Consider the following 114,626-nt stretch of genomic DNA (forward strand, 5'->3'; position numbering starts at 1 on the left):
GCTGAACCGCGAGCGGGGCTCGACCCTCGTGCTCGTCACGCATGACAGTTCGATCGCGGCCCGTTGCGGGCGCACGATTACGATTGCGGCGGGCAGGCTGGTGTGATTGGTGCTGCTGATTGTCGGATTACGCGCTGACGCGCTAATCCGACCTACTTGCTGTCAGGCGTCGTGACATTCCTTGTAATACGTCGTTATTACACCGACAAGGCATTGATCAACCGGCGGATGGCCGGGATCAATTCCCCCGCCGTCAGCCCGATGGGGCCGCTGCCTGCGGCCACCAGCGCATCGGCTGCCGCACCGTGCAGCCACACGGCGCCCAGCGCCGCTTCCCATTCCGGCCAGCCCTGCGCCAGCAGGCTGCCGCACAGGCCCGCCAGGACGTCGCCCGTGCCGGCCGTCGCCAGCGCGGGGCCGCCCGTGTTGTTGACGACGACCTGGCCGTCGGGCGCGGCGATCACCGTGCCCGACCCTTTCAAGACGACGATGACGCCCAGCTGGGTGGCCAGCTGGCGCGCCGCGCCCAGGCGGTCGGCTTGCACTTCGGTCACCGTCATGTCGAGCAGGCGCGCCGCTTCCAGCGGATGCGGGGTCAATATCGTCGCCCCCGCACCCGTGCGCACGGCCAGCGCCGATTGCAGTTCCGGCTCGGCCGCCATCAGGTTCAGCGCATCGGCGTCCAGCAGCAGGGGGCTGTCGCTGTCGAACGCCCGCAGCAGCAGCTCCACCGTGCCGGCCTTGTCGCCGAGGCCCGGCCCCGCCACCAGCGCCGCGAAGTGCAGGCCCGAGAAATCCACGTCCCGGGCGTGCCGGCACATGAGTTCCGGCTGGCCGCTGTCGAATGCCGGCGGCGCGTCGGGAAAGGCGAGATACACCCGTCCCGCGCCCGCATGCAGGGCTGTGCGGGCCGCCAGGATGGGCGCGCCGGCCATGCCTTGCGCGCCGCCGATGATGGCCACTCTGCCGTAGCTGCCCTTGTGCGTGTTTTGCCGGCGCGGTTGCAGCTGGCGGGCGAACAGGTGCAGGCCGCCCAGCTGCGCCTTCGCCGCGGGCAGCAGGGCAGGGGCGATGGCCAGCGCTGCCACTTCCACTTCGCCCGCATGGTCGCGGCCATTTGCCGTGTGCAGGCCAGGCTTGTCGCCGATGAAGGTGAGCGTATGCGTGGCGCGGATGGCGACGCCGTCGATGGCGCCCGTGTCCGCGTGCAGGCCGCTGGGCACGTCGAGCGCCAGCACGGGGCAGTCCAGCTGGTTCACCAGCTGGACCACGTCGCGGCATTCGCCGTCCAGGGGACGCGACGCGCCGATGCCGAACAGGCCATCGATGACGAGGTGCCACGGCGCGGCGCCCACGGCGGCCGACGCCGTGCTGGTTGCCGCGTCCATGCAGCGCGCGGCACTGTTGCGCGCGCGGCTCAGCGCCTGTTCGCGCTCGGGCGACGTGGCTTGCGCCGCGGGCGCCAGCCAGACGAGCACCTCGGTGCCGCTGCCGGCCAGGTGCGCGGCCGCTTCCAGCGCGTCGCCGCCGTTGTCGCCGGGGCCGGCCAGCACCAGTACGCGCCGGTGGCCCGCATCGCCGCCTTCTTCCTGGGCGTGCAGCAGCTTCAGGGCGGCACTGGCGGCCGCCTGGCCCGCGCGCTGCATCAGCAGCCCTTGCGGCAAGTCGCGCATGGCCGCCTGTTCGATGGCGCGCAGTTCGGCGATGGAGTACAGCGGTGTTGCAGAGTCGATCAGGGGCATGGCGCGTGTTCCGTTAGTCAGCATGTCTTCAACATAAGGCCGATGCGGGCGAAAGGCAAGGCGCGCACGCCTGAAATGCGCGCCTGTTTGACGGCTACAATAGCCATCTCACATAAGCGCGGGGGGCAAGGCGATGGACTGGCAATTCTGGATCGACCGTGGCGGCACCTTTACGGACATCGTGGCGCGCCGTCCCGATGGCAGCCTGGCCACCTGCAAGCTGCTGTCGGAAAATCCGGGCCAGTACCGCGACGCGGCGCTGGCCGGCATGCGCCGGCTGATGGGCCTTGCGCCCGGTGCGCCGCTGCCCGTGGAGCAGGTGGGCGCCATCAAGATGGGCACGACGGTCGCCACCAATGCGCTGCTCGAACGCAAGGGCGAGCCCACCGTGCTGGCCATCACGCGGGGTTTTCGCGACGCCTTGCGCATCGCCTACCAGAACCGTCCGCAATTGTTCGCGCGCAAGATCATCCTGCCCGAACTGCTGTATGGTGACGTGATCGAGATCGACGAAAGGGTGGGCGCCCACGGCGACGTCGTCACGCCGCTCGACGAGGCGGCCGCGCAGGCCGCGCTGGCGCAAGCCCATGCGCGCGGCGTGCGCGCCATCGCCATCGTGCTGATGCACGGCTACCGCCATCATGCGCACGAGGTGCGGGTGGCGCAGCTGGCGCGCGAAGCCGGTTTTACGCAGGTGTCCGTGTCGCATGAGGTCAGCCCCATGATGAAACTGGTGGCGCGCGGCGACACCACCGTGGTCGACGCCTATCTGTCGCCGATCCTGCGCCGCTATGTCGACCAGCTGGCGATGGAGCTGCCCGGCGTGCACCTGCAATTCATGCAGTCGAACGGCGGCTTGACGGATGCGCGCGCCTTCCAGGGCAAGGACAGCATCTTGTCCGGTCCTGCCGGCGGCATCGTCGGCATGGTGCGCGCCAGCGCGCTGGCCGGTTTCGACAAGGTCATCGGCTTCGACATGGGCGGCACTTCGACGGACGTGTCGCATTACGCGGGCGAGTTCGAACGCGTGTTCGAGACGCAGATCGCCGGCGTGCGCATGCGCGCGCCCATGATGAGCATCCACACCGTGGCCGCGGGCGGCGGCTCCCTGCTGCATTTCGACGGCGCCCGCTACAAGGTGGGGCCGGACAGCGCGGGCGCCAATCCGGGCCCCGCCAGCTACCGGCGCGGCGGCCCGCTGGCCGTCACCGACTGCAACGTCATGCTGGGCAAGCTGCAGCCCGCGTTCTTCCCCCGCGTCTTCGGCCCCGATGCCGATGAAGCGCTGGACGCGGCCACGGTGCGCGCCCAGTTCGAGGCGCTGGCGCGCACGGTCAATGCCACGCCGGAAGAAGTGGCCGAAGGCTATGTCGCCATCGCCGTGGGCAATATGGCCAACGCCATCAAGCAGATTTCCGTGCAGCGCGGCCACGACGTCACGGAATATACGCTCACCAGCTTTGGCGGCGCGGGCGGCCAGCATGCCTGCCTGGTGGCCGACGCGCTGGGCATGCGCACGGTGTTCATCCACAGCCTGGCGGGCGTGATGTCGGCCTACGGCATGGGCCTGGCCGACCAGAGCGCCATGCGCGAGCGGGCCATCGAAGCGACATTGGGGGCCGACCTGGCGCGCGATTTCGCCGCACTGGGAGAGCAGGCGCGGGGTGACTTGCTGCGCCAGGGCGTGGCAGGCGAGCGCATCGCGCTCGTGCACCGCGTGCACCTGCGCTACGAAGGCACGGATTCGGCCCTCGTCGTGCTGTTCGATACGGTGGCCAGCATGCAGGCGCAGTTCGAAGCGGCGTACAAAAAACGCTTTTCCTTCCTGATGCCGGCGCGCGCCTTGATCGTGGAAGCCATTTCCGTGGAAGCCCTCGGTGCATCCGATGCGCCGCAAGTGGCCGCGCCGGCGTATGCGGCCCGCGCTGGCGCGCTGGCGCCCGTGCAGACGGTGGCCATGTACTGCGCCGGTGCGTGGCGCGACAGCGGCCTGTACGCGGCGGACAGCCTGCGCCCGGGTGATGCCATCGACGGTCCGGCCATCGTCAGCGACGCCAACGCCACCACCGTGATCGAACCGGGCTGGCGCGCGCAAGTGACGGCGCATGGCCATTTGATCTTGCGCAGGGTCGCCGCCTTGCCGGAGCGGCGCGCCATCGGGACTGATGCCGACCCCGTGATGCTGGAAATTTTCAACAACCTGTTCATGTCGATCGCCGAGCAGATGGGCCTGCGCCTGCAAAATACGGCCCATTCCGTCAACATCAAGGAGCGCCTCGATTTCAGCTGCGCCATCTTCGACGCGCAAGGCCACCTGATCGCCAATGCGCCGCATATGCCCGTGCACCTCGGTTCCATGGGCGAGAGCATCCGCACCGTCATGACGCGCAATGCGGGCGCCATGCGGCCGGGCGACGTCTTCATGCTGAACGACCCGTACCACGGCGGCACGCATCTGCCCGATGTGACGGTGATTTCGCCCGTCTTCGATGCAGAGGGGGATTCCATCCTGTTCTACGTCGGCTCGCGCGGCCACCATGCGGACATCGGCGGCACCACGCCCGGATCCATGCCGCCGGACTCCACGCGCATCGAGGAAGAGGGCGTCCTGATCGACAATTTCAAGCTGGTCGACGGCGCCACGGGCGTGATGCGCGAGGCGGAAACACTGTCCCTGCTGGCGGGCGCCAGCTGGCCGGCCCGCAATCCGCGGCAAAACCTGGCCGACCTGCGCGCCCAGGTGGCGGCCAACCAGAAGGGGGCCGAAGAACTGCATAACATGGTCGCGCATTTCGGTTTGCCTGTCGTGCAAGCCTACATGGGCCACGTGCAGGACAATGCCGAGGAAGCCGTGCGCCGGGTCATCACGACCCTGAAGGATGGCAGCTACGCGCTGGACCTGGACAACGGCGCGCGCATCCAGGTGGCGATCAAGGTCGACGTGGCGCGGCGCAGCGCCGTCATCGATTTCACGGGTACCTCAAGCCAGCTGCCGAACAACTTCAATGCGCCGTCCGCCGTCTGCATGGCGGCCGTGCTGTATGTGTTCCGCACCCTCGTCGACGACGAGATTCCCCTGAATGCCGGCTGTCTGAAGCCCTTGACCGTGATCATCCCGCCCGGCTCCATGCTCAACCCGCGGTATCCGGCTTCCGTCGTCTCGGGCAACGTGGAAACCTCGACCTGCATCACGAATGCCCTGTATGGCGCGCTGGGGGCGATGGCCGCCTCGCAGGGGACGATGAACAATTTCACGTTCGGCAGCGTCAAATACCAGTATTACGAGACGATATCGGGCGGCTCGGGCGCCGGCCCCGGCTTCGACGGCACGGACGTGGTGCAGACGAACATGACCAATTCGCGCCTGACGGACCCGGAAATCCTCGAGTGGCGCTTCCCCGTGCGCCTGGACAGCTACAGCATCCGCGCCGGATCGGGTGGGGCGGGGCGCTGGCACGGCGGCAATGGCGGCGTGCGCCGGGTGCGCTTCCTGGAGCCGATGACGGCGGCGATTTTGTCGAACAACCGGATTATTCCGCCGTTCGGCATGGCCGGCGGCGAGGCGGGCGCGCTGGGGCGCAATTACGTGGAACGGGCCGATGGCACGGTGGAGCACCTGGCGCATATCGGCAAGACCGCCATGCGGGCGGGCGACGTGTTCGTCATCGAAACGCCGGGCGGCGGCGGCTACGGCAAGACGGAATAGGCCAGGTCAGCTGTGGCACTGGCGGCACCGGCGCCGCTGAGCTGCGCGCGCACCTGGCCCACGTCGCGCATGGGCGCGCGGCCGAACTGGCGGCTGTATTCGCGGCTGAACTGCGATTCGCTGGCGTAGCCGACCCGGTAGCCGGCCGTGCCCGCGTCGATCTGCTCGACCAGCATCAATCGCCGCGCTTCCTGCAACCGCAGCAGCTTCTGGTACTGCATCGGCGTCATGGCGGTAATCGCCTTGAAGTGGTGGTGCAGCGACGACATGCTCATGTTCGCCATGCCGGCCAGGTGTTCGATGCGCAGCGGCTGCGCGTAATGGTGCTTGATCCAGTCGATGGCTTGCCCCACCTGGTGCGACTGGCTGCTGGCCAGCGCCATGTGGCGCAGGCGCGCGCCTACAGGGCCATTGAGCAGGCGGTAGGTCAGCTCGCGGCGGATCAGGGGTGCCAGCGCGGCGATCTCCCCCGGCTTGTCGAGCAGGCGCACGAGGCGCAGCATGGCGTCGAGCAGCTCGGGCGACACGTCGCTGACGGAAATGCCGCGCGCGGCGGGCAGGATTTTCTGCTGCGCGGCGCTGTCGCCGCCGCTTTCGCTATCGAGCAGCGCGGCCACGTCGGCGATGTCGATGCCCAGCACCACGCACAGGTGCGGCTTGTCCACGCTCGCTTCCACCACGCGCACCTGCACCGGCAGGTCGACGGACGTCAGCAGATACTGCATGCGGCTGTAATGGAAGGTTTCCGTGCCCAGGGTGACGTCCTTCGCTCCTTGCGCGATGATGGCCACGCTGGGGCGCGCCGCATGGAACAGCGATTCCGTGACGGACGACTGGCGGTGGAAGGTGAGGTTGCCGATGGCCGTCGCGTAATCGCCCGTGCGCGGCGCGTGGCGGCTGATCAGGGCGGCGATTTCATCTTGGGGCAGGAGTAAGGTAGGCATGGGTGGCAGTATGCGTCAGGCGAGGGAGGGCAGGGGTTGATCTTACGCAGATTTGGAGGATCGTGCAAAGGTCTTGCAGGATCGCGGTAACGGCGGGGCGGCTTCTCGGGCACACTTGTGCAATCGCATGCATGGCACGCGTTCCCCCTCGTTACACACACATAGATACAGGAGTTTTCATGACCACCATCGCCAAAGGCTACGCCGCACTGGGCCCGACCTCCGCACTGCAACCGTTCACGTTCGAGCGTCGCGCCCCGCGCGAAGACGACGTGGCCATCTCGATCAAATACTGTGGCGTGTGCCATTCCGACATCCACCAGGCGCGCGATGAATGGGGCGGCGCCGCCTTCCCGATGGTGCCCGGCCATGAAATCGCCGGCGTCGTCACGGCCGTCGGCGCCAACGTCAGCAAGTTCAAGGTGGGCGACCACGTGGGCGTGGGCTGCTTCGTCGACTCCTGCACCACTTGCAAGACCCGCAACGTGGACCTGGAACAGTACATGCCCGGCTTGATCCAGACCTACAATGGCCTGGAAGCCGATGGCAAGACGGCCACGCAGGGCGGCTACTCGGACAGCATCGTCGTCAAGGAAGGCTATGTGCTGTCGATTCCCGACAACCTGCCGCTGGACGCGGCCGCGCCGCTGCTGTGCGCCGGCATTACCCTGTACTCGCCGCTGAACCATTGGAAGGCCGGCCCCGGCAAGCAGGTCGCCATCCTGGGCATGGGTGGCCTGGGCCACATGGGCGTCAAGATCGCCCACGCCATGGGCGCCGAAGTGACGGTGCTGAGCCAGACCCTGTCGAAGCGCGAAGACGGTCTGCGCCTGGGCGCCGATCACTACTACGCCACCAACGATGCGGAAACGTTCAGCAAACTGGCCGGTACCTTCGACCTGATCATCTGCACCGTGGGCGCTTCGATCGACTGGAACCAGTACATCAACCTGCTGAAGGTCGATGGCAGCATGGTCATCGTCGGCATCCCGGACGGCGCCGTGCCGCCGATCAGCGCCTTCGGCCTGGTGGGCGCCCGCCGCAGCCTGTCCGGTTCCATGATCGGCTCGATCAAGGAAACCCAGGAAATGCTGGATTTCTGCGGCAAGCACAACATCGTGTCGGACATCGAGATCATCCGCATCCAGGATATCAATGAGGCGTTCGAGCGCGTCGTCAAGAGCGATGTACGCTACCGCTTCGTCATCGACATGGCGTCGCTCGCGGAATAAAAGGGGAACACCCGAGAAAAAGCCCAGGGCGTTGTTGCCGCGTCTCGCCGTACTATTCGTACTGTCTTCGACGCGGCGTCTAGCCCTGGGCGTTTTTCGGGCGTTCCGGCGGAGCACGCTCCAGGTCAACACCGGCATGCTGCCGCAGCATCACCATTCCATCCCCGCCAAAAATCAAGCTCCCTTGTCAATTTTTCTTTCCTTGCGTCAAAAATCGGCATAAAATGAAACCGTACAGTACAGTTTCACTACGTAGATTTAAAAAATCAGCCATCCCCGCATGTTGGCCTGGGCAGGGGAGGCGTCATGGATAAAAAATGGACACTTCAACAAAGAATGGAGCGGCGGCGATCCCGGCGGTCTCCAGGGGCAAGCGCATTGCCCTGGCGGTTTTTGGCGTTTTTCTCGGATGTTCCGGCCTGGCCCTGGCGGCGGGCGGCATCGAACTCATTACCCTCGGCGGTTCCTGGTATTACCTGCTGGCCGGTCTCGGTTTAATATTGGCAGGCGTGCTGTATTGGCGCCGCAAGCCGCTGGCCAGTGGCGTGGTCGCCGCGCTGGTGCTGGCTACCTTGCTGTGGGCCGTGTGGGAAATCGGCTTCGCCTTCTGGCCCATGGTGCCGCGCCTGGCGCCGTTCCTCGTCATCGGCCTCGTGGCCGCCTTGCTGCATCCGTGGCTGGCAGGCCGTGGCCACGGTGGCCAGTCGCGCGGCTTCGCGGCCCTGTTTGCCGTCGTGCTGGTGGCCGGCTTTGCCTCCATGTTCCAGCCGCACGGCGTGCTGGAAGCCACCGCGCAGCCGCAGCAGGATACCGTGACGCCCGTCAATGACGGCAGCGCCAACTGGGCGCATTATGGCCATGGGCCGAAAGGCACGCGCTTCGCGCCGTACACGCAGATCGACAAGGCCAACGTTGAGCAGCTGCAGGTGGCGTGGCGCTACCGCACGGGCGAGCTGGCCGAGGGCGCGTCCGAATCGCAGAATACGCCGCTGCAGATCGGCGACACCCTCTATACGTGCACGCCGACCAGCAAGGTCATTGCGCTGGACGCGGACACGGGCAAGGAGCGCTGGACCTTCGATCCGAAGCCGGTTAACACCAAAACGTGGAACCGCTGCCGCGGCGTCGGCTATTACGAGCCGGCCAAAGTGACAAAGCCGTTCCGTGTCGAGGGCATGCAGGCGGCCGGCGCGCCGGCGGCGGGCGCGTGCGCCAAGCGCATCGTGCAAGTGACCATGGATGCGCGCCTGATCGAGATCGACGCGCAGACGGGCAAGCAGTGCGAGGGCTTCGGCGACAAGGGTTCCGTCGATCTCACCGTCGGCCTGGGCAAGGTGAAAATGAACGTGCCGTACTACGCCTACACGTCCGCGCCCACGGTGGCGCGCAATCTGATCATCCTCGGCGGCTGGGTCTTCGACGGCCGCTCCACCGATGAACCGTCGGGCGTCGTGCGCGCGTACAGCGCCGACACGGGGGAACTGGTGTGGGCCTGGGACCTGGGCAATCCGGCCATCACCAAGCTGCCGCCGGAAGGACAGACCTACACGCGCAGCACGCCGAACATGTGGTCGACCCCGGCCTTCGACGACGAATTGGGCCTCGTCTACCTGCCGACGGGGAACGAGCAGCCGGACTTCTGGGGCGGCAAGCGCCCGCCGCTGACGGAAAAATACGCGTCGGCCATCGTCGCCCTCGACATGGCCACGGGCCGCGAACGCTGGACGTATCAGACCGTCCACCACGACATCTGGGATTACGACGTGGCGGCGCAGCCGGCCCTGTACGACGTCCCGGACGGCAAGGGCGGCAAGATTCCCGCACTGGTGCAGCTGACCAAGCGTGGCCAGATCTTCATGCTGGACCGCCGCACGGGCAAGCCGATTGCCGAAGTCATCGAAAAAGCCGTGCCGCAGGAGCACGCGGCCGGCGACTGGGTGGCAAAGACGCAGCCATACTCCACCGGCATGCCGGCCCTGGGCGCGGAAACCCTCACGGAGCGCGACATGTGGGGTGCCACCTTCTTCGACCAGCTGGCCTGCCGCATCAGCTTCCGCAAGCTCAATTACAAAGGGGAGTTCACGGCGCCAAGCACGCAAGAGACCTTGATTTATCCAGGCTACTACGGCGGCTTCAATTGGGGCGGCGCGGCCGTCGATGAAAGCAATGGCTATATGTTCGTCAACGATATCCGCATGCCGCAAGTGGTCAAGCTGGTGCCGCGCGAAACGGTGGACGTGGCCAAGCTGACGTCGGGCCACGGCGTGGGCAGCACCTATCCGATGGATGGCACGCCCTTCGTCATCGACCACAAAGCCTTCAATTCACCGCTGGGCATACCTTGCCAAAGCCCGCCGTGGGGCGTGTTCGCCGCCATCGATTTGAAGACGCGCACGAAAGTGTGGGAACGTCCGGCCGGCACCGTGCAGGATGCCGTCATCAACGGTGTGCGCGCGCGGCTGCCCATCCCGCTGGGCATGCCCACCCTGGGCGGCGGCGTGAGCACGGCGTCGGGCCTCGTGTTTTATGCGGGCACGCAGGATTACTATCTGCGCGCCATGGATATCGCGACGGGACGCGAAGTGTGGAAGGCGCGCATGCCGGTCGGTTCGCAAGGCACGCCGATGACGTATGTGTCGCCCAAGTCGGGCCGCCAGTATGTCGTGGTGGCGGCGGGCGGCGCCCGCCAGAGCCCGGACCGGGGAGATTACGTGATAGCATACGCGCTTCCCAAGACACAGTAAGAGTTTGCTTCATGCCCCAGTTGCGCACCGTTCCAGCTTCCCCGAGTACCCGAAGCGAGGAGCGGCGGCGCAAGCTGCTGGTGGCGGCGGCGGACCTCTTCCTCGCTTCCGGCTACGACGGCGTCAGCATGGACGCCATCGTGGCCGTGGCGGGCGGCTCGAAGGCCACGGCCTACCGCTACTTCGGCAGCAAGCAGGAATTGCTGGTGGCGGTGGTCGAATACCTGTGCGCCGATTTCATCATCGACCTGCGCCGCCTCGATACCTCGCAAGCGGGCCTGGAACAGGGCTTGCAGCTGATCCTCGATGAACTGGTGGCCGTCGTCACCAGCCCCCGCCACGTGGATTTCTACCGCCTCGTCGTCACGGGCGCGGCCGCCGTGCCGGCCGTGGGCCTGACCTGGTACGAACACGGTCCGCAAGTGTGGCATGCGCTGATCTTGCGCCTGCTGGAACAGCAGCGCGCCCAGGGCCGCATCGCGGCCGATACCTCGTTTTCCAACCTGCCGCAGATCCTGTTCGACGCCGTCTTTTCGCACCTGACCACGCGCACCGTCATGTTGGGGCAGGGCGGCAATGCGGCTACGTTCCGGCCCTTGATCGCGGAGCTGATCGAGCTGGTGGTGGCAAGGGTGGCGCGCAAGGCGGAGTCGGCCCGATAGGACCGTAATCCGAGAAGAGTCTGTTGGCCGCTGGTATTCGGATGACGCGCTTGCGTGCTTCGGCGGCCCTGTTAATCCGATCTGCGCGACCGGGATGCGGTTGGCCGGCTTTCGGCGATGTTGATGAGCAATTCTGCGGTGTCGTGTGAACCCGTTGCAATCCAAAAAAATATTTTTGCATAATGATGCAAAATAAATGCGGTTTCCATCTCCGAGAAACGTCTGGCTTATGTAAGTCACTATTTACATAAGGTTGCATCATCAATGGCTCAAAATTTAGTAGTCCCTCCCGGATTCGTGCCCTATCCTGATCCAGACGACGTCTTTATGGAAGACGTCGGGCTCCATCTGAAAGTGTTCCATCCTATTCTAACCATACCCGCAGCACAGGTCGACCCTACGTGGACGGGGCAGTTCCACTTCGTCTTGCCCATAGAGCCGTATGATGGTGCTTTGGGCGAAGGCAGCACGGATTACTACGGTCCTCACTGTGGCGAAGCATGGATTAAGTTCGTTCGGATAGGATCAAAGTATCGATTCGCCGGGGATTGGCGCTATTTTGCGATTAATCGGGAGCATGATGTGGAGGCTGATTTTTGGTACGGGGAGGCCAACAAAAGCTATGCCGAGCGTAGGCGCGCATGGCATGAGCAGGGTCTCATGAATAGGCAATCTGACAGCTTTGGTTGGGGCACCGCTTTTGGAGGAAATGCCCTGGCCGGCAACTGGACCAACGATCTCTCCTTGCCTGATGAGGTGGCTAAATGGGGATTCAGGCCATCTCGGATGATGCGCGAGGACGAGACGGTTAATGGCGTCAACTTCACTCATCCGCTAAACGAACAGGGGCAGCGATATCGATTAATTGGGATATTGGTTGGATATCGCTATCGGGACCATGGAGCAGATAAACTTTTGATGTTCTACGACACTCCATCGAGTACTATTTTAATCATGTTGGACTTTAGCTAAGCCGGCCTGTTGCACCTGCCTCGGAAAGAAATAAGAGTCACCTGCCTGCGAGTTCCGCCGGAGCGCACCATCAGCAGAGCTTAAGCGGCCAGGGCTGGCGTCTATGTTGGCGTGATGCCGCCAGAGGGCGGATGATATAGTGGCGGGAATGTATACACTGAAAGAAACTGCCATGAAAAACGACGCAACCGCGCGCCCGCAAGCCAGCCAGACGCCTGCCAGGCTCAGCAAAGGGGATTTCGTCACCGCATTGCGCAAACTGCTGCAAGAAGAGGGAAAGGCCGGCAAGACCAGCGTGGACGTGCGCGCTGCAACCCTGCACACCGACGTCGGCGTGTATCCGGCGCGCGGCCACTCGATGCCGACTTGCTGCACGGTGATGTATGAAGAGATGCTGCCCGGTGACGAGATACTGCTGACGCCATCCGGCGGCAAGGGACCTACGCTGCTGATACGGTACAAATTGCCGCGCTGACAATCGCGGTCCTGGAAACAGTCTATAACCTGGCGTAAATGCAGGCGATGACTTGTAGCGCGCAATAGCTGGCGCGCTGCTGATGCCAGCCCGGTCGGGCAGGGCATCCTAAGCCATCCGTCAGGGCGGGGATGCCCCGTTGGCCCCAGACGCCATCCATCCGTTTTCCACCTCATCTCGTCTCTCACCTTCCTGGGTTCCACGCGGCAGCCTCCGGCGGCGGCTGCCGCTAGCGTTTTCAAATATGTAAAATATTTATATAAGCTCTTATGTAAATGGTGCTACCATGGTTCCATGAAACCTGGACTCGGCACACAATTACGACATCTCATCGAACTGCTGGACGGCGCGGTCGAGCAAGCCTACGTGGACGCGGGGCTGGACTACCGGCCGCGCTATACGCCGGTGATGCGGGTGCTGGCCGAGCAGGCTAGCGCGACCATCGGCGAGCTGGCGGCCCTGGCCGGCCTCACGCAGCCGGCCGCGACGCAGACGGTGGCCCTGATGGTGAAAAAAGGCCTGTTGACGGTGGCCGCCGGCGGCGCAGACGGCAGGCAGCGCGTGGTGCGCCTCAGCGCCACTGGCGAAACGCTGCTGCCGCGCCTGCGCGTGTGCTGGCAGGCGACCAAATCGGCGGCCGACAGCCTCGATGCGGAACTGGCGTTTCCCTTGTCCGCCTGCCTCGGACAGGCGATCGCCGTACTCGAGACACGTTCCTTCGGCGCGCGCATCCGCGACGCCAACTTGCAGCGCCTGCGCGACGGCGGGCCGCAGCTCGATACCGCTCCGGCGCAGGCACGGCCACACCTGGACGATCAACCCGAATGATGCAGGCTTGCCTGCCCAGGCGCCGCTTCGATGACGCGCCCGGGGGGCATCACGCGTATTTTTCACATAACGATCAATCGCTTCGCAGTCCAACTTGGAGGAATGTATGTCAGGTAGCAAGAAATTTGTCGCAGCTGTCGTATTGGGTACGCTGGTGTCGTTTCAGGCTTTTGCGGCGGCGGACACCGCGTTGAACGCGTCCGGCCGCGCTGCGATCGTGCAGACACTGGTTGCGAAAATGAACGCGAATTACATCGAGCCGGCCGTGGCCGAACGGGTCGGCACTGCGATCGCCAGGAAAAATGCCGAAGGAGGCTATGCGAGCGCCACCAACACCCAGGCGTTCAGTACGGCGCTGGCGAAGGACTTGCGGGAATTGAGCGGCGACTTGCATTTCGGCACTGCGGTGTACGAAGGCCTTCGCGAGCGCAGCGCCAACCCCGAGCTGCCTAGCCGCGCCAAGACGGACGAATGGCGCGACCAGACCGCGCGGCGCGGCTACGACATCGAGAAGATCGAGCGCCTTCCCGGCAACGTCGGCTATATCGAGCTGCGCGGCTTCGGCGGCCCGGAATACGTCGGCGCGGCGTACACGGCGGCGATGTCGCTCATGGCGGGGACGGATGCGCTGATCCTCGACCTGCGCCGCAACGGCGGCGGCAGCCCGGCCAGCGTGGCTTACCTGATGAGTCATTTCTTCCCGCTCGGCGACGAGCGTCACCTGATCGACATGTACGATCGCCCGACCGGTCTGACGCGGCAGTTCTGGACCGTGAAGACGGTCGCACAGCGTTACGACAAGCCCGTGTACGTGCTGACCTCGGCCCGCACGTTTTCCGCCGGAGAGGACTTTTCCTATGGCATCCAGGCGCAGAAGCGCGGCACGGTGGTTGGGGAAACCACCGGCGGCGGCTCCAATCCCGTGAGCTGGTACAACCTGGGGCAGGACATCATCGTCTCGATCCCGACCGCGCGCACGACCAATGTCGTCACCAAAACCAACTGGGAGCACGTCGGCGTGAAACCGGACATCGCCGTGCCCGCGGCGCAGGCGCTGCAGGCGGCGCATGTCGCCATCCTGCGCAACCTGGTGTCATCGTCCAAGGAGGGCAGCGAGCGCAAGGAACTGCAGCGCGTGCTTGCGATGGCGGAAAAAGGCGAATCCGAGAAGCCGGTCTACACGCTCAGGGGAGAGCCTTGATACAAGCCGCCGGACATGGCCGCGAAGAAGCGCGCGCCGCTCGCTAATCCGACCTGCGCGTTTTTGACGCCAACGCACGTCACGACGCCTCTGAAAACCGTCGCGAGCAAGCCCACTCTCGGGTTGAGCAGCGCAGCCGTACTTTAGTACGGTGAGCAACGCCAACCCGAGAGTGGGCTGCGCAGCAGGTTTGCAGCGCGTCCCTCCACTCAGGTCGCAATACCATATTTGTGCTGCGTGGCCGCATACTGCTGCTTGAGCGACTCCAGCTTCGGATGCTTGGGGTCGATCTTGCGGATCACCTGCATCTGGTGCTGCGCCTGTTCGGCCAGCGGCGCTTCCCAGCCCAGCATATTGAGCTGGCGCAAGATGGCGTCGACGGAGGCGAACAGCACGGGCAGGTTGCCCGGCGTCTTGCGCAGGGCCTGGCGCAGCACGAAGACGGCGCCCTTGAGCTCTCCGCTTTCCGACTTGCTGGCCGCATCCTGCATCAGTTCCTGCACCTGGTTCGTGATCTGCTGGCCCATGCCTTGCGCCAGATCATGGCGGCCCGCCTTTTCAAACACGTCCACGGCCGCTTCCATCGTCACTTCGCTGTCCGCTTCGTTGACGAGTTTCATCATGACGTCGGACGCCGCCTGTTCCAGGTTGTTCTTCAGGCAGCTTTGCACGAGGCCCACCTTCAGCTGCGTCGACAGGCCCCGCGCCGTATCCAGCGCGGCGGCGGCCAGCTGCAGTTCGCTGGCGGCGGCGATGTCGTTGCCCGACAATTCATGCAGCATGGCGGCCGAGATGGCGCGGCACGCTTCCACGTTGGCGCCGCCGCGCAGCGAGCGCTCCATGTCGCGCAGCACGCCGCTCGCCTGCGGCGCATCGCCTTTCTTCACCAGCGTCTTCACCAGGTTGACGTGGTCTTCCGGATCGCGGAATTCGGAGTACTTCGCTTTCGTCACGACCTGTTTATACGCCCGTTCGGCAGCGCCGATGTCGCCCGTGTCATACGCGATGCCGCCCAGGTGGCGCAAGCGGCGCACCATGTGCGGCGAGATGGCCACCGCGTCTTCGAGGATTTTCTTGGCCTGCAGCTGCTGGCCCATGGCTTCGTGGTTCTTCGCCAGCAAGTCGTAGGCGGCCATGAAGCGGGGATAGATTTCCACCAGTTCCAGCAGCGCATCCTGCGCCTCTTCGTGGCGCTGCTGCTCGAACAGGGTGCGCGCCAGTCCCAGGTGGGCCCAGGCCATGGGGCGCGTGGCCAGCATGTCGGCGTACAGCTGTTCCGCTTCCTTCCATTCGCCCAGGGTGAGGTGCAGCTCGGCGCGCAGGCGGGTGAAATCGGCCGCCAGGCGCGGATGCTGCAGCTCGGCCGCGCGGCAGCTTTTCACGGCTTCGCGCAAGTCGCCCTTGTCGATCAGCTGGTAGGTGGGCAGGAACATGGCGCGCCGCTCGATGGCGCGCGCGATGCGTCCGCTCAGCACGTCGACGGTGAACGGCTTTAATATGTAGTCGGACGGGGTCAGTTCGGCTGCGCTGATCACCTTGCTGTGGATGGCTTCGGAAGTCAGCATGATGAAGATCGTCCACAGGCCGATCAGCTTGTGGTGGCGCAAGTCTTCCAGCAATTGCTGGCCATCCTGGCCATCCGTGCCACTACCAAGATCGTATTCGCACAGGATGATGTCGAACGGTTTCTTCGTCAGCAAGCGGATGGCCGTGCCGGAATTGACGGCATATTCCACCTTGGTGATGGCCGCCTGGTTCAGCATATTGTGCAGATTGCCCCGCATGCTGGGGTTCGGGTCGACGATCAGGACAGATAAGTCGCTAGTTTCTGGCATTGTTCAGCTCTCGTTCATCTGTGTATGGCTCTGCGGCTCGATGGTACGACGGTCTAATAATATTACTATTTGTCAGCATACTGCAAAGCCAGTGCAAATCGCTAACAAAATGCAGGCGAGTGCGCGCGGCGCGACACGGCAGGCGTGCGCGCTTGCGGGCAGGGCAGGCGCGGGGTATCCTAAAAGCAACCTTTTGCGTTCGCTCATGCCTGACACCACGCCTGGAAAGCCGCCATGTACTTGACCGACACTCGCAGGCAAACCCTGCACCACCTGCTTTTCGGCGGAGGACGGGCGCATGCCGAGAAGTATTTTCCCGAATTGCGCCGCATGGCCGTCGTCAGCGAGTCCTTTGGCCTGGCCAGTATCTTGTTCGTGTGGGCTTTTATTCCCCATGTGAATACGCTCGACAGGGGCGCGCTGGTGTATGCGCTGGCCGGCATCGTGCTGGCGATCGGCATCAATGTGGCCGCGCGCGCCATCTGGGTGCTGAAACTGGGGGGCGCCGTGGGCATGTGCGCCATTGCCTTTTGCTTCCGCCTGCTGGCGGAGGCGGCGGGGCAGGCGGAATTCTGGATGCAGCCCGTGGGCGTGTTCATGGTGCTGCTGGCGGCGCCCATCTTCAATGGCTGCGTCGTGTATCTCATCGTTGCCGCGGCAGTCTGGCTGATATTGGGCTACGGCCATTTCCCGATCGATCCCGCCATGGCGCATGCGGCCTGGGCGAACTTGCTGATCGTCTACAGCATGCTGTTCGGCCTGGTCCTCAGCATCAGTTTCAATCTGTTGCGCCTGCGCGACTTCCGCGCCAGGGAGGCGCTGACCCGCCTGGCCTACCAGGATGGCTTGACGGGCTTGAATAACCGCCGCCGCTTTACGGAATTGACGCAGCAATTGCAGCAGCGGCCGCAACCGATGTACTTCCTCATGATCGATATCGACAATTTCAAGAAAATCAACGATACCCTGGGCCATGACGCGGGTGACGTGGTGCTGGTCAAGACGGCGGGCATCATCGCCGATGCCTGCGGCGGCCACCTGTGCGGACGCCTGGGCGGCGAGGAGTTCGGCATCGTCTACGCGGGGGACCGGCGCGCCGTCTGCCAGTTCGCCGCCAGCCTCGTCGATGCCGTCTACCTGGCCTTCAATCCGGGGCAGGCCGTGTCGATCAGCGTGGGCATTGCCGAGCTGGCCTGCGACACGGAGCTGGCGCACAGCTACCGCCTGGCCGATGCCTCGCTGTACCAGGCCAAGCACCAGGGCAAGAACCGCTATGTCATTGCCTGACGGCATGCACATGAGTCTTGCGGAGGCGCCAGGGAGCGGGTATTCTGTTTGTATTAATATATCAGCCGCAAGCAGGCGCGATGTGGCGCAGACGCAGAGTTTCACCGTGACGTGACCGCTGGCGTTTTACCTTTACCAGAGAAAATCCAGCCTTCGTGATGCGCCTTCCTTCCATGAGTACCCTGCGGCGCATTGCCGTCCCCCTCGCTTTTGGCGGCAACAGCGAGCAGCAGCACACGTATTTCGCGGAATTGCACCGGGTCGGCATGGTGACGCAGCTGCTGGGCATCATCGCCTACAGCCTGACCTGGCTGCTGATGCCCGATCCCTATCATCCGAACTTCTCGCACGCCGTGCTGGCGCTGCTGGGCATGTTGACGAGCCTGATCGTGCGCTACCGCTGCACCACCTTGCCCGTGCTGACCATTACGGGCGCCTGCGCCGTGCTGACCCTGACCTTCGGCTTGCGCACCATGGCCGACGCCGTCCATCACGCCAGCTTCTGGGTCTTGCCCGTGGGCGTTTTCATGACCCTGGCCATCGCCTCCATCTTCAATGGCGGCCTCAGTTACCTGGCCGTCGTGGCCGGCGTGTGGTGGAACGTGGGCCACGGCTTGTATCCGGTGAACGCGGGCTTGCCAGACGAATCCTGGGCGCCGCTGATGATCGCCGTCAGCGTGCTGTTCGGGCTTGCGCTGAATGTCAGCTTCAGTTTATTGCGTTTGCGCAACTATCACTCCAAGGTGGAATTGACGCGGCTGGCTTTCCAGGACGGCTTGACGGGCCTCAACAACCGCCGCATGTTCACGCAGCGCGCCCAGCAGATGCATGGCGCGCCGCACGGCGGCATGCTGTACTTCCTGATGATCGATATCGACGATTTCAAGATCATCAACGACCAGCAGGGCCACGATGCGGGCGACGAGGTGCTGGTACGCACGGCCGCCATCATCGCCGACAAGGCGCAAGGCCATCTGTGCGGGCGCCTGGGCGGCGAGGAGTTCGGCATCGTCTACGCGGGCGACCGCGACGCTGCGCGCGCCTTTGCCGGCGCCTTGGTCGAGGCCGTCAGTCAGGCTTTCCATGCGGCACAGTTTGTGTCGATCAGCGTGGGCGTGGCCGAGCTGGACCGGGGCAAGGAGCTGGGCCACAGCTACCGGCTGGCCGACGAGGCGCTGTACCTGGCCAAGCGGCAGGGCAAGAACCGCTACGTGATCGCCTGATCGTCGGCTGACGGTGTTGTTGTCGCGTCATAAATGGCCGCTGTGCGGGGCAAAAGGGTGGCAAAGGCCCAAGTTCCGGTCATAAGGCAGGGGTAAAACGGGTATAATGCGCGCAAAGGAAATTTGCCGTACGAAAGATATTGTCATACCTACCTTTAACCCGCAGCCACGCTGCATCAACCACCTTCCAATCATGTTGATACTGCCGGGTTCCAATGCCCTGTCCCATTTCCGTAGCCACCGTCTGTTAAGCCAACTGCAAGCCGTTTCGCCTGCGATTGTTGCCGTGCAAGCACGCTATGTCCATTTCATCGATGCCAGCGCGCCTCTCACCAACGACGACAGCACGCGCCTTGGCGCCTTGCTGACGTACGGCGAGCCGGCCCAGGCTGACAATACGGAAGGCGCTGCCGAAGAATTCTTCGTCATCCCCCGTTTCGGCACGATTTCGCCGTGGGCTTCGAAAGCCACGGACATCGCGCACAACTGCGGCATGGCGCACATCAAGCGCGTCGAACGCGGCATCGCTTTCCGCATCAACCTGAAATCGGGCATCCTGGGCAGCGCCATCGGCGCCGGCAAATTGACGGACGAGCAGGTGCAAGCCGTGGCCGACCTGCTGCACGACCGCATGACGGAATCCGTGCTGCGCAGCGCGGACGACGCCAAGGACCTGTTCCGCACCCTGGAAGCGCGCCCATTGGAATCGATCGACTTGCTGGGGCAGGGCAAGCTTGCTTTGGAAACGGCGAACACGGAACTGGGCCTGGCGATGTCGGAAGACGAAATCGACTACCTGGACGCCGCCTTCACCAAGGCCGGCCGCAACCCGACGGACGTGGAACTGATGATGTTCGCGCAGGCGAACAGCGAGCATTGCCGCCACAAGATCTTCAACGCCGACTGGACCATCGACGGCGTGGCGCAGCCCAAGTCCCTGTTCGGCATGATCAAGAACACGCATGAACTGCAGCCGAAAGGCACCGTCGTCGCCTACAGCGACAACTCGTCCATCATGGAAGGCGCGACCGTGTCGCGCTTCTACCCGCGCGGCGACAAGCATGAATACGCGGCATCGACGGAATTGACGCACACCCTGATGAAGGTGGAAACGCATAACCACCCGACGGCCATTTCTCCCTTCCCCGGCGCCTCGACGGGGGCGGGCGGCGAGATTCGCGACGAAGGCGCGACGGGCCGCGGCGCCAAGCCGAAAGCCGGTTTGACGGGTTTCACCGTATCGAACTTGTCGCTGCCGGACGCCGTGCGCAGCTGGGAAACGGCCGCTTCCGTGACGGCGCCATTGGCCGCGCGTACTGATGCAGATCAATACGGCAAACCGGAACGCATCGCTTCGCCCCTGCAAATCATGATCGAAGGCCCATTGGGCGGCGCCGCGTTCTCGAACGAATTCGGCCGTCCGGTCCTGGGCGGCTACTTCCGCACGTATGAGCAGAACGTCGGCACGGACAAAGACGCCGTCTTCGGCTACCACAAGCCGATCATGATCGCCGGCGGCATCGGCAATATCTCGGCGCAGCACACGCACAAGAACGACATCCCCGTCGGCAGCCTGCTGGTGCAGCTGGGTGGCCCGGGCATGCGCATCGGCATGGGCGGCAGCGCCGCCTCGTCGATGACCACCGGCAGCAACACGGCCGACCTGGACTTCGACTCCGTCCAGCGCGGCAATCCGGAAATGGAACGCCGCGCCCAGGAAGTCATCAACGCCTGCTGGCAAATGGGCGCGGACAATCCGATCATCTCCATCCACGACGTGGGTGCGGGCGGCTTGTCGAACGCGTTCCCGGAAATCACCAACGACGCCAAGCGCGGCGCGATTTTCGACCTGCGCAAGGTGCCGCTGGAAGAATCGGGCATGGCGCCGAAGGAAATCTGGAGCAATGAATCGCAGGAACGCTACGTTCTCGCCATCGCGCCGGAAAGCCTGCCGCTGTTCAAGGCCATGTGCGAACGCGAACGCTGCCTGTTCGCCGCCGTGGGCGTGGCCACCGAAGAGCGTCAATTGAAGCTGATCGACCCGGAACTGGGCAACGAGCCGGTCGACATGCCGATGGACGTCTTGCTGGGCAAACCGCCGAAGATGCAGCGCGACGTGGTCCACGTGGCCAACGATTTCCCCGCCATTGATCTCACCGGCATGGACCTGGTTGATGTAGCGCAAAAAGTGCTGCTGCTGCCGACCGTGGCCGACAAATCCTTCCTCATCACCATTGGCGACCGCAGCGTGGGCGGCATGACCGTGCGCGACCAGATGGTGGGACCATGGCAAGTGCCGGTGGCCGATTGCGCCGTCACCACCATGAGCTTTGAAGGTTACCTGGGCGAAGCGATGGCCATGGGCGAACGCACGCCGCTGGCCGTCATCGACGCCGCCGCCTCGGGCCGCATGGCCGTGGGCGAAGCCGTCACCAACATCGCCGCAGCAGCCATCGGCGACATCTCCGACATCAAACTGTCCGCCAACTGGATGGCCGCCTGCGGCCAGCCTGGCCAGGACGCGGCCCTGTACGACACGGTAAAAGCCGTCGGCATGGACCTGTGCCCGGCGCTGGGCATCAGCATCCCCGTCGGCAAGGATTCGCTGTCGATGCGCACGACGTGGAAAGACGAGAGCACGGGCGCGGCGAAATCCGTCACGTCGCCGGTGTCCCTGATCGTCTCCTCGTTCGCGCCAGTGACGGACGTGCGCAAGTCGCTCACGCCGCAGCTGAAGACGGACAAGGGCGACACGTCGCTGATTCTGATCGACCTGGGTCGCGGCAAGAACCGCCTGGGCGCCTCGGCGCTGGCGCAAGTCATGGGCCAGCTGGGCAATGAAACGCCGGACGTGGACAGCGCGGAAGACTTGAAAGGCTTTTTCGCCGCCATTCAAAAGCTCAATAGCGACGACAAGTTGCTGGCCTACCATGACCGTTCGGACGGCGGCCTGTACGCCACCCTGACGGAAATGGCTTTCGCCGGCCACACGGGCATGTCCGTCAACCTGGACATGCTGACCATGGAAGGCGAGCACTCGAGCGACTGGGGCGACGCCAAGAACTGGACGGGCCAGGTAGCGGAACGCCGCAACGAACTGACCCTGCGCGCCCTGTTCAGCGAAGAGCTGGGCGCCGTCATCCAGGTGCGCGCGGAAGAAAAATCGCTCGTCATGGACGTGCTGCGCACCTTCAACCTGGGCGCCTGCAGCCATATCATCGGCAAATTGAACGACCGCGACGTGATCGAATTCACGCGCGACGCCAAGCTGATCTACACCCAGCCGCGTGCAGACCTGCACCGCCTGTGGAGCGAAACGAGCTGGCGCATCGCCCGCCTGCGCGACAATCCGGCCTGCGCGGACGCCGAATATGACCGCCTGCTGGACGTGCAAGATCCGGGCATGTCGCCGATCGTCACCTTCGACCAGAGCGAGAACATCGCCGCGCCATTCATCGCCACGGGCGTGCGTCCGCGCGTCGCCATCCTGCGCGAGCAGGGCGTCAACTCGCACATCGAGACGGCGTACGTGATGCACCAGGCAGGTTTCACGGCCGTCGACGTGCACATGAGCGACCTGATTGCGGGCCGCGTTAAGCTGGACGACTTCCAGGGCGTCATTGCTGTGGGCGGCTTCTCCTACGGCGACGTGCTGGGCGCGGGCGAAGGCTGGGCGAAAACGATTTTGTTCAACGCCAGCCTGGCGGAACAGTTCGCGCGCTTCTTCAACCGCACGGACAGCTTCGGCCTCGGTATCTGCAACGGCTGCCAGATGATGAGCAATTTGAAATCCATTATCCCTGGCGCCCACGCCTGGCCTAAATTCACGCGCAACAAGTCGGAGAAATTCGAAGGCCGCTTTGCCATGGTCGAAGTGATGGATTCCCCATCGATCTTCTTCAACGGCATGGCCGGTACCCAAGCCGGCATCGCCATCGCCCACGGCGAAGGCTACGCCGACTTCTCGCAAACGGGCGACATCACCCAAGTCAGCAAAGCCATGCGCTTCGTCGACAACAAGGGCTTTGCTACCGAAGCGTATCCGTACAACCCGAACGGCTCGCCGGAAGGCATCACCTCCGTCACCACGCCAGACGGCCGCTTCACCGTGCTGATGCCGCACGCGGAGCGCGTGTTCCGCAGCGTGCAGCAGTCCTACCACCCTGAAGCATGGGGCGAGGATTCGCCGTGGATGCGCATGTTCAGGAATGCGCGGAAGTTTGTGGGGTAATTAGTTCGCTTGCAGGGCAGCGCTGGAGTTCAAGGCGCTGCTGCTGGGGTAAGAATGAGAAAGCCGCTGTCGGGAGACAGCGGCTTTTTTCTTGTGGAGTAAAATAATTACAGTATTGCGACTTCCTCTATATCCGTGCCGGCGATAGATACTGAGTATTGCCGTTCAGATAAGCTTCGATAGGCGCCAACCAAGTTTATTTTACTGAAAAAAGGCAGGTCCTCTCTAACTGAGGCACATTTTGCCCCTAGCACTAAAAAAACCACTTCATAGTCTTTTGCCATAAATTTTATTTCTGGAATAAGTTTTTTGGATTTATACTTTAGCTTAGCTCTGGCGTTTGTTCTAAATTTCTGGTCTGATATTAATAGCTCTGCTGCAACTCTTCCTTGTGCAAATAAATGACTCAATCCACTGGAATTACCCTTCTTATGTTTTACATGAATGAATTTATTTCCCATCAATAAATCGCAAACCTCGATTGGCGAGGCGCTTGAATCGGACTTAACTAATTTCTTGTCTAGCAGATCGCACTCTAATAAGGCAGAAACTCTTATATTGTAGTCGCCTTCAGACTCGTAAATATTGTTACTTTCTTTCTTTGGGATAGCATCTTTGGAGTCTTTTCTGATTTTTTCATTTTTCTCCTTCGGAATCATCTTTACTTTTGGGAACGCAATTTCTGATATCGGTATAAGGTTTAGCGCATCGTTGACTCTTTTAATGTAATCTTGATCTATGGTAAACCACTCTTTGTCAAATAGTATGTGTAATTTGTCGCCGTCTGAATATTCAAAGTAAATACAGTCGTATATGGAGAAGGAGGTTGCTTCGACCTCTTTACTTTGGTGGCAAAAAAGTCTATGCGATTTTAATTTCTTGATTGATATTTCATCGGGTGGATTGGTTAAGTAATAGTCAGATATATCAGGGCTGGACTTGTATTCTTTTTTTGAATTTGTATAAGAAAAACCAAATATATCACCCCAATCAATGATGCTTGGCAAGGTGAGTTTTATTTTTTCGGTATCCTTTGCCTTAAGTTTTTCCAGTAGGGCAATATTTAGCTTTTCAATTTCTGCGCCATTTTTAATTCTTTGTATATTATCAACCCAAGCAAATCTGTCCTTGTAATCAGGTTGCAATGACTTTTTTGCTACTTCTTTGGCAATATCAAATAATTCTGAGTAATTGAAAATTGTGGCAGAGAAACTATAGTGTCCGCCACTGCCTGATATTCCATGCCATGGTATTCCTTTTATTGCATCGCCTGTTACTGCCTTCAATACATCTCTACTAACGTCTACACCAAAATCATTTATGTTTGAACTTTTTGTTGCTTGACTTCTTTTCTGAATTGGTGCGACGTCAAGAGATAATAGATCAACTGAACGCAATGTGTCGTGATTTAATGTGTTTAACGCAGCTTTAATTCCGAAATCACTAGATAAATCATCGTCATTTAATAAATATCTGCCATATCCGAACGAAAAGGCAATAATTCCATCTTCTAGTCGCAGCAGTAAAACAGCTGATGATGAAAGTGTTTCTAGTCCGGGAACTTTTTTTCCATGTATTTTATCAAGATAATTCGCCCATATTGGTCTTGTTTCATCTGTAGGTTTTTTCTTGATATAAATAATTCCATCAAGTTCAAAAGTTTTATCGATTTCTAGGGTTTCAACATCTTTAATGTCTACGCTTAATAGTCCTGATAAGTTGGCAATCTTCTTTGATGTATAGAAGGCACTTAAGTGTATGGTGAAAGGCTTTTCTTTATTTTCAAGCCCTTCTTCTTTATTCTTGTAGTCTTCTATAGGTATTGCATCAACTAGATTATCTATTTTCATGATTTATCTCGCTATTGTAATTGCAGTTGATTTTAGTGATTTTATATAATCAATTTCATTGTGTTGCTTTTTAAGTAGCTTATCGGCGTGGGAAATCACAATCCCTTCGCCACCCCCACAATCACCATCGCCGACGGCACCAGTAAAAACTGCGCAATCAGCGTGCCCGCCAATCTGCTGCCCACCAGCCACACCACCGCCCGTCTGAACTGCGATTCTTCGATCTTGCCTTCGATGACGTCATCCGTCATGCCCGACATGTGCGGGTCGATGAAGACGGCCATCATGATGGTGGCGCCGCCGTTGATGATCGATGACAGGGTGCTGGAGGTGACGCGCACGCTGGGGTCCAGCACGCCTGCGTACAGTGCCGCGAAGACGCCCACCGTCCACAGGGCCGTGGCGATGACGTTCATGGCGGTCATGGAGATGGAGACGCCGGATTTTTCGCGCAGGCCCGTGACGTTGGCGGGCTTGGGCAGGCTGGCGGAAGTCTTGAGGTAGGACAAGCCGCCCTTGAAGACGGCGTGCAGCAGCAGTTTCGATACCGACCTGTGTACCTGGAAATGTTCGACGGCGCGGCAGAAGGCGCGCTGGAAGGTGGGGATCAGTATCGCGCCCAGTATCGTCGCCAGGCTGGCGGAGAACAGCAGCCAGCGGAAGTCGCCCAACAGCGTGCTGGCGGCCACGTGCTGGTCGATTCCCGTTTCCACGCGCTTGGCGAGGAATGGCCCGAGGAAGGAATTCGATGTGCGCGACAGCAGCATCAAAATGCTGAACAGGGCCAGGGACACGGCGATGCGCCGCGTGCGGATGCCGGCGATGCGCACGGAATAGGCGAGGGTGCCGATGATGTGGATGATGAACGTCAGTGCGCAAATCAACAGCAATTGCTTGTCCATCACAACCTTGCAGTGAAGAAAATGTAATTCCATGCTGCCATGAAGTTACTTATTTTTCAACTGCAAATTATTTAACGTTGCGTGTGGCTCAATTGGTGTTGGATTGCAGTTGTTTTTCAGGGCAAGGCATGGCGATCGGCAAACGCGGCGCGCTCAGTGGCGTGCTTGTTGCTCGTCCCTTGCTTGTATTTCAAGCTTGCACCCTCAACTATCCCAGGTGGCGGCATTTCTTGCCGCTGAACATGCACCAACCAACCCGGAGGTACACCATGAGTTTCGATTCTTTTTTGTCCAAACTGAAGAGCAAAGCCAGCGAACTGAAAACCGAGGCACTGAAGTACAAGAACAAGGATTTCCTGAATGCCGCGATGGCGGGCTCGGCCCTGATCGCCATGGCCGACGGCAGCGTCAGTGCGGAAGAGAAGCAGAAGATGGTGAAGTTTATTGAAAGCAATGACGCGCTGTCCGTGTTTACCACCACGGATGTGATCAAGGCTTTCCAGGAATATGTCGGCCAGCTGGAGTTCGACAAGGATATCGGCGAAGCCAAGGCGTATCAGGCGCTGGGCAAGATGAAGTCGAATGTGGAGGCGTCGCGCTTGCTGGTGCGCATGATCATCGCCGTCGCTTCATCGGACGGCAATTTCGACGCCAACGAGCAGCGCGTGGCCAGCAAGATCGCGCGCGAGCTGGGCTTGACTCCGGCGGAGTTCGAGCTGCAGTAAGCACCGGGCTAGCTTAATCCTTGTCCCACCACGGCGGTGCGCTCTCCGACCTCGGGCATGCCATCTTCAATGGACTTATCTTGTAGCGGATCTCGATCACCTGCCCATGGTGAAACGGACCGCGTATCCAGTCGCCGGAATTAAAGAGGTAGGACTTGCCATTGATGCAGCGTTCGGTCGGCAGGTCGCCGATGGGGCCGGTCGAACGCAGGGTGACGCGCACTTCGCCAGTGGCGTCGAGCGGCGCGTCGGCGCTTGCATACAGTATATCGATGCCGACATCGCAGACACTGGTGCTGCCTATCTTGCTGCAGTACTTGGTATACGTTTCCTGGCGCGCCATGACCATGTGATCTTCATGCCGCATCGGCTTGCCATCGTCAAAGGTAAAGCGCAGGATGACTTGCGTGGGCTCGCTGGCAGGATGGCGCGTCGTGCTGGTGCAGGCGGCGCTGACGAGGGCCAGCAAGGGCCAGGCCAGCAGGCGCAGGACGCGGCGCAGCAGCGCCGGGATCGGGTTGTTGCCGGATGGATGCTGCATGTAGCGTTGCCATTTGTCTCATGAACGGGGCGCCGATCATAGCATGCGCCGGCAACGGTTCCGCTAGCGCGCGCCGCGATTCAATTCCTGCAACACTTTCTTGCACAGCACACCATATCCCACGCCCGTGCCCCGTTTGTGGGCGGCCAGGTCGTAGCCGGCGCTGATGTCGTCCCACGCCACGCTGCCGGGCAGGGGGCGCAAGTCGTCGTCGAGGTCCATCTCGAAATGAATGAAGTGGCCATCGGCGCTCAGCAGCTTGCCGTACACGGCGGGCATGCCGGGGCAGGCCAGTTTCAGGTCGAGCATGAGGGCCGTGCCCAGCGCCACGCCATGGCTGGCCGCGCACTGGCGCAAGGCGTCGGGCAGGGGACGGGCGCGCCACCAGGCCGCCGTCTGCTTGATGGCGGCCTGGGTCAGCGCGTTTTGCTGTTGCACAGAATACTGTTTGCTCATGGCTGTCACCCATGCGGCATGCGGCTTGCCGCCCTAACGCGATGCCAGGCTCATGCTTTGCACATGGGCGGGCACAATTTCGCCGCTGGCCAGTTTTTCGGCGGGTACCCGCATCAGCACTTCGCCGCCCACGCTGCCGTCGTCGCGCAAGTCGATGCGCATGGCCAGCTGCTGGTCGAGCGCCACGAAGCTGTCGCTGCCGGTGGCGACGATGCGGTGTTCTTCCTGGTCATTGATGCGCGCGTACATGATGGCGCCGATGTTGCCCGCATTGCGCAGGTAGAGCACTTGTCCGTTCGATAACTCATAGCCGCCGCGGAACGGGGCAAACCTTTCCGCACTCATGAAATGTCTGTGTGCCGGCAATTCGATCGTTTGCAGGCGTCCGCCGGGAACGACGACGGTCTGGTTGTCGGGGAGCGTTTGTGCATTTGCCAGCAGGGCGCAGACGCCCAGGGTGCCGGCCAAGATCCATGTTTTCATTTCTTTACCCATCCTTGAACTGTGGTGCCGTTCCGCTGCCGGCGCGGCGATGTTGATGTGGGTGACAGGGAAACCGAACCGGCTGGTCCGCAAGCGCTGCTGTCAGTCTGGCAAGGCGCGGGCTGCCGGTCTTGCCAGTGTAGTCAGGCAATATGCAGCGCGCATCATCCGATCGGATGACACGGCCTCATGCATCGAGTACGGCCAGGTGCGCCGTGGCGCCGTGGATCAGGGCGATCAGCTCGCCCTGGCGCCGCGTATCCGTCTTTAAATAGGTGTGGTGCAGATGCGTCTTGACGGTGTTGACGCTGATGCCGCCCTGTTCGGCGATTTCTTCGATGGTGGCTCCCTGCGCCAGCGCCTTGCCCACTTGCGCCTCGGCTTGCGTCAAATCAAACAGTTGGCGCAAGGCAGGGACGGACGTGCACGTTTTCGTGGGGTCGCGCGCGATCAGCAGGGCGCAGGTGGGCTGGCAATCGGCAAGCGGGGTGACGGTCAGGGCCAGCGGCGCTTGCTGCTTGCGCGGCAGGCGCAGCGACTGGCATTGCGCTGCGCCACCGGCGCTGGCGATCACCAGGCGCACGGCGCGCACCAGGGCGGGCGGGGCCGCGTGTTCCAGTTGCGCCGCATGCAGGGCGTGTCCGGCGGGGGTGGCGAAGCGCAAGGCGAGGTTGCCATCGAGCACCAGCACGGCCGCGCCCATGGCGTCGAGCGCCGCCAGGGCGCAATGGCTGGCCAGTTGCGCCTCGCGCAGGCGTTGCTGCAGGCACAGCGCGCGTTGCAGATGCGGCAGGAGTTCCTGCCATTGCTGGCCGTTCAGTCCAGCGTTGTCGAGCTGCGGCCAGTCGCCCGTGCCGCAGGCCGAGTCGTACATGGCGCCGATCAGTTTGCCCACATCCGCGGTGACTGTCCCTGTCCCTGTGTGCATGCTTGCCCCCAATCCTGATTACATCAGTGTGCCGCAGGCGTGCAGGTGCGGAACTGGGTAAGGGCGGTGTTGCGCAGCGATCAGCCCCACCTTTGTGAGGAGGGGCAGGTCGCTGCCTTCTGTCCTGGGCAACTATCAAGATAGTACATGCGCGGCGCCACCGCAATGCGGCGCCGCCGATGCAATCGTGCTCCTGGATAAAAAATTCCCCGATACAATAAAAAATTGTCAAAAAATATAAACTCCAGGCGTGAGGCGGGAGTCGCATGCCATTCACTTGGCGAAAGTTCTTATGCAACCAAGCAAGCCTTACCCGACGACGTTCCCGGCGCTGGCCCTGTGCGCGGCGCTGGCGTTTATTGGTGGCAACCCCATGGCGCAGGCTGCCGACAAGGCGGCGCCGCAAGCCTCCAGCGGTGCGCGGCAGGTCAAGGTCAAGCCTGCCGATACCGCCAACCTGGTCAGCCATCTGCGGCGCGTGATCATGGATGAAACGAATGACACGCCGCCGCGCGTGCTCAATGCTTTTGTTGCCAAATACCAGCAGCGCGCGCTCGATGCGGGAATCGATGACCTCGACCGGCAGACGCAAATAGGCAATCGTCGAGGCGTGACAACAATGCAGAATTGACGTGTCATTCATACGCGATTGCCGAGGGTATCCCATGGTCAAGAATCTTTTTTCGATGAAAGCGGTGCTGATCGGATTCCTGTGGCTGTTCACGGCCTTGCCGCATGCCGCGCAGGGCAAGGAAAGCCGGGAGCTGACGGTGAATCTGAGCGGCTACAATCATACCGATCACGGGGTGGGAAGCTATGAGGTGACCTTGCAGAACGGCGCCACTGCGGGGGCGGGCTATCTGGACGCGGGCCAGGGCGGCGGCGGATTGACGTGCTGCCTGTCCATTCCCCGCGTGTGGCAAGCGGGAATGACGGCAAATATCGTCATGCATACCATCAAGAATGGCAAGGATATCCGCGTGGAACAAACAGTGCCGGTGCCGAAGTATGCTCCCGCCGATGCTGGCCGGTTCGTCGTGCATTTTCTGCGCAACGGCAAATACAAGGTGTTTGTCACCCGATACCTGCTCGGCCATCGTAAATACCCGCTTTCCGGAACAGAGGCACAATTGGAGCGCGGCATTCCCATTGAAATTATCTGGGAGTGAAGACGCTGCGTGGCAGAGGTTGCATGCACATGAAATTCCCTGTCATAACTGGCTGGATTGAGGGCTAAATGATATTTTTCTCGAAAAGTAAATATGCCGCCTGCTTCGTGTGCATGGTCTTGTCGCTTTTGAATGCCGGCTGTGCGAGGAGTGAACGACAAGTCGCCGTGAGCCTGACGGCCTACAACCATGGCGAGCATGGCGTCGGCAGTTATATGGTGACACTGGCCGATGGTTCGTCGGCGGAGGCCGGTTATCTTGCTCCTGGCGAGGGTGGCGGAGGAGACACTTGCTGCCTTTCGATACCGGCGGCATGGAAGCCGGGGATGCAGGCGGCCGTCGTCATGTATACGGTAAAAAACGGCAAGGATATCCGCGTGGAGCAAACCGTGGCGGTGCCGGAGTATGCTCCCTCCGATGCTGGCCGGTTCGTCGTGCATTTTCTTCACGATGGCAGCTACAAGGTCTTCGTGACCAAATACTCGCTGGGGCATCGAAAATATCCGCTTTCCGGCAAGGAGGCGGAGCTGGAGCCGGGCGTGCCCTTGGAAATCATCTGGGAATAGTGCTGCTGACCTGCGGCTGTACGTCGCGCACCGTCGGCTATCAGGTTTTGCAGCAGCATCCGCGATTTCGCGTCCGTGACGCGGACATCCTCTATCCTCGCGAGCAACTCGCCTGGATCAAATTTTTTAATTAATTTGCAATAATCTTCTGTTTCTCGCGGACAGAATTCGAGTTCCAGCAACGCAACGGTTTTTGCTGTCAAGACACGTCGCTGCATCTCGGACAGCAGGTCGGCACGTTGCCTTAACGCCCTGGCGAAACCGCTCTTGATGAGCTTGCCAAAGGGCATGCCAGGATCTTTTGTCAATATCAGGACGGCGACGCGCACGGCAGTGGCGTTGCCGTTGCGGATGTCCAGCGCCACTCGCCTGCACACCTGCGACAGCCGCAGCCCTGGATGGGCGATTGGCGGCCCGGCATCGAACGGGTCCAGTTTTTCTCCCAGGAATTCTTCCAGCTCTTCCAGGCTGGCGATCGGTATCATCATCAAGTTTGCTTATATGGCCGTTGCCGGGCGACCTGAATGGCGCAGTGTACGAGGTTGTTGCTTTCAGAGCAAGTTCACCGGGCGCGCGATGGGGGAGGGATGAAAAAACCCCTGAAAATTAGTACTTTGATAGCGCATGGCGCAATCCCAAGCAATCGGACGCATGGAAAACATATCCATAGGGTAAGCTTCGGCCCTAAGCTATTTCGCAACTCTATCAAAATTACATGACCTCCATAATGATCCCCGACGTCGCCCTGGTCGACAATACCGAACAACGCACGCCGCTGGTGCTCGTGCTGGACTGCTCCGGCAGCATGGATGGCGAACCCGTCTCGCTGCTCAACGAAGGCCTGGCCTTGCTGGAACAGGAACTCAAATCCGACGTGATCGCCGCCAAGCGCGTGCGCATCCTGGTGATTCAGTATGGCGCGCACGACGAGGCGGTCGTCGCCAGCAACTGGTGCGACGCCATGGATTTCACGGCGCCTCGTCTTGAAGCGAACGGCACCACGCCGACCGGCGCGGCCGTGGAACTGGCGCTGGCGGAAATCGAGCAGGAAAAGCAGCGTTTCCGCCAGGCAGGCGTGGCATACACGCGGCCGTGGCTGTTTTTGATGTCGGACGGCGAACCGACGGACCGCTGGCAGCATGGCGCCGAACAGGCGCGCGCGGCCGAGCAAGCGAATAAAGTGGCGATCTTCCCCATCGCCGTGGGCGACCATGCGAATATCGATTCCCTGGGCGAATTCTCCAGCCGTGGCGAGCGGGGCGTGAAGCAGCTGAAAGGCTTGCAGTTCCGCGAACTGTTCCTGTGGCTGAGCGCCAGCATGCAAGTGGTGTCGCAATCGCGTCCCGGTGCGCAGGCCCAGCTGGCCTCGACGGACGGCTGGTCGGTCGTGAATACGTGAAAGCCCGCTGATCCATGACTGCAGTACAGACTATCTGGCGCGTGTTCGGCGCCTCCGTCACGGGCAAGGCGCACCTGGATAAAGACATCGCTTGCCAGGATGCGCACGCGCACGCCGTCGTGAACGACGTGCTGGTCGCCATCGTCTGCGATGGCGCCGGTTCGGCCCGGCTCAGCGAGCAGGGCGCGCAGTTTGTTGCAACGCAAACCGTGCAAGCGCTGGCCGGACGGCTGGAGCAGGGCGCCACCGTGCAGGATTTGCATGACGGCGCGCTGGCGGCCACCCTGGCGCAGATCCGCGCCGCCCTGGACGACATCGCCCGCGCCGCCAATGCCACCCTCGACGACTACGCTGCCACCGTCGTCGGCGTGGTCATGGGGCAAGATGCTGGCTTCTTCTTCCACCTGGGCGATGGCCTGGGCGTGGCGCAACTGGGCGATGGCGGCGAACTGATCTCGCTGCCCGCCAACGGCGAATACGCCAACGAAACCTATTTTCTGTCGGGCGAGCGCTGGCGCGAACAGTTGCGCCTGTTGCCGATTCCCCAGTCCGCGCCCGGCGTGGTGCTGATGTCGGATGGCTGCATGCCCTTCGCCATGAGCAAGAACAATGGGGGCCTGTACGCGCCGTTCATGGATGCCGTGCAAGGCTATCTGCGCACGGTCGCAAGTATCGAACTGGGCAATACGGCGCTGGCGTCCACCCTGGCCGACCCGCGCACGCACCAGATCACGGGCGATGACAAGACCCTGCTGCTGGCCTTGCGCGCATGAGCCGGAAGCAAGGCGTGACACCCGGCCTGAGTCCGGGTGGAAAAATCTGGCTGGATAAAGTCCGCAGTTTGATCTTGGGCAAACTCGTCAAGAGCGGCGGCGCGGGCAGCGTGTACCTGCTGCCGGGCGCACCCGCGCAGGTTGCCAAGCTGTACCACCCGCACCTGGACCGGGCCGCCAACCGGCGCAAGCTCGAAGCGATGCTGGAATTGTCGCCCGAGCTGCCCGATCAAGTGGAAAACGGCAAGCGCTACGTCCAGATCGCCTGGCCGCAAGCGGCCGTGTTCGATGGCCAGGGCGGCTTTGCCGGTTTCGTCATGCCCTTGCTGGACATGGCGCAGACGGCCGAGCTGGAACAGATCATGCAGGAGCGCCAGGCGCGCGCGGCAGGATTGCCCACGGGACTCGGTCCCAAGCTGACCCTGGCCGCCAACCTGGCCGCCGTCATCGATGCGCTGCACCAGCAGCAGCATTACGTGGTCGATCTGAAACCCGTGAACCTGCGTTTTTACCGCGACTCGCTGTATATCGCCATGCTCGATTGCGACGGTTTCAGCATCCAGGGCCATGCGGAGCGATTTCCTGCCGAGCAATTCACTGCCGACTACCTTGCGCCGGAATTTCAGCGCAAGGGCATGCCGGCGGGCACGGAAATGGCGCAAGACCGCTTCGCCCTGGCCGTCATCATCTTCCAGTTGCTCAACTTCGGCATCCACCCGTACAGCGGGCGGCCCGGCAATGCGCAAGTGGCGACCGACATTCCCGGCCGCATCCGCGACGGCTGCTACGCGTACGGCGTGAAGCGCCACAAGCAGCTGGCGCCGAACGCCACCAGCGGCCATGCGCTGATGCCGCCCGAATTGCGCGCCATGTTCGACCGCGCGTTTTCCCAGTCGCCAACACCCCAGCGGCCCGCGGCGGCCGACTGGGCGCAGTTGCTGCGCGGCTATGCGCAGCGCAGCGGCGGCAAGCTCGTCGTGTGTGCCGCGCATCCCGAACACCAGCATTTTGCGGGCCTGGGCTGCGCCGCCTGCGCGCGCGACAAGGTCATCGGTGCGGCCGCGCAAGCCTCCGTGCAGGCGCAGCAGATGCAATTGCAACAACCGCCGCCGCAGCGCAGCGCGCGCCGCACGGCGCCGGGACAGGCGCCCGTCGCCATTTCCGCTGCGAATTGGGCTGGCAATGTGGCCGGCAATGTGGCGGGCAACGCGGGCGGCGGCATCACGGGCAAGGGCTGGGCTGTGGTGGTGCTCTTGATCGTGCTGTTCCTGATCGGCTTTACGGCCTGGACCTCGTCGTCCGATGAAGTCAAGGACAAGGCCAACTTGCAGGCGCAAGCCGACCAGGCGGCTGGCCTGGAAGTATTTCGCTGGCGCCCGCGCAAGGCGGCAGGTTTCCAGCCGTCCGATGCGCGCAAGGCCGTGCGCAGCCTGTCGCAAGCCGTCAGCAAGGGCGACGATGACGCCGTCACGCGCGGCTTGCAACTGCTGTACCGGGCAGGCGAAGAAAAGCAGTCCGGCTACGGCGGCGATCGCACGCAGGCGCAGCTGCGCGCCTCGTTGCTGGAAGGCCTGGGCTGGGTGCCCGGCTATCAGCCGGCGCTGGTCGCCAACTATCTTGATCTACTGCAAGCCAACCCGCGCGACCATCTGGTGGCGGCGGCCATGGGCCGCATGCACCTGAGCGTGAACGAACCGCAGGCGGCGCGCCAGTACTTCGAGCAAGCCGTGTGGGCGCGTCCGACCGATGGCACGGCCTGGCTGGGCATCGCGGCTGCTGCACAGCTGCGCGGCGGCGACGAGCGCGATGCCGTCAATCTGGTGGCGCTGGCGCGGTTGACGGCTTACCGTTATGCCGTGCAGAACGCCTTGCCGGCGGACCCGGGCGAGCCGGCCGACAATGGCGTCGCGCGCACCATGCAGCGCATGGACCTGACTGCCAGGGTGTTGCGCCTGGCGCAACCGGGCGCCTACCAGAAACGCTGGGACAAGACGCTGGCCGATGGCGCGCTGCTGGCGCAAAAACTCCAGGCCATGCCGCCGCTGCGTGACCAGGTCGGCGGCGTGCAGCGCGAGACGATGACGACGGTCGATTATGGCGTGCTCGATGCAAAGCACGCGACGGGCGAAAACCGCTTGATCCTGTCGATTGCCGCCGACGGCAGCCTGACGCTTGCGGCAGCGGAATTGCCGATGGAACCCATGCTCAACAAGGCGCTGCTCGATAGCGTGCAGCGCTGGACCTATCTGCCGGCCGTGCAGCACGGTCAATTGATGGATGTCAAGGTGGTGGTGCTGGTGCGTTACCGCGATGGCCGGGTCAGCTTCGTGCCGGGCGGTATAGCCGTCACGGCGGAAAATTAGAGGAATAGCATGAAAATCAAGACGATATGCGCCGTGCTGGGCGCTTCCTTGCTGTATTCAGCCATGGCGCAGGCGGAAATCGTGCAGCGCCTGGTGGTGACGGCGATGGCCAGCGAGCCGGATAGCGAAGGCGGCGATGTGTTCACGATTGCCGGCACGACGGCCTGCGGCGGCAAGCAGATACGCATGGATGCGCGCTCGGTGAACCTCGACGAGGCGCCGTACGAGGCGCTGAAAGTCCGGCTGGCTGAACGCATGCGCGCCAGGACGCCCATGCTCGTCACCGTGAAAAAATGCCCGGAGGATGCGAGCGTGCCCATCGTGCGCCAGATCGCCGCCTGCACGCCGGCCGCCTGCGCCGATGGCCGGGCGCGACTGTACCTGCACGAGCGTTTCTACCCCGTCGAGCAGGAAAACGCGCCCAACGTGCTGCTGTTGCCCCTGCCGAAAGGCAAGCTGCCGGGCACGTGGAAGGTGGAGATTGTCAGCGTGGCGGGCGGCAAGCTGCGTCTGTCGGGCCAGGTCAACCGCGCCGACTATGCGCAGGGCGAGCTGGTGGGCGGCTATGTCACGTATTACCCTGATGGAAAAATCGAGAAACAGGTGGCGCAGGATGGACAGGGACGGCAGGATGGCGTCACCAGCCTGTATCGCGCGGATGGCAGCCTGGAATCGCGTGGCAACTGGCGTCATGGCTTGCCGGAAGGCACGCACCAGCAATATCACGCCACGGGCCAGCTGCGCGAGGCCAGCGTGTACCGCAAGGGACAGCGCGTGGACGGCCCCGTGCAGACGTTTGACGCGAATGGCAAGTTGAGCACCAGTTACGTGCTGCGCGATGGCCGCATGGAAGGCGAACTGCTCTCGTATTTCCCGGATGGAAAAGTAGCCGGCCGCACGCAAGTGATCAAGGGCAAGTTCAATGGCCGCAGCGCGGAATACTATCCCGATGGCGCCGTGCGCGCCACCATGACGCAGGTCAACGATTTGTCGGTCGGGGAAGCGCTGGAGTTCTATCCCGACGGCAAGGTGCAATCCCGCCAGCAATATGGCGACGAAGGCGGGCTGCTCAGCGTCCGACGCTACAGCCCGCAGGGCGTGCTGGTGCTGGAAAGACGGTGGGATGCGCAATTGCGCGAGCAGGGCACGTCGCGCTCGTGGTATGAAAATGGCAAGCCCGAGCAAGCCATCGAGTACGTAAACGACCGGCGCGACGGCTGGAGCCGCAGCTGGCACGAGGATGGAAGCCTGAAGAATGAATGCCAGTATCTGGCCGGCAAGGCCCAGGGTGACTGCGGCGAAGCGCCGCCGGCGCCGGAACTGCAGCGCAAGGAGCAGGCATGGCGCGCACTTTGAAACATTTGTTTGGCGCCATGCTGCTGTTGCCGGCGCTGGCCCATGCCGAGATCGTGCAGCGGCAAGTGGTCACGGCGATCACGGCCGCGCCCGGCGGCGGCGATATCCTGACCGTGGACGAGGACACGGGCTGCGGCGGCAGGCTGGTGCGCATGGAGGAAGGGGAGCTGGCAAAGGGGGATGCGTATGCAGTGTTGAGGGCCACGCTGGCCAGGCGTATCCGCGACAAGACGCCGATGCTCGTCACATTGGCCCGTTGCCCGGTGGTGGGCGCGACGGGCGATGCGGCCCTTCCGCTGGTGCGCAAGCTGGCGGCTTGCCAGCCCGGTGCTTGCGCCGATGGCAAGGCGCGCCTGTACCTGGATGAACATCTGGTCCCGCAAGAAAAACGGCTGGCACCTTATATGTTGGTGTTGCCCTTGCCGCCAGGAAAATTACCCGGTGCGTGGCAGGTGGAGATTGTTCACGCAGTGGATGAGAAGAAACCGCGCATGTCGGCCCAGTTCGATGCGGCCGATTTTGTGTCGGGCAAGCCGGTGGGCGGCTATACCGCCTATTACGACGATGGCAAGATCGAAAAGCAGGTGGGACTGGATGCGCAGGGCCGCAAGGATGGCTTGAGCAGCAGCTTCTATCCCGATGGTCTCCCGGAAACACGCGGTGCATGGCGTCACGGTCTGCAAGAGGGCGTGCATGAAACGTTTCATGCTACGGGGAAGCTTTTGGAAGCGTTCACCTACCGCGACGGCATGCAGGTCGACGGGCCGTTCGAGGCGTTCGACGAGGATGGCAATCTGGTTGCGCGCCAAACCTTGCGGAACGGCAAGCTGGACGGTGAAATCATTACCTTTTTTCCTGATGGCAAGGTTGCCAGCCGCGCGCAGGCCGGCGATGGCATGCTCAACGGCCTGTGCACCGAATACTATCCCGATGGCAGCGTACGCAGCACGGTCACGCGAGTCAATGATAAGGCCACCGGCGATGCTCTCGAATATCACCCGAATGGAAAACTGGCCAGCAAGCTCACATACGGCGATGACGGCAAGCGGCGCAGCGCCCGCAGCTTCAATGAGCAGGGCGTGCTGATCCTTGAAGAAGCGTGGGATCCACAGGAGCGCCTGCAGGGGACGATCCGCGCATGGCATGACGATGGCAGCTTGAAAAGCGAATGCCGGTATGTGGCCGGCAAGGCCCAGGGCGAATGCGGAGTGGCGCAGCCATCTCCGGAAACATTATGAAAGGAGCAAGTGTGGCGCGCACTGAATTGAAACGCCTGCTTGGCGCCATGCTGCTGTTGCCGGCGCTGACCCACGCGGAGATCGTGCAGCGGCAAGTGGTCACGGCGATCACGGCCGCGCCCGGCGGCGGCGATATCCTGACCGTGGACGAGGACACGGGCTGCGGCGGCAGGCAGCTGCGCATGGATGCGGCGTCAGTCGGACTGAACGAGGAGCAGTATGGCGTCATGAAGGCCGAGCTGGCCAACATGATACGCGACAGGAATCCCTTGCTCGTGCGCCTGCGCGCCTGTCCGGCGCCCGAGCGGACAGGCGCCGAGGCCAAGGCCGAGGCCATTCCCGTCATCCACATGCTGCGCGGCTGCGATGCGCACTGTGCCGACGGCAAGGCGCGGCTCTACCTGAACCACAACCTGTCGCGCGGCGAGGTGATGGAAGAGGCGCGCTATGCGCTGGTCCTGCCGCTGCCGCCCGGCAAGCTGCCCGGCACCTGGCAAGTCGCGATCTATCATGTGCGCGAAGGCGAACCGAAGCGGCTGATTGGCCACGTCAACGCTCCCGATTACCTGCGCGGCAAGCTGGTGGGCAACTACAGCATGTATTACCCGCATGGACAAGTCGAGATGCAGATGGAGCGGGATGGGCGCGGCGTGCAGGAGGGCGTGCAGACTCTGTATTACCCGGAAGGCAAGGTTTCCATGCGTATTACGTGGCGCAATGGCGTGCAGGACGGGGAGGAGCAGACTTATCACCAGAATGGCAAGCAGATCGCGTCGCGCACCTACCGCAACGGCGCCCGCGCCGATGGTGTGATGGAAACGTTCGACGAGGACGGCAAGCTGAAAACGCGCACGACCCAGGTCAAGGGCAGGACGGATGGCGAATTGCTGCGGTTCTATCCGGACGGCGCCGTGGAAAGCCGCAGCCAGCATGACAACGGCGTCATGACGGGACCGAGCACCGGATATTTTCCGGATGGCAAGGTGCAGCGCACTGCCACCTACGTGGACGGCAAGCCTGTCGGCGAGAGCGTCGAATATTACCCGGACGGCAAAGTCGCCAGCAAGCGCACGCACGTCGATCACTTTGTGTTGCGCAGCGAACAACGCTTCAGCCGGGCCGGCGTATTGATCGTGCACAAACTATGGAACGCGGGCGGCCGCGAGGAGGGCGCCTTGCGTTCCTGGTATGCCGACGGCAAGCCGAAGCAGCTGATCGAATACGTGGATGGCGAACGCCAGGGCTGGACCCGGCACTGGCGGGAAGATGGCAGCGTGGAAAGCGAATGCCGCTATATGGCGGACGAGCCGCAGGGCGCATGCACGGGCGAGTCGGCCAAGATGTCGTACACGGAAGATGGGATTGAGTTTGAGATGCCGGAGGATTGATATTTGACGTGTATTCCAACGGTGCTGCGGCAGTTTGATAAATACCGCATTTATCGAGATGGTTGCATATTTACTACAGAAAATCAGTCAATTTCCTCTATTTGTATTGGAAAGAAATACTTTATTTTTTACCTATGAGAATTGGCCTATAGTCACCATACCAAAAAATATAGCCTCAAGGAAACGGCAATCTTTTTTGCGGGCGCAACGACACGCCACTATGCCGGAACCTGAAAGAAGTAAATGATCAAATACTTAGCGATATCAATGGTGTTGTTCACCAGCATTGCCAATGCCCAAGTGCATGTAAATGGGTACACGAAAAAAGATGGAACTTACGTGGCACCGCATCAAAGAACCGCACCTGACAGCACCATTTCGAATAACTACAGCACACAGGGCAATGTCAATCCCTACACGGGGAAGGCTGGAACTGTTCCAAATCAAGCAGATAGTTCTTACGGATATCAGCCTCAGGCAAAGCCAGCGCCACGCCAAGAGATTCAGCCACTGCAACCTCTACCATCGTTTCAACCAACGCAGCCATTGCCACAGCCGTCTGTGTGGGGAACGCAAAAATAAAAGAGCGGTCTGATGAGCCGCCAGGGAGTATGCCAGTGAGGCATCTCCCCAATCACGAACAGTTTACCGGTGCGGCGGCGTCAGCACACTCGCTATCGCCTTCGGTAACGTTTCCGGATAATCGCGGCTGAAGTGCAGGCCGCGGCTTTCGCGGCGGGACAGGGCGCTGTTGACGATCATCGAGGCCACGTCGACGAGGTTGCGCAGTTCCAGCAAATCGTGGGTGATGCGGAAGTTGCGGTAGTACTCGTCGATTTCTTCCTTCAGCAGGGCGATGCGGTGCTGGGCCCGCTCCAGGCGCTTGGTCGTGCGCACGATGCCCACGTAATTCCACATGAAGCGGCGCAGCTCGTCCCAGTTGTGGGAAATCACCACTTCCTCGTCCGCATCCGTGACGCGGCTTTCATCCCAGTCGGGCAGGTATGGCGTGCCCAGCTTTTCCTTGCTTTCGATGTCTTGCGCGCAGGCGCGGCCGATGACGATGCATTCCAGCAAGGAATTCGACGCCAAGCGGTTGGCGCCATGCAAGCCCGTGCACGCCGTCTCGCCCACGGCGTACAGGCCCGGCAGGTCGGCGCGGCCGGACAAATCCGTCACGACGCCGCCGCACGTGTAGTGGGCGGCGGGCACGATGGGAATCGGCTGCTTGGTGATGTCGATGCCCAGTTCCAGGCAGCGCGCGTAGATGGTGGGGAAGTGTTCGATGAGGAATTCGGCCGGCTTGTGGCTGATGTCCAGGTGCACGTAATCGAGACCCCGTTTCTTGATCTCGAAGTCGATGGCGCGCGCCACCACGTCGCGCGGCGCCAGTTCGGCCCGCTCGTCGTGCGCCAGCATGAAGCGCGTGCCAGCCGCCGCGCCCGCTTCGGGCGGCAGTTTCAGCAATCCCCCTTCGCCACGGATGGCTTCGGTAATCAGGAAGGATTTCGCATACGGGTGGTACAGGCACGTGGGATGGAACTGGATGAATTCCATGTTCGACACGCGGCAGCCGGCGCGCCAGGCCATGGCGATGCCGTCGCCGCTGGCCGTGTCCGGGTTGGTGGTATATAAATACACCTTGCCGGCGCCGCCCGTCGCCAGCACGGTGTGCTCGGCGGCAAAGGTCAGGACTTTCCCCGTTTGTTCATCCTGCACGTACAGGCCGTGGCAATGCGGTTGCGCGTTGCGCTGGGCCGGCTTCATGCCCAGCTTGTCTGAGGTGATCAGGTCGATCGCGCAATGGTGTTCGAACAGGCTGATGTTCGGGTGGGCGCGCACCTTTTCTTCCAGGGTCACTTGCACGGCATGCCCGGTGGCGTCGGCAGCGTGGATGATGCGGCGCTGGCTGTGGCCGCCTTCGCGGGTCAGGTGGAAACCCAGTTCGGCCGTGGCGTCGCGCGTAAACGGCACGCCTTGCTCGATCAGCCATTCGATGGCTTCGCGGCCGTGCTCGACAATGTAGCGCGTGGCGCTCTCGTCGCACAGGCCGCCGCCCGCGATCAGGGTGTCTTCGATGTGCTGCTGGTGGCTGTCGCCCGAGTCCAGCACGGCCGCGATCCCGCCTTGCGCCCAGTTGCTGGCGCCATCGAGCAGCGCGCGTTTGGAAATGATCGCGACGGTGCGCGTCTCAGCTAAATGCAGTGCAACCGATAAACCCGCCAGGCCACTGCCGACAATCGCTACATCAAATTTCATGACATTTATCTTTTTTCAGGGGAAGCATACTATAGTCCATTTCACATCAATCGGTAATGTGTTGAGATAAATTCTGCCGGTGAAAGATAGCTGGGGCCGTAGCTTGTGGCGTATCAATGTCTTCGTGGAACAGTTCGCCATGATGGCAGGAGAGCAGCAGGCCGCCTTGTGCGCGGCGTGTCGCCTTTGCCGCAGGAGGCCCCATGATCCGCATCTTCAGCCATTACGTCTCGAAAACAGCGTTTATCTTGCTGTTGCTGGAAATCCTGATCCTGCTGCTCTCGGCCACTCTGACGTCGCTGCTGTGGCTGGCGGATGGCAGCCGCCTCGTGCGGGCGAGCGAGGTGTATTTGTCGTCCTCGATCTTTGCCCTGGTCATCGTTTTCAGCATGAGCGCGCTGGGCATGTACCAGCACCGCTCGCGTGAAGACATCCGCAACACCTTGCTGCGCATCCTGCCGTCGTTCGCGCTGGGTTTTGCCGTGCTCAGCGTCTTGATCCGCTTTATTCCTTCCTTGCATTTCGGGCGCGGCAGCGTGCTGATCTTCGGCCTGGGCGCCATCGGCGTGCTGCTGGCGCGCCTGGTGGTGTTCAAGTCCTCGCAATCGGCGCTGATGGAGGGACGGCTGATCCTGGTGGGTGGCGGGGCGCTGGCGCGCGAATGCATGGACTTGGCGGCGAGCAAGATCGGTTTCCACCAGTTTACCGTCGTCGGCTGCATCGACGTGGCTGGCGAGCAATGTTGCGTGCCGGCTTCGGCCTTGCTGCCGGCGGAACCGTCGCTGCTGGCCATGGCCCAGCGCCATGCGGCGCACGAGATCGTCGTCTCCGTCAGCGACCGGCGCAATGGTGCGTTTCCGGCCAAGCAACTACTGGAATGCGCGCTGGGCGGCGTGAAAGTGATCGACGCGGCCACGTTTTTCGAGCGCGAAGCGTGCCAGATCCGCATCGATTCCTTGCAACCGAGCTATCTGATCTATGGCGGCGGCTTCGACCAGAGTTTTTTCCGTGCCGCCTCGAAGCGGCTGTTCGACCTGGCCGCCAGCGGCGTCATCTGCCTGGCGGCGCTGCCCGTGATGCTGGCGACGGCCGTGTGCATCCGCCTGGAAGACGGCGGCCCCGTGTTTTACCAGCAAGAGCGGGTGGGGCGCGACGGCTTGCCCTTCAACGTGCTGAAATTTCGCAGCATGCGCTGCGATGCGGAACGCGATGGCAAGCCCATCTGGGCGCTGGACAACGATGCGCGCATCACGCGCGTGGGCAAGCTGATCCGCAAGCTGCGCATCGACGAGCTGCCGCAGATGCTCAATGTGTTTCGCGGCGAGATGAGTTTCGTGGGGCCGCGCCCCGAGCGCGCCTACTTTGTCGAGCAATTGAAGCAGCAGGTACCGTACTACAACATTCGTCACAGCATCAAGCCAGGCATCACGGGCCTGGCGCAGGTGCGCTATCAATATGGCGCCTCCGTCGACGATGCCGTCAAAAAACTGCAGTACGATCTGTATTATGTGAAAAACAATAGCCTGTTCCTCGACTTGCTGATCTTGCTCGACACGGTGCAGGTGGTGCTGTTTGGCAAGGGCAGCCGATGATGCGGGCGCAGTCGGACTGGCTGGCGGCGGCCGATGCGGCGGCCCTCAGCCACGGCCTGGCATCGCTGGCCTTCTTCGTGCTGGCGCTGCTGCTCATCAGCAACTGGCGCGCGCGGCAAAACGTGCGCGCCTTGCTGGTGGCCTGCCTGGCGACGGGCGGCTGGGCGACGGGCACGGTGGTGCTGGTACTGCTGGGACGGCGCGCGGCGCTGGCCGGCGATGCGCTGGAACTGCTGCGCACCCTGGCCTGGCTGGTGTTCTTGCTGCTGCTGATCGAACCGGCGCGGTCCCGTTTGCGCCTGGTGCTGGCCGGCATCACCCTCACGGCGCTGGCGCCCTGGCTGCTCTCCATGGCCTCGTCCTGGCTGGCGCTGCCTTTGCCTGCGCGATTCATCGCCAGTGTCTGCCGTTTGCTGCTGGCCGTGCTGGGCATGTTGCTGGTGGAACAGTGGTACCGCAATACGCCGCCCTTGAAACGCTGGGGCATCAAGTTTGCGTGCCTGGGTGTGGGTGGCCTGTTCGCCTACGATTTCTATCTGTACAGCGACGCCTTGCTGTTTCGCGCGGTCAACGACGACATATGGGCCGCGCGCGGCATCGTCGACGCCCTGTGCGCGCCGCTGTTGGCCATCTCGGCCGCGCGCAATCCCGGCTGGGCGCTGGGCTTGTCCGTGTCGCGCCAGATGCTGTACCGCTCGGCCGCCTTGCTGGGTTCGGCCATCTATTTGCTGGCCATGGCGGCCAGCGCCTACTATTTGCGCTACTTCGGCGGCACCTGGGGCTCCTTGATGCAAATGGCTTACCTGGGCGGCGCGGCCTTGCTGCTGGCGGGCGTGCTGTTTTCCGGCAGCTTGCGCGCCAAGCTGAAGGTGACGATCAACAAGCATTTCTACAATGCCATCTTCGATTATCGCGAGGAATGGCTGCGGTTTACGCGCGCGCTGTCCGAAGACGGGCCTGACCTGGGCGAACGCACGATACAGGCCATGGCGCAGCTGGTGGAAAGCCGCGCCGGTGCGCTGTGGATCTTGCGCGAGCAGGACCGGTTCGCGCCGGCGGCCAGCTGGAACTGGCCGCCGGGCACGTGGAGCGAGCCGGCGTCCGGCCCCCTGTGTCAGTTCCTGGAAGCAAGACAATGGGTGATCGACGTGCCCGACTGGGTGCAGAATCCGGACCAGTACGGCGGCTTGCCGTTGCCGCCCGCGCTGCTGGCGCTGCCCGACGTGTGGCTGCTGGTGCCCTTGATGCTGCACGGCCAGCTGTTCGCCTTTGTCGCGCTGGCGCGGCCCCGCACGCGCATCGGCCTGAACTGGGAAATCCGCGACGTGCTGAAAATTGCCGGCAGCCAGGCCGCCAGCTACCTGGCGCACCGCGAATCGCTCGCCACCCTGACGGTGGCGCGCCAGTTCGATTCGTTCAACCGCATGTCCACCTTCATCGTGCACGATCTCAAGAATTTGGTGTTCCAGCTGTCGCTGCTACTGAGCAATGCGGAAAAGCACCGCGCCAATCCCGCCTTCCAGGAAGACATGCTGGGCACTTTGGACCATTCCGTGCAGAAAATGAAGACCCTGCTGCAGAAACTGGCGCGCGGCGAAGCGCCGGAAGCACCGGCGCCGCTGCTGCTGGACGGCTTGCTGCGCCAGGCTGTGGCGGCCAAGGCCAGCCTGGCGCCGGCCCCGTGCCTGGAAATCGTCGACGGCGAACTGACGGTGCTTGCCAACCGCGCGCGGCTGGAGCGGGTGCTGGGCCATTTGATCCAGAACGCCATCGAGGCCACGGCCAGCGACGGCAAGGTGGCCGTGCGCTTGCGGCGCGTGCAGCATACGGCCGTCGTCGAGCTCGACGATACGGGGCAGGGCATGAGCGAACAGTTCATCCGCGAACGTTTGTTTACACCGTTCGACACGACCAAGACGGCGGGCATGGGCATCGGCGTGTTCGAAAGCCGCGAATACCTGCGCGAAGTGGGCGGCAGCCTGGAAGTGCGCAGCGAGCCGCAAGTGGGCACGACGTTTCGCGTGATCCTGCCGCTGCATGCGGCATAGCAAAGGAGTGCCATGGGCAAACAGAAACTGCTGGTCATCGAAGACGATCCCGGCCTGCAAAAGCAGTTGCACTGGAGTTTTGACGGTTACGACGTTTTGCTGGCGGGCGAGCGCGAGGCGGCGCTGGCGCTCGTGCGGCGCCACCAGCCGGCCGTGGTGACGATGGACCTGGGCTTGCCGCCCGATCCGGACGGCGCCACGGAAGGCCTGGCCACCCTGCAGCAAATCCTCGCGCTGGCGCCGGACACGAAAGTCATCATCCTGTCGGGCAACCAGGAGCGGGCGCATGCCTTGAAGGCCATCGCGCTGGGCGCCTACGATTTCCACCAGAAACCGTTCGAGGCCGACATGCTGGGCCTGGTCATCGCGCGCGCGTTTTACTTGCACGCGATGCAGCAGGAAAACCGCCGCATGCTGCAGACGCAGGCCGATTCTCCCCTGGCCGGCATCGTCAGCCGCGATCCCGGCATGCTGAAACTGTGCCGCAACGTGGAAAAAGTGGCGCCCTCGTCGGCCAGCGTGATGCTGCTGGGCGATTCGGGCAGCGGCAAGGAGTTGATCGCGCGGGGATTGCATGCGCTGTCGAGCCGCCATGCGCAGCGTTTCGTTGCCATCAATTGCGCGGCCATCCCGGAAAACCTGCTGGAAAGCGAGCTGTTCGGCTATGAGCGGGGCGCGTTCACGGGCGCGGCGCGGCAAACCCTGGGCAAGATCGAACTGGCCCACGGCGGCACTTTCTTTCTCGATGAAATCGGCGACATGCCGATGCCGCTGCAGGCGAAATTGCTGCGCTTCCTGCAGGAGCGGGTCATCGAAAGGGTAGGCGGGCGCGCCGAGATCGCCGTCGACGTGCGCATCGTCTGCGCCACGCACCAGGACCTGAAGGTGCTGGCGGAACAGGGACGTTTCCGCGAAGACTTGTTTTACCGCCTCAGCGAAATCGTCTTGCGCATTCCGCCCTTGCGCGAGCGGGCCGGCGATTGCACCTTGCTGGCGCAGCATTTCAAGAACAAATTCTGCGCCAGCGAGGGCCGCAGCAACCTGCATTTCAGCGCGGGCGCGCTGCAGCTGATCGAAAGCTATGGCTGGCCCGGCAATGTGCGCGAAGTGGAAAACTGCATCAAGCGGGCCGTCATCATGTGCGACGGGCCGCAGATCGCCGCCGACGACCTGGGCTTGCCCGCCAGCGCCCGGGCGGCGCCCCCGGACGAGCCGCTGAACCTGCGCCAGGCCCGCGAAGGGGCCGAATACAAGGTGATGGTGCGCGCGCTGGCGCGGGCCGACGGCAATATCGCCAAGGCGGCCGAGCTGCTGGGCGTGAGCCGGCCCACCCTGTACGACCTGATGGGCCATCACGGCATCAAGTAGGCGAATGTATTAAAAATCAAGATTGTGTAAGGCGTCGCACATACGCTGGCGCCGCCGTGGCGCATCCTTGCCTCATCCACAACGAGGAGGCGCCATGAACGCGATCAGTTTATTGATGCAGGACCATAAGGCCGTGAAGGCTTTGTTTGCACAATATGAAGGCTTGAGCGACCGCTCATTTGCCACCAAGAAAAAGCTGGCCGATCAGATCTGTCAGGAATTGACCGTGCACACGCAGTTGGAAGAAGAAATCTTTTACCCGGCCGTGCGCCGCCCCATCCACGATGGCGACCTGATGGATGAAGCCCTCGTCGAGCACGCGAGCGCCAAGGAACTCATCGCGCAGATCGAAGCGATGGACCCTGCCGACGACCTGTACGACGCCAAGGTCAAGGTGCTGTCCGAGCAGATCGAGCACCACGTCAAGGAAGAAGAGGGCGACATGTTTCCCAAGGTGCGCCACACGGCCGTCGACCTCGATGCGCTGGGCAAGGAAATGGCCGCGCGCAAGGAACAGCTGACGGGCGTCGCCGCCTGACCGGCTTAAACAATCAACAACCAAGGGAGTATTTCATGCAAGCTACACAACTGTCCGTCTCGGACTTGAACAATCCGGGCGTCTCCTGGGGCGCCGTGCTGGCGGGCGCTGCCGCTGCGGCCGCCTTGTCCTTCATCCTGCTGATCCTCGGCGTGGGCCTGGGCCTGTCGTCCGTGTCGCCGTGGTCGTTCAATGCGACAGCCATCGGCGTGTCGACCATCGCCTGGCTGGCCTTCATGCAGCTGGCCGCGTCCGGCATCGGCGGCTACATGGCGGGCCGTCTGCGCGTGAAGTGGAGCTCCATCCATACGGATGAAGTGCATTTCCGCGATACGGCGCACGGTTTGCTGGCCTGGGCCGTGGCCACCCTGATCACCGTGGCCGTGCTGGCCGGCGGCACGCGGGCCGTGCTGAGCGGCGCCATTGATGCGGGCAGCGGCGTGGCGGCTGCCATTACCCCCGCAGCGGCAGCGGGCGCAGGTGCTGCTGGCGCTGCAAGCGCCAAGCAAGGCGAGGGCAGCGGCGCCAATCCGCTCGACTATTTTTCCGACATGCTGCTGCGCGCCACCCCGGCGGCCGGGGCGGGTGAAGCGGGCGGCGTATCCGCCGGGCAGCGCGGCGAAATCGGCAAGATCTTCGCCACCGGCCTGTCCACGGGCAGCCTGGCCGCCGATGACCGCGCCTATCTGGGCCAGGTCGTGGCCAGCCGCACGGGCTTGACGCAGGCGGAAGCGGAAGCGCGCGTCGACGCCGTCTACGCCCGCGCCGCCAAGGCTGCCGCCGATGCCAAGGCGCAGGCACAGCAAGCGGCCGAGGCGGCCCGCAAGGCCGGCGCCCATACGGCGCTGTGGATGTTCGTCGCCTTGCTGCTGGGTGCTTTCGTGGCCAGCCTGGCCGCCACGTTTGGCGGCCGCCAGCGCGACCATGAGCGCGTGCTGCGCCATGTGACCATTTAATTTACCGATTAATCCACCAATTCAATCCAGGAGATTGCCATGCGTTCCATCCTCTTGCTGTTGCTGGGCATTCCATTGCCCATCGTTATACTGATCGCCCTGTTCGTGCGCTGACAAGGCCCACATGCAAACCGGCGTCCGCTGCAAGGCGGGCGCCGGTTTTTGCGTGAAAGCGGGCGCATGTGTAATATGGCGCCATCTTTCCACCGAGACTATCCATGAACGTGACCGCCTTTCGTCCCTTGCTGAAAACCGCCGCCATCGCCGCCTTGGCTTGCAGCGTGCTGGCCGCGTGCTCCACCCTGATCGGCCCGCGCGACGTGAATGTGTCGCTGAGCAAGATGCAGCAAGGCCTGGAGCGCCGCTTTCCCATCGACAAGCGGGTGCTGTCCGTGCTGGACGTCAAGCTGACGCATCCGCAATTGTCGCTGCAGCCCGAGCGCGAAAGAGTCGCCCTCAGCGTGGATGCCAGCGTCTTGCCGCCATTCATACGCCAAAGCTGGCGCGGCAGCCTGGCCATGTCGGGTCGCCTCGTGCTCGACCCCCAGCGCAACGCCGTCTACCTGAGCGAAGCGAGCGTGGACAAGGTGACCATCGACGGCATGGACGAGTCGCAGCAGCGCCAGTTCGCCAAGGTGGCCAGCCTGGTGGCCGACCAGCTCATGCATGAAACGCCGATCTATACGTTCAAACCCGACGAGCTGCGCTATGCGGGCGTGCAATTCGTGCCCACGCAGATCCGGACCACGGGCAACGGGTTGACGGTGACGTTCGAACCGGTGAAATAAAAGGCTAGGCCTGGAACGCGGGCGTGGTGATTTGCGTGGCCGTGTTGTTGCGCGGCGTCGCCTCTTCATGGAACAGGTCCGCCAGGTATTCGCATAACGCATCGCCTTGAATATCGTCGGGAATGATGAAATCGGCGGGCCTGCGCTTGCCTTCCGCGCCGAGATAGAAGGCGCGCCATGCTCCTTGTTGCCCCCGGACGGCAATCAGCGTGCCGAAAATATTGAATCTGCATTCCTGCATCAAACTTCTCCAGTCCAAGAGCCAGGTAAAAAAGGTGGTGAGCGACAGGTATGGCTATTGCCAGATGGTAACATTTGCCGATCATCGGCGCGGGCTTGAGGCGTGCTTCAACGCACATCGGCTCACCGGGATTGTTCAACCGACATTGTTTCCCCGCAAGCATGCCGACTATAATCCGACCTCTCATGCCTGGATACAGCATGTTCCCCAACATGAAGTCAAAACAATTAAAGGAATCTTCGTGAAACGTTCGCTTATCAGCGCCGCCTGCTGCGCCTTGTTCGCCTTGTCTTCGCCGTCGCTGTACGCCCAGCAAGGCGCTACCGCCGCCGCACCCGTCTCCGGCATCGACCTGAAAACCCTGGACCCGGCAGTCAGCCCCCGTGACGACTTCTACGGCTACGTCAACGGCGTCTGGACCCGCAATACGGACATCCCGGCCGACAAATCCGTCTGGGGCACGTATATCGAATTGCGCGAAATCGCGCAGGGCCAGTTGCGCGGCCTGATCGATGCCACCGTCAAGAACCCCGGCAAGCCCGGCAGCGAGGCGCACAAGATCGCCGACCTGTACACGAGTTTCATGAACGACAAGGCGCGCAATGCGGCCGGCTTCAAGCCGCTGCGCGCCGAGCTGGCCCGCGTGGCTGGCGTGAAAGACAAGAAGGATTTGCCGGCACTGCTGGCTTACCTGCAGGGCAATGGCGTTGCCACGCCGTTTTCCGCCTACGTGGCGCCCGATGCGCAAGACCCCGAGCGCTACACGGTCAACATCAGCCAGTCCGGCCTGGGCTTGCCTGACCGCGATTACTACCTGAAGGATGACGACGCCAAGCTGCAAGCCGTGCGCGCCAAATACCTCAAGCACGTCGAAACCATGCTGGCCATGAGCGGCGACAAGGCCGCTGCCGCGCACGCGGCGCAAATCCTCGACCTCGAAACGCGCCTGGCGGCGGTGCAGTGGACGCGCGTGCAGATGCGCGACCCCGTCAAATCGTACAACCGCGTCGATTTCGACAAATTCGCGGCGCTGGCGCCGGCCTTCGACTGGAACGCCTACTTTACGGCTGCCGGCCTGGCGCCGAAAGCCGCCTCGGCCGTGGTGCGCCAGCCCAGCTTCATGACAGGTTTCGCCGAGACGGTGGCCGCCGTGCCGCTGGAAGCGTGGAAAAGCTACCTGAACTGGCGCATCATCGAAAGCTATGCCTCCTACCTGGACAGCGCCGCCGTCAAGGAGCGCTTCGCCTTTGACGGCACGGTGCTGCGCGGCGTGCCGCAAAGCGAGCCGCAGTGGCAGCTGGCGCTGCGCTTCACGGATAACGCCATCAGCGATGCCGTCGGCAAGCGCTACGTGGAAATGTATTTGCCGCCGGAAACGCGGCCCCGCGTGATGGCCATGTTCGACAATTTCGTCGCCTCGTTCAAGGATGGCATCGAGCAGCTGGACTGGATGGGACCGGAAACCAAGAAGGAAGCCCAGCTCAAGCTGGCCGCCCTGAAGCCGAAGATCGCGTATCCCGCTACCTGGCGCGACTACGGCAGCATGAAGACGCAGCCGAACGACCTGATCGCCAACGTGCGCGCCGCGCGCGCGTGGAGCCGCCAGCAAAACCTGGCCAAGCTGGGCAAGCCGGTGGACCGCGACGAATGGTCGATGACGCCGCAAACCGTCAACGCCAGCTACAGCCCGGCCCTCAACGCCATCACGATCCCGGCCGCCATTTTGCAGCCGCCGTTCTTCAACGTGAAAGCGGAAGATGCCGTCAATTACGGCTTGCTCGGCATCACCTTCGGCCATGAAATCAGCCATGCCTTCGACGATTCGGGCAGCCAGTACGACGCCAAGGGCCGCTTGCGCAACTGGTGGACGGAGGAGGACCGCGCGGCCTTCAAGGCGCTGGCCGCCGGGCTCGTCAAGCAATACGGCGCCTACAGCCCCGTGCCTGGCTACCACATCAATGGCGAGCTGACCCTGGGCGAAAACATCGGCGACAATTCCGGCCTGTCGATCACCTACAAGGCGTACCAGCGTTCGCTCGGCGGCAAGCCGTCGCCCGTCATCGATGGCTTGACGGGCGAACAGCGCCTGTACATCGGTTTTGCGCAGAAATGGCGCGCGAAATTGCGTCCGGAAGCGGCCATCGCCCAGATCAAGAGCGACCCCCATTCGCCGGGCGAATTCCGCGCCAAGGGCACGGTCAAGAATCAGCCCGGCTTTTACGAAGCGTTCGGCATCAAGCCGGGCGACCCGATGTATCTGCCGCCCGAGCAGCGCGTGATCATGTGGTAGTCAGCTAGGGTAGCCGGGCAGCCGCGCCGGGGACTATTCCTTGGCGTGGTTGAGCGTGTACCTGGGCAGTTCGAGCGTCAGGTCTTCCTGCGCCATGCGCGCCTGGCAAGACAGGCGCGAGTGCGGCTGCAAGCCCCAGGCCTGGTCGAGCATGTCTTCTTCATTGTCGCCAAGTTCGTTGAGCGAGTCGAAACCCCGCACCACGACCACGTGGCAGGTGGAACAGGCGCCCACCTGGCCGCACGCGTGTTCCATGTCGATCTTGTTGAGCAGCAAGGCGTCGCAAATGCTCATGTTTTGCGGCGCGTCAAACACGGCGCCTTCGGGGGCCAGCTCGGGATGGGGTAATACGGTGATGGTTGGCATACGATAATCTCCTTGAGTACCGCTACCTTGCACCTTCCCGTCTGGACAAGGTCAAGCGCAATGTTGCGCCTGACGGGGATGGCTTGCGCCTACAGCTTCGAGGCCGGATGTTCCGCCAGCGGGACAAACTGGCCGGTAGACTCGTCGAGCGCATCGAGCGAGCCATTTTCGATGTCATACACCCAGCCATGCAGGGTCAGGCGCTTTTGCGTGATGCCCAGCGCCACCGAGGGGTGGGTGCGGATGTTGTTGAGTTGCGCCACGACATTGGCGCGCACCATGCCGTCGATGCGGTCCTGTTCCGTCGCATGCTCGATCGATTCATTGATCATGCGCGCCGCGTCAGAGTGCCGCAGCCAGTTCTTGACCGCCGGCATGTGATCGAGGCAGGTGCAGGTGGCGATGGCTTTCATCGCGCCGCAATCGGAATGGCCGCAAATGACGATGTCCGTCACATTCAGGGCCGCCACGGCAAATTCGACGGACGCGCTCACGCCGCCCGGTTCCGGGCCGAACGAGGGCACGATATTGCCCGCGTTGCGGATCACGAACAGTTCGCCAGGCTCGCGCTGCGTCACCAGTTCCGGCACCATCCGGCTGTCGGAGCAGGAAATGAACAAGGCCTTGGGCGTCTGTCCCGTGGCCAATGTCTTGAACAGCTCTCGGCGTTCAGGAAAGACTTCCTTCTGGAAACGTAGAAATCCGGCAATGATGTCGCGCATAAATAAAAGAAGAGAGTGGTGTGAACCCGTATTATCGCCTATGTCAGCGCGGCTGGCTTGCCGGTCGGCCCGTTTCAGGGGCCGCCGTGCAGCGCTCGACATGCTCGAGCAATTGCAGGAACACGCGTTTGTCGGCCATGTGGTTCATCGTGTTGCTCGTGAAGACATCGCTGGCGGCTGCTGCCACGGCGTTGCGGGCTTGCGCGCAGGCGGCGTGCAGTTGCGCGCGGTCAAGGTCTACCAGCGCCGCAGCGATGCCTTCGGGCGTGAAATCGAAGGCATCCATGCCGCAACAGCCGGCCACGCAATAGGTTTCCAGGCGGCAGATCAGCGGCCACAGGCCGTCCAGCAGGGCATCGATGTCGATGGCCTGGTCATAGCGGCCGTCAAGGCTGATGAACTCGATCCATGCATCGTCGCCGATCTGGATATCGTACTGGCGGTCGCGTTCGGTCATTTTCAGATTTTCCTGGTGAGTGGCATCGCATTATAAAAAAAACCGCCCGAAGGCGGTTTTTGTCAAAGAGGCGATGCCGGCGTCTAGATAAAGTAGATCAGCGCGATCACGCCCACGACGAGGGCCACGCGGGTGACCTGGTACGCCGTCTTGTTCCACGCCTTGAAGCGGCGGCGGTACTGGCCCATGGTCCAGGAAATCTGGAACAGCTTGCTCACGCCGCCCACCTGGTCGCCCAGCTCGTTCGGCGAGGCGGCGGCCGTCATCAGGGTGCGGCCCAGCCAGCGGTTCAGCGCTTGCGCCCAGCGGTAGCGCATCGGGCGCTCGATGTCGCAGAACAGGATGATGCGGTCGCTGTCGGCGTCGTTGCGGGCCCAGTGGATATACGTTTCATCGAACATCACGGCCTGGCCGTCGCGCCAGCTGTGGCGCTCGCCATCGACATCGATGAAGCAGCGGTCGTCGTTCGGCGTCTGCAAGCCCAGGTGGTAGCGCAGGGAGCCGGCGAACGGGTCGCGGTGCGGGTTGAGCTTGCCGCCTTGCGGCAGTTCCGCGAACATGGCTGCCTTGATCGACGGAATCGATTGCAGCAGCGCATAGGTTTGCGGGCACATCTGCTGCGCCGACGGGTGGTTCGCGTCATACCATTTCAGGTAGAAACGCTTCCAGCCATACTTGAAGAAGGAATTGAAGCCCACGTCATTGTTCTTTTCAGCCGCCTTGATCTTTTTCATTTCCTGCATGCGCAGCGCTTCATCGCGGATGATTTGCCAGTTCTGCTGCAGCGGCGCCAGTTCCGGGAATTGCTCGACGGCTAAATAGGGCGTGGCCGGCACCTTGGAAAAGGTGTGCATGAACAGGTTCAGCGGCGCCATGAACGAGGAGTGATCGAAGATCTGGCGGCGGAACGGCAGGCGCACCTTGCCACGAAAATGAATATGTAAAACAGAAAACACAAAAATGCCCAGCAAGGCCCACTTCATACACAACCTCGTTTTTAAAGAATGGGGCAATTATAACCAGTTAATGCCGGCGCCACCCCGTGCCACGGTGAAGGAAAGATGAAGCGGCGCGCGGCAGCGCTCTGTCCTACAATGGCTGTTCTCTCCACTGATATGAGGTAACGATGGAAATCTGGCACGCACCGCTCGACCTGGCCACCCTCAACGCCGCTAGTGTAGGCACGGCCATGCGCCACCTGGGCATCGAATTTAGCGCCTTCGGCCCCGACTGGATCGAAGCGACCATGCCCGTCGACCACCGCACCATGCAGCCTTTTAAACTGCTGCATGGCGGCGCTTCCGTGCTGCTGGCCGAAACCCTGGGCAGCATGGCCGCGAATGCCTGCCTCGATTCCAGCCGGCAAGTGAGCGTGGGCCAGGAAATCAATGCCAACCACGTGCGCGGCGTGCGCGGCGGCCAGGTGACGGGGCGCGCCACGCCGATCCACCGGGGCCGCACCAGCCAGGTCTGGGAAATCCGCATCACCGACGACGACGGCAAGCTGTGCTGCATCTCGCGCATCACCATGGCCGTCATCGATACGCCAGGCCAGCGTTAATTGTCTTTTTTGATATGCGTCAAGGCATTAAAAGTGAGCGCGTGGAATCATCCGTAACGCTGTTCGCTTATAATTCAGTGTGCTGTTGTATGGCGCAGGGTATGTCCCGCGCGCCTGCATTGCCCGAAATTAGAAGCTGACTGCCCAAAAAACGCCAGTTAGAGACCCATCCTGCGCCATGCAGGAAAGGCAACACGACGGCGAGCAGATCGCTGGTTTTTAAATAACCAGCAACAATCAACTTTATTTACAGGGCAATAACAACAATGATGTCATTCAATCGTTTGACGATAGGCGCGCGCCTGAGCGCAGGCTTCGGGCTGCTGGTGGTATTCATGCTGGTGCTGGCGGCTTTCGCGCTGCTGCGCATCGGCGCCATCTCCGGCGCCATGGACGCGCAAGACAAAGTCCAGCTGGAAAAACTCGAACCGCTGTACGTGGCGCGCGAAGCGCTCGACCAGACGGGCCTGGCCGCCCGCAACGCGTATATCTTCCATGACCAGGCCGCCGCCGAAAAAGAGCTGGCCATCCTCGACAGCCAGAAGGCGCTGTACCTGGAAGCTCTGGCCAAGCTGGCGCCGCGGTTCGCCGGCGATCCGCAATTCGAGAAAGTCAGCGCGGGCTTGAACACCATGGCGCAGCAATTGCAGCGTCCGCGCCAGTTCCGCGCCACGGGGCAGATGGAACAGTACGGCACCTTCCTCGTCGAGGAGTGCAGCCCCCTGCGGCGCCAGATCGTCGCCGACATCGATACCGTGCTGAAAAACGTGCAGCGCGAATCGGAGCAGGCCAGCGTGGCCGCGCGCGCCATCTATGGCCAGTCGCTGCGCTGGATCGGCGTGCTGGCCGCCCTCAGCGTGCTCATTTGCATTTTTGTTGCCACCGTCATCACGCGGGGATTGCTGCGCCAGTTGGGCGGCGAACCGGGGTATGCGGCCTCGATCGCGGGGCGCATCGCGCTCGGCGAACTGGCCATCGACGTGCACACGCGCCACGGCGACGACAGCAGCCTGCTGTTTGCGATCAAGACCATGCGCGACAACCTGGCCGCCATCGTCGGCAAGGTGCGCCACGGTACGGAAAGCATCGCCACGGCTTCGACCGAGATCGCCTCGGGCAACCGCGACCTGTCGCAGCGCACGGAGCAGCAGGCCGGCTCGCTGGAAGAGGTCGCCTCATCGATGGAAGAACTGATTTCCACCGTGCGCCAGAATGCGGACAATGCGCAGCAGGCAAACCACCTGGCGCGCGAAGCGTCGAAGGTGTCGGAGCAGGGCGGCAAGGCGGTGGCCGAAGTGGTGCACACCATGAGCCTGATCAATGCCTCGTCGAACAAGATCGTCGACATCATCGGCGTGATCGACAGCATTGCCTTCCAGACGAATATCCTGGCCTTGAACGCGGCCGTGGAAGCGGCGCGCGCGGGCGAGCAGGGGCGCGGCTTTGCCGTCGTCGCCACGGAAGTGCGCAACCTGGCGCAGAGGTCAAGCGCCGCCGCGCGCGAAATCAAGCTGCTGATCGACGATTCCGTCAGCAAGGTGGGCACGGGAACCTTGCTCGTCGAGCAGGCCGGCGTCACCATGCATGACGTGGTGGCCGGCATCGGCCGGGTGACGGGCATCATGGCCGAGATCAGCCACGCCACGCAGGAGCAGGGCGCCGGCATCGAGCAAGTCAACCGTGCCATCGTCGACATGGACCGCGTGACCCAGCAAAACGCGGCCCTGGTCGAGCAGGCGGCCGCCGCCGCGCATGAATTGCAGCAGCAGGCGGCGCAGCTGGAACAGGAAGTGGGCATCTTCAAACTGGCCAAGCCGGCCAACGGCCCGCTGCGCCTGGCGGCCTGACGCCGATAGCGTGGAGCGCGGCGCGCCATGCGCCGCGCTCCACAGCCATGCGCGAACAGTCGTATTCCGCGCTACAATGAGCGCTGGATCACCGCCAGGACTACTCATGCAAGTGCGCAGCAGCCATGATCTCTCCAGCCCGGACGACGACGGCCCGGCGCCTCCCGTGCTGCAGCTGGCCCTTGCCGGCCTCGGTTGGGGGTTACTCACCTGCATGCTGTGCTTTGCCATCCTGTTCCTCACCAAATGGCTGTTGCCGCCCGAATATTGGGGCGCGCACACGGGCTTGTCCAAGTTCAAGCGCGAAATGTCGCTGCCGCTGCTGGTGTTCTGGGTCGTCATCTATTCCCCCATCCTGGAAACCTTCCTCGGCCAGCTGCTGCCGCTGGAAATCCTCCGGCGCCTGGGCGCCAGCCGCCAGCTGAGCATTTTTATCGGCGCCATCCTGTGGGCCATCGTGCATTTCATCAGCGGCGGCTTGCTGCACGCCATCGTCGCGCTCGGGTCGGGGGCCATGTTCAGCTTTGTCTACCTGCGCTACCGTGGCCCAAGTGTGGCCGTGGCCTACGCCACAACGACATTCTCGCGCGCCTGCAATAACATCGCCATCCTCGTCGCCGTGTTTTACGGCCTGGACGCCTAGGACGCCTGCCCAAACCTGCTGCGCGTCGGTATAGATGGCCTGCGATGCTCACCGTACCTGATTACGGTTGCGCTTCTCGACCACCTCTACCTTCCGCTCGCGACGGTTTTGTCAAGCGTCGTGAAGTTCTCTTTTCTTGAGTAAATACGGCACCAGCGCCGCCAGCGCCGCGGCCAGCACGGCCAGGCTATTGAGCAAATGGCGGAAAGCGGCGTCATAGCTGGCGCGCAGCAGCGCTTCCTGGCCGCCCAGCAGTTGTGTTGCCTGTTGGATATCGCCGAGCGCGGCGCGGCTGGCGGCGGCCAGCACGGGCAGGCCGGCGGGCAGCTGGTGCTGCAGCGCGGCGCCGATCAGGCTGGCCAGCACGGCGCCCGCCAGGGCCAGCGCCACGCCATCGGCGCTGATGCGCACGGTATTGAAGATGCCCGTCGCCATGCCGGCCCGCGGCGTGTCCACCACGTTCAGGGCCATGCCATCCATCAAGCCCCACGGCAAGCCGATGCCGGCGCCCACCAGCAGCAGCGGTCCCGCCAGCGCGGCGGTGCCGCCGTTGCCCAGCACTTGCGCCAGCCAGGCCAGTCCGGCGGCCGCCAGCAGCAATCCCGCCGCGCACACGGTGCCGGCCTTGAACCAGCGCAATAGCAGCGCCGCCAGCATGGGCACGACCAGCAGGGGCGCGGCCAGGGCGATCATCAGGCGGCCCGCCGCCAGCGGCGACACGCCGTCGATGCCGATGAAGCGCCCCGGCAGCATGACGATCAGCACGATGAACAAAAAGGCGGGCGAGGCGGCCAGCACTTGCACGGCGACGAAGCGGCGCTGGCGGAACAGGGTCAAGTCCAGCATGGGCCGCGCCGTCCTGCGTTCGACCGCGACAAACACGCAAAACAGCAGCGCGGACGAGGCGATGGACAATTGCACGGCCCCGTTGCGCCAGCCATGTTCCGGTGCCAGCAGCATGCCCAGGGTCAACAGGGACAGCGCGCCGCTGAAGCTGAGGGCGCCGGGCCAGTCCAGCCGGCCCTGGACACGGGGCGCATCGGCCGGCACGCTGGCCAGCACCAGCAGCGCGCCGATGGCGCCCAGCGCGGCCGTGGCGTAAAAGATGGCGGGCCAGCGGGCCAGTTCCAGCATGGCGCCGGCCGCCAGCGGGCCGAAGGCCAGGCCCAGGCCGAACGTCGTGCCCAGCACGCTCATCACCCGGCTGCGCGCCGCGCCGTGGAACAGGGGCGCCAGCGACGACATGGCGGCGGCGAACGCGGCCGCGCCGGCCAGGCCCTGCACGAAGCGCAGCGCGGCGACCAGCGCGACGGACGGGGCCATGGCGATGGCCAGGGTGGCCGCGCAAAACAGGGCCAGGCCCGCCAGCCAGACGCGGCGCCGGCCCAGCACGTCCGTCAGGCTGCCGGCCACCATCATGGCGCTGCCATAGCTGAGGATGTATGCATTGATGACCCAGTTCAGGGCGGCGGCGCTGCCGCGCAATTCGGCGCCGAGGGCGGGCAGCGCCACGGCCGGGCCCGTGAAGCACAATGGAATCAGCAAGCCCGTCAGGCAGGCGGCCAGCACTTGCGGGGCAAGCGTCAAACGTGGGGAAGAGGGCATGGAAGTGGGCTCGGAGAGAAGGAGCGGCAAGTATGGCGCGTCAGGCATTGAAGAAAAATGGGCTAAACTGATCAACATATCGGACACATTTGTCTTTAATGGGGAGCGCATGGATAGTCTCGGCGGCATCGCCATGTTCGTACAGGTGGCCGACAGCGGCAGTTTCTCGGCCACGGGCCGGCTGCTGGGCCTGTCTTCGTCGGCCGTGGGCAAGAGCGTGGCGCGCATGGAAGCGCGGCTGGGCGCGCGCCTGTTCCAGCGCAGCACGCGGCACCTGGCGCTGACGGCGGAAGGGGAAAAATTCCTGCAGCGCTGCAAGCGCATCCTGGCCGAGGTGGACGCGGCCGAGCGGGAATTGAGCGAGGCCAGCAGCGGCCCCAGTGGACGCCTGCGCATCAGCCTGCCACGCTACAGCGGCTTGTTCGAGCCGGCCATCAGCGCTTTCATGCAAGCCTATCCCGCCATCGAACTCGATCTCGATTTTTCCGACGCCATGGTCAACCTCGTCAGCGACGGCTTTGACGCGGCCGTGCGCACGGGCGAGCTGGCCGATTCAAGCCTGATGCGGCGCAAGCTATGCACGTTCCGCCGCTTGCTGGTGGCGTCGCCCGCCTACCTGGCGCGCCATGGCCGGCCCGCCGATGGCGCCGCGCTGCTGCGGCACGCCCGCCTGGACTACCGTTTTCCCGCCACGGGCCGCCTGGAGCCGTGGCCGCTGATGGATGCGCTGGCCCAGCCGGCGTCCGGCATGGTCTGCAACAGCGTGGAAATGCGCGTCTTCCTGGCCTTGCAAGGGCAGGGCATCGCCTACCTGCCCGCGTTCGCCGTGCAGCGCGAGCTGGCGGCGGGGCAACTGGTTTCGCTGCTGGACGCGCATACGCAGGCGCGCACGGCATTCTGGCTGCTGTGGCCGGCCAGCAGCCATCTGCCGCCGCGCTTGCGCGTGTTCATCGATTTCCTGGTGGCGCAGCTGCAGGACCAGACGTTTGGCGCCCGGCCGTCAAGCGAGAGCTCTACCCCAGCCGCCTGAAAACAGACGCCATCGGAGCGGGCGCGCCCGCGCGCTTCCTTCCCCGCCTCCCTTCCAGCATGCAGTGTGACATTTGCATGACAAATAACAGTGCTACACACGTTTGAACGTCAATACGGCGTGCATGCGAGGCGGCGTGCAATCGCGCGCCGTCCCTGCGCCGAAAGTGCCGGACCGTTGAAGGTGCACGCTGAACTGCAAGTGTAGGCGGCCGGAACTTTTGCCTTGCATGTCAGCTTGCGCCGACATATTCACTCTTGGTTTTGACGTTTAATGACAGGAAACTGCAACATGACTGAAAAATTTGCATCGCAAACTTCCACCGCTGCCGACGGCATGTCCGCCATCGAGGCATACCTGAACAGTGTCGCGGCCGCCCCGCAGCGCTTCATCGGCACGGCGAACGCGGATGTGCTGACCGGCACCACGGGCGCGGACGTGCTCGAAGGCCTGGCCGGCGACGACACGTACTACGTCAACGACAGCGGCGACATGATCGTCGAACTGGCCAACGGCGGCAACGATAGCGTGTACACCAGCGTCAATTACACGGTGGCCGAGAACGTGGAGAAAGTCTACCTGACCGCCGCCGGGCTGACCGTCACGGGCACTGCCAATACCAATAATATCTTTTACGTCGACACGGCCGGTGGCAACAGGATCGATGGCGGCGGCACGGGCAACTCGGTCGTGTATATCGGTTCCCGCACGGGCGTGACGGCAACGCTGCTGGGCGCGAATGACCCTCTGACGGCGCCAGCGGGCAGCGACGTGCTGCTCAACTTCGCCAACCTCATCGGCAGCAAATTCGATGATGTGCTGACCGGCAATGAACTTAAAAACAGTCTCCTGGGCGGTATTGGCAACGATACCTTGCGCGGTGGCCAGGGCGATGATCACCTGATTGGCTTGGGCGGTGACGACACCTATATTTTTGCCCGTGGCGATGGTGCAGATTTCATCACCGAAATGGCCGAAGCGGGGGCGCACAACGTCGTTTCCTTCCTGGCCGGCGTCAGCGCCGACCAGCTGTGGTTCCGCAAGGTCGGTTCGAACCTGGAAGTGAGCACCATCGGCACCGGCGACAAGATCACCATCGGCGGCTGGTACAGCGAGGGCATCGTGCCCCGCATCCAGGAATTCCGCACGGCCGACGGCCGCGTGCTGCTGGGCAGCGACGTGCAAAACCTGGTGCAGGCGATGGCGGGCCTGACGCCGCCGCCGCTGGGCCAGCTGACTTTGCCTGTCTACGAAGCCACCGTCCTGGCGCCCGTGCTGGCGCAGAACTGGCGCACCGAGGGACCAAGCCAGCCCGCCAATGGCGTTTTTACCGGCACGGCGAATCCCGACATCATCAAGGGCACGACGGGCGCCGACGTGATGGCGGGCCTGGGCGGCGACGACATTTATTACGTCAACCATGGCAACGACGTGGTAACTGAACAGCCTGGTGGCGGCCGCGACACTGTCTACACGACCGTCAACTACACCATGGCTGCCAACATCGAAGAACTGCACCTGGCCGCAGCGGGCCTGGGTGTGACAGGCAACGGCAGCGGTAACGTCTTTCACGTCGACGTAGCCGGCGGCAACTTGTTGTATGGCATCGGCAGCAATAATTCCGCCACCTATGCCGGTTCCAGGGCGGGCGCCACGGCGACCATCGCTCCCGTCGGCGGCAGTACCGCGTTCCTGCCTGGCAGCGATGTGCTGGTCAATATTTCCAGCGTGACAGGCAGCGCCTATGACGATGTGCTGATCGGCAACGAACTGGCCAACAGCCTGTCCGGCGGCCTCGGCAACGACACCTTGCAAGGCGGCCAGGGTGCCGACACGCTGGCCGGCGGCCTGGGCGACGATACCTACGTCTTTGCCCGCGGCGACGGCGCCGACGTGATCACCGAGCTTTCCGCCGACGCCGGCTACGACGCCATCGCCTTCCTGGCCGGCGTGAACATCGACCAGCTGTGGTTCCGCCAGGTGGGCGCGGACCTGGAAGTGAGCACCATCGGCACGACGGACAAGATCACCATCCGCGCCTGGAACGCGGCCGCGCCGAACATCGAGGAATTCCGCACGGCCGCCGGCCACGTCCTGCGCGGCGCCGACGTGCAATCGCTGGTGCAGGCCATGGCGTACCTGGCGCCGCCGGCGCTGGGCCAGCTGACCTTGCCTGCCGCCACGGCCGCCGCCCTGGCGCCCGCGCTGGCCCAGGCCTGGCACTTCAACGGCCCCACGCAGCCGACGGGGCAAACCTTCACAGGCACGGCGAATGCCGACGTCATGTATGGCACGGCCGGCGCCGACCTGCTGCAAGGCCTGGGCGGCGACGACACGTATTACGTCAACCACGGCGGCGATTTTATTGCCGAATCGGGCAACGGCGGCAACGATACCGTGTACACGAGCGTCAGCTACACGGTGGCCGACAACGTGGAAAACGTGCGCCTGGCCGCCGCCGGCCTGACGGTGACGGGCAGCGCCTACACCAGCAACAACTTTTTCGTCTCCACTCCCGGCGGCAACGTGCTCGACGGTGGCGGAGCGGGTAACTTGCTCAATTACAACGGCGCCAGCGCGGGCGTGACGGCCGCCTTCGCGCCCGTCGGCGGGCCGCTGGTGGCGCGTGCCGGCGTCGACGTGCTGGCCAACTTCAACGCGGTGGTCGGCAGCACCTTCGATGACGTGCTGACCGGCAACGAAATCAGGAATATCCTCGCAGGCGGCCTGGGCAACGATACCTTGCAAGGGGGCAAGGGCGACGACGCGCTCTCTGGCGCGCTGGGCAACGATACCTACATCTTCGCCCGCGGCGACGGCGCCGACACTATTTCCGAGGCTGACGAGGCGGGCAGCCGCGACGTGGTGGCTTTTCTCGCCGGCGTCAGCGCCGAGCAGCTGTGGTTCCGCCAGGTGGGCACGGCCCTGGAAGTGAGCACCATCGGCACGAGCGACAAGGTCACCGTCAGTGGCTGGTACGACAGCACGCTGCGGCGCATCGAGGAATTCCGCATGGCCGATGGCCGCGTCTTGCTGGGCAGCGACGTGCAAAAACTCGTGCAGGCGATGGCGGGCCTGACGCCGCCGCCGGCTGGCCAGCTCACCTTGCCTGCCGGCACGGCCGCCATCCTGGCGCCCGTACTGGCGCAAAACTGGCGCGCTGCGCAACAAACCCAGGCCGCCAGCTCGGGCGGCTTTGGCGGCTGGCAAGCGGATGCGGCGCAGCTGGTGCAAGCGATGGCCGGCTTTGCCGTGCCGGCGGCCGCATCGGCGCCGTGGTCGGCCCATGGCGGCCCGGCGTCGCAGATCCAGCTGGCGGCGGCCCACTAACGGCTAGCTAGCCGTATCGCCACTTACGCAGCCAGGCCGGCCTTGCACGTGCCGGCCTGGCTGCGCCATTGAATTTCTGACATGATCCGATGACCGCATTTTCATATCGCCACGATACGCCCCCCCTGGAACCTGCCGCGCCCGACACGGGCTTGCTGTCGCTGCTGCTGATGGCCAGCCTGCATGGCATTGCTGCCGACGGCGCCCAGCTCAAGCACGCATTCGGCCAGTCCGTGTTCACGCGGCAAACCGTCTTGCTGGCCGCAAAACAGCTGGGCTTGACGGCCAAGCTGGTGCGCCAGGCGCCTGAACGGCTGGCGCAGGCGCCGCTGCCGGCCATCGCCATCGGCCACGACGGCCGTTTCTTTATCCTCGGCAAGGTCGACACGGGCGACGGCGGCGTGAGCAAGGTGCTCGTCCAGCATCCGGGCCAGCCGCCGCAAATCCTGGGCCGCGACGATTTCCTCGCCATCTGGTCGGGCGAACTGATCTTTTTCACCAGCAAGGCCAGCTACGCGGGCGAGACGGCCCGTTTCGACTTCAGCTGGTTCATTCCCGCCATCGTCAAATACCGCCGGCTGCTGGGCGAAGTATTGCTGATTTCCTTCGTGCTGCAGCTGATCGGCCTGGCCACGCCCCTGTTTTTCCAGGTGGTGATGGACAAGGTGCTGGTCAACCACGCCATGCAGACCCTGAACGTGGTGGCCATCGGCCTCGTGTGCGCCATCGTCTTCGAGGCCGTGCTGGGCCAGATACGCACCTATGTCTTTGCGCGCACGAGCAGCAAGATCGACGTGGAACTGGGTGCGCGCCTGTTCCGTCACCTGCTGGCCTTGCCGATCGCGTACTTCCAGGCGCGCCGCGTGGGCGATTCCGTGGCCCGCATCCATGAATTGGAAAGCATACGCTCCTTTCTTACCGGCAACGCCATGACCCTGGTGCTCGACGTGCTGTTTTCCTTCATCTTCATCGCCGCCATGCTGTGGTACAGCGCCGCGCTGAGCGTGATCGTGCTGGCTTCGATTCCCGTGTATGCGGCCCTGTCGATGCTGCTCACGCCCGTGCTGCGGGGGCGCTTGAACGACAAATTCAACCGCAGCGCGGAAAACCAGTCTTTTCTTGTCGAAACGATCAGCGGCGTCGACACGGTCAAGGCCATGGCCGTCGAGCCCCGCTGGCAGCTGCAGTGGGAAAAGCAGCTGGCCGGCTACGTGTCGGCGGGCTTGTCGGCGAACAACATCGGCATGCTGGCCAGCGGCGGCGTCACCCTCGTGAGCAAGCTGGTGACGGCCGCCATCATGTGGTGGGGCGCCACCCTCGTCATCGACGGGAAAATGACGGTGGGCGAGCTGGTGGCCTTCAATATGCTGGCCGGACAGGTAGCCTCGCCCATCCTGCGCCTGGCGCAGCTGTGGAACGATTTCCAGCAAGTGGGCATTTCCATGAGCCGGCTGGGCGATATCCTGAATGCCCGCACGGAATCCGGCGGCCTGGGCGGCAGCCAGAAGGCGCGCATGCCGCGCATCGCGGGCGCCATCGAATTCCAGCAAGTGGGTTTCCGCTACCGGCCCGACGCGGCCGAGGTGCTGCGCGACGTGTCGATCGCCATCGCGCCCGGCGAAGTGATCGGCATCGTCGGGCGTTCCGGCTCCGGCAAGAGCACCCTGACGCGGCTGGCGCAGCGCCTGTACATCCCCGAACGGGGCAGGGTGCTGATCGACGGGCAGGATATCGCCGTCATCGACACGGCCTCGCTGCGGCGCCAGATCGGCGTGGTGCTGCAGGAAAATATCCTGTTCAACCGCTCCGTGCGCGACAATATCGCGCTGAGCGACCCGGCGCTGCCCATCGACGCCGTCATTGCCGTGGCGAAACTGGCGGGCGCCCACGATTTTATCTGCGAGTTGCCGGAAGGCTACGACACCATGGTGGGCGAGCACGGCACGGGCCTGTCGGGCGGCCAGCGCCAGCGCATCGCCATCGCCCGCGCCCTCGTCGGCAATCCCCGCATCCTGATTTTCGACGAAGCGACGAGCGCGCTCGACTACGAGTCGGAAAAAATCATCCAGGACAATATGCGCGGCATTTGCGCGGGGCGCACCGTGCTGATCATCGCCCACCGCCTGTCGGCCGTGCGCGAGGCGGACCGCATCGTCGTCATGGAGCGGGGCCAGGTGGCCGAGCTGGGCACGCACAACGCGCTGCTGGCCAGGCCGAACGGCATCTACGCCCATTTGTACGGCTTGCAGCAGGGAACGACCGGGAGCGCCGCATGAGCGCCGGCCACCGCCTGGCCGCGTATGGCGAACTGCTGGCCCGCTACGGCCAGGTGCTGCGGCACAGCTGGCGCATCCGCGCCACCCTGGGCGGACCCGTGCTGAGCGAGGACGAGGCGGCCTTCCTGCCGGCCGCGCTGGCGCTGCAGGAGCGGCCCGTGTCGCCGTCGCTGCGCTTCACGGCGCGCGTGCTGATGCTGCTCGTCGGCTGCGTGGTGCTGTGGGCCGTCTTCGGCAAGGTCGACATCATCGTCAATGCGGCGGGCAAGATCATTCCCTCCGGCAATACCAAGACCATCGCTTCCGTCGACGTGGCCGCCGTGCGCGCCCTGCACGTGCGGGAAGGGCAAGCCGTCACAGCGGGCGAGCTGCTGGTGGAGCTCGACAGCCGCGGCCCCGACGCCGAGCGCGACAAGGCTGCCGGCGACGCCGTGGCGGCCGCGCTGCAGATGGCCCGCTCGCGCGCGCTGATCGCCGCCGTCGACAGCGTGCGCGCGCCGAAGCTGGCGCCGCCCGCGGAGGCTTCCGCCGCCGACGTTGCCGCCGCGCAGGCGCATGTGGACGGCCAGTACGCGAGCTTCCGCGCCCGGCTGGCCCATCTCGACGGCGAAATCGCCCGCTATGCGCAGGCGCTGCCGCTGGCGGTGCAGCGCGCCGGCGACTACCAGGCGCTGGCGGGGACGCGCGACGTGGCTGAACACGCGTGGCTGGAAAAGGAGCAGGCGCGCATCGACCTGGCCGGTCAGCTGGCGTCGGCCCGCAGCGAACGGGCGGCGCTGGTCGCGCAGACGCGCAAGGATGCGTACGACGCGCTGGCGGAAGGCGCCAGGGTGGCGGCCGCCAGCGGCCAGGATGCGCGCCGCGCCGGCGCCCGCGGCAGCCTGCTGCGCTTGACGGCCCCCGTCGACGGCACGGTGCAGCAGCTCAAGCTGCACACGGTGGGCGGCGTGGTGCCGGCCGCGCAGGCGCTGATGCAGATCGTGCCGCGCCAGGGCCGGCTGGAAATCGACGCCATGCTGGAAAACCGCGACGCCGGCTTCGTGCAGGAAGGGCAGGCGGTCGCCGTCAAGGTCGACGCTTTCGACTACACAAAGTATGGCACCGTGCCCGCCGTCGTCAGCAGCGTGTCGCGCGACGCCATCGAGGACGAGAAGAAGGGCCTCGTGTATGCGGTCAGGATCACGCTGCAGCAGCCGGCCATCGCCGTCGACGGCAGATTGGTGCCGCTGTCGGCCGGCATGGCCGTGCGCGCGGAAATCCGCACGGGCACGCGACGGGTGATCGAATACGTGCTCTCGCCGCTGGTGCAGCACCAGAAGGAGGCGCTGCATGAACGCTAGATGCCGCGCCGCCTTGCTGGCCGCCGCCTTGCTGGGGGCCTTGCCCGCGCAGGCGCAACAGCCGGTGGAGCCCGCCGCCGCGCCATGTCCGTCCAGCTGGGAGTCCGAAGTACAGCTGACCTTACCATTGACCCTGCCGGCGGCCGTCGACCTGGCCCTGTGCCGCAACGCGCAGGTGCACGGCGCCTGGGCCGGCATCCGGCTGCAGGCGGCCGGCGTGGGCGAAGCGAGGGCAGCCTATCTGCCCACCCTGAATGGCAGCCTGAGCCGCGTGCATGACCGCACGGCCTATCCCGGCGCCAGAACGGCTTCCAGCAGCCTGGACAGCAATACGGGTTCGCTCAGCCTGTCCTGGCGTCTGTTCGACTTTGGCGGGCGCGCGGCGGGCCAGCGGTCGGCCCAGGCCTTGCTCGATGCGGCCCTGGCCAACCGCGACGCCGTGCTGCAAAAGACCCTGGCGGCGACGGTCAGCGCGTATTTCGACGCGCAGACGGCGCGCGCCAGCGTGCAGATGCGGCAGGCATACGAGGCGCTGGCCCGGGAAACGGTGCAGGCGACGCAGCGGCGCGCGCAGCGGGGCCTGGGCTCGCACAGCGACACCCTGCAGGCGACGAGCGCGCTGGCCAAGGCGGCCCTGGGCGCCAGCCGCGCCGACGGCGACGAGCGCAAGGCCCGCGCCGTGCTGGTGTACACCCTGGGCTTGCCGGCCGGCACGGCGGTGCTCGTGGACGACGACGGGGATGGCGCCGGGGCGCGCTTGAACGCGGGCTTGCGCGACGACTTGAGCGCCTGGCTGGCGCAGGCCAGGGAACGGCATCCGGCCATCGTGGCGGCGCAGGCGCAGCTGGCGGCCGCGCGCGAGCGGGTGGCCGTGGCCCGTTCGGAAGGCCGGCCCAGCATCGACCTGACGGCGAATCTGTACCAGAACGGCCGCCCCAACCAGGGCTTGTCGCCCGCTTCCACGCGCGAAACCTTGGTGGGCATCTCGCTCAACATCCCCCTGTTCGACGGTTTTGCGCGCCACTACAAGGTGCGCGGCGCGCAGGCGCAGGCCGAGCAAAGGGAGGCGGAGGCGCAGGAAGTGCGGCAGCAGACCCTGATGGACCTGGTCAGGACGCATGCGGAGGCGAGCACGGCCCTGGCCAACCTGTCCGCGGCGCAGACGTGGCTGGACGCGGCGCAGGACGCGCTGGCCAGCGTGCAGCGCAAGTTCGGCCTGGGCGCGGCGGACATCCTGGAAATGCTCAATACGCAGTCGGCGCTGCTGGAAGCGCAGCAGGAGCGAATCCGTTGCCAGGCGGAATGGCGCTCGGCCCGGCTGCGGCTGCTGGCCAGCGCCGGCATGCTGGGACGCGCCGATATCGCGCAAGAGGGTGGCGCAAGCGGCGGCACAGGCGGCGGCAAATTGCGCGCCTCGACGGCGCGATAGTGACTATGATGGAGCACTGGCCTTCCCGCACAGGGAAGGTGTTTCTACTTCGGCCAAGGGAGACATCATGCACAGCGTACAGAAGATTACCCCATGTTTATGGTTCAACGGCAACGCCGAGGCGGCGGCCCGGTTTTACACTGAAATATTTCCCAATTCAAAGATCGGCCAGATCCTGCGCTACGGCGAAGAGGGCAGGGAAATCCACGGCCAGGAGCCGGGCAGCGTGCTGACGGTGGCCTTCGAGCTGGACGGCCAGACGTTCACGGGCTTGAACGGCGGCCCCCTGTTCCAGTTTTCCGAGGCGATCTCGTTCCAGGTCAATTGCGAAACCCAGGACGAGGTCGACCATTACTGGCGCCTGCTGTCCGAAGGGGGGCCGCCGGAAGCGCAGCAATGCAGCTGGCTCAAGGACCAGTTCGGCGTGTCCTGGCAAATCGTGCCCACCCTCATGATCAAGCTGCTGACCGATCCCGATCCCGTCAAGGCCGGGCGCGTGATGAAGGCCATGATGGGCATGAAAAAGATCGACATTGACGAGATCAAGCGGGCCTACGCCGGTTAGAAGCTGGCCCGCAAGGTCAGCTGCGCGTTGCGCGGGTCGCCATAGTAGCCGCTGCCATACAGGCCGTAGCCACTGTAATAGCGCTTGTCGAAGACATTATTGATATTCAGCACGGCACTGAGCCGCTTGCTGAACTCGTAGCGCGCCATCAGTCCCGCCACGCCAAAGCTGCCTTCGTCGGCGCGCGCCGGCACGTCGCCCGTCAGGACGGTGTGGTAATACGTCCGGCCTTGCCAGTTGATATTGCCGCCCACGCTCAAGCGGCGCCAGTCGCCGCCCAGGCGGTAGCTGGTCGCCAGCTTGACGCTGCGTTCGGGGCGCGTCGTGTCGATGCGCTGGCCATCCTTGTCGCGCGGGTGGCTGAACGTCGCGCCCGCCTGCACTTGCCAGCCCGGCAACAACTGGCCCGCCACTTCCAGCTCCACGCCGCGCGTGGTGGTGCCGTTGATGGGCCGGTAGACTTCCCGTTCGTTGGCGTCCGTGCCCACGTAATCGGCCAGGTTGTCTTGCTGGATGTGAAAGATGGCCACGCTGGCGTTCAGCTTGCGCTCGAAAAACTCGCCCTTGATGCCGCTTTCCCAGGATTTGCCCGTGGTGGGCGGCAGCGCCCTGGCATTCGCGTCGCTGACCGATTGCGGCTCGAAGATGCTGGCATAGCTGAGATACGCGGAATACGTGCCGTTCAAGTCGTAGACGGCGCCCGCATACGGCACCAGCCGGTGTTTTTCCTTCGCGTCGTCGCGGCCCGTGCCGCCCCAGCCGTAGATCAGGTCGCCCGTGCGCTCATAGCTGTTCAGGCGGCTGCCGACGATCAGCGACAGACCATCGGCCGGCTTGAAGCGGGCCGCGCCGTACGCCGCGTACTCCTTGAAGCTGTATTTTTGCGTCAGGCTGACGGCCATGCTCGCCGGCAATGGCACATTGTTGTTCCAGTGGCGGTAATCGATTTCCACATTGCCGCCGCCATACGCCAGGTAGTCGGACGTGCGGTGACTGGCGTTGACGCCCAGCACCAGCTCATGCTGGCGGCCCAGCCACTGGAATGGTCCCGTCGCATATGCATCGAGGGAATTGCTGTCGATGACATAGGTTTTCGCGCCGCGCTGCACGGTGGCCAGGCCCGTGGCCGGGTTTGGATACGGCCCCCAGCTGATGATGTTCGCCTGCAACTGGTCCGTATCGCCTTTCCAGTGGCTCGCTTCCGCCTTGACTTGCCAGCCATTGTCGAACAGGTGCTCGGCGGCGGCGAACACGCGCGTGCTGGTGCTGCCCGCGTCCGTCCAGCGCGCGGCGGGGTTGAAGGCGCGCGCGAACCGCGTGCGGCTGCCATCGGCGTAAAACAGGGGATTCTGGCCGAACGACGACCCCTTCGAATCGATTTTCTGGTAATCGATGCCGGCCAGCACGCGCGTGCGAGGCGTCACATCGGCCTCGATGACGCCGTACACCACGCTCTTGTCCTGCTGGTAATAGTCGATGTAGGAGCCATGCTCCTGGTGCGCGGCCACCAGGCGCGCACGCACGGAACCGTCCGCATTCAAGGGGCCGGAGACATCGGCTTCCGCGCGGTAGCGGTCCCAGCTGCCGATGCCCGCCTGCGCATACGCCTGGAACTGGCGCGTGGGTTTCTTGCGCACCAGGTTGACGGCACCGGCCGGGCTGCCCGCGCCGCTCATCAGGCCATTCGCGCCGCGGACCACTTCCACCCTGTCATAGATGGCCATGTCGCGGATGCCCAGGCCGTTCGAATTGGTGCTGAAATCGAAGGTGGGCACGCCGTCGTACTGGAAGCTGTTCAGGCTGAAGCCGCGCGCATAGTAGTTATAGCGCTCCGTATCGTCGTGCGAAACGGTCACGCCCGGCGTCTGCTGCAGCACGTCGGCCAGGCTCAGGACGCCCTGGTCATCCATCTGCTGGCGCGTGATGACGGTCAGCGATTGCGGCGTTTCGCGCGGCGACAGGGTAAAACGCGTGGCCGTGCCGGCCAGCGCCGCCGCATAGGCGCCGCTGCCTTCCGTTTCCAGCACCGGCTCGCCGCCGGCCGTGACCGTGATTTCGGCCAGTTGCTGCGCGCCATCGGCCGCCGCGTTCGCGGACCTGGGCAGCGGGCGCAGGACGAAATCGTTGGGCGCCAGCCGCAGCGCCGCCAGGCCGCTGCCGGCCAGCAGCGCATCGAGACCGGCCGCGGCGCTGTAATTGCCGGCCAGGCCAGCCGTGCGCAAGCCGCGCACCTCGGCCGCCTGGTAGGTGAGCGTCAGGCCCGCCTTGCGCGCCAGCTGTTCCAGCGCCGCATCGAGCGGGCCGGCGGCGATCTGCAGGGCATACGTGGCGCTGGCGCTGCTGGCCTGCGGCGGCTTGTGCTGGGCCAGGACGGGCGCCGCGCCGAGCAGCAGCAGGGCGCCAGCGACGGCGCCGGCCAGGCGGGAGCGGGCAGGAAAGCGGGCGGGAAGTGGTGGGAATGGCTGGGGGCAGGGCAGGAAAGAGTGGTTCATAATCGCTATCAAGTTGGGGGGTATCAAGCTGTATGCCGTGTGGCCAGCCCGATCCCCTCATCTTTTTTACGCTTTTTTCAGCGTGACCCAGAAGCGCGTGCGGTACACGGCCACGATGGGCTGCGTCTGCAGCAGCACGCGCAGGGCCCGCTCGGGGTCGTCCAGCTGGAAGACGCCGGAGACGGGCAAGCTGGCGATATCGGCGTCGCACAGCAGCAAGCCGTGCCGGTGGCGCGCCAGTTCGGCCACCAGCTGGCCCAGTGGCATGTCGCGCGCGGCAATCACGCCGTCGAGCCAGGCGGCCGGATCGTCATGCGCCGGTTCGCGCCAAGTGCGCGCGCCATCCGTCACGACGCTGTCGCCGGCCCGTACCAGCACGGGACTGGCCACGCCTGTACCTGCCTGCAGCTGCACCGCATGCTCCTGCACGGCCAGGCGCGTCAGCATGCCGTCGGCACCGGCGAGACGGCGCACCGTGAAGCGCGTGCCCAGCGCCAGCATGCGCGCTTCGCCCGTGTCGACAAGAAACGGCCGGTGCTGCGGGTCGGCTTGCGTGGTGACGGCCAGCTCGCCATGCAGCAAGGTCAGCAGCCGTTGCTTGCCGTCAAAGCGCAGCCTGACGGCCGTCCCTGCATTCAGGTGCAGCAAGCTGCCGTCCGGCAGGCGCGCGGCCAGGCGTTGCCCCGTGCCCGTGCGGTAGTCGGCCTGCGTGTCGATGGCGAACCAGGCGGCCGTGCCGGCAAAGCCGATGCCGGCCAGCACTTTCAAGGCTTGGCGGCGCTGGCGGCGGCGCGCCAGGCTGGCGTCGAGGGTGGCGCGGCTCGCTTCCGGCGGCAAGCCCGAGAATTGATGGCCGATGGCGGCCAGGCGCTGCCACGCCTGTTCGTGGCCGGGATCGGCATCGCGCCAGCGCTGCAGCGACTGCAGGGCGTCCGGCGTGGCGCCATGCATCTGCAGGCGCACGGCCCAGGCGATCGCTTGCTCGACGGGGTCATCCTGCAAGGCGGCCGTCACTGGAAATACACGCGGTAGCAGGCGCGCCAGGCGCTGGCCAGGTCGCGCTCGACGGTGGCCAGCGAGACTTCGAGCCTGGCGGCGATGGCGGGGCCCGTCAAGCCGTCCAGCTGGGCCAGCAAAAAGGCCTGCCTGGCGCGCGGCTTGAGGGCGTCGAGCGCCGTATCGAGGCGCACCAGGGTGTCGATGATCAGCAGCCGCGTTTCGGGCGACGGCGCCGTCTGTTCGGGCAGGGCGGCCAGCGCCTGCAGGTAGGCGTATTCCACGTCGCGGCGCCGGTAATGGTCGATCACCAGGCCTTGCGCGATGCGCGTCAGGTAGGCGCGCGGTTCGCGCAGGGCCGGCTGCGGCCGTTCGCGCCGCTGCAGCAGGCGCAGGAAGGTGTCGTGCGCCACGTCGGCCGCATCGGCGCCGCAGCCCAGCTTATGCCGCAGCCAGCCCTGCAGCCAGCCGTGGTGGGCGCGGTACAGGGTGGCAAGGTCGGGCGGTGCGGCAGGGTTCATGGCGGCAAGGACGATGGACGACGACAGTTAATTGAGAATCATTCTCAATTATTGCATTGACTGCGGGCGCTGGCAAGTGCCGCCGCCAGCGCCTGCACGGTTGGCGTACCCTGTCCAAGCGGGCCGGCATTTGTTATAGTCCCAGCCATCTTTCCATCCGCCTACAGACCCTGCCATGACCACTAGCACCACCAGCAGCACCATCGCGCCCCGCACCTTCGGCACACCGCTGTCGTCCACCGCCATCAAAGTCATGCTGCTCGGTTCCGGTGAGCTGGGCAAGGAAGTGATCATTTCGCTGCAGCGCCTGGGCGTGGAAGTGATCGCCGTCGACCGCTATCCGAACGCGCCGGGCCATCCGGTGGCGCACCGCTCGCACGTGATCGACATGAGCGACGGCGTGGCGCTGGCCGCCTTGATAGCCCTGGAAAAGCCGGATCTGATCGTGCCGGAAATCGAAGCCATCGCCACCGATACCCTGGCGGCGCTGGAAGCGGCCGGGCAAATCACGTGCATTCCGAACGCGCGCGCGGCCGTGCTGACGATGAACCGCGAAGGCATCCGCACCCTGGCCGCCGAAACCCTGGGCGTGGCGACGTCGCCGTACCGCTTCGCCAGCAGCCTGCAGGAGTTGCAGGATGCATGCCGGGAAATCGGCTTCCCGTGCGTGGTGAAACCCGTGATGTCGTCGTCGGGCAAGGGCCAGTCCAAGCTCGATGGCGCCGCCGAGGTGGACGCGGCGTGGGCGTATGCGGCCAGCGGCAGCCGGGTCGATACGGGCCGGGTCATCGTCGAGGGTTTCATCGACTTCGATTACGAAATCACCCTGCTGACGGTGCGCGCCGTGGGCGCTGCGGGGCAGGTCGAGACGCAGTTTTGCGAGCCGATCGGCCACTTGCAGGTGCACGGCGACTACGTGGAATCGTGGCAGCCGGCCCGCATGGCGCCGCTGGCGCTCGAACGCGCGCGCGAGATCGCGCGCAAGGTGACGGACAACCTGGGCGGCCTGGGCCTGTTCGGCGTGGAACTGTTCGTCAAGGACGACATGGTGTGGTTCTCGGAAGTGAGCCCCCGTCCGCATGACACGGGCATGGTCACCATGGCCAGCCAGGTGCAGAGCGAATTCGAGCTGCACGCGAAAGCCATCCTCGGCTTGCCCGTCAACGTGGCGCTGCGTTCGCCCGGCGCCTCGGCCGTCATCTATGGCCAGCTGGAAGCGAAAGGCATCGCCTTCGAAGGCGTGGCCGACGCCTTGAGCGTGCCGGGCGCGGACTTGCGCCTGTTCGGCAAGCCGGAATCGTTCGCCCGCCGCCGCATGGGCGTGGCGCTGGCCACGGCCGACGATATCGACACGGCCCGCGCGCGCGCCGTGCTGGCCGCGTCCAAGGTCAAGCCGGTGGCGCCGTAAGCGTGTTGGCCGAAACCACGGTCATCCACATGGAAGCCGGCGCATGACGGAACTCGATCATTATCTCGCGCAGCACTATCTGGACGAGATGCAGCTGGCGGCCGCCGCCGCCATGACCATGGAAGAAATCGACGCCCTGATCCAGGCTCGCCTGGTTCCCGCGCCGGCATACGTGGTCGATGCCAGTGGCAATCTGTGCTCGTTCGTCTTTGGCGCCATGGCGGCGCCGGGGGCCAGGGCCGGCCGTTATTTTCCACCGTCCCAGCTGGCCTGGATCGCCATTGCGCGTGACGCTGTTGCCGGCGATGCGGAAACGGCGCAAGCGCGCCTGCAGGCGCAATTTGCGTCGCGCTACGGGGCCGCGCTGGCGACCCTGAACCTGACGACCTGGCGCCTGCGCGACAGTTTCGACGACAGGGGCGCGCCGATCGCGGAGGGCTTGCGCGCCCGCACCGACAGCGCCTGGATGTATTTCTTGAACGGCACGTTTTCCCTGTGCGTGGCCAATCCCATGTCCGAGGCGCACATCGCCTGGAAGGAAGTGCTGCAGGAAAAGCTCGCGCAGCAAAGCGGGAATGGCAGCAAGACGCTGTTGCCGCAAGCGCAGGCGCAGCAGATGCATGCGCTGATCGATGCCTATGCGGCGGCCGCCATGCCTTTTTCGCCCATCGAATACGCCTTGAGCAGCCGCAAGCGCCTGGTCGAGGATCTGCGGGCGAACCTCCGCGTGAGCGACGCGCAGGAGACGCCCGCATGACGGCATCAGCGACGCATAGCCTGCCGCAGGCCGATGCGGGCGGCGACGACGTCAAGCGCAAGCTGCGCGGCCACATCGCGCGGCGCAACCTGGCCGGCGCCGCCAACGACTGCAAGTGGAACGCGTTGCTGGCCTTCATGCGCGGGCAGCCCGATTGGGCGCCGTCCTACCGCTACGGCTCCGTCACCGGCTACGTGTCGCGCTGGGATACGGAATGGGATTACCACCCGCCGTTCCCGTTCATGGGCGTGGAATGGTTCGACATCAGCCTGTACTCGGAAGAACACGTGGGCATGCTGCTGCCCAAGAAAATCATCGACCACGGCGTGTGGATCGTGCCGGAACTGGCACGCATCGGCTTCGATTTCGAGGTGCGCGACCGGGTGGCGCGCATCTGGGGCTATCTGCCCCGTTCCTATCATGACTTTCCACCTGCCGACTAATTCAAGAGTATTCCCATGTCTCAAAACGAACACGATATTCCCCAGGTAGCGCAACCGGACGACGCCGTCGTCGGCAAGGAAGCGGGCGCGCGGATGCTGGCTGCGGCCTGCGCCGCGCGCGACGCATTCTATGCCACCCTGGGCACTGTAGATGCCGACGTGCTGGCGCCCCTCGTCAATCCCGCCTTCATGGGTGGCCCGCGCTGGCCATCGTTGCGCCAGGCGTGGCGCGTGATCCGCCGCGCCGAGTCGATCATTCTCGCCAGCGATGGCTTGAGCGATCCGTTCGAGGATGACGACGATGTGTTCGTCCCGCGCGGCCACCTGCTGGAAGTGTGCATCGAAGCGCCGCTGTCCGCCTTCGATGGTCAGGCAGTGGCGCAATCGTGGCTGTTCGACGTGATTTACCAGGTCAGCCAGAACGTGGCCGACCACGGTTCCATCGATTTGCTGGTGCAGCGCCACGGCAGCGTGTCGATGGTGCTGGACGTGCAGGATGCGCCCAAGGGACTGGAAGACGAAAACGAACAGGTGGGCGTGCTGCTGGCCCAGGGGGTGGCCACCATTCCCCCATCCTTCGACACGCCGTACGGCGAAGTGATGCTGCTCACCGCCACCGTGCTGCAGGCGGCGGAACTGGCGCACATCGGCAATGCCGCCGACAAGGCGCAGTCGCGCCGCGACCTGGCCGCCGCGCTGGCCGCGTCGCCGACCGGACATGCGAGCGTGGCCGGGCGGCCCGCCGTCATTCCCCGCTAGGCTGTTCGACCGGCGGCACGGCCGGTTCTGTCGCTGCCGTCGCTGCTTCCTTGGCTTCCATGACGGCCGGCGGCGGTTCTTTCCACTTGCCCGCCGCCTTCAGCTTGTTCTTCAGGCCCGGCAAGGGAAAGCCCAGCGCGTAGGCTTTTTGCGCGTGCGCGCTGGCCTTGTCGTACTCCTTCTTTTTCACGTACATCAAGCCCAGGTTGTACTGGATGGTGGCCTGGTCGGGCGCCAGGCGGCTGGCAGCGTCCAGCTGTTCCAGCGCCGCCGCGTCCTGTCCCGTGGCCAGCAGGTAGCTGCCGTACACCATGCGCGCCGTCACGTCGTGCGGCGCGAAGGCGATCGCCCGTTCGAAGTAGCAGTTGACCGTGTAGCGGGCGCCGACGGGTTGCGCGCTTTTCAGCCGCAAGCCGAGTTTTGCCATCGACGCCAGCGCCCGGTGGTGATTCGGGAAGTGCTCGAGCGTGTAGCTGATGTCGCCGCCCAGGCTGGTCGTCATGCCTTGCGTGAGCGTTTCCACGGCGCGCGAAAAATGGAATTTCTCGACCACGGACAGGCCGGAACGGTCTTCCTCGCTCGTGTAGTCGCCGCCCGGCGTGTGTTTGACGTAGGGCGGGCATTCGGCCGCGCCGGCATGGGCGCAGCAGGCGGCGAGGGTGCAGGCAAGCAGGCGATGCTTCATGTCGGGCTCCTGTGACTGACCTGGTCCAGCAAGGCGGCCAGGGCGTTGCTGCGGGCTTGCCGCGATTGCAGGGCGATGGCGGCGGGGCTGGCCAGCGGCGCCTGGCCTTGGCGCGCCAGTTCCAGGAAGCGCAGCAGGGCGCGCGCGCAATCGCCGCTGGAGGCCAGCTGGCCGATGGTGTCGATGCCGCAGTGGCGCAGCTTGGCCGCGCTGTCGCCCGCCGCGTCGGTCAGCGCGAGGATGGGCCGGCGGCAGCGCAGGTATTCATACAGCTTGGCGGGAATCTGCCCGTTGCAATTGGCCGCCTGCAGCAGCAGCAAGCCGTCCGCGGCCTGCATTTCCTGCAGCGCCGCGCCGTGCGGTTGCAAGGGTTCCAGGCGCACCAGGTCGAGGATGCCGTATTTCGCCAGCAGGCCCGCCAGCCACGCATCGTGGCCCGTGGCGCGCAGCACCAGCTGGAAATTGCGCGCATGCAGCACGCCGTCGCGGCGCAGCCGGGCCAGGGCTTCGAACAGCGCTTGCGGATCGCGCTCGGACGGGTAGATCACGCCGCTGTGCAGCAGCAGGAAGCGGCCGCGCTGGCCCGCGCGTTCTTGGGTGTCCGCATAGCCGTCTTCATCGTAACCGTTCTCGATCAGGTGGAAACGCTCGCGCGCCACCTGCGCCAGGCGCCGCTGGTGCGCCGCGATGGCGCCCGGCGTGGTGCAGACGATGGCGGCGCTGCGCGCTGCGATGCGCCGTTCGATCCACGCATGCATGCGGTGCAGGCGCGGCTCGGGCGGATACGGCGCCTGCGGGTCGCTGTCGTCCAGCATCGGGTCGCGCTGGTCGGCGATCCACGGCAGGCCGCTGAGTTTTTGCAGGGTCAGCGCGATTAAATGCGCCGTGGCGATCGGGTATGTCGACCAGATGGCGTCGGGACGGTAGGCGCGGATCATGCGCAGGCCGGCCGGCACGGCGCTCAGCCACCAGGAACTCCAGCGGTCGGGCAGCGCCAGGCAGCGCGGATAGCGCCCGCCGACGGCGAAATGGCGCGCCGCATCCAGCGCCAGGGTGCGCCGCACGGTGGCTTGCGCGCTGGCCTGCGCCAGCTGCGTATCGCCCCGCTGCGCATACGCGCTGGCGCTGGGGCTGAGCACGAGCGGCTGCCAGCCGCAGTCGGGCAAATGGCGCGCAAAGCCCAGGGTGCGCAGGATGCCGCTGCCGCCGGCCAGGGGCGGAAAATGGTAGGCGACCATCAGCACCCGTTTTGGTCGGGCCGCTACCATGACTGCAGCCACCGTGCGCACAGCTGTTCGACCGCGCCGCGCCAGGCGGCGCTGGCAAACGTGTGGTTGGCGCCGTCGACCTGCGCCTGCGTCCATTGCGTGCGGGCGGCCACGGCGCGCCACGCCGCGTCGCCTTCGAGCAGCGCCTGCCACTCGCGCGCGCCCAGGTCGTCGCCGCTGAGGATCAGCAAGACCTTGCCCTGGAATTGCGCCAGTGCCCGCAGCAGGGCCGGCGCGGGCGCGTCGTCTTCCTGCGTTGCCTGCGCCTGCCCCCGCGTGGCGGCCGCCACCTGCCGCAGCGACGCCAGGCTGGCGCCCAGCCGCAGTCCGCCTTTGGCCAGCTTGCGCCAGAAATCGCCTTGCAGCAGGCGCCCCAAGTAATAATGGCGCAAGGTGGCGCGCGCCAGGCCGGCGCTGCTGCGCACCCACGGGTTGAGCAGGACCAGCGCCTTGACGCGCGCGTCGCGCGGCGCATGGCAGGCGGCGGCCGTGGCGCCGTCGCACAAGCCCCACAGCGCCACTTCGCGCAAGGCCGGCACGGCGTCGAAGAATTGTGCCAGCGCGCCGGCGATGTCGGGACCGGCGGCGCGGTAGTCGCGCGCGCCGCCCTCGCTGTCGCCCATGCCGCGCAAGTCGAAGCGCAGCACGGGCCAGCCTTGCGCGGCCAGGGCGCGCGCCAGCAGGACGAACTGGCGGTGGCTGCCGACCCGGTACTGCGGCCCGCCCGTGACGATCAGGACGCCGCGCGGGCCAGGCGCATCGGGCAGGCTGAGGATGCCGGCCAGGCGCGCCTGCGTCTCCTCGTCTTCGGCTGCGCTGCGAAAGCGCAGGGCCAGCTCGCGCACGGCGTGCGCCGCGGGGTGCTGCCGGCTGCCGTCGCGCTTCATGGCGGGGGCCTTTCCTCGTCGAGCCAGTCGCGGCACAGTTCCCGCGTGGCGTACAGCAGTTGCGGACACGCGAGCAGCTCGCCGCTGTGCCAGAACGGGCCGTCATCGAAGCTGGCCACGTGCACGGCGGCGCCGCGTTCGCGCCATTGCCGCGCCAGCAGCGGCGGCGACCAGGCGTCGGCCTGGTCTGCCGCGCGGTAATCGAGCCAGTAGACGGGCACGCAAGGCAGCAGCGTCGACGCGTTGACACCGTCGATGGCCTGCGCCAGTTCGGGCGCCAGCAGGTAGCCGGCCACTTCCACAGGCTCACTTTCCGCCAGCGCGGCGCGCGCCTGGCCGGGCGCTTCCTGTGTAGTCCCGGCCAGCATGTGGGACGCCAGGCGCAGGCGCAGGAAGCGGTCGATGCTGCGCCGTCCGTCGAGTTCCGGTTGCCACAGCAGCAAGCGCGCCAGGGGCAGCGGCGCGCGGCTGGCGAAATCGAGGGCCAGCAGGGCGCCCAGGCGCAAGCCCCATACGCTCAACGGGCCGTCGACCCGCTGCGCCAGCCACGCGCAAGCCAGGTGCAGGTCGTTGTGCCAGATGTCCCAGCGCGCTTCGCCAAAGTCGCCGCTGCTGTCGCCGCAGCCGAACAGGTCGATCTGCAGCACGCTGTAGCCGGCCGCGGCAAAGGCGCGCGCCTGCGCGGCGGCCACGTGGCGGCTCTTGTTCAGCTCTTCCGCGAACGGATGCACGTAGAGGATGCCGCCGCGCGCGGCCTGGCCCGGCGGCGGCAGGTGCAGCAGGCAGTAGCGCTGGCCGCCGCTGGCGGGCAGGAAGAAGGGCAGCAGCGGCAGGGCGTCGAGGGCAGCGCGGTTCATGCCCGCAGCTTTGCAAACACGAAATCGTGCAGGGTGCCCACGGTGGCGAAGTGGCGCGCATGGATGTCGTCGTCGGCGACCGCGATGCCGAAATGGTCTTCCAGCGCGGCGATCACGCCGATCACGGCCATCGAGTCGAGTTCCGGCACGCTGCCCAGCAGCGGCGTGTGGGCTTCCAGCACGCGCCCGTTCAAGCCCAGCGTCGTGTCGAGGATGTGCTTTACTGCTTCAAGATGCGGCATGTCAGCTCCAGGGAAGGGTAGTGCGGCAGGGAAGACGTATCGAAGGCCAGGCAGGGAATATCGTCGGGACGGCGCGACAGGTGCAGATACGGCGGCAGGCTGGCGGCCATCGCTTGCCAGCGCCCGCAGCGAATGAAGGTGGCCGTGCCCAGCGCGTGCGTGCCCAGGCGCGCATGGGCGCCCAGCGAGGCGCGGTTGAAGCGCGAGATGCGGCTGCACGTCCAGCGCACGCCCTGCGCGTGCAGCACGGCGTTGGCTTCCTCCCACAGGCGCGCGAAGACGAGGCCGCCGCGCCGCTCGGGATGCACCCACACGTCCAGGTCCCACGACGACTGCTGCGACGCCAGCGCATAGCGGGCGCGCACCTCGTCTTCCTGGCAGCCGTGGCGCAGCAGCCAGATCCAGCCCAGCATGCCCGACGCGTCGCGCGCCACCAGGCATTGCGCGCCTTGCCGGTAGCGCTCGCGCAGGGCGCCGGGCCGGCGTTCGGGACCGGGCGGCAAGTCCGCTTCCGCCAGGCAGGGTGTCACCTTGATCGACTGGCCGCGTCCGCGGCACAGCGAACCGGGCGCCACGGCCTGCGCGACGAACTGGTAGCGGTACAGCGCGCAGCGTCCGCCCGGCGCCATCGCCAGCAGGCGTGCCACGGCCAGCCAGGCGCTGTCGCGCCAGCCCAGTTGATCGAGGCTGGCGGCCAGTCGTTGCAGCAGGGGAAATTGCGGGGACAGGGCCATGGCGGTAACGGATGGGGCGGCTATGCAGCCAACGCTGTCCATTAGAGCGCAGCGGCCAGCGGCGGTCTTGCGCCGGCTCAAGCTGTGTTGCTGAAACTGTTAATTGATCAAAATCAAGACCGCTGTGGCCGTTTGTCTGAATCATAGGGGAATGCATGGCAATCATGGCAACCCGGGGATGACACGATGGCGACACTGATACACGATCTGATCTTTGAAACGGCGCAGCGCACGCCGCAGCCGCCGGCCCTGTCGTGGCAGGGTGAGGAAATGCACTATGCCGCGCTGGCGCAATCCGTGCGCGAGGCGGCCGGCGCCTTGCTGGCCCTGGGCTTGCAGCGTGGCGCGCGCGTGGCCGTGTACCTGGAAAAACGCCCGGAAAACGTCAGCGCCATGTTCGGCGCGGCGGCGGCCGGCGGCGTGTTCGTGCCCGTCAACCCGCTGCTCAGGCCGGAGCAGGTGGCATATATCCTGGCCGATTGCAACGTGGACATCCTCGTCACCTCGCGCGAACGCCTGGCGCAGCTGGGCCCCGCGCTGGCCGCCTGCCCGGACTTGCGCACGGTGCTGCTGACGGGCGAAGCGCTGCCGGAATCGCGCCTGGGCAAGGTGCGCGTGCTGGCGTGGACCGCCGTTCCCGCCAAAGTGCCCGCGCCCCGGCCGCATGCGGCGATCGACGCGGACATGGCCGCCATTCTATATACCTCGGGCAGCACGGGGCGGCCGAAAGGCGTGGTGCTGTCGCACCGCAACATGCTGGCGGGCGCGCTCAGCGTGTCGGGCTATTTGCGCAATACGCCGCAAGACCGCATCCTGTGCGTCCTGCCGCTCAGTTTTGATTACGGCCTGAGCCAGCTGACGACGGCGTTTGCCAGCGGCGCCTGCGCCGTGCTGATGAATTATCTGCTGCTGCGCGATATCGTCGAAGCCGTGGAGCAGGAAGCCATCACGGGGCTGGCCGCCGTGCCGCCGTTGTGGGTGCAGCTGTCGCAGCTGAGCTGGCCCTTGTCCACGCCCTTGCGCTACATCACCAATTCGGGCGGCGTGATGCAGCGCGCCACGCTCGACCGGTTGCGCCAGTCGCTGCCGCGCGTGCAGGTCTACCTGATGTATGGCTTGACGGAAGCGTTCCGCTCCACGTATCTGGCGCCGGAACAGCTGGAGCGGCGCCCCGATTCCATCGGGCAAGCGATCCCCAACGCGGAAGTGCTGGTGCTGCGCCCGGACGGCAGCGCGTGCGACACGGACGAGCCGGGCGAACTCGTGCACCGTGGCGCGCTGGTGGCGCTCGGCTACTGGAACGATGCGGCGCGCACGGCCGAGCGCTTCAAGCCGCTGCCGCCCCAGGCGAGCGGCCTGGTGCTGCCGGAACTGGCCGTCTGGTCGGGCGACACGGTGCGCCGCGATGCGGACGGCTACCTGTATTTCGTGGGCCGCAGCGATGACATGATCAAGACCTCCGGCTACCGGGTCAGCCCGGCCGAGATCGAGGAAGTCGTGTATGCGAGCGGGCTGGTGGGCGAGGCGGCCGCGCTGGGCTTGCCCCATGCCGTGCTGGGCCAGGCCATCGCCTTGCTCGTCACGCCCGCGCCGGGCGTCGTCTTGCTGCGCGACAGCGTGCTGGCCGCCTGCCGCGCGCGCCTGCCCAGCTATATGGTGCCGCTGTGGGTGGATATTCGCGACGGCGTGTTGCCGCGCAATCCGAACGGCAAGATCGACCGCCCCTTGCTGGCCAGGGAACTGGCGCATGCATATGCGGTCCAATCAGGAGATGCGGCATGAAGGACTTGATACGCTCGAACAATACGGAATTGCCATCGCACCAACCGCTGCGCCAGTTCGCAGTGGAAAACGACATGCTGCAGATCGGCGGTGTTTCCCTGCGCCGGCTGGCCCAGCGGGTGGGCAGCACTCCGTTTTATGCCTATGAGCGGGCGCACATCGCGCGGCGCGTGGCGGATTTGCGCGCCGCCTTGCCCGCCGGCGTGCACGTGCATTACGCCATGAAGGCCAACCCCATGCCGGCCGTGGTGCAGTGGCTGGCGGGGCTGGTCGACGGCATCGACGTGGCGTCCGGCGGCGAACTGGCCACCGCGCTCGATACGCCCATGCCAGCCGAACGCATCAGTTTTGCGGGGCCGGGCAAGAGCGATGGGGAACTGGCGCGGGCCGTGGCCGCTGGCGTGCTGGTCAATGTGGAATCGGGCGCCCAGCTGGAACGCCTGGCGCTGGCCAGTGAACGGCTGGGCCTGACGGCCAGGGTGGCCGTGCGCGTGAATCCCGATTTCGCCTTGCGCCACACGGGCATGCGCATGGGCGGCGGGGCGCAGCCGTTCGGCGTCGATGCGGCCCTGGTGCCGGCGCTGCTGGGGCGCATCGGCCAGCTGGGACTGGATTTTCACGGTTTTCACCTGTACGCGGGTTCGCAAAGCCTGTCGGCGTCAGCCTTGGCCGAGGCGCAGGCGCTCAGCGTGCAACTGGCCCTGCAACTGGCCGACAGCGCGCCGTCGCCCTTGCGCACCCTGAATATCGGCGGCGGCTTCGGCGTGCCGTATTTTCCCGGCGACCAGGCGCTGGACCTGGCGCCCGTGGCCGAAGGCTTGCAGCGGCAGCTCGCCATCCTGGCACAGGAAGCGCCCGGCGCGCGGCTGAACCTGGAACTGGGACGCTATCTGGTAGCCGAGGCGGGCGTGTATGTGTGCAAGGTGCTTGAACGCAAGGTGTCGCATGGACAGGTATTTCTCGTGACGGATGGCGGCTTGCATCATCACCTGGCCGCATCCGGCAACTTTGGCCAGCTGATCCGCAAGAATTACCCGGTCGCCATCGGCAACCGGCTGCTGGGCGGGCCGCGCGAAGTGGCGTCCGTCGTGGGGCCGCTGTGCACGCCGCTGGACTTGCTGGCCGATCAAATGGAGATGGCGCGCGCCGAGGAGGGCGACCTGGTGGTGGTGTTCCAGTCGGGCGCGTACGGCTTGACGGCCAGCCCGACGGCGTTTCTCGGCCATCCGCTGCCGGCCGAGGTGCTCGTATGAGCGGCCTGTGCGGTTGGCTGGCCGCGCCTGGCGGGGTGGCGCACGGCGCTGCCAGCCTTGCCGCCGCGCAGGGCGGCACGGCGTCCGATGGCGCCGCGTCTATAGCGCTGGCAGGCATGGCGGCGCCCCTGTCGCGTTTCGATGGCGCGCCGCTGGTCAGCAGCTTGAGCGAAGTGGGCGGCGTGGCCGTGGCCGCCATTGACGGCAGCCGCCATGTGTATCAGCAAGATGGCTTGCAAGTGGCCCTGTGGGGCCGGCCCGAGCTCGACGGTTCGGCCGACGACGTGGCGTGCCGCCTCGCCTCCCTGTGGCTGAGCCGTGGCGTGGCGGCTTGCGCCAGCCTGTCCGGCCCCTTCGCGCTGGCCATCCTCGACGCCTTTTCCGGCTCGGCCCTGCTGGCCGTGGACCGCGCCGGCATGCATCCGCTCAGCTATGCGAGCAATGCGCAAGGCCTGTTCTTTGCCTCCTCGGCGGACGCCTTGCTGGCCCATCCGTCCGTGCGGGGCGCGCTCGATCCGCAGGCCCTGTATCACTACCTGTACTTCCACATGGTGCCGGGCCCGGCCACGGCTTACCTGGGCCAGCAGCGCCTGCTGCCCGGCGAATACCTGCATATGCGGGGTGGCAAGCAATGCAAGGGCAGCTATTGGCAGCTGGCCTTCCAGGAGCCGGCGGCGCGCACGCGGGCCACCTTCGCCAGCAACAAGCAGGAATTCCTGCGCCTGCTGCGACTGGCCGTGGAAAGCAGCCTGGGCGCGGATGGGGCGGACACGGGCGCGTTTCTCAGCGGCGGCACGGACAGTTCCACCCTGGCCGCCATCATGGGGCAGGTGACGGGCCGGCCCGCGCGCACGTATTCCATCGGCTTCGACTTTCCCGGCTATGATGAAATGGCGTATGCGCGCCTGGCCGCCAGCCATGCGGGCAGCCTGCACCATGAACGCTATGTGACGCCAGGCGACGTGCTGGCCGCCATCCCCGCCATGGCGGCCATTTTCGACCAGCCTTTCGGCAATGCCTCGGCCATTCCCGCTTACTATTGCGCGCAGATGGCGCGCGAGGATGGCGTGACGCGCTTGCTGGGCGGCGACGGCGGCGATGAACTGTTTGGCGGCAATGCGCGCTATGCGCACCAGGCCTTGCTGTCGCAGTACGAGCGCTTGCCCGTCATCTTGCGCCAGGCCATCATCGAACCGCTGCTGTTCCGTGAACAGACAGGTAAACCGTGGAGGCTGGGCGACAAGGCGCGCCGCTACATCGAGCAAGCCAGCTTGCCGTTGCCGGCCCGCCTCGACGGCTATAACTTGCTGCTGCGCCATGGTTACCGCACGGTGCTGGAAGCGGGCTTCATCGACACCATCGACCCCGGCATGGCGCCTGGCTGCGTGAATGGCGCGTATTGGGAGCGGCAAGGCCAGGGCTTGAGCCAGATCAATGAACTGCTGGCCCTGGACATGCGCTTCACCCTGGCCGACAACGACTTGTTCAAGGTGCGCAAGGCGTGCGAGCTGGCCGGCGTGGAAGCGGCGTTTCCCTTCCTGCACGATGCGATGGTGGCGTTTGCCGCGCGCCTGGCGCCGCGGGACAAGCTCGACGGACAAAATTTGCGGCCGTTCTTCAAGCGGGCGCTGGCCGAGATCTTGCCGCCGGCCATCGTGCGCAAGAAAAAGCACGGCTTCGGCCTGCCGTTCGGCCAGTGGCTGCACAGCCACGTGCCGCTGCGCGAGTTTGCCTTCGACAACCTGACCCAGCTGCGCGGGCGCGGCATCGTGCGGCCCGCCTTCATCGACGATCTGCAAGGGCGCTTGCTGGCGGAACACCCGGCCTATCACGGCACCATGGTGTGGCTGCTGCTGATGCTGGAACAGTGGCTCAGCCAGCATCCGGGCGCGCTGGGTGCGCTTGCCGGCGGTTTTGCCGCATGCGCCACAGAAACGCCAGCCGTCCTCGATCCCACGGCGTAAAGCGGGGCAGCTGCAGCAGGTCCAGATCCGCGCCGGGGCGCGCCACGCCCCAGTCCGTCGCGACGGCCGCCTGGAAACCGAGGCGCTTGACCATCGCCACGTGCGGCGCGCCATAATCGCGCCCGGCCTTGCCGTTCGGATAGGCAAACAGGGTGACGGGCGCCTGGACCAGGCTTTCCAGCTGCTGCTTGCCATTCGCGATGTCCAGCTGCGCGGCCCGCTCCGCCAGGGTCGATAGAATCGGATGGCTGGCCGTATGCCCGCCCAGCGTCATGCCGGCCCCGTGCAGCTGGCGCAGTTGCGCCGTGCTCAGCATGGCTGGCGCGCTTGCCCGGGCGCCCGCCTGGCGGCGGATCTGCATGGCCAGGCGCTGGCGCTGCGCGAAGGGCAGGTATTTGAGCCGGCCCAGCAAGGTGGCGACGGCCGCCTGCCGCTGCGCCAGGGTGGCGACGGGGAAGGTGCCCAATTCCTGTGCGCGCAAGTCCAGCACGGCGCCTGGCGCCTGGCGCACGGCGTCGATCACCGTGTCGTTCCACATCTGTCCCCCGTCCAGGTAGCCCGTGGCGATAAAGAACGTGGCGTGCAAGCCGTGGCGCAGCAGCAGCGGCAGGGCGACTTGCGCATTGTCCGCATAGCCGTCGTCGAAAGTGATGCAGGCGGCGCGCGGCGGCAAGCTGCCATCCTGCAGGCGCCGCACGGCGTCGCCCAGCGGCAGCGGCGTATAGAAACGCTTTAACAGGCGCAACTGGCGCTGGAACAGGGCCGCATCGACTTCGCCGGGAAACAGCGGGTCGGGCCGCGCCAGCACGCGGTGGTAGATCAGGATGGACAAGGCGGCTGTCATGGCTGCTCCGCGATGGCCGTGCGGGGCTTGGCCTGGCGCGAGGTCGGGGCCGGCGCCTGCTGTTCGACGACGATGCGCGTGGCGATCAGGGCGGCCATCAGGTAGTACGGCATGTCGAAATACAGCAGGCTGAGGAAGGCGCCGCCCACGGCAAAGCCGATCAGGCTGGCCTGGCTCATGGTGGCCAGGCCGTGCGCCCAACGCAATTCCGGCTTGCCCCGCGTGCGGCGGATGATGGCGGCCGCCGTGCGCCAGGTGGCGATGCCCAGCGCCAAGTAAATCAGCAAGCCGATAAAGCCGTGTTCGCCCAGCGCCTGGAAGTAGATGCTGTGCGCCGCGTGCACATCCATGGGGTTCGGCGCATAGCGGGCGAAGACGGCGGCGTCGGAGACGTCGAAGCCGCCGCCGGAAAAGCGGTCGCGCGCCAGGTTCCAGGCCATGCGCCACGCATTCAGGCGGCCCATGGCGGATTCGTCGTCCTGGTAGGTATTGATGGTGTCCATGCGTTCGGCCCAGCGCTCGGGCATGAAGGCCAGCAACAGCGGCGTGACCGCGGCGAGCAGCGCGCCCAGCACCAGCTTGCGGTCGCTTTTCAGCCACATGAACAGGCCCATGGCGGCGATGGCCAGCAAGCCGCCGCGCGAATACGAGCCCAGCGCGGCGAGGGCCGACAGCAGCATGGCCCCGGACAAGCCGTGGCGCAGCCAGCGCCGGTCCGTGTTTTGCTGCAAGTAATACATGAGGGGGATGGTGATGATCAGGGCCAGGGCCAGCGCGTTGTTATCGCCGATAAACGTATCTTCCGGCCCCCACACCCGTTCCGTGCCGCCGCTGCGGATGGTGAAGATGCCGCCTTTCACGCCGTAATAGCCGATCGAGCCCACCAGCACCCAGACCAGGCGCACGATGTCGCGCCGCGAGCGTATCACCATCATCACGACAAAGCTCATCAGCATGATCTTCATGACCTTGTTCCACTGCACCCACGACGACTGGGGCAGCAGGGCGAACGGCGCCGTCACGTTCATCCACGCGACGAACAGCAGCAGCAGCACGCTGACGGGGGTCAGCGGCAGGTTCTTCGGTTCGCGCGTCATGAGCAGGCCGAGCAGGGTGGCGATGGCGATGATGAAGGCGAACGGCATGTGGGTGGCGAAACCCCAGCCCTGCGTGTGCGGGTTCATGACGCTGACCCAGACCCACATCAGGCCGCCGATGGCCGGCGCCTTCAGGATGAAGGGCAGCGAACCCAGGATGATGACGGTAATCAATATGTCGCGCATGAAGGGGGACGCTCCTGGTGTTGCCCGGCTTGCCAAGGTCTTGATGCCTGTCAACGGGCCGGCGGGCAGGCTCAGTACACTGGTTCAATACCGCCCGGCGTTGTTGAAACTGCCAATCAGTTTTGTCATGGTAAGACCAAGGAGGCATGTCCTTGTTGACCGTTCTCATGGCGACCTACAATGGCGCCGGCACCTTGCCCCAGGTATTGCGCGCCTACATGGGCTTGCAGTCGCCCAGGGGCGGCTGGCGCCTGGTCATCGCCGACAATGGCAGCACCGACGCCACGGCCCGGGTGATCGCCGACTTTCGCGGCCGCTTGCCCTTGAGCTATATCTACGTGGCGCGGCGGGGACGCAGTCCCGCTCTGAACGGCGCCGTCGAACATGCCCTGCGCCAAGGGGGGGATGGCGGCGAGCTGTTCGTGTTTGGCGACGACGACGCCATGCCCGCATCCGACTGGCTGTGCCGCCTGCACGACAGCGCGCGCGCCCACCCCGGCTACGCCCTGTTCGGCGGCGCCATCGTGCCCGCCTGGCGCGAGCAACCGGAGGAGTGGCTGCTGCGCCTGACGCCCGTCGGCTTGACGTGGGGCATCACCAGCGCCGACTTGCGCGACGCCCCCATCTATCCTGGCCTCGTCTGGGGCGCCAACATGGCGATACGCCGCCGCATCTTCGAGGCGGGCGCCCGTTATGACGAAAGCATCGGCCCGCAGGGCGCCAATTACGCCATGGGCAGCGAAACCCGGCTCAACCTGGAGATGCATGCGGCCGGCAACCCTTCCTGGTTCTGTCCGCGGGCGCAAGTGGCGCACATCATCCGTGCCCCGCAAGTGCGGCGCGCCTGGATACTGCGCCGCGCCATGCTGTTCGGCCGGGGCCAATGCCGGCTGGCGACCTTCGCCCCCAGCGTGGAGTTGCTCGGCGTGCCGCGCTGGATGCTGGGCAGATACGTGCGCGATACCCTGGGCGCCGTGCGGGCCTGGCTGCGGCGCGACCACGCCGACCTGTTCCTGCGCCAGTGGGAACGGGCCTGGCTGCGCGGTTTCTTCCACGAAGCGTGGCGGGGACGGCGCAAACGCTTGCCGCGCATCGTCATCAGCAGTTATTCGGGCGAGCTGGGCGGCATGGAACTGCGTATGGCGCAAGAGGCGAAGATGCTGGGCGCGAACGGTTATGACAGCGTGCTGGCCCTGCGGCGCTTTCCCGGTTTTACTGCCTGGGCGCAAGGCTTGCGCGCGCAGCAGCTGCAGGTGCGCGTGTATGAGCCGCCCTTGTTTCTCGAACACTGGGCCTGGCGGCGCTGGAACTGGCTGCGCGCCAGGGTCACGGGCGCGTGGCGGCTGCGGCGGCTGCGGCCCGATATCGTCCACGTGGCGTTTTGCTGGACCAGCTATGGCGCTTCCATCCTGTGGCTGGCCCGGCAATGCCGGCTGCCGGCCGTGATCAGCGTGCACAATGCGTTTCCCCTGGAACCGTTCAGCGACTGGCAGCGGCCCCGGCTGCAGGAAGCGTTTCGCGCCGTCAAGGGCGTGTATGCCGTGTCGGCCTCGTCCATGCAGCATTTCCTCGACCTGTACCGCGACATGCTGGCGCCGGACACGCGGCTGGCCGTGATTCCAAACGGCGTCGATACGGAAACGTTCATCGTCTCGCCGGAACGGAGAATACTGGCGCGCCAGCAGCTGGGGCTGCCGCCGGACGCGCTCGTGCTCGGCTGCGTGGCGCGGCTTTCCGCACAGAAGCGCCCGCAAGCGCTGCTGGCCCTGTTCGCCCGCCTGGCGCCCCGGTTTCCCCATTTGTATCTGGTGTTCGTAGGCACGGGGCCGCTGGATGCCATGCTGCGGCTGCAGGCGCAACAGACTGGCTTGCAGGACAGAGTCGTGTTTGCCGGTTTCCAGCAGCGTGTCGAATGGCTGATGCCGGCCTTCGACCTGCATGTGCTGCTGAGCAAGAACGAAGGTTTCGGCATCGCCACCATCGAAGCGATGGCGTGCGGCGTGCCGGCCGTGGGGACGGATGTGCCGGGCACCCACGATATCCTGCACGACAGCGTCGGCGGCTTGCTGCTGCCGCTGGACGATGAGCACGCGGCCTGCGCGGCCGTGGCGCAGCTGCTGATGGATGCGCCACGGCGCGCCCGCATGGGACGGCTGGCGCGCGAAGAAACCGTGCAGCGCTATTCGATGCCGCGCCTGGAGCGCCAGCTGCGCCAGTTCTATGCCGGCCTCGTGTAGGCGCCGGTCACGGGCATGAACGCCACCCGCCATTCGTTTTTCTTTTCCTTCGCCGAAAAATACACGGTGCTGTTGCTGGGCATCGTCGCCACCATGGTGCTGTCGCGCCTGCTGACGCCGGCCGAGGTGGGCGTGTATTCGCTGGGCGCCGTGCTGGTGGCCCTGGCGCAAGTGGTGCGCGACTTTGGTGTGGGGCAATACCTGACCCAGGAAAAGCAGCTCGACATGGTGAAATTGCGGGCCGCGCTGGCCACCAGCCTGCTCGTCGCCTGGCTGCTGGCGGGCGTGGTGCTGCTGGCCAGCGCGCCGCTCGCGCAATTCTATGGCGAACCGCGGCTGACCCTCGTGCTGCGCCTGCTGGCGATCAATTTTGTCTTGATCCCGTTCAGCGCGCTGACCTTGCCGATGCTGCGCCGGCAACTGCGCTTTCGCGCCATCTACGCCATCAACGCAGCCAATAGCGTGGTCAACCTGCTGGTGGCCGTGCTGCTGGCGCTGCAGGGCTGCAGTTACATGAGCATGGTGTGGGCGGCGCTGGCCGGTTCCTGCGCCTCGCTGCTGGTGAGCCTGCTGGTGCGTCCCAAGGAGCTGCCGTGGCTGCCGGGACGGCGGGGCATGGGCGCCATCGGCCGTTTTGGCGCGTATGCGACGGGAGGCGGTCTCGTTGACGAGGCGGGCGTGGCGGCGCCGGACCTGATCATCGGCAAGCTGATCGGCATTGAAAGCCTGGCCCTGTTCGGCAAGGCGCAAAGCGTGCTCAATATCTTTAACCAGGCCATTACCAGCGCCATTTCTCCCGTCGTGTTTCCCCTGTTCGCGGCGCGTGCCCGCGGGGAAGGGGGGCAGGGCGGGGCGGAACTCGTGTATCTGCGCACGATCAGTTACATGACGGCGCTGGCCTGGCCGTTTTTTCTCTTTCTCGCCTGCATGGCTTTGCCCTTGGTCAAGGTGTTGTATGGCACGCAATGGCTAGGCTGTGTGCCCTTGATCCGCATCATGTGTCTGTCTTCGGCCGTGTATAGCATGTTCAGCATGGCCCGCTACCTGTTCGTGGCGACGGGCCAGCTGCAGGCGCAAGTGCGGCTCGATGCCTGCGCCGGCGGCATCAAGGTGGCGCTGCTGCTGGCCGCGGCGCCGTTCGGCCTGCTGGCCGTGGCCTGGGCCGTGGTGCTCAGCAACGTGCTGCGCAGCTGGCTGAACTACGGCTGTCTGCGGCGCTTGAGCGCCCTGGACTGGCGCATCCTGGCGCGGGCTTTGCGCAAGAGCCTGCTGCTGTGCGGCGTAAGTGGCGTCGCGCCCGTCGCTGCGCTGCTGTGGCTGCCCGTGGACACGCCGGCCCTGCTGGCGCTGGCGGGCACGGCGCTCGTCACCTTGCTGTGCTGGCTGGCGGGGATTTTCCTGTTGCAGCATGAGCTGGCCGGAGAATTTTTGTTATTGCAACGCAAGCTGGCGGGACGCTGGCTGGCAGTCAAATGGACGAAAGGATGACCATGCGTGTCGGTATCTTGTCCTACCCGATGCTGTTCCAGCGCGACGGCGGCTTGCAGATCCAGGTACGCGAAACCATTGCCGCGCTGAACCGGCTGCCCCAGTTGCCGGCGCGTCCCCTGGCCGTGCAGCTGGTCGACGCCAACCATCAGCGGCTGGCCGATTTCGACGTGCTGCACGTGTTTTCCGCGAGCAATGGCACCTACCGCATCATGGAAATGGCCAGCGAGCAAGGCGTGCCCGTGGTGCTGTCGCCGCTGCTGTCGCCGGGCTGGGGCCGGGCCAGCGCCCGGCGCGCGCGGCTGGCCGACCGGCTGGCGGGGCGCCTGACGGAGTGGATGGTACAGACGAGCTATGCGCAGACGCGGCGCGCCCTGCAGCTGGCCGACGTGGTGATCGCCCTGGGCGAGGCGGAGCGCGACGCCATCGTGCACGGTTTCGGCATGCCGGCGCAAGCCATCCGCGTCTTGCCGAACGGGATCAACCCGCATTTCTTCACGGCCAATGGCGACTTGTTCCTGCGCGAGACAGGCATCGCGGGGCCGTTCGTGCTGATGGTGGGCAGCATTTCGCCGTATAAAAACCAGCTGGGGCTGGCGCAGGCGCTGGCGGGCGCCGGCTTGCCCCTGGTGCTGATCGGCGCCGCGCCGCGCGAACAGCAAGCGTATCTGCAGCAATTGCTGGACTTGCCGCACGTCAGCTGGCTGGGCGCGCTCGACCACGCCGACCCGCTGCTGGCCAGCGCCTACCATGCGGCGGCCGTGGCGGCCTTGCCCAGCCAGGGCGAGGTGTTTCCCTTGAGCGTGCTCGAAGCGCTGGCGGCCGGCACGCCCGTCGTCATGACGGCGCAAAGCGCGCTGGACTTGCCCGATTCCGCCTTCGCGCTGCGCAAGGTGCGCTGGGACGATGGCGCCGCGCAGCGCCAGGCCATCCTCGCATTGCTGGCGCTGCCCCCCGGACGCGGACGCGTGCAAGCGCTGGTGGAACGTTTTACGTGGGAAAGGGTGGCGGCGCAGATCGCCGAGTGCTATTACCAGGCGCAGTCGCTGCCTGCCAGGAGGCAACATGCTGTTTAATTCCTTCGCCTTCCTGTTCGGCTATCTGCCCATCGTGCTGGCCGGCTATTTTCTGCTGGGCCGCTGGGCCACCGCCGGCGCACCCGCCAGCTGGCGCCGCCTGGCGCCGGCCGCTTGGCTGGCCGGCGCATCGCTGTTCTTCTATGCCTGGTGGGATGTGCGCTACCTGCCGCTGCTGCTGGCGTCCATCTGCGTCAATTACGGCACCGGGCGCCTGATCGGCGCGCGCGCAGGCGCGGCCCGCAAGCGCGTGCTGCTGGCGGCGCTGGCCCTGAACCTGGGTTTGCTCGCCTACTATAAATATGCGAACTTCTTCATCGACAGCGTGAATGCCGTCGCCGGGCTTGCCGGTGCTGGCGCTGGCAGCCTGCCGTGGTCCGGCCTCGACATCATCCTGCCGATCGGCATCTCGTTCTTTACCTTCACGCAGATCGCCTTCCTCGTCGATTGCTACCGGGGCGAGGTGCGCGAATACCGCTTCATCCATTACGTGCTGTTCGTCAGCTACTTTCCGCACCTGATCGCCGGGCCCGTGCTGCACCACCGCGACATGATGCCGCAATTCGCCGACCCGGCCAACGCCCACCCGCGCGCGGCCAATTTCGCCATCGGCTTGTCGATCTTTACCATCGGCCTGGCAAAAAAAGTGCTGATCGCCGACAACCTGTCGCCGCTGGCCATCCCCGTCTTCGCGGCCGGCGCCACGCCCACCCTGATCGAAGCGTGGATCGGCGTGCTGGCCTACACTTTCCAGCTGTATTTCGACTTTTCCGGCTATTCCGACATGGCCATCGGCCTGTCGCGCCTGTTCGGCGTGAAATTGCCGCTGAACTTCAACTCGCCGTACAAGGCGGCCAATATCGCCGACTTCTGGCGCCGCTGGCACATGACCTTGTCGCGTTTCCTGCGCGACTATCTGTATATTCCGCTGGGCGGCAGCCGCCGTGGTGTAGCTATGCGCTACCGCAACCTGATGCTGACCATGCTGCTGGGTGGCCTGTGGCATGGCGCCGGCTGGACCTTCGTCATCTGGGGCGGCTTGCACGGCCTGTACCTGGTGCTGCAGCAGGCGTGGCAGCGGGTCTTCGGCGCGGCGCGGGCGTACCGCTGGCTGCGCTGGTGGCCGATGTGGTGGTCAAGTCTGTTGACCTTTCTTGCCGTCATGCTGGCCTGGATCTTTTTCCGCGCGCCCGACGTGGCCACGGCCTGGGATATCGCGGGCGCGCTGGTGGGCGCGAACGGCGTGAGCCTGCCGCGCGGCCTGGCCAGCCATGGGGCCAGCCTGGCGCAGTGGGGGCTGCATCTCGCGTTCGACGGCATCCGCTGGATCGAACTGGCGGGGCCGGGCTTGCCCGTGCTGCTGGCGGCGATGCTGCTGGCCTTCAAGGCGCCGAATACGCAAGAAATATTCTTTCTCTACGAGCCTGCCATTGAAAGAATCTTTCAGCCGGCAGGGCGCTGGGCCTTCAGCTGGCGCCCCACGCGCCGCTGGAGCGTGGGTTTCGCCGCGCTGTTCATCGCCTGCATCTTCGGCATGAACCGGGTCACCGAATTTCTCTACTTCCAGTTCTGAGCATGGATACCGCCGCCCGCCATTACCTCACCGGCTTTTTCGCCTGCGTCGGCCTGGTGCTGGGCGCCGTCTCCTTGCTCAATTACCAGGTCGACCCCTATCTGCTGCACCAGTGGGACAGTCCCTTGCTGCAGCGTCCGCGCCAGCTCAATGAAAAGCTCGGCGCCTGGGCCAAGACCTACGCCGTGGCGCGCTACCGTCCCGCCGTCATCTACATCGGCAATTCGCGCACGGAACTGGGCTTGCCGACGGGCGTGCGCGCCATGTTCGATGGCAAGAGCGTCTTCAACAGCGCCGTGTCCGGCGCCTCGATCGGCGACGCCATCCGCCTGGCCGAGCATGCGGCCAGGGTCAGCCGCGTCGAGACCATGGTGTGGGGCGTCGACGCGCCCACTTTTTCCCTGGACATGGGCGCGGCGCGGGTGGAAGACAGCCTGACGGGCGCCGAACACGGCTTTTTCGCCCGGCGCGCGCTGGTCAACCTGAAGCGGGGCCTGACCCTGGACATGACGGAAGACAGCGTGCGCATCCTCACGGGCAAGGCCGGCGACGTCTGCCGCTCCAACCTGGCCTTGTACGGGCAGCGCGACGAGACGTGCACCCGCAAGGGCATGCGGCACTGGCTGGGAACGAAGGACGCCATTCCCGTGCGGCTGCAGGAATTCGGCGACGGACTGGGGCCGACGCCGCCCTCGACACTGGCGCTCGACGCCAGCATCGCCAAGCTGTGCCGCAGCAGCCTGCGCCTGCGCCTGTACATCAACCCCACGCACGCGCTGACCTTGTACGCGCTGCACTGGCGCGGCAAGTGGGATGCCATGCAAGCCTGGCAGCGGGGCCTGGTGCAGCTCGTCGAGCGCCACCGCCTGCACGGCTGCGACGTGCGCCTGCATGATTTTTCCGGCTTCAACAGCATCACGATGGAAGCGACCCCGCTCGTCAGCGGCAAGCCCGACATGCATTATTACTGGGAAGTGTCGCATTACCGGGACAATGTGGGCCGTTTGATCCTGGCGCGCCTGTTCGGCGGCGACACGCCGCCGCCGGCCGATTTCGGCGTGGAACTGACGCAGGCCAACGTCGACGACCACCAGGAGGCCATGCGCGCGGCGCGCGACCGCTATGACGTGGAACACGCGCGCGAGGCGGCCTATGCGCGGCGGGTGCTGGACGGGCCGCTGATCCGGCGCTGAACGCCATTTCTCTACTCATGTTGCTACTTCCCGTGCCGACCATGGATACCACCGCCCGCCGCTACCTCGCCATCTTCTTCGCCTGCGTGCTGGCCGCGCTGGCCCTCGTGTCCGCCGTCAATTACCACGTCGATCCATATCTGCTGCACCAGTGGGACAGCCCGCTGCTGCAGCGATTGCGGCCGACGACCGAAAAACTCAGCGTGTGGGGCAAGACGTATGCCGTGGCGCGCTACCGGCCGGCCATCGTCTACATCGGCAATTCGCGCACGGAAATGGGCTTGCCGACGCATCGCGTGCGCACCTTGTTCGCAGGCAAGAGCGTCTTCAACAGCGCCGTGTCGGGCGCCTCCATCGGCGAAGCCATGCGCCTGGCCGAGCATGCGGCCAGGGTCAGCCATGTCGACACCATGGTGTGGGGCATCGACGCTCCCTCGTTCTCGCTGGAACTGGGCTCGGCCGGCGTGGAGCCGGGCCTGACGGACCCCGGCCCCGCGTTTTTCGCGCGGCGCGCCTTGCTCAACATCAAGCGCGGCCTGACTGTCGACATGACGCGCGACACGTGGCGCATCCTCAGCGGCAGCTATGACGGCGTTTGCCTGTCCAGCCTGGCACTGCACGGCCAGCGCGACGAATCCTGCCTCACCAGCCGCAACCGTACCTGGACCGGCACGGCGCGCGCGTTCACGCCGCGCCTGCAGGAATTCAGCGACGGCCTGGGCCCCACGGCGCCCGCGCTGCACGCCTTCGATGCGAGCGTGGGGAAACTGTGCCGTGGCGGCACGCGCTTGCGCCTGTACATCAATCCCACGCATGCGCTCACGCTCGACGCCCTGTACTGGCGCGGCAAGTGGGCTGCCATGGAAGCGTGGCAGCGCGACCTGACGAACATGGCCGGACGCTACCGGCGCCAGGGCTGCGACGTGCGCCTGCTGGATTTTTCCGGCTTCAACAGCATCACCAGCGAGCCGATCCCCCAAGTGACGGGCGCGCGCGAGATGCGCTATTACTGGGAAGCGTCGCACTACCGCGACAATGTGGGGCGCATGATCTTGGCGCGCCTGTTCGGCGGCCCGGAGCCGCCGCCGGCGGACTTCGGCGTGGAACTGACGCAGGCCAGCATCGACGCCCACCAGGCGGCCATGCGCACCGCGCGCGAGCGCTACCACGCGCAGCACGCCGAGGAAACGGCCTACCTGCGCCACGCGCTGACCTTGCCCCGCGAACCCAAATAGGCGGCCGGCGGCGCCAGGCGTACGGCGTGGGGCAGGGCGCTTGCGCTATGATAATGTTTTGCCATCCAGCAAGTTCCAGGACTCCCCATGAAAATCGCCTTCTTTGCCAGCCAGCCCTACGACCGCCGTTTCTTCGACGAAGCCTTGCCGGCCCAGCCCGATTCCGCCGGCATCGAACTGGTTTACCACAGCGCCTTGCTGAGCCAGGAAACCGTGGTCCTGGCGCAAGGGGCCGATGCCGTCTGCGTCTTCGTCAACGACGTGCTCGACGCGCCCGTGCTGGCAGCCTTGCACGGCTACGGCGTGCGCGCCATCCTGCTGCGCTGCGCCGGCTACAACAACCTCGACCTGGAAGCGGCCAGGCGCCTGGGCCTGTTCGTCGCCCGCGTGCCGGCCTATTCGCCGGAAGCCGTGGCCGAATACACCTTGGCCCTCGTGCAAACCCTGAACCGCCACACGCACCGCGCCTACGCCCGCGTGCGCGAAGGCAATTTCTCGCTGGACGGCTTGCTGGGCGCCACCCTGCACGGTAAAACGGTCGGCATCGTCGGCACGGGCAAGATCGGCCTGGCGACGGCGCGCATTTTCAAGGGTTTCGGCTGCACGGTGCTGGGCCACGACCCGTTCCCGGCGCCCGCGTTCGCGGACCTGGGCACGATGGTGGAGCTGCCGCGGCTGCTGGCCGAGTCCGACATCGTCTCGCTGCATTGCCCGCTGATGGAGAGCACGCGCCACATGATCAGCGAAGCAACCTTGCCGCTGATGAAGAAGGGCGCCATGCTGGTGAATACGTCGCGCGGCGGCCTGATCGACACGGGCGCCGTCATCGAGGCGCTCAAATCGCGCCAGCTCGGTTCGCTCGCCATCGACGTGTACGAGCAGGAAAGCAATCTGTTCTTCCAGGACCGCTCGTCCGACATCATCGACGACGACATCTTCCAGCGATTGATGACCTTCCCGAACGTGCTGGTGACGGGCCACCAGGGCTTCTTCACCATGGAAGCGCTGCGCGAGATCGCCGCCATCACATATCACAACCTCGCGTGCTTCCGCCAGGGCAAGGCGTGCGAAAACAGCGTATTAGCCAGCTGACACCTGTTTTTTAGGCTTGGGCGGCGGCTTGGGTTTCGGCAGCGGCAAGGCGTCCGCCGTGCGCCGCGCCAGCTGGCTCAGCCAGTCGCGCTCGTCCCACAGCCCGCCATCGATGAGGAAATACGGCTTGGCTTGCGGATAGGGCGGCGCTTCCTGCAGCGTGCCTTGTGCGCTGATCCAGGCGCGGCCCGCGTCCGTCGGCTTGATGAACAGCTGGTCGTCGGCGACGATGGCGAACATCTTGCCGTCGCAATACAATCCATACTCGCCAAACATCTTTTTCGCGCTGATGCTGCCCGCGCCCGCCAGTTGGTCGAGCAAAAAATCCACCGTGCCTTGCTGTGATGCCATGTCGTCCTCCGTGTGAAAGAACAGTGTAGCGCACTGGCCAGGACGGGCCACGGCGGCTACACTATCGCCATTATTTATTTTGCATTAGCTATTTTGCCATGACACCCCAGCATCTTGTTCACCGCGGCATCCGCATCGCCACCCTGGCCGCCGGCGATGCCATCGAATCCCACTGCGCACCGGGCCAGACGGCCATCCGCGAGCAGGGCGACGGCTGGTGGCTGTATTTTGTCGACGAGGATGGCAAGGTCGACGGTTATGACAGCCCGTTCGCCAGCCATGCCGAAGCGCTGTGGGCGGCCAAGGCCGCAGCCGAGTTCAGCGCGCAATGAAGGCCAGTCCCTGGGCTTTCCTGGGCTTGCCGCAAGCGCCCGTGCCGGAAGCGGAAAGTGCGGAATACGGCGCCTGCCGCGCCGAGCTGCACGGCAAGCGCCTGGTCTTGCGCGTGGCGAAAACCACGCCGACGAAGATCGGCCAGTTCGTCACCGTCTGGAAGCGCCCCCATCCCGACGCCGACATCGCCCCGCTGGATGAAGCGGACCCCGTCGACATCGTCATCATCGCCGTGGCTGACGACGTTGGCGACGGTGCGCGGCACGGCTTTTTCATCTTCCCGCGCAGCGTGCTGATCGAGCGCGGCGTGATGTCGCGCGCCGACCAGGGTGGCAAGCGCGCGCTGCGCGTGTATCCGCCGTGGTGCGCGCCTGAATCCACCCAGGCACAGCGCACGCAGCGCTGGCAGGCGGCGTGGTTTGTGGCACAGGACGATTTATCCGGAATCGTGCGTTTGTTGCAAACTTGAAAATGGCGGAACTGATCCCGTTCCATTCTTATCAGGAGTAAGCCATGATAAAACTGTCAGGGAAAAGCGTGAAGCCGGGTGATGTATTTTATATCCCTGCACTCAATCCATCGCAAGAGCAAGGTTTTGTGATGGCGAGATTTATTGAAAATGTTCCGGTGAATGTGGGTTACTTGCTGGAGGTTTTTGCAAGGTTCTATACGATACCGCCTGCCTGCATGGAAGATATCGATATGAGTCAACGCCTGTTCCGGCCTGTGATGACATCTTTCAGTTTTTCGGAAGTACCCAAGTGGCGGGTGCTTTTTTCTGATCCGTACTACGATAAATCGCAGTCCAACTACGATGATATTACATTTTCATTTGTTCCTTATCTTTGGGTCGGAGGAAAAGAAATTCCGAAGTCTCAATGCGACCGGGATCTATCCGGGATCGAAAGACCCATCTGCTGGCGAGCGCTGCATCTTATTCTCAGGGTGAATGCGCATTTGGCAGGGATATTCAATGCGGACGAGCCGCATGACTACCATAGGCTGCCTGAAAACATGAAAGCAGACAATCCCGAGGCGCTCGTCAGGGCGATCGCTCTCGCCGAAGCCATGGATGATAAATTCAAGCTGTGGGCGGTTCAAGCCAAAAAGAAAAGCAGGATCGACGGTGGTGGGGGCGGCTCCGGTATATGATGCGGAATCGCGTCGGACTAGCAGCGTTGCCCTGCCTTCCATGGCAGGAACGCCAAAGAAAAAAGAGGTTGAAATGCAATTGGTTATAAATAAATATGGTCAGCACATCATTGATGCGCTGGCCAGGCTCTCGCAGCGTGAAAATGTTGCAGTATTGATCAATTTCATCAAGCGCCAGGCGCCATTGATGGAGCAATTCGATGTCCGCTATGGTGAAAACAGGTCCCGGTGTTTTTTGAGCATGGTCGAACTGTCATTGAATGGGGAGGCCGGCTTTCAAGATGAACAGGTATTGGCGGATATGCTGGCGACCCTTGATTCGGAAATTCCTGACAGCGAGGAATTTGGCGATATCGAGGGCGATCTTGCACAAAATGCGCTTATTTCAGCCAGTTATGCGATTCAGTACATGCAATATGGCAAGCTTGCCGATTTTTGCGCTTCGGTAGAAAAAGTGCTTGAGACTGTGGATGTACTCCACTACTCAGAAAATCCCGATTACGATGAGCGCAAAGCGATGATGCGGGAAATCGGATTGCTTGGCCTTCTCGTCCGTGGGCTTAGTGTTCCCCTGACCAACACGGTGCTTGAAAATCTGGACGAGATCGCCAGAAATGCGCCGATAGGGGCAGATAGCGCTGAAATTTCTTGATGGCTGCCACCACCTCGGCTGTGGCGCAATCTCCGCCCAGGCACAGCGCACGCAACGCTAGCAGGGTGGTTTGTGGCGGCGGGAGATCAGCCAGGGCTGGCAAAGCTGCTCGGGCCGTGATTGTTTCCGTTCACCTTAGAATTTATCTGCACCTTGCCGCTGTGATATAAGGGCTTGAGAAATCTCTTTTTATCAGGATGGTAATAAAATCTTTATTGAGGTATTGTCATCGTCCGCTGGCGGCCAGAAGCAGCCGTTGACTTCATGAGTGACAGAGAGTTGACCATTCGAATGCAGTTTTTAAATCCACGAATCAAAGAATTCATTATTGTCTGTGTGATATTGACCTCATGTGCGACATCCGTATTCGCGCAGGAGCCGGGGCGAATGGCCCAGGTTGCAAAAGAGTCGTCTGGGGCCGAAAGCTGGCTGCATATCTATCGGGATGTATCGCCAATGATCGTTCCAGCCGATAAAGGCCCATATGACGAATATCTGAATTTAGATCATGTGGAAGTCAAAGGGGAGTGGGTACTGGTGCATATAAAGACCATTCGTGATGGACCTTCCACGGAGTACCATGGCAAGCTGATACTGAGCACCTTGGCTATTGCCTGCGAACGGGTCAAGTTCGGCCACCCTTATATAGCCGGCTTTCACGATGTGGAAGGACGCATGCCGATGCACGAAACCACCCTTACCTTTGCGGAGCTGGATCGGCTTGCCAGTGGGCGTATACCTGCCGCAAATTCGCCAAGTGCAATCTATTATCGCTTTGCCTGCCTTGGCCTTAAGCCGCGGCCAGAGGAGGTCGGGTGGACTGGGTCCTGAAAAGGACGGCGACTTCCTCCTGCCACCTTCAGTCAGTCGAGCACAGGCGAAATTCAATGACGCCGTGATAACTTCCAACGGAACCGTATTGTGCAATCCAGCCTATGAATATTAACTACACATCCGATCAGCCATGCGCCGAGGCGTTTAAGGCCCTGTACGACACGACTGGCTGGGGGCCAATATCGCGCGGAACTGCTTTCTATCAAGATTCACTTGACGGCTCCTGGTGTTCGCGATCAGCCTATTTTGGCGGCCAGTTGGTTGGTTTTGTGCGTGTCATTTCGGATGGCCGCTTGCATGCGTTTGTCACCGAGATGATTGTTCACCCCGAATTTCAACATCAAGGAATCGGGGCCGCGTTGCTTAGTGCAATTCTTGACGATTGTCGCGATGCTGGCATTTCAGATGTCCAGCTTTTCAGTGCCAAAGGCAAGTCGATATTCTACGAAAAACTTGGATTTTCCTCACGGCCGGAAGATTCGCCTGGCATGCAATTCAATGCAGCCACCTGACTAGTCGTTCAAACCATCGCTGAATGACAGTTGCGGAGCAAATCGTATGTCTCATGTGGCGCGGAAATTCCCAATAACGGCAACCGGCCAGAAACGGACGCCTGGACGCTTGCCAATTCGTCTGGCCACACAAGTTCCATAATGCGGATTCAGGCCGGCGGTGTCGTTGCAAGCGAGAATGGGCTGCGGCACTGAAGCCCCCGGTCTTTTAATTGCTGGGCCCGCCGGCTCAGCTACAAGTCAGGTTGCGACATGGAGTATTCGTTTTCACGCTTGATCATTGCGGCTGGCTTGGCTTGTTTAGCCATGGGCATGGCCGCCATTCAACAGATGCGCCTTGGTCGCCCCCTTCGTAAAGTAAAAAACTTCCTGCTGAAATTAGCGGTATTAATCTGGCTGGTGAGCGGGCTATTTGTCGGAACATTCTATAGTCACGGATTCGATGTGGCGTGGTACATTTTTGGCGCCGCCGTCAGTCTGGCCGGATGTGTCGTTGCAGGCATTGTGGTGCTTGCCTGGGCGGTTTTTACAAGGCGCAAGCAGGACAGTTAAGTGCTCTCAAGTGGGAGCGGACAGGATCCAAAAGGCCAAGTTTAATGTGGAATTTTTTTAAGCGTAAAAATACGAATTACGCTTTGGGATGGGACAATAAAGGATGATGGTGATTCTTACGAAGGAATTTATCGTTGTGCCTTCTTGCTTTATCGTCTCGGCAGCACAAGCGATATCCATAGCCTTTGGGTAGCAAAGCATATAAATATGGATGTCGGAACATCAATGGGCGTGGAATTTTTTATTGGGGCGGGATTTCAAGCGACAGTTTCATATTTGGCAGAATCGAACTTGCAGGATGCGGATGAAATATCCTCTTACGTAGCTGGCTGGTTCGATCAGGACGATTCAGAAAAATGGCAAAAGGACTGGGAGCTAAGTATGGTGCAGAATATTTCAAGTGCCAGCGATGCGTGAAGGCCCACAACGGCGCAAAACCTGCCAACGGCGGCAAGCAGCCGGAATTGCGGCACGCCAGCAAACGCGGGCCGCAACTCATCCGGGAAAATGACCGTCCATGACTGATATTTGACGGCCTGTCGCAATCCCGCATGGCGGCAGGGTGCGCTGACGTATCGTCAAGGTTTCCTTCCTGGCATCCGTCCATCACCGTTGAAAGAATCGTTCATGCGAGTTCATCCCCTGGCACTGGTCCTTCCCCTGTTGTTCGCAAGTGGCGCCCGGGCGGACGCATTGGATGACATCGTCAAGGCCGAAATGACGATGCGGCAAATCCCCGGACTGTCGCTGGCCATCATCGAGAACGGCAAGATTGTCAGGGCGCAAGGGTACGGTGTCATGGAAAAGGGCGGCAAGACGCCGGTCGGCCCGCACACGCTGTTCCAGGCCGGTTCCGTCAGCAAGCCGGTAGCCGCGCTGGGGGCGCTGCACCTGGTGGAGCAGGGCAAGCTTGCCCTAGACGAGGACGTCAATCCCCGGCTGCTCACGTGGAAGGTGCCGGACAGTGCCCTGACGGCCGAACAGAAGGTGACCTTGCGCAGGCTGCTCAGCCACAACGCGGGGCTGACCGTGCACGGCTTCCCCGGCTACGCCAGCAATGCGCCGCTGCCCACCGTGATCCAGGTGCTGAACGGCGAGCAACCGGCGAATACGGCGCCCATCCGCGTTGACATGGTTCCAGGCAGCAAGGTGCGTTACTCCGGTGGCGGCTATACCGTCATGCAACAAATGGTGGCCGACGTCAGCGGCCAGGCGTATCCCGACTACATGCGCGACGCGGTCCTCACGCCCTTGGGCATGCACGAGAGCTCCTATGTGCAGCCGCCGCCAGCCGAGCGCGCGCGCCTGAATGCCAGCGGCCACCTTGCCGACCGCAGCCTGGTGGCGGGACGCTGGCATGTGTATCCGGAAATGGCGGCGGCCGGTTTATGGACCAACGCGTCGGACCTGGCGCGCTTCGCCATCGGCGTGCAGCAATCCCTGGCGGGCACGTCCAACCCGGTCATTTCGGAAGCCTTGACGCAACAGATGCTGACCCCGCAAATAGAGAATGCGGGCCTGGGCGTCTTCCTGCACGGCAGCGGCAGCGCGCAACGCTTCTCGCACGGCGGGCGTGACGAAGGCTTCGATACCTTGTTGACGGCATTTTCCCGCACCGGCCAGGGTGCCGTGATCATGATTAACGCGAATGATAATTCCCGCATGATGGACCGCCTGACCGACGCCATCGGCCGCGCCTATCGCTGGCCAGATGCCGATTACGCCGTCTTGCGCAAGCACCCCGCCATCAAGATCGATGCCAGGGCGCTCAGCCGCTACACGGGCCGCTACGAGTTGGCGAACAACACGATAGGCACTTTCGATATGCGGGGGGGCCAGCTGCGCAGCATTTACGATGGCTTGCCGGACGAAACTTTCGTGCCTGCCGGCGCGCACCGCTTCCATTCGACGTCGCGCAATTGCGAACTGGCGTTCGCCGTCGATGCACAAGGAGAGGTGACAGGCGTCGTCGTGACGACCAAGGACAAAGCCAGCACGGCGCCGCGCATCGGCCCGCTGATGCACACTTTGAAAGCGCGCACCGACCCCAAGCCTGCGCGTACCCGGAGTGTGCAGGCTTTGCTGGCCGATATCGCACGTGGCGGCAGCGCCCTGGCCAGTTCGGATTTTGCCACGCCGGGCATCAAGAGCAACTTTGGCACGCAGGCGATTGGCGAACTCGCCAATTTGAAGTCGCTGACTTTTTTGCACGAGCAAGCTGTTGCAGGCCGCGCGATCGAACGGCATGGCAGCAAGGTGGACAGCGTCCTTGCCTTCCACGTCAGCGGCATCCAGCCGGAGCGCACGCTGCTGGTTTACCTGACGGCGGACGGCTTGTTTGCCGACTTCGATCTGGTGGACGACTGAACGCTGCGGTCGAGCACGGCGTTTCCCTGGAAATAGACAACGAACCGACAATTTCCCATGAAAAATTCCGATACGGACAACAAGACGCTGCTGCCATTAAAAGCAGTGGCGTTTTCTTGCTTGCTGATGGCATCCGCCTTCGTGCATGCCCAGGCCGGCGATCATGCCCATGCGGAAAAGGCCGATGATTACTCCGCCAGGATTGACAAGCTGATACAGGCGACCAGTCCACGACGTTTTAATGGCGTCATTCTCATCACGAAAAATGGGCAAACAAAATACTCGAAAGCGTATGGCTATGCGGATTTTGAAAACAGGATACCGTTAAGGCTGGACGATAATTTCAGGATTATGTCGAACAGCAAGCAAATGACGGCCGTGCTGATTTTAAGGGAAGTTGAGAAAGGCAAGATAGACTTGCACAGTCCCGTGAGACGATACTTGCCCGATTTGCCGCAAGCCTGGGCCGATCAAGTGACCGTGCATCAATTGCTCAACTTTTCGGCGGGAATCATTGAAATCGACCAGCCACTGAGCTTCAAGCCCGGGACGGATTTTCTGTATGGCGTGACAACGTATGCCATGCTGGGTCAAATTTTTGAAAGAGTCAGCGGGAAAACGTATATCGAGGCAGCAAATGACTTGTTCAAGGAACTGGGGATGAAAAACAGTTTTTGCTATGAGGAAGATAAGAATAATAAGGTCATCAATGGCTATGTGAACACGGAAAATGTATTCGCGCTGAAAGCGCATCCCGTGCAGGGAAAAGACTGGATCGGCTTCATCCCGGCCGGCGGCATTGTTTCAAATGCAAAAGATTTGAAGATCTGGGATGAAAATCTGCATCGGGGCAGAATGTTAAAGCCGGAAACCTATCAACTGATGACGAGTTACGACATATCCAGCCAGCATGTCGCTTTTGGCGATGGAAAGAACGGTTATGGTTACGGCGTTTATGTGAGCGATACAACGCCCGTCAAATATATAGGCCACTCGGGAAAAGGCCTGGGCTTTGCATCGATTAAAGTGTATTTTCCTGAAAAAGACGTCGATGTGGTCGTGTTGGAAAATCAATATAGCGAGGATAGCGGCCTTCATTACTATTTTGAAATAAAAATAAGGGAAATAGTGATGAATAGCAATCTTTTAAGATAGAAGGCCCGATTTGCTTCAGGAATATATGGAAGAACACCGCATCTGCGCGATTTGCGGTTTATGTGGCGCATCCAGCGCCACTGTTTGCGCCTGCTGTGGCCTCGCTTTCGCTAGCATGGCCCGCTTGTCGCGCCGGATGAAGTCATCGACAATATGGCATGCCAATCAAGATATCGCCTAAAAAAATTCTGCTGTGCCTGCTCATCCTCAGCCCGGCCTGGTATGTCGCCGCATGCTGCGTGTTTTCCAACAGCCGCAAGGCGGCGTTCTATCAAATCCAGACGGGCGATACGCGGCAAGCGGTGCTTGACCGTTTCGGCGCGCCGACGCATGTGGAGCGTGCGGGAGTCTCTTTCAAACAGTATTCCACCACGCCATGCGCGGCGCCTTGCGTCGAGCGGCTGTGGTTCGAGAATCGCTTGAACACGGAACTGGAGGTATGGTCCTTAGAACTGGACCGGCATGGTCGCGTGGTGGGGAAGAATTATCTGATGTCGTCGTAGGCCGCCTGGCTAGGCGACTTTGCTGAGCACATAGCGGTACTTGCCCGACGCCTCCGCCGCGATTTCGTCGACTTCCTCGATAACGACGTCCACTTGCGCGCCCAGTCTGGCCTGGAAGCCGGTGACGATGGCGGCGCGGGTGGCGTCGTCCAGGCGCGGCTGGCAGACCAGCAGCACGCGCGTGCGCAGCAGGGTTTCCTGGATGATCTTGAAGCTGCGCACCTGCGGCAGTTCGCGCACGATGTAGACGAGGGCCAGGCCGTGCATGACGGTGCCGTCCACGGCGGTGAGGAAATCCGTGCTGCGCCCCTCGATTTTCTGCAGCAGGGGCAGGCCGCGGCCGCAGGCGCACGGCTGCGTGCCCAGCGCGCCCACGTCGCCCGTGGCGTAGCGGATGAACGGGTAGTCTTGCGTGGCCAGGTGGGTGACGACGATTTCGCCCGTGACTCCCGGCGGCAGCGGCTGGCCCTGGCCATCAAGGATTTCCACGATCACGTCTTCGGCCGTGATGTGCATGCCGCCGTCCGGGCATTCGTGGGCGATGAAGCCCGCGTCGCGCCCGCCGTAGCCGTTGGCCACAGGGCAGCCGAAGGCGGCGGCGATCTGCGCGCGCTGCTCGTCGTACAGGCGTTCGGCCGTAACGAAAGCCACTTTCACGCCCAGGCCGTCGAGCGGCAGGTCGCGCGCGCTGGCGTGGCTGGCGATGCGGCACAGGGCTGACGGGTAGCCGAACAGCATGCGCGGACGCCAGCGGCGCAACTGCCGCACGTAGCCGTCGAGGCGGTCGGGCGACATGGCAAACGCGGGCAGCAGGGTGGTGCGCAGCAGCGCATCGCGCAGGCGGCGCACGCGGTCTTGCGCATGCAGCTCGATGGGCGAACCCCACAACACGGCTTCGCGGTCGCCGATGTCGACGCCCCACCAGCGCGTGGCGCGCCACTTGGCGGCGATGTCGTGGCTGACCCTGCGCCGCCCGAGGAAAAACTGCAGCGGCTCGCCGCTGGAGCCGCCCGTGGCGAACGGGCGCAAGCCCACGGCGCGGGCGGACTTGAAACTGTCGCGCGCAGCCGCGATGTCGCGCTTGCGCAGCAGCGGCAGGCGCGCCAAGTCAGCCAGCTGCCGCACCTGTTCCGGGTCGAAGCCGCTGCGGGCGAACAGGGCGCGGTAATGCGGCACGTGCGCGCCCGCGTGGCGCAGCAGCGCGCGCAGGCGCGCCAGCTGCCACGCTTCCAGCTGCTGCGCGCTCCACCACTGCGAGCGTTCCAGGCGGCGCAGCAGGCGCGCGCTATGGTGGCCCTTCAACCATTCGTGCAGGGGAAACAGCCAGCGGGCGACGCAGCGCGTGTAGGCGCCGGGGCGCGGCGCGGCGCGGATGCGGCGGTAATGGGCGGCCAGCCGGGGCGCGACGCCAGGCCAGCCGAAGGTGGCGGCGTGCGCCAGGCCCGCGTCTGCCATGGCCCGCGCGCGGGGCGGGTCGCGCAGCAGCGCCACGATGGCGTGCGCCATGGCGGCCGGCTCGCCGGGCGGCACCAGCAGCGCCGTCACGCCATCGTGCAGCAGGGCGGGGATGCCGCCCACGTTGGTGCTGACGACCGGCACGCCGCAAGCCAGCGCCTCGAGCACGGAATTGGGCATGTTGTCGGCCAGGCTGGGATTGAGGACGATGTCGCTGGCCTGGTACAGGGCCGGCATGGCGGCGTTGTCGACGGGGCCGGCGAAGCGCACGGCATCGAGAACGCCGAGCGACCTGGCCAGGCGCGCCAGCGCCGCGCGCTGCGGCCCGCCGCCGGCCAGCACCAGGCGCGCCGTGGGATAGCTCCGTCGCACGAGGGCGAAGGCGCGCACGGCGCTGGCATTGTCGTACAGGTTTTCCAGGTGGCGCGCCACGAGGATGCACGGGCCATCGGCCGCTGCTGGCGCGCCACGTGCGGCGTGGGTAAAGCGCTGCAAGTCCACCACGTTCGGCACGATGTGGGCCGTATGGCCATGGCGCTCGAAGACGCCGGCCAGGTAGGCCGAAGGCACGACGATGGCGCTGGCGCGGCGCAGGCTGAAGGCCACCAGGCGCGGCGAGCGGGCGAAAAAAGCGGCCGCTTCGCCACCGCGGTAGTTGAGCAGGGCCGGCTTGCCTTTCAGGCTGGCGATCCACAGCGCGGGCGCGGCCTGCAAATGCCAGGACCAGCCGGAATTGGCCATGATGTGGAACAGGTCGACCGTATTGGCGGCGCGCCACAGGCGCCACAGGTGCACGGGCAGGCGCAGCGCGGCGCGCAGGTAGCGGATGCGCGCCAGCCAGGCTGGCAGCAGGGGGCCGTTGACGGCCAGCAGCTGCACTTGCGCGCCATCGTCGCGCAGCTTGCGCGCCAGTTGCGCCGTCTGATTCGCCATGCCGCCGGCCGGCGGCGGCAGCGGGCCGACCAGCGCGATGCGCAGGCCCGTGAAGATCATGGCATCGCTCCTGCCGCCACGCGTGCCGCCGCCGCGCGCGCATACACGGGCGCGTAGCGGCCCACGCTGGCGTCCCAGCTGCGCTCCGTCTCGACGAAGGCGCGCGCCTGGCGCCGCAGCGCCGGCCAGCTGGCGGGCGCCAGCAGCAGGGCCAGTATGGCGTGCGCCAGCGCGTCGGCGTCGCCGGCGCGAAACAGCATGCCCGTCTTGCCATGCTCGAGCAGTTCGCGGTGGCCGCCCACGTCGGACGCCACCACGAGGCGGCCCTGGGCCATCGCCTCGAGCGGTTTCAAGGGCGTCACCAGCTCCGTCAGGCGCATCGGCAGGCGCGGGTACACGCAGATGTCGATCAACTGATAATACGTGGCCACCTGCGCATGCGGCACCCTGCCCGCGAAGACCACGGCGTGGGCGATGCCCAATTGGGCCGCCAGCGCGTGCAGCGCCGCTTCCTGCGGCCCGCCGCCGGCCAGCAGCAGCCGCAATGCCGGCTGCGCCGCCAGCAGGCGCGGCATGGCGCGCAGCAGCAGGTCCAGTCCCTCGTAGGCGTAAAACGAACCGATGAAGCCGATCGTCAGGTGGCCATGCAGCCCCAGCTTGTGCGCCAGCCAGTGGTCTTCGGCGGCGGTGGCGCTGAAGGCGGCCGCATCGACGGCGTTCGGGATGACCGTGATTTTATGCGCGGGCACGCCGCGCGCGCACAGCTCGCGCCGCAAGCCGTCGCAGATGGTGGTGACGGCGTCGGCGCGGCGCAGCGCGTAGGTTTCCAGCGCCCGCGTGAGCCGGTAGCGCAGGCCGCCGGGCCGGCTGCTGCCATGGTCGGCGGCCGCGTCTTCCCAGAAGGCGCGCACTTCATACACGACGGGGATGCCCAGCGCGCGGCCCGCGTTGAGGGCGGCGATGGCGTTCAGGGCGGGCGAATGCGCGTGCAGGATGTCGGGCTTGAGCCGCCGCGCCAGCCGGCGCAGGCGCACGGCCAGGCCGGTGATGACGGCCACCTGCCGCAGCACGGGCAGGCGCGCCCACCAGCGCGCATCGGGCGCCGTGCGGTAAAAATGCCAGCCGTCGACCAGCTGCTGCGCGCCATCCGTCGGCCCCTGCTTGGCACTGGTGAGCTGCATCGTGTGCCAGCCCAGCGCGCGCTGCTGCCGCAGGATGGCCAGGGTGCGGAAGGTGTAGCCGCTGTGCAGGGGCAGCGAGTGGTCGAGGATGTGCAGGATGCGCATGGATCTATTCCATTGCCATGGCCGGCGCGGGCGCCGGCGTCTTGGGCGCTCCCGCCGGCAGCACCTGGCGCAAAAAGGACTCGAACATCAGCAGCGCCCACAGGGGCGCGCTGTAGTCGCGCCGGCCGCTCGCATGCTGTTCCAGCAGCAGGCGCACGTAATCCATGTCGAACAGGCCGCACTGCGCCAGAGTGGGGCCCAGCAGCCGCTGTTGCAGGCGCTGGCGCAGCGGGCCGCGCAGCCAGTCGGCCAGCGGCACGGAAAAGCCCATCTTCTGGCGGTACAGCAGGGCGTCGGGCAGCAGCGGGCGCAAGGCTTTTTTCAGCAGGTACTTGCCTACGCCGCGCCGCAGCTTCAATTGCGGCGGCAGGCCGGACATCCACGCCACCAGTTCATGGTCGAGCAGGGGCGAGCGCACTTCCAGCGCATGCGCCATGCTGGCCCGGTCGACTTTGGTGAGGATGTCGCCGGGCAGGTAGGTCTTCAAGTCCAGGTACTGCACCTGCGACAGCGGGTCTTGCGCGGGACTGGCCAGCGCGTGGCGGCGCAGCACTTCCACGGCGCGGTAGCCGTGCAGGCTGCGCCGCAGCTCGGGACTGAACAGGCGCGCGCGCATGGCGTCGCCCAGCAGGCTGACGCCGTGAAAATACGCGTCCGTCGTGTCGCGCGCCAGGCCTTCGAACGTGGTCTTGGCGCGCAGGAAGCGGGGCGCCCAGTCGGCCTTCGGGTACCACCGCCCCAGGGTGCCGAACAGCGACTGGCGCAAGCCGGCCGGCAGCAGCGGGTCCATGGCCTTGCGCACCTTTTCCTCGCGCGTGTGCAGGCGGTAGCGCCGGTAGCCGGCCAGGCTTTCATCGCCGCCGTCGCCCGACAAGGCCACCGTGACCCGCTGGCGCGCCAGCTGGCAGACGCGGTAGGTGGGCATGGCGGAACTGTCGGCGAACGGTTCGTCGTACAGGTTGGCCAGCAGGTCGATCAGTTCGAAGTCGTCCTGCTCGACCTGGTGCGCGTGGTGCGCCGTGGCGTAGCGGCGCGCCACCAGGTCGGCGTAGCGCGCTTCGTTGTACGCCGGGTCGCCGAACGAGATGGAGCAGGTGTTGACGGGCGTGTTGCTGGCCCCCGCCATCAGCGCCACCACGGCGCTGGAATCGACGCCGCCCGACAGGAAGGCGCCCAGCGGCACTTCGGCCACCATGCGGATGCGCACGGCTTCGCGCAGGCGCGCCAGCAGCTCGTCGGCCGCCTGCGCTTCGCTGGCGGGCGGGTTCGGCGTGAACGGAACGTCCCAGTACGGCTGCGGCGCGGGCAGCGGCTGGCCGGCGCGAATCGACAGCGTGTGCCCGGGCGGCAGCTTGCGCGCGTGCTGGAAGATGCTGCGCGGCTCGGGCACGTAGCCGTAGGCGAAATACTCTTCCACGGCCAGCGGGTCGAGCGCGCGCGGCATGGCTGGATGCGCGAGCAGGGCCTTGAGTTCGGAGCCGAACAGCAGGGTGCCGTCGTCCGCCTCGCCGTAGTACAGGGGTTTGACGCCCAGGCGGTCGCGCGCCAGGAACAGCAGGTGGCGCCGGCGGTCCCACAGGGCGAAGGCGAACATGCCGCGCAGGCGCTGCACGCATTGCTCTCCCCATTGTTCCCACGCGTGGACGATGACTTCCGTGTCGCTGCTGGTGCGGAACGGGTGGCCGAACTGGCGCAGTTCCGCCATCAGGCTGCGATAGTTATAGATTTCGCCATTGAAGACGATGGCGATGCTGCGGTCGGCGTTGAACAGCGGCTGCTGGCCGCTGGCCAGGTCGATCACGGACAGGCGCCGGTGCGCCAGGCCCAGTCCCGGCTCGCGGTGCAATCCCCCTTCGTCCGGCCCACGGTGGCGCAGGCTGTGGTTCATGCGCGCCAGCAGCAGCACGTCGATGTCGCGCTGGCCCTGCAAATCAAAGATGCCGCTGATGCCGCACATGGGAGGCCTTTCAGGGAGTGGTGGACAGGGGGGAGGGCTGGCGCGCGCCCGTCAGGCGGTCGTACACGGCCAGGTAGGCGCCGGCCATGGCGGGCAGGCTGTGCTCGGCCAGCACCTGGCGCCGCCCGCGCGCGCCGTGTCGCGGACCCAGTTCGGGCATGCTGTAATAGTCGAGCATGGCGTCGGCCAGCATCTCGGGCGAACCGGGCGGCACCAGGGTGCCGCTCCAGCCCGACTGCACCAGTTCCGCATTGCCGCCCACCTGCGTGGCGACGATGGGCAGCCCCGTCGCCATCGCTTCGAGGATGGTGTTCGAGCTGCCTTCGGCCAGCGACGGCAGCACGAACAGGTCCATGGCGCGCAGCAGCTGCGCCACGTCGTCGCGCGCACCGGGCAGCCAGGCCAGGTGCGCCACGCCGGACTGGCGCAGCAAGTCCAGGCAGGCCTGGCGGCACGGCCCGTCGCCGACGATGATCAGGCGCAGGCGCGCGCGGGCACCCGGCTGCGCCAGCAACAGCAAAAAGGCGTGCACCAGCGAGGCGTGGTCCTTGACGGCCGCCATGCGGCCCACGCTGCCGATGACGAAGGCGCCGTTGCACAGGAAGCCGGGCGGACCCACGGCGGCCGGCGGGCCCAGGCGCGGATGGAATTGCACGCTGTCGACGCCATTGCCGATGTGCGACACTTGCGCGGGCGCCGCGCCGATGGCGTCCACCAGCCATTGCCCCAGGTCGGCGCTGACGGCGATGAAGTGCTGCACCAGCGGCAGCATGCATTTGCGCAGCAGCCGGTACTTGCGGCGGGTGCCGTGCAAGTCGCTCATGTCGCGCCCGTGTTCGCCATGCACGCGCAGGCGCACGCCGGCCAGGCAGGCCAGCAGTTGCGCTTCGAGGCAGCCCAGGTTGCGCGTATGCACCAGCGTCGGGCGCAACTGTTTCAGCACGCGGTACAGGTGCAGGTAGTGGCGCCAATCCTTGCCCTCGCGCTTGTCCAGGCTGATGATGTCGACACCGGGCGTGGTCAGGCGCTGGCGAAACGCGGTGGCGTTCTTCAGGCAGACGATGGCGTGCCGGTAGCGTTCCGGCGGCAAATGGTTGATCAGGTTCACCAGGCCGTTTTCCAGCCCGCCCACGTCGAGCTGGTGGATTACGTGCACGATCAGCGGGGCCGTGCTGGCCGCCGGCGCGCGGCCCGTCTCGGTGTCAAGGGCCATGCGGCAACTCCTGCAAGCGTTGTTCGATGACGGGCAGCGCCGCCCGCAGGAAGGCTTGCAGGTGCGCGCGCGGCGGCGGCGCCAGCTCGTCGTAGGCGGCAAAGACGATGAGGTCGGCGCCATCCTGGCGCCTGCCCAGCAACTTGGCTTGCGCCAGCAGCAGTTTCACCAGCACGGGCCGGGCCGTGACGACGCCGCCCTGGCGGTAGACGCGCCACACCAGCAGGCGCTCGCCGCCGTGGGCCAGCACGCTTTCGCGCACGTCCAGGGCGCCGCCGGGCAAGCCGACCTGCCGCACGCGCTGCGCCAGGGCCGTCCAGCGCGCGCCGTAGGGCGACGATAGATGCGTCAACAATTCGGCATCGCGCACCTGGCGCGCATACCAGCGCATTTGCAGTCCCACCGGTGCGCCGTCGCCATCCTGGCGCGCATACGTGGCGGCAAACAGCGCGGGCTTGCCCGCATACGGCGCTTGCCAGTCGATACTCCCCGCTGCCGCATCGTGCAGGCGGCGCCAGGCGGGCGGATCGGGCAAGGCCAGCACGATGGCGGGCAGCGCGGCGCCGTCGTCGCGGTGGCTGGCCAGCGCCAGGGCGGGCCACAGGGCCGCCAGCAGCAGGCAGGCGGCGCTGGCGCGCACGACGGCGCGCAGGCTGGCCGCGGCGTCGCCTAGGCGTACGGGTTGAGCTGGCGGCACGGCGCGCGCCGGCAGCAGTTCGCGCCAGCGCGCGGCCAGCCAGAACAGCAGCAGCGCCACCAGGCCGAAGAACAGCCAGCCGTAGATCAGGTGGTCGACGCCGACGGCCAGGCGCATGTTGCTCAGGTGGCCCAGCATCACGATCATATAGGCGCGCACGCCATTGGCGAGGATGGGCACGAGCAGCGCGGCGGCCATGACGGCCAGGCGCCGGCGCGTGCTGTGGAAGTGGACGTGCGCGAACAGGGCGCCCAGGGCCAGCGCGGCGATCAGGTAGCGCAAGCCGCTGCACGCTTCCACCACTGACCAGTTCCCGGTGGGCAATGAAAAACTGCTGCCATCGCGAAACACGGGTACGCCCGTCCATTGCAGCGCGGTGACGGTGAAGGCGGCCGTGAAGTCGATCAGCGGTTCGAGGAAGACTTCGCCAAACGGCACGGCGAGGAACAGGTACGCGAGGGGAAAGGCCAGCAGGCGCACGGCCGGCCAGCCGAGGATGGCCAGCACGCAGGCGGGCAGCATGGCCGTGGCCGCATATTGTTCCACCACGGGCACGTTGGCGGCGTCGGCCAGCAGCCAGGCCAGGCCCAGCGCGCCCAGCAGCAGCAAGCCCGGCCGCGACGGCTGGGGCGCCAGCGCGGCCAGGCGCGCGCGCCGGCGCCAGGCCAGCCAGCAACTGATGGGCACGATCAAGAAGCCGTGCGCGAAGGTCTGCGAGCGCGACCACAATTCCAGCATCGACCAGAAGGTGGCGTGGTACAGCAGCACGACGGCGGCCAGGGCCAGCAGCAGGAGCGGCAGGGCATGCCGCTGGCCATGCCCGTCCGGCCGGACGGCCGCATCCGGCAAGCAGGCCACCGGGTCGAGTTGCACGCTCATGTGGAGGGTTCCCGCACGGGCAGCACGGGCGCGGCGGCGCCGGCAGGCGTATTCGAACCGGCCTCGGCCGATATGCCCAGCATGGTGCCCAGGCCGCGCAGATTGCGCTCCCAGTCGTAATCCTGCAAGACCAGCTGGCGCGCCGCCGCGCCCATGGCTGCGCCGCCCGCTTCGGCCGCGCCGTCCTGGGCATGGCGCAGCACGCGCGCGGCATGGTGGATGAATTCGGCCTCGTCGCGCGCCAGCAGCAGTTCCA

99 protein-coding genes (2 of these 99 only partly in view) are annotated in these 114,626 nt (G+C 64.5%); 64 read left to right on the forward strand and 35 right to left on the reverse strand.

What is annotated here, in order from left to right:
- Nucleotides 1-106: the 3' end of an ABC transporter ATP-binding protein gene (locus tag O0881_RS01340; RefSeq protein WP_289898417.1), read on the forward strand. The gene continues 542 nt to the left of window position 1, outside the view; only the last 106 of its 648 coding nucleotides appear in the window; the start codon falls outside the window, past its left edge; the stop codon is at nt 104-106.
- A gap of 91 nt (nt 107-197) precedes the next feature.
- On the opposite strand, the gene O0881_RS01345 is transcribed toward O0881_RS01340, so the two are convergent.
- On the reverse strand, nt 198-1,742 hold the full coding sequence (locus O0881_RS01345) for an NAD(P)H-hydrate dehydratase (protein ID WP_289909740.1): 1,545 nt from the start codon (nt 1,740-1,742) through the stop codon (nt 198-200).
- A 133-nt stretch (nt 1,743-1,875) separates the two neighbouring features.
- On the opposite strand from O0881_RS01345, the gene O0881_RS01350 reads away from it, so the two are divergent.
- The gene (locus tag O0881_RS01350; RefSeq protein ID WP_289909741.1) at nt 1,876-5,448 is read left to right on the forward strand and encodes a hydantoinase B/oxoprolinase family protein; all 3,573 of its coding nucleotides are present in this window, start codon (nt 1,876-1,878) and stop codon (nt 5,446-5,448) included.
- On the opposite strand, the gene O0881_RS01355 is transcribed toward O0881_RS01350, so the two are convergent.
- On the reverse strand, nt 5,430-6,392 hold the full coding sequence (locus tag O0881_RS01355; protein WP_289909743.1) for an AraC family transcriptional regulator: 963 nt from the start codon (nt 6,390-6,392) through the stop codon (nt 5,430-5,432). The two genes, O0881_RS01350 and O0881_RS01355, sit on opposite strands and share 19 nt — an antisense overlap.
- A 179-nt stretch (nt 6,393-6,571) precedes the next feature.
- On the opposite strand from O0881_RS01355, the gene O0881_RS01360 reads away from it, so the two are divergent.
- From O0881_RS01360 to O0881_RS01390, 7 genes are all read left to right on the forward strand, one after another.
- Nucleotides 6,572-7,624: an NAD(P)-dependent alcohol dehydrogenase gene (locus O0881_RS01360; protein WP_152257736.1), complete on the forward strand. Its 1,053-nt coding sequence runs from the start codon at nt 6,572-6,574 to the stop codon at nt 7,622-7,624.
- A gap of 317 nt (nt 7,625-7,941) precedes the next feature.
- On the forward strand, nt 7,942-10,368 hold the full coding sequence (locus O0881_RS01365) for a membrane-bound PQQ-dependent dehydrogenase, glucose/quinate/shikimate family (protein WP_289909744.1): 2,427 nt from the start codon (nt 7,942-7,944) through the stop codon (nt 10,366-10,368).
- Nucleotides 10,369-10,379: 11 nt separating this feature from the next.
- Nucleotides 10,380-11,030: a TetR/AcrR family transcriptional regulator gene (locus O0881_RS01370; RefSeq protein ID WP_289909746.1), complete on the forward strand. Its 651-nt coding sequence runs from the start codon at nt 10,380-10,382 to the stop codon at nt 11,028-11,030.
- A gap of 297 nt (nt 11,031-11,327) precedes the next feature.
- On the forward strand, nt 11,328-12,002 hold the full coding sequence (locus tag O0881_RS01375; RefSeq protein WP_289909747.1) for a hypothetical protein: 675 nt from the start codon (nt 11,328-11,330) through the stop codon (nt 12,000-12,002).
- Nucleotides 12,003-12,174: 172 nt separating this feature from the next.
- Complete coding sequence (locus tag O0881_RS01380) at nt 12,175-12,477, forward strand: HNH endonuclease (protein ID WP_289909750.1); 303 nt, start codon at nt 12,175-12,177, stop codon at nt 12,475-12,477.
- Between the two features lie 294 nt (nt 12,478-12,771).
- Nucleotides 12,772-13,305 (forward strand): helix-turn-helix domain-containing protein, encoded by a 534-nt coding sequence (locus O0881_RS01385; RefSeq protein WP_289909751.1) that lies wholly within the window; start codon nt 12,772-12,774, stop codon nt 13,303-13,305.
- Nucleotides 13,306-13,411: 106 nt separating this feature from the next.
- A complete protein-coding gene (locus O0881_RS01390; RefSeq protein WP_289909753.1) occupies nt 13,412-14,506 on the forward strand; it encodes a S41 family peptidase in 1,095 nt (364 codons plus the stop codon).
- A gap of 209 nt (nt 14,507-14,715) precedes the next feature.
- Here the strand turns inward: O0881_RS01390 and O0881_RS01395 are convergent, their stop codons facing one another.
- Entirely contained in the window at nt 14,716-16,341 is a 1,626-nt protein-coding gene (locus O0881_RS01395) for a response regulator (protein ID WP_099664131.1), read from the reverse strand.
- A gap of 234 nt (nt 16,342-16,575) precedes the next feature.
- Here O0881_RS01395 and O0881_RS01400 point away from each other — a divergent pair, with 234 nt between their 5' ends.
- The 3 genes from O0881_RS01400 to purL all read left to right on the forward strand — a co-directional run bounded on the left by O0881_RS01400 (nt 16,576) and on the right by purL (nt 23,082).
- The gene (locus O0881_RS01400; protein WP_289909756.1) at nt 16,576-17,628 is read left to right on the forward strand and encodes a GGDEF domain-containing protein; all 1,053 of its coding nucleotides are present in this window, start codon (nt 16,576-16,578) and stop codon (nt 17,626-17,628) included.
- A gap of 158 nt (nt 17,629-17,786) precedes the next feature.
- A complete protein-coding gene (locus O0881_RS01405; RefSeq protein WP_289909757.1) occupies nt 17,787-18,851 on the forward strand; it encodes a GGDEF domain-containing protein in 1,065 nt (354 codons plus the stop codon).
- A gap of 193 nt (nt 18,852-19,044) precedes the next feature.
- A complete protein-coding gene (purL, locus tag O0881_RS01410; RefSeq protein ID WP_289909758.1) occupies nt 19,045-23,082 on the forward strand; it encodes a phosphoribosylformylglycinamidine synthase in 4,038 nt (1,345 codons plus the stop codon).
- A gap of 107 nt (nt 23,083-23,189) precedes the next feature.
- Here purL and O0881_RS01415 read toward each other — a convergent pair whose 3' ends face one another.
- Together O0881_RS01415 and O0881_RS01420 are read right to left on the reverse strand one after the other, a co-directional pair.
- Nucleotides 23,190-24,932, reverse strand: a complete 1,743-nt coding sequence (locus O0881_RS01415; RefSeq protein WP_289909760.1) for a TIGR04141 family sporadically distributed protein — start codon at nt 24,930-24,932, stop codon at nt 23,190-23,192.
- 95 nt (nt 24,933-25,027) lie between these two features.
- Nucleotides 25,028-25,834 (reverse strand): lipid II flippase Amj family protein, encoded by an 807-nt coding sequence (locus O0881_RS01420; protein WP_289909762.1) that lies wholly within the window; start codon nt 25,832-25,834, stop codon nt 25,028-25,030.
- 269 nt (nt 25,835-26,103) lie between these two features.
- Between O0881_RS01420 and O0881_RS01425 the strand changes: the two genes are divergently transcribed.
- Nucleotides 26,104-26,559 carry a tellurite resistance TerB family protein gene (locus O0881_RS01425; RefSeq protein ID WP_211549426.1) on the forward strand — a complete coding sequence of 152 codons (456 nt, stop codon included), beginning with the start codon at nt 26,104-26,106 and terminating at the stop codon, nt 26,557-26,559.
- Nucleotides 26,560-26,572: 13 nt separating this feature from the next.
- Here O0881_RS01425 and O0881_RS01430 read toward each other — a convergent pair whose 3' ends face one another.
- From O0881_RS01430 to O0881_RS01445, 4 genes are all read right to left on the reverse strand, one after another.
- Nucleotides 26,573-27,100 carry a hypothetical protein gene (locus tag O0881_RS01430; RefSeq protein ID WP_289909764.1) on the reverse strand — a complete coding sequence of 176 codons (528 nt, stop codon included), beginning with the start codon at nt 27,098-27,100 and terminating at the stop codon, nt 26,573-26,575.
- A 63-nt stretch (nt 27,101-27,163) separates the two neighbouring features.
- Nucleotides 27,164-27,556, reverse strand: a complete 393-nt coding sequence (locus tag O0881_RS01435) for a hypothetical protein (protein WP_289909765.1) — start codon at nt 27,554-27,556, stop codon at nt 27,164-27,166.
- 33 nt (nt 27,557-27,589) lie between these two features.
- Nucleotides 27,590-28,039, reverse strand: coding sequence for a hypothetical protein (locus O0881_RS01440; RefSeq protein WP_289909766.1), 450 nt, complete (start codon nt 28,037-28,039; stop codon nt 27,590-27,592).
- A 187-nt stretch (nt 28,040-28,226) separates the two neighbouring features.
- Nucleotides 28,227-28,967 carry a LuxR family transcriptional regulator gene (locus tag O0881_RS01445; protein ID WP_289909767.1) on the reverse strand — a complete coding sequence of 247 codons (741 nt, stop codon included), beginning with the start codon at nt 28,965-28,967 and terminating at the stop codon, nt 28,227-28,229.
- Nucleotides 28,968-29,259: 292 nt separating this feature from the next.
- On the opposite strand from O0881_RS01445, the gene O0881_RS01450 reads away from it, so the two are divergent.
- From O0881_RS01450 to O0881_RS01460, 3 genes are all read left to right on the forward strand, one after another.
- Nucleotides 29,260-29,598, forward strand: coding sequence for a hypothetical protein (locus tag O0881_RS01450; RefSeq protein ID WP_289909768.1), 339 nt, complete (start codon nt 29,260-29,262; stop codon nt 29,596-29,598).
- Between the two features lie 34 nt (nt 29,599-29,632).
- The gene (locus O0881_RS01455; RefSeq protein WP_289909769.1) at nt 29,633-30,136 is read left to right on the forward strand and encodes a DUF3304 domain-containing protein; all 504 of its coding nucleotides are present in this window, start codon (nt 29,633-29,635) and stop codon (nt 30,134-30,136) included.
- A 68-nt stretch (nt 30,137-30,204) separates the two neighbouring features.
- Nucleotides 30,205-30,702, forward strand: a complete 498-nt coding sequence (locus O0881_RS01460) for a DUF3304 domain-containing protein (RefSeq protein ID WP_289909770.1) — start codon at nt 30,205-30,207, stop codon at nt 30,700-30,702.
- Here the strand turns inward: O0881_RS01460 and O0881_RS01465 are convergent.
- Complete coding sequence (locus tag O0881_RS01465) at nt 30,594-31,190, reverse strand: hypothetical protein (RefSeq protein ID WP_289909771.1); 597 nt, start codon at nt 31,188-31,190, stop codon at nt 30,594-30,596. The genes O0881_RS01460 and O0881_RS01465 overlap by 109 nt on opposite strands.
- Nucleotides 31,191-31,417: 227 nt before the next feature.
- Here O0881_RS01465 and O0881_RS01470 point away from each other — a divergent pair, with 227 nt between their 5' ends.
- From O0881_RS01470 to O0881_RS01500, 7 genes are all read left to right on the forward strand, one after another.
- Entirely contained in the window at nt 31,418-32,101 is a 684-nt protein-coding gene (locus tag O0881_RS01470; RefSeq protein WP_077404035.1) for a VWA domain-containing protein, read from the forward strand.
- 14 nt (nt 32,102-32,115) lie between these two features.
- Nucleotides 32,116-32,874 (forward strand): PP2C family serine/threonine-protein phosphatase, encoded by a 759-nt coding sequence (locus tag O0881_RS01475; RefSeq protein WP_289909773.1) that lies wholly within the window; start codon nt 32,116-32,118, stop codon nt 32,872-32,874.
- Nucleotides 32,871-35,237, forward strand: coding sequence for a hypothetical protein (locus O0881_RS01480; protein ID WP_289909776.1), 2,367 nt, complete (start codon nt 32,871-32,873; stop codon nt 35,235-35,237). The genes O0881_RS01475 and O0881_RS01480 overlap by 4 nt, the downstream gene beginning before the upstream one ends.
- Nucleotides 35,238-35,246: 9 nt before the next feature.
- Entirely contained in the window at nt 35,247-36,593 is a 1,347-nt protein-coding gene (locus O0881_RS01485; protein ID WP_289909777.1) for a toxin-antitoxin system YwqK family antitoxin, read from the forward strand.
- A 17-nt stretch (nt 36,594-36,610) separates the two neighbouring features.
- On the forward strand, nt 36,611-37,831 hold the full coding sequence (locus O0881_RS01490) for a toxin-antitoxin system YwqK family antitoxin (protein WP_289909778.1): 1,221 nt from the start codon (nt 36,611-36,613) through the stop codon (nt 37,829-37,831).
- The gene (locus O0881_RS01495) at nt 37,828-39,219 is read left to right on the forward strand and encodes a toxin-antitoxin system YwqK family antitoxin (RefSeq protein WP_289909779.1); all 1,392 of its coding nucleotides are present in this window, start codon (nt 37,828-37,830) and stop codon (nt 39,217-39,219) included. The genes O0881_RS01490 and O0881_RS01495 overlap by 4 nt, the downstream gene beginning before the upstream one ends.
- Before the next feature lie 243 nt (nt 39,220-39,462).
- Nucleotides 39,463-39,801, forward strand: a complete 339-nt coding sequence (locus O0881_RS01500) for a hypothetical protein (protein WP_143451311.1) — start codon at nt 39,463-39,465, stop codon at nt 39,799-39,801.
- A gap of 63 nt (nt 39,802-39,864) precedes the next feature.
- Here O0881_RS01500 and nadB read toward each other — a convergent pair whose 3' ends face one another.
- Complete coding sequence (gene nadB, locus O0881_RS01505) at nt 39,865-41,478, reverse strand: L-aspartate oxidase (RefSeq protein ID WP_099664111.1); 1,614 nt, start codon at nt 41,476-41,478, stop codon at nt 39,865-39,867.
- A 203-nt stretch (nt 41,479-41,681) separates the two neighbouring features.
- Between nadB and O0881_RS01510 the strand changes: the two genes are divergently transcribed.
- The 6 genes from O0881_RS01510 (at nt 41,682) to O0881_RS01535 (ending at nt 48,768) form a co-directional block, all read left to right on the forward strand.
- The gene (locus tag O0881_RS01510) at nt 41,682-43,070 is read left to right on the forward strand and encodes a TIGR03013 family XrtA/PEP-CTERM system glycosyltransferase (protein ID WP_289909780.1); all 1,389 of its coding nucleotides are present in this window, start codon (nt 41,682-41,684) and stop codon (nt 43,068-43,070) included.
- The gene (prsK, locus tag O0881_RS01515) at nt 43,067-45,118 is read left to right on the forward strand and encodes an XrtA/PEP-CTERM system histidine kinase PrsK (protein WP_289909782.1); all 2,052 of its coding nucleotides are present in this window, start codon (nt 43,067-43,069) and stop codon (nt 45,116-45,118) included. Before O0881_RS01510 ends, prsK begins: the two co-directional genes overlap by 4 nt.
- 12 nt (nt 45,119-45,130) lie before the next feature.
- Nucleotides 45,131-46,486 carry a PEP-CTERM-box response regulator transcription factor gene (gene prsR, locus O0881_RS01520; RefSeq protein ID WP_099664108.1) on the forward strand — a complete coding sequence of 452 codons (1,356 nt, stop codon included), beginning with the start codon at nt 45,131-45,133 and terminating at the stop codon, nt 46,484-46,486.
- Nucleotides 46,487-46,580: 94 nt separating this feature from the next.
- On the forward strand, nt 46,581-47,024 hold the full coding sequence (locus O0881_RS01525; RefSeq protein ID WP_289909783.1) for a hemerythrin domain-containing protein: 444 nt from the start codon (nt 46,581-46,583) through the stop codon (nt 47,022-47,024).
- Between the two features lie 35 nt (nt 47,025-47,059).
- Nucleotides 47,060-47,980, forward strand: coding sequence for a hypothetical protein (locus tag O0881_RS01530; RefSeq protein WP_289909784.1), 921 nt, complete (start codon nt 47,060-47,062; stop codon nt 47,978-47,980).
- A 218-nt stretch (nt 47,981-48,198) separates the two neighbouring features.
- The gene (locus O0881_RS01535; protein ID WP_289909786.1) at nt 48,199-48,768 is read left to right on the forward strand and encodes a DUF1439 domain-containing protein; all 570 of its coding nucleotides are present in this window, start codon (nt 48,199-48,201) and stop codon (nt 48,766-48,768) included.
- 4 nt (nt 48,769-48,772) lie between these two features.
- Here O0881_RS01535 and O0881_RS01540 read toward each other — a convergent pair whose 3' ends face one another.
- The gene (locus O0881_RS01540) at nt 48,773-49,009 is read right to left on the reverse strand and encodes a hypothetical protein (RefSeq protein WP_289905587.1); all 237 of its coding nucleotides are present in this window, start codon (nt 49,007-49,009) and stop codon (nt 48,773-48,775) included.
- 241 nt (nt 49,010-49,250) lie between these two features.
- Between O0881_RS01540 and O0881_RS01545 the strand changes: the two genes are divergently transcribed.
- Complete coding sequence (locus tag O0881_RS01545; protein WP_289909788.1) at nt 49,251-51,299, forward strand: M13 family metallopeptidase; 2,049 nt, start codon at nt 49,251-49,253, stop codon at nt 51,297-51,299.
- Between the two features lie 33 nt (nt 51,300-51,332).
- Here O0881_RS01545 and fdx read toward each other — a convergent pair whose 3' ends face one another.
- From fdx to lpxO, 4 genes are all read right to left on the reverse strand, one after another.
- Complete coding sequence (fdx, locus tag O0881_RS01550) at nt 51,333-51,665, reverse strand: ISC system 2Fe-2S type ferredoxin (RefSeq protein WP_289909789.1); 333 nt, start codon at nt 51,663-51,665, stop codon at nt 51,333-51,335.
- An 89-nt stretch (nt 51,666-51,754) separates the two neighbouring features.
- A complete protein-coding gene (locus tag O0881_RS01555; protein WP_099664103.1) occupies nt 51,755-52,387 on the reverse strand; it encodes a carbonic anhydrase in 633 nt (210 codons plus the stop codon).
- A gap of 43 nt (nt 52,388-52,430) precedes the next feature.
- Nucleotides 52,431-52,844: a DUF6331 family protein gene (locus tag O0881_RS01560; RefSeq protein WP_289909790.1), complete on the reverse strand. Its 414-nt coding sequence runs from the start codon at nt 52,842-52,844 to the stop codon at nt 52,431-52,433.
- An 83-nt stretch (nt 52,845-52,927) separates the two neighbouring features.
- On the reverse strand, nt 52,928-53,827 hold the full coding sequence (lpxO, locus tag O0881_RS01565; RefSeq protein WP_099664101.1) for a lipid A hydroxylase LpxO: 900 nt from the start codon (nt 53,825-53,827) through the stop codon (nt 52,928-52,930).
- A 143-nt stretch (nt 53,828-53,970) separates the two neighbouring features.
- Between lpxO and O0881_RS01570 the strand changes: the two genes are divergently transcribed.
- The 3 genes from O0881_RS01570 (at nt 53,971) to O0881_RS01580 (ending at nt 56,895) form a co-directional block, all read left to right on the forward strand.
- Nucleotides 53,971-54,405 carry a hotdog fold thioesterase gene (locus O0881_RS01570; RefSeq protein WP_099664100.1) on the forward strand — a complete coding sequence of 145 codons (435 nt, stop codon included), beginning with the start codon at nt 53,971-53,973 and terminating at the stop codon, nt 54,403-54,405.
- A 266-nt stretch (nt 54,406-54,671) separates the two neighbouring features.
- Nucleotides 54,672-56,252: a methyl-accepting chemotaxis protein gene (locus O0881_RS01575; RefSeq protein ID WP_289909791.1), complete on the forward strand. Its 1,581-nt coding sequence runs from the start codon at nt 54,672-54,674 to the stop codon at nt 56,250-56,252.
- A 106-nt stretch (nt 56,253-56,358) separates the two neighbouring features.
- The gene (locus O0881_RS01580; RefSeq protein WP_099664098.1) at nt 56,359-56,895 is read left to right on the forward strand and encodes a CPBP family glutamic-type intramembrane protease; all 537 of its coding nucleotides are present in this window, start codon (nt 56,359-56,361) and stop codon (nt 56,893-56,895) included.
- 111 nt (nt 56,896-57,006) lie between these two features.
- Here the strand turns inward: O0881_RS01580 and O0881_RS01585 are convergent, their stop codons facing one another.
- Complete coding sequence (locus O0881_RS01585; protein ID WP_289909792.1) at nt 57,007-58,500, reverse strand: MFS transporter; 1,494 nt, start codon at nt 58,498-58,500, stop codon at nt 57,007-57,009.
- 109 nt (nt 58,501-58,609) lie between these two features.
- On the opposite strand from O0881_RS01585, the gene O0881_RS01590 reads away from it, so the two are divergent.
- The 6 genes from O0881_RS01590 (at nt 58,610) to O0881_RS01615 (ending at nt 68,470) form a co-directional block, all read left to right on the forward strand.
- Entirely contained in the window at nt 58,610-59,530 is a 921-nt protein-coding gene (locus tag O0881_RS01590; RefSeq protein WP_289909794.1) for a LysR family transcriptional regulator, read from the forward strand.
- Between the two features lie 291 nt (nt 59,531-59,821).
- Complete coding sequence (locus tag O0881_RS01595) at nt 59,822-62,860, forward strand: calcium-binding protein (RefSeq protein WP_289909796.1); 3,039 nt, start codon at nt 59,822-59,824, stop codon at nt 62,858-62,860.
- 89 nt (nt 62,861-62,949) lie between these two features.
- Nucleotides 62,950-65,136, forward strand: a complete 2,187-nt coding sequence (locus tag O0881_RS01600; RefSeq protein ID WP_289909798.1) for a type I secretion system permease/ATPase — start codon at nt 62,950-62,952, stop codon at nt 65,134-65,136.
- Nucleotides 65,133-66,476, forward strand: coding sequence for an HlyD family type I secretion periplasmic adaptor subunit (locus O0881_RS01605; RefSeq protein WP_289909799.1), 1,344 nt, complete (start codon nt 65,133-65,135; stop codon nt 66,474-66,476). Before O0881_RS01600 ends, O0881_RS01605 begins: the two co-directional genes overlap by 4 nt.
- Nucleotides 66,466-67,905: a TolC family protein gene (locus tag O0881_RS01610; RefSeq protein WP_289909801.1), complete on the forward strand. Its 1,440-nt coding sequence runs from the start codon at nt 66,466-66,468 to the stop codon at nt 67,903-67,905. The genes O0881_RS01605 and O0881_RS01610 overlap by 11 nt, the downstream gene beginning before the upstream one ends.
- A 64-nt stretch (nt 67,906-67,969) precedes the next feature.
- The gene (locus O0881_RS01615) at nt 67,970-68,470 is read left to right on the forward strand and encodes a VOC family protein (protein ID WP_251349222.1); all 501 of its coding nucleotides are present in this window, start codon (nt 67,970-67,972) and stop codon (nt 68,468-68,470) included.
- Here O0881_RS01615 and O0881_RS01620 read toward each other — a convergent pair.
- The 3 genes from O0881_RS01620 to O0881_RS01630 form a co-directional block, all read right to left on the reverse strand.
- Nucleotides 68,467-70,962, reverse strand: coding sequence for a TonB-dependent siderophore receptor (locus O0881_RS01620; RefSeq protein WP_289909803.1), 2,496 nt, complete (start codon nt 70,960-70,962; stop codon nt 68,467-68,469). The genes O0881_RS01615 and O0881_RS01620 overlap by 4 nt on opposite strands.
- Before the next feature lie 66 nt (nt 70,963-71,028).
- The gene (locus tag O0881_RS01625) at nt 71,029-71,976 is read right to left on the reverse strand and encodes a FecR domain-containing protein (protein ID WP_289909804.1); all 948 of its coding nucleotides are present in this window, start codon (nt 71,974-71,976) and stop codon (nt 71,029-71,031) included.
- Complete coding sequence (locus O0881_RS01630) at nt 71,973-72,479, reverse strand: sigma-70 family RNA polymerase sigma factor (RefSeq protein ID WP_289909806.1); 507 nt, start codon at nt 72,477-72,479, stop codon at nt 71,973-71,975. Before O0881_RS01630 ends, O0881_RS01625 begins: the two co-directional genes overlap by 4 nt.
- Before the next feature lie 175 nt (nt 72,480-72,654).
- On the opposite strand from O0881_RS01630, the gene purT reads away from it, so the two are divergent.
- From purT to O0881_RS01650, 4 genes are read left to right on the forward strand one after another with little or no spacing between them, the layout of a single operon-like run.
- Nucleotides 72,655-73,887 (forward strand): formate-dependent phosphoribosylglycinamide formyltransferase, encoded by a 1,233-nt coding sequence (gene purT, locus O0881_RS01635; RefSeq protein ID WP_289909808.1) that lies wholly within the window; start codon nt 72,655-72,657, stop codon nt 73,885-73,887.
- 43 nt (nt 73,888-73,930) lie between these two features.
- A complete protein-coding gene (locus O0881_RS01640; RefSeq protein WP_289909809.1) occupies nt 73,931-74,644 on the forward strand; it encodes a DUF6058 family natural product biosynthesis protein in 714 nt (237 codons plus the stop codon).
- Complete coding sequence (locus O0881_RS01645) at nt 74,641-75,087, forward strand: DUF6678 family protein (protein ID WP_289909811.1); 447 nt, start codon at nt 74,641-74,643, stop codon at nt 75,085-75,087. Before O0881_RS01640 ends, O0881_RS01645 begins: the two co-directional genes overlap by 4 nt.
- 15 nt (nt 75,088-75,102) lie before the next feature.
- Entirely contained in the window at nt 75,103-75,846 is a 744-nt protein-coding gene (locus tag O0881_RS01650) for a hypothetical protein (protein WP_289909813.1), read from the forward strand.
- Here O0881_RS01650 and O0881_RS01655 read toward each other — a convergent pair.
- From O0881_RS01655 to O0881_RS01680, 6 genes are read right to left on the reverse strand one after another with little or no spacing between them, the layout of a single operon-like run.
- Nucleotides 75,833-76,531 carry a tetratricopeptide repeat protein gene (locus O0881_RS01655; protein ID WP_289909814.1) on the reverse strand — a complete coding sequence of 233 codons (699 nt, stop codon included), beginning with the start codon at nt 76,529-76,531 and terminating at the stop codon, nt 75,833-75,835. The two genes, O0881_RS01650 and O0881_RS01655, sit on opposite strands and share 14 nt — an antisense overlap.
- A complete protein-coding gene (locus O0881_RS01660) occupies nt 76,528-77,799 on the reverse strand; it encodes a glycosyltransferase (RefSeq protein ID WP_289909815.1) in 1,272 nt (423 codons plus the stop codon). The genes O0881_RS01655 and O0881_RS01660 overlap by 4 nt, the downstream gene beginning before the upstream one ends.
- Nucleotides 77,793-78,686, reverse strand: a complete 894-nt coding sequence (locus O0881_RS01665; RefSeq protein WP_289909816.1) for a hydrolase 1, exosortase A system-associated — start codon at nt 78,684-78,686, stop codon at nt 77,793-77,795. Before O0881_RS01665 ends, O0881_RS01660 begins: the two co-directional genes overlap by 7 nt.
- The gene (locus O0881_RS01670; protein WP_289909817.1) at nt 78,683-79,543 is read right to left on the reverse strand and encodes a hydrolase 2, exosortase A system-associated; all 861 of its coding nucleotides are present in this window, start codon (nt 79,541-79,543) and stop codon (nt 78,683-78,685) included. Before O0881_RS01670 ends, O0881_RS01665 begins: the two co-directional genes overlap by 4 nt.
- The gene (locus tag O0881_RS01675) at nt 79,540-79,785 is read right to left on the reverse strand and encodes a phosphopantetheine-binding protein (protein ID WP_099668090.1); all 246 of its coding nucleotides are present in this window, start codon (nt 79,783-79,785) and stop codon (nt 79,540-79,542) included. Before O0881_RS01675 ends, O0881_RS01670 begins: the two co-directional genes overlap by 4 nt.
- The gene (locus O0881_RS01680; RefSeq protein ID WP_289909818.1) at nt 79,764-80,519 is read right to left on the reverse strand and encodes a hypothetical protein; all 756 of its coding nucleotides are present in this window, start codon (nt 80,517-80,519) and stop codon (nt 79,764-79,766) included. Before O0881_RS01680 ends, O0881_RS01675 begins: the two co-directional genes overlap by 22 nt.
- A 186-nt stretch (nt 80,520-80,705) precedes the next feature.
- Between O0881_RS01680 and O0881_RS01685 the strand changes: the two genes are divergently transcribed.
- Genes O0881_RS01685 through O0881_RS01695 form a run of 3 tightly spaced genes read left to right on the forward strand, consistent with a single transcriptional unit; the run spans nt 80,706 to nt 85,518 of the window.
- Nucleotides 80,706-82,301, forward strand: a complete 1,596-nt coding sequence (locus O0881_RS01685; RefSeq protein WP_289909819.1) for an acyl-CoA ligase (AMP-forming), exosortase A system-associated — start codon at nt 80,706-80,708, stop codon at nt 82,299-82,301.
- On the forward strand, nt 82,298-83,554 hold the full coding sequence (locus O0881_RS01690; RefSeq protein ID WP_289909820.1) for a pyridoxal-dependent decarboxylase, exosortase A system-associated: 1,257 nt from the start codon (nt 82,298-82,300) through the stop codon (nt 83,552-83,554). The genes O0881_RS01685 and O0881_RS01690 overlap by 4 nt, the downstream gene beginning before the upstream one ends.
- The gene (locus O0881_RS01695) at nt 83,551-85,518 is read left to right on the forward strand and encodes an asparagine synthase-related protein (RefSeq protein WP_289909821.1); all 1,968 of its coding nucleotides are present in this window, start codon (nt 83,551-83,553) and stop codon (nt 85,516-85,518) included. Before O0881_RS01690 ends, O0881_RS01695 begins: the two co-directional genes overlap by 4 nt.
- Here the strand turns inward: O0881_RS01695 and O0881_RS01700 are convergent.
- Both O0881_RS01700 and O0881_RS01705 read right to left on the reverse strand, forming a co-directional pair.
- A complete protein-coding gene (locus tag O0881_RS01700; RefSeq protein ID WP_289909822.1) occupies nt 85,427-86,362 on the reverse strand; it encodes a polysaccharide deacetylase family protein in 936 nt (311 codons plus the stop codon). The two genes, O0881_RS01695 and O0881_RS01700, sit on opposite strands and share 92 nt — an antisense overlap.
- On the reverse strand, nt 86,359-87,645 hold the full coding sequence (locus O0881_RS01705) for a putative O-glycosylation ligase, exosortase A system-associated (RefSeq protein WP_289909823.1): 1,287 nt from the start codon (nt 87,643-87,645) through the stop codon (nt 86,359-86,361). Before O0881_RS01705 ends, O0881_RS01700 begins: the two co-directional genes overlap by 4 nt.
- Before the next feature lie 152 nt (nt 87,646-87,797).
- Between O0881_RS01705 and O0881_RS01710 the strand changes: the two genes are divergently transcribed.
- The 7 genes from O0881_RS01710 to O0881_RS01740 all read left to right on the forward strand — a co-directional run bounded on the left by O0881_RS01710 (nt 87,798) and on the right by O0881_RS01740 (nt 97,539).
- Entirely contained in the window at nt 87,798-89,882 is a 2,085-nt protein-coding gene (locus tag O0881_RS01710) for a glycosyltransferase (RefSeq protein WP_289909824.1), read from the forward strand.
- Between the two features lie 15 nt (nt 89,883-89,897).
- Nucleotides 89,898-91,370, forward strand: coding sequence for a lipopolysaccharide biosynthesis protein (locus tag O0881_RS01715; RefSeq protein WP_289909825.1), 1,473 nt, complete (start codon nt 89,898-89,900; stop codon nt 91,368-91,370).
- A gap of 2 nt (nt 91,371-91,372) precedes the next feature.
- Nucleotides 91,373-92,446, forward strand: a complete 1,074-nt coding sequence (locus tag O0881_RS01720) for a glycosyltransferase family 4 protein (RefSeq protein ID WP_289909826.1) — start codon at nt 91,373-91,375, stop codon at nt 92,444-92,446.
- Nucleotides 92,436-94,019: an MBOAT family O-acyltransferase gene (locus O0881_RS01725; RefSeq protein ID WP_289909827.1), complete on the forward strand. Its 1,584-nt coding sequence runs from the start codon at nt 92,436-92,438 to the stop codon at nt 94,017-94,019. The genes O0881_RS01720 and O0881_RS01725 overlap by 11 nt, the downstream gene beginning before the upstream one ends.
- A 2-nt stretch (nt 94,020-94,021) precedes the next feature.
- Entirely contained in the window at nt 94,022-95,212 is a 1,191-nt protein-coding gene (locus tag O0881_RS01730) for a hypothetical protein (protein WP_289909828.1), read from the forward strand.
- A 41-nt stretch (nt 95,213-95,253) separates the two neighbouring features.
- Entirely contained in the window at nt 95,254-96,447 is a 1,194-nt protein-coding gene (locus O0881_RS01735; RefSeq protein WP_289909829.1) for a hypothetical protein, read from the forward strand.
- An 87-nt stretch (nt 96,448-96,534) separates the two neighbouring features.
- Entirely contained in the window at nt 96,535-97,539 is a 1,005-nt protein-coding gene (locus tag O0881_RS01740; protein ID WP_289909830.1) for a 2-hydroxyacid dehydrogenase, read from the forward strand.
- On the opposite strand, the gene O0881_RS01745 is transcribed toward O0881_RS01740, so the two are convergent.
- Nucleotides 97,528-97,890 carry a TfoX/Sxy family protein gene (locus tag O0881_RS01745; RefSeq protein WP_289909831.1) on the reverse strand — a complete coding sequence of 121 codons (363 nt, stop codon included), beginning with the start codon at nt 97,888-97,890 and terminating at the stop codon, nt 97,528-97,530. The genes O0881_RS01740 and O0881_RS01745 overlap by 12 nt on opposite strands.
- A 98-nt stretch (nt 97,891-97,988) precedes the next feature.
- Between O0881_RS01745 and O0881_RS01750 the strand changes: the two genes are divergently transcribed.
- The 11 genes from O0881_RS01750 to O0881_RS01800 all read left to right on the forward strand — a co-directional run bounded on the left by O0881_RS01750 (nt 97,989) and on the right by O0881_RS01800 (nt 105,950).
- Nucleotides 97,989-98,222: a hypothetical protein gene (locus tag O0881_RS01750; RefSeq protein WP_099668077.1), complete on the forward strand. Its 234-nt coding sequence runs from the start codon at nt 97,989-97,991 to the stop codon at nt 98,220-98,222.
- The gene (locus O0881_RS01755; RefSeq protein ID WP_289909832.1) at nt 98,219-98,692 is read left to right on the forward strand and encodes a MepB family protein; all 474 of its coding nucleotides are present in this window, start codon (nt 98,219-98,221) and stop codon (nt 98,690-98,692) included. The genes O0881_RS01750 and O0881_RS01755 overlap by 4 nt, the downstream gene beginning before the upstream one ends.
- Nucleotides 98,693-98,736: 44 nt before the next feature.
- Nucleotides 98,737-99,375 (forward strand): Imm26 family immunity protein, encoded by a 639-nt coding sequence (locus O0881_RS01760; RefSeq protein ID WP_289909833.1) that lies wholly within the window; start codon nt 98,737-98,739, stop codon nt 99,373-99,375.
- Nucleotides 99,296-100,027: a hypothetical protein gene (locus O0881_RS01765; protein ID WP_289909834.1), complete on the forward strand. Its 732-nt coding sequence runs from the start codon at nt 99,296-99,298 to the stop codon at nt 100,025-100,027. Before O0881_RS01760 ends, O0881_RS01765 begins: the two co-directional genes overlap by 80 nt.
- Nucleotides 100,028-100,291: 264 nt before the next feature.
- Nucleotides 100,292-100,858 (forward strand): hypothetical protein, encoded by a 567-nt coding sequence (locus O0881_RS01770; RefSeq protein WP_289909835.1) that lies wholly within the window; start codon nt 100,292-100,294, stop codon nt 100,856-100,858.
- 104 nt (nt 100,859-100,962) lie between these two features.
- Entirely contained in the window at nt 100,963-101,373 is a 411-nt protein-coding gene (locus O0881_RS01775) for a GNAT family N-acetyltransferase (RefSeq protein WP_289905063.1), read from the forward strand.
- Between the two features lie 252 nt (nt 101,374-101,625).
- Nucleotides 101,626-101,925 carry a hypothetical protein gene (locus O0881_RS01780; RefSeq protein ID WP_289909836.1) on the forward strand — a complete coding sequence of 100 codons (300 nt, stop codon included), beginning with the start codon at nt 101,626-101,628 and terminating at the stop codon, nt 101,923-101,925.
- Between the two features lie 207 nt (nt 101,926-102,132).
- Nucleotides 102,133-102,342 (forward strand): hypothetical protein, encoded by a 210-nt coding sequence (locus O0881_RS01785; protein ID WP_289909837.1) that lies wholly within the window; start codon nt 102,133-102,135, stop codon nt 102,340-102,342.
- 210 nt (nt 102,343-102,552) lie between these two features.
- The gene (locus tag O0881_RS01790; RefSeq protein ID WP_289909838.1) at nt 102,553-104,292 is read left to right on the forward strand and encodes a serine hydrolase; all 1,740 of its coding nucleotides are present in this window, start codon (nt 102,553-102,555) and stop codon (nt 104,290-104,292) included.
- 57 nt (nt 104,293-104,349) lie between these two features.
- On the forward strand, nt 104,350-105,447 hold the full coding sequence (locus tag O0881_RS01795) for a serine hydrolase domain-containing protein (protein ID WP_289909839.1): 1,098 nt from the start codon (nt 104,350-104,352) through the stop codon (nt 105,445-105,447).
- A 158-nt stretch (nt 105,448-105,605) separates the two neighbouring features.
- Nucleotides 105,606-105,950: a hypothetical protein gene (locus O0881_RS01800; RefSeq protein WP_099668072.1), complete on the forward strand. Its 345-nt coding sequence runs from the start codon at nt 105,606-105,608 to the stop codon at nt 105,948-105,950.
- Nucleotides 105,951-105,959: 9 nt separating this feature from the next.
- On the opposite strand, the gene O0881_RS01805 is transcribed toward O0881_RS01800, so the two are convergent.
- The 6 genes in view from O0881_RS01805 to O0881_RS01830 are tightly spaced (at most 10 nt apart) and all read right to left on the reverse strand, a layout consistent with a single transcriptional unit that may run on beyond the window.
- Nucleotides 105,960-108,398, reverse strand: a complete 2,439-nt coding sequence (locus O0881_RS01805) for a glycosyltransferase (protein WP_289909840.1) — start codon at nt 108,396-108,398, stop codon at nt 105,960-105,962.
- Nucleotides 108,395-109,624 (reverse strand): TIGR04063 family PEP-CTERM/XrtA system glycosyltransferase, encoded by a 1,230-nt coding sequence (locus tag O0881_RS01810; protein ID WP_289909841.1) that lies wholly within the window; start codon nt 109,622-109,624, stop codon nt 108,395-108,397. The genes O0881_RS01805 and O0881_RS01810 overlap by 4 nt, the downstream gene beginning before the upstream one ends.
- 4 nt (nt 109,625-109,628) lie before the next feature.
- Entirely contained in the window at nt 109,629-111,581 is a 1,953-nt protein-coding gene (locus O0881_RS01815) for an XrtA/PEP-CTERM system amidotransferase (RefSeq protein ID WP_289909842.1), read from the reverse strand.
- A gap of 10 nt (nt 111,582-111,591) precedes the next feature.
- Nucleotides 111,592-112,794: a TIGR03088 family PEP-CTERM/XrtA system glycosyltransferase gene (locus O0881_RS01820; RefSeq protein ID WP_289905055.1), complete on the reverse strand. Its 1,203-nt coding sequence runs from the start codon at nt 112,792-112,794 to the stop codon at nt 111,592-111,594.
- Nucleotides 112,784-114,370 carry an exosortase A gene (gene xrtA, locus O0881_RS01825; RefSeq protein WP_289909843.1) on the reverse strand — a complete coding sequence of 529 codons (1,587 nt, stop codon included), beginning with the start codon at nt 114,368-114,370 and terminating at the stop codon, nt 112,784-112,786. Before xrtA ends, O0881_RS01820 begins: the two co-directional genes overlap by 11 nt.
- Nucleotides 114,367-114,626: the 3' end of a TIGR03087 family PEP-CTERM/XrtA system glycosyltransferase gene (locus O0881_RS01830; RefSeq protein WP_289909845.1), read on the reverse strand. 1,033 nt of this gene lie beyond the right edge of the window; 260 of the gene's 1,293 nt are visible here — the last part of the coding sequence; its start codon lies off the right edge, out of view — the gene reads right to left on this strand; it ends in the stop codon at nt 114,367-114,369. The genes xrtA and O0881_RS01830 overlap by 4 nt, the downstream gene beginning before the upstream one ends.

This window comes from Janthinobacterium sp. SUN100 (assembly GCF_030397705.1).
Taxonomy (GTDB): domain Bacteria; phylum Pseudomonadota; class Gammaproteobacteria; order Burkholderiales; family Burkholderiaceae_D; genus Janthinobacterium; species Janthinobacterium kumbetense.

Bases quoted from the DNA above. Each gene is read 5' to 3' on its own strand.
- O0881_RS01345 (WP_289909740.1), bottom strand. From the start codon at position 1,742: ATGCCCCTGATCGACTCTGCAACACCGCTGTACTCCATCGCCGAACTG.
- O0881_RS01350 (WP_289909741.1), top strand. From the start codon at position 1,876: ATGGACTGGCAATTCTGGATCGACCGTGGCGGCACCTTTACGGACATC.
- O0881_RS01355 (WP_289909743.1), bottom strand. From the start codon at position 6,392: ATGCCTACCTTACTCCTGCCCCAAGATGAAATCGCCGCCCTGATCAGC.
- O0881_RS01360 (WP_152257736.1), top strand. From the start codon at position 6,572: ATGACCACCATCGCCAAAGGCTACGCCGCACTGGGCCCGACCTCCGCA.
- O0881_RS01365 (WP_289909744.1), top strand. From the start codon at position 7,942: ATGGACACTTCAACAAAGAATGGAGCGGCGGCGATCCCGGCGGTCTCC.
- O0881_RS01370 (WP_289909746.1), top strand. From the start codon at position 10,380: ATGCCCCAGTTGCGCACCGTTCCAGCTTCCCCGAGTACCCGAAGCGAG.
- O0881_RS01380 (WP_289909750.1), top strand. From the start codon at position 12,175: ATGAAAAACGACGCAACCGCGCGCCCGCAAGCCAGCCAGACGCCTGCC.
- O0881_RS01385 (WP_289909751.1), top strand. From the start codon at position 12,772: ATGAAACCTGGACTCGGCACACAATTACGACATCTCATCGAACTGCTG.
- O0881_RS01390 (WP_289909753.1), top strand. From the start codon at position 13,412: ATGTCAGGTAGCAAGAAATTTGTCGCAGCTGTCGTATTGGGTACGCTG.
- O0881_RS01395 (WP_099664131.1), bottom strand. From the start codon at position 16,341: ATGCCAGAAACTAGCGACTTATCTGTCCTGATCGTCGACCCGAACCCC.
- O0881_RS01400 (WP_289909756.1), top strand. From the start codon at position 16,576: ATGTACTTGACCGACACTCGCAGGCAAACCCTGCACCACCTGCTTTTC.
- O0881_RS01405 (WP_289909757.1), top strand. From the start codon at position 17,787: ATGCGCCTTCCTTCCATGAGTACCCTGCGGCGCATTGCCGTCCCCCTC.
- purL (WP_289909758.1), top strand. From the start codon at position 19,045: ATGTTGATACTGCCGGGTTCCAATGCCCTGTCCCATTTCCGTAGCCAC.
- O0881_RS01415 (WP_289909760.1), bottom strand. From the start codon at position 24,932: ATGAAAATAGATAATCTAGTTGATGCAATACCTATAGAAGACTACAAG.
- O0881_RS01420 (WP_289909762.1), bottom strand. From the start codon at position 25,834: ATGGACAAGCAATTGCTGTTGATTTGCGCACTGACGTTCATCATCCAC.
- O0881_RS01425 (WP_211549426.1), top strand. From the start codon at position 26,104: ATGAGTTTCGATTCTTTTTTGTCCAAACTGAAGAGCAAAGCCAGCGAA.
- O0881_RS01430 (WP_289909764.1), bottom strand. From the start codon at position 27,100: ATGCAGCATCCATCCGGCAACAACCCGATCCCGGCGCTGCTGCGCCGC.
- O0881_RS01435 (WP_289909765.1), bottom strand. From the start codon at position 27,556: ATGAGCAAACAGTATTCTGTGCAACAGCAAAACGCGCTGACCCAGGCC.
- O0881_RS01440 (WP_289909766.1), bottom strand. From the start codon at position 28,039: ATGAAAACATGGATCTTGGCCGGCACCCTGGGCGTCTGCGCCCTGCTG.
- O0881_RS01445 (WP_289909767.1), bottom strand. From the start codon at position 28,967: ATGCACACAGGGACAGGGACAGTCACCGCGGATGTGGGCAAACTGATC.
- O0881_RS01450 (WP_289909768.1), top strand. From the start codon at position 29,260: ATGCAACCAAGCAAGCCTTACCCGACGACGTTCCCGGCGCTGGCCCTG.
- O0881_RS01455 (WP_289909769.1), top strand. From the start codon at position 29,633: ATGGTCAAGAATCTTTTTTCGATGAAAGCGGTGCTGATCGGATTCCTG.
- O0881_RS01460 (WP_289909770.1), top strand. From the start codon at position 30,205: ATGATATTTTTCTCGAAAAGTAAATATGCCGCCTGCTTCGTGTGCATG.
- O0881_RS01465 (WP_289909771.1), bottom strand. From the start codon at position 31,190: ATGATGATACCGATCGCCAGCCTGGAAGAGCTGGAAGAATTCCTGGGA.
- O0881_RS01470 (WP_077404035.1), top strand. From the start codon at position 31,418: ATGACCTCCATAATGATCCCCGACGTCGCCCTGGTCGACAATACCGAA.
- O0881_RS01475 (WP_289909773.1), top strand. From the start codon at position 32,116: ATGACTGCAGTACAGACTATCTGGCGCGTGTTCGGCGCCTCCGTCACG.
- O0881_RS01480 (WP_289909776.1), top strand. From the start codon at position 32,871: ATGAGCCGGAAGCAAGGCGTGACACCCGGCCTGAGTCCGGGTGGAAAA.
- O0881_RS01485 (WP_289909777.1), top strand. From the start codon at position 35,247: ATGAAAATCAAGACGATATGCGCCGTGCTGGGCGCTTCCTTGCTGTAT.
- O0881_RS01490 (WP_289909778.1), top strand. From the start codon at position 36,611: ATGCTGCTGTTGCCGGCGCTGGCCCATGCCGAGATCGTGCAGCGGCAA.
- O0881_RS01495 (WP_289909779.1), top strand. From the start codon at position 37,828: ATGAAAGGAGCAAGTGTGGCGCGCACTGAATTGAAACGCCTGCTTGGC.
- O0881_RS01500 (WP_143451311.1), top strand. From the start codon at position 39,463: ATGATCAAATACTTAGCGATATCAATGGTGTTGTTCACCAGCATTGCC.
- nadB (WP_099664111.1), bottom strand. From the start codon at position 41,478: ATGAAATTTGATGTAGCGATTGTCGGCAGTGGCCTGGCGGGTTTATCG.
- O0881_RS01510 (WP_289909780.1), top strand. From the start codon at position 41,682: ATGATCCGCATCTTCAGCCATTACGTCTCGAAAACAGCGTTTATCTTG.
- prsK (WP_289909782.1), top strand. From the start codon at position 43,067: ATGATGCGGGCGCAGTCGGACTGGCTGGCGGCGGCCGATGCGGCGGCC.
- prsR (WP_099664108.1), top strand. From the start codon at position 45,131: ATGGGCAAACAGAAACTGCTGGTCATCGAAGACGATCCCGGCCTGCAA.
- O0881_RS01525 (WP_289909783.1), top strand. From the start codon at position 46,581: ATGAACGCGATCAGTTTATTGATGCAGGACCATAAGGCCGTGAAGGCT.
- O0881_RS01530 (WP_289909784.1), top strand. From the start codon at position 47,060: ATGCAAGCTACACAACTGTCCGTCTCGGACTTGAACAATCCGGGCGTC.
- O0881_RS01535 (WP_289909786.1), top strand. From the start codon at position 48,199: ATGAACGTGACCGCCTTTCGTCCCTTGCTGAAAACCGCCGCCATCGCC.
- O0881_RS01540 (WP_289905587.1), bottom strand. From the start codon at position 49,009: ATGCAGGAATGCAGATTCAATATTTTCGGCACGCTGATTGCCGTCCGG.
- fdx (WP_289909789.1), bottom strand. From the start codon at position 51,665: ATGCCAACCATCACCGTATTACCCCATCCCGAGCTGGCCCCCGAAGGC.
- O0881_RS01555 (WP_099664103.1), bottom strand. From the start codon at position 52,387: ATGCGCGACATCATTGCCGGATTTCTACGTTTCCAGAAGGAAGTCTTT.
- O0881_RS01560 (WP_289909790.1), bottom strand. From the start codon at position 52,844: ATGACCGAACGCGACCGCCAGTACGATATCCAGATCGGCGACGATGCA.
- lpxO (WP_099664101.1), bottom strand. From the start codon at position 53,827: ATGAAGTGGGCCTTGCTGGGCATTTTTGTGTTTTCTGTTTTACATATT.
- O0881_RS01570 (WP_099664100.1), top strand. From the start codon at position 53,971: ATGGAAATCTGGCACGCACCGCTCGACCTGGCCACCCTCAACGCCGCT.
- O0881_RS01575 (WP_289909791.1), top strand. From the start codon at position 54,672: ATGATGTCATTCAATCGTTTGACGATAGGCGCGCGCCTGAGCGCAGGC.
- O0881_RS01580 (WP_099664098.1), top strand. From the start codon at position 56,359: ATGCAAGTGCGCAGCAGCCATGATCTCTCCAGCCCGGACGACGACGGC.
- O0881_RS01585 (WP_289909792.1), bottom strand. From the start codon at position 58,500: ATGCCCTCTTCCCCACGTTTGACGCTTGCCCCGCAAGTGCTGGCCGCC.
- O0881_RS01590 (WP_289909794.1), top strand. From the start codon at position 58,610: ATGGATAGTCTCGGCGGCATCGCCATGTTCGTACAGGTGGCCGACAGC.
- O0881_RS01595 (WP_289909796.1), top strand. From the start codon at position 59,822: ATGACTGAAAAATTTGCATCGCAAACTTCCACCGCTGCCGACGGCATG.
- O0881_RS01600 (WP_289909798.1), top strand. From the start codon at position 62,950: ATGACCGCATTTTCATATCGCCACGATACGCCCCCCCTGGAACCTGCC.
- O0881_RS01605 (WP_289909799.1), top strand. From the start codon at position 65,133: ATGAGCGCCGGCCACCGCCTGGCCGCGTATGGCGAACTGCTGGCCCGC.
- O0881_RS01610 (WP_289909801.1), top strand. From the start codon at position 66,466: ATGAACGCTAGATGCCGCGCCGCCTTGCTGGCCGCCGCCTTGCTGGGG.
- O0881_RS01620 (WP_289909803.1), bottom strand. From the start codon at position 70,962: ATGAACCACTCTTTCCTGCCCTGCCCCCAGCCATTCCCACCACTTCCC.
- O0881_RS01630 (WP_289909806.1), bottom strand. From the start codon at position 72,479: ATGAACCCTGCCGCACCGCCCGACCTTGCCACCCTGTACCGCGCCCAC.
- purT (WP_289909808.1), top strand. From the start codon at position 72,655: ATGACCACTAGCACCACCAGCAGCACCATCGCGCCCCGCACCTTCGGC.
- O0881_RS01640 (WP_289909809.1), top strand. From the start codon at position 73,931: ATGACGGAACTCGATCATTATCTCGCGCAGCACTATCTGGACGAGATG.
- O0881_RS01645 (WP_289909811.1), top strand. From the start codon at position 74,641: ATGACGGCATCAGCGACGCATAGCCTGCCGCAGGCCGATGCGGGCGGC.
- O0881_RS01650 (WP_289909813.1), top strand. From the start codon at position 75,103: ATGTCTCAAAACGAACACGATATTCCCCAGGTAGCGCAACCGGACGAC.
- O0881_RS01655 (WP_289909814.1), bottom strand. From the start codon at position 76,531: ATGAAGCATCGCCTGCTTGCCTGCACCCTCGCCGCCTGCTGCGCCCAT.
- O0881_RS01660 (WP_289909815.1), bottom strand. From the start codon at position 77,799: ATGGTAGCGGCCCGACCAAAACGGGTGCTGATGGTCGCCTACCATTTT.
- O0881_RS01665 (WP_289909816.1), bottom strand. From the start codon at position 78,686: ATGAAGCGCGACGGCAGCCGGCAGCACCCCGCGGCGCACGCCGTGCGC.
- O0881_RS01670 (WP_289909817.1), bottom strand. From the start codon at position 79,543: ATGAACCGCGCTGCCCTCGACGCCCTGCCGCTGCTGCCCTTCTTCCTG.
- O0881_RS01675 (WP_099668090.1), bottom strand. From the start codon at position 79,785: ATGCCGCATCTTGAAGCAGTAAAGCACATCCTCGACACGACGCTGGGC.
- O0881_RS01680 (WP_289909818.1), bottom strand. From the start codon at position 80,519: ATGGCCCTGTCCCCGCAATTTCCCCTGCTGCAACGACTGGCCGCCAGC.
- O0881_RS01685 (WP_289909819.1), top strand. From the start codon at position 80,706: ATGGCGACACTGATACACGATCTGATCTTTGAAACGGCGCAGCGCACG.
- O0881_RS01690 (WP_289909820.1), top strand. From the start codon at position 82,298: ATGAAGGACTTGATACGCTCGAACAATACGGAATTGCCATCGCACCAA.
- O0881_RS01695 (WP_289909821.1), top strand. From the start codon at position 83,551: ATGAGCGGCCTGTGCGGTTGGCTGGCCGCGCCTGGCGGGGTGGCGCAC.
- O0881_RS01700 (WP_289909822.1), bottom strand. From the start codon at position 86,362: ATGACAGCCGCCTTGTCCATCCTGATCTACCACCGCGTGCTGGCGCGG.
- O0881_RS01705 (WP_289909823.1), bottom strand. From the start codon at position 87,645: ATGCGCGACATATTGATTACCGTCATCATCCTGGGTTCGCTGCCCTTC.
- O0881_RS01715 (WP_289909825.1), top strand. From the start codon at position 89,898: ATGAACGCCACCCGCCATTCGTTTTTCTTTTCCTTCGCCGAAAAATAC.
- O0881_RS01720 (WP_289909826.1), top strand. From the start codon at position 91,373: ATGCGTGTCGGTATCTTGTCCTACCCGATGCTGTTCCAGCGCGACGGC.
- O0881_RS01725 (WP_289909827.1), top strand. From the start codon at position 92,436: ATGCTGTTTAATTCCTTCGCCTTCCTGTTCGGCTATCTGCCCATCGTG.
- O0881_RS01730 (WP_289909828.1), top strand. From the start codon at position 94,022: ATGGATACCGCCGCCCGCCATTACCTCACCGGCTTTTTCGCCTGCGTC.
- O0881_RS01735 (WP_289909829.1), top strand. From the start codon at position 95,254: ATGGATACCACCGCCCGCCGCTACCTCGCCATCTTCTTCGCCTGCGTG.
- O0881_RS01740 (WP_289909830.1), top strand. From the start codon at position 96,535: ATGAAAATCGCCTTCTTTGCCAGCCAGCCCTACGACCGCCGTTTCTTC.
- O0881_RS01745 (WP_289909831.1), bottom strand. From the start codon at position 97,890: ATGGCATCACAGCAAGGCACGGTGGATTTTTTGCTCGACCAACTGGCG.
- O0881_RS01750 (WP_099668077.1), top strand. From the start codon at position 97,989: ATGACACCCCAGCATCTTGTTCACCGCGGCATCCGCATCGCCACCCTG.
- O0881_RS01755 (WP_289909832.1), top strand. From the start codon at position 98,219: ATGAAGGCCAGTCCCTGGGCTTTCCTGGGCTTGCCGCAAGCGCCCGTG.
- O0881_RS01760 (WP_289909833.1), top strand. From the start codon at position 98,737: ATGATAAAACTGTCAGGGAAAAGCGTGAAGCCGGGTGATGTATTTTAT.
- O0881_RS01765 (WP_289909834.1), top strand. From the start codon at position 99,296: ATGATAAATTCAAGCTGTGGGCGGTTCAAGCCAAAAAGAAAAGCAGGA.
- O0881_RS01770 (WP_289909835.1), top strand. From the start codon at position 100,292: ATGAGTGACAGAGAGTTGACCATTCGAATGCAGTTTTTAAATCCACGA.
- O0881_RS01775 (WP_289905063.1), top strand. From the start codon at position 100,963: ATGAATATTAACTACACATCCGATCAGCCATGCGCCGAGGCGTTTAAG.
- O0881_RS01780 (WP_289909836.1), top strand. From the start codon at position 101,626: ATGGAGTATTCGTTTTCACGCTTGATCATTGCGGCTGGCTTGGCTTGT.
- O0881_RS01785 (WP_289909837.1), top strand. From the start codon at position 102,133: ATGGATGTCGGAACATCAATGGGCGTGGAATTTTTTATTGGGGCGGGA.
- O0881_RS01790 (WP_289909838.1), top strand. From the start codon at position 102,553: ATGCGAGTTCATCCCCTGGCACTGGTCCTTCCCCTGTTGTTCGCAAGT.
- O0881_RS01795 (WP_289909839.1), top strand. From the start codon at position 104,350: ATGAAAAATTCCGATACGGACAACAAGACGCTGCTGCCATTAAAAGCA.
- O0881_RS01800 (WP_099668072.1), top strand. From the start codon at position 105,606: ATGCCAATCAAGATATCGCCTAAAAAAATTCTGCTGTGCCTGCTCATC.
- O0881_RS01805 (WP_289909840.1), bottom strand. From the start codon at position 108,398: ATGATCTTCACGGGCCTGCGCATCGCGCTGGTCGGCCCGCTGCCGCCG.
- O0881_RS01810 (WP_289909841.1), bottom strand. From the start codon at position 109,624: ATGCGCATCCTGCACATCCTCGACCACTCGCTGCCCCTGCACAGCGGC.
- O0881_RS01815 (WP_289909842.1), bottom strand. From the start codon at position 111,581: ATGTGCGGCATCAGCGGCATCTTTGATTTGCAGGGCCAGCGCGACATC.
- O0881_RS01820 (WP_289905055.1), bottom strand. From the start codon at position 112,794: ATGGCCCTTGACACCGAGACGGGCCGCGCGCCGGCGGCCAGCACGGCC.
- xrtA (WP_289909843.1), bottom strand. From the start codon at position 114,370: ATGAGCGTGCAACTCGACCCGGTGGCCTGCTTGCCGGATGCGGCCGTC.